90 protein-coding genes, 1 tRNA gene, 1 rRNA gene and 1 pseudogene are annotated in these 115,343 nt (G+C 71.1%); 56 read left to right on the forward strand and 37 right to left on the reverse strand.

What is annotated here, in order from left to right; genetic code table 11:
• Positions 1-144: 144 nt before the first annotated feature.
• The 3 genes from rrf (at position 145) to ACWD10_RS08535 (ending at position 1,212) form a co-directional block, all read left to right on the forward strand.
• Positions 145-261 (forward strand): 5S ribosomal RNA (gene rrf / locus ACWD10_RS08525).
• Between the two features lie 100 nt (positions 262-361).
• Complete coding sequence (locus tag ACWD10_RS08530) at positions 362-1,045, forward strand: DegT/DnrJ/EryC1/StrS family aminotransferase (protein WP_451088370.1); 684 nt, start codon at positions 362-364, stop codon at positions 1,043-1,045.
• A gap of 94 nt (positions 1,046-1,139) precedes the next feature.
• A tRNA-Thr gene (locus ACWD10_RS08535) sits at positions 1,140-1,212 on the forward strand.
• An 80-nt stretch (positions 1,213-1,292) separates the two neighbouring features.
• On the opposite strand, the gene ACWD10_RS08540 is transcribed toward ACWD10_RS08535, so the two are convergent.
• Positions 1,293-3,968, reverse strand: a complete 2,676-nt coding sequence (locus tag ACWD10_RS08540; protein ID WP_451088372.1) for a SpoIIE family protein phosphatase — start codon at positions 3,966-3,968, stop codon at positions 1,293-1,295.
• A 269-nt stretch (positions 3,969-4,237) separates the two neighbouring features.
• On the opposite strand from ACWD10_RS08540, the gene ACWD10_RS08545 reads away from it, so the two are divergent.
• From ACWD10_RS08545 to ACWD10_RS08590, 10 genes are all read left to right on the forward strand, one after another.
• Complete coding sequence (locus ACWD10_RS08545) at positions 4,238-9,829, forward strand: HAMP domain-containing protein (RefSeq protein WP_451088374.1); 5,592 nt, start codon at positions 4,238-4,240, stop codon at positions 9,827-9,829.
• Positions 9,830-10,112: 283 nt separating this feature from the next.
• Positions 10,113-10,790 carry a response regulator gene (locus tag ACWD10_RS08550; RefSeq protein ID WP_451088376.1) on the forward strand — a complete coding sequence of 226 codons (678 nt, stop codon included), beginning with the start codon at positions 10,113-10,115 and terminating at the stop codon, positions 10,788-10,790.
• A 200-nt stretch (positions 10,791-10,990) separates the two neighbouring features.
• On the forward strand, positions 10,991-13,750 hold the full coding sequence (locus tag ACWD10_RS08555; RefSeq protein WP_451088378.1) for a DNA translocase FtsK: 2,760 nt from the start codon (positions 10,991-10,993) through the stop codon (positions 13,748-13,750).
• A 201-nt stretch (positions 13,751-13,951) separates the two neighbouring features.
• Positions 13,952-14,878, forward strand: coding sequence for a helix-turn-helix domain-containing protein (locus ACWD10_RS08560; protein ID WP_451088380.1), 927 nt, complete (start codon positions 13,952-13,954; stop codon positions 14,876-14,878).
• A 107-nt stretch (positions 14,879-14,985) separates the two neighbouring features.
• A complete protein-coding gene (gene rimO, locus ACWD10_RS08565) occupies positions 14,986-16,512 on the forward strand; it encodes a 30S ribosomal protein S12 methylthiotransferase RimO (RefSeq protein ID WP_451088382.1) in 1,527 nt (508 codons plus the stop codon).
• The gene (pgsA, locus tag ACWD10_RS08570; RefSeq protein ID WP_451088384.1) at positions 16,509-17,186 is read left to right on the forward strand and encodes a CDP-diacylglycerol--glycerol-3-phosphate 3-phosphatidyltransferase; all 678 of its coding nucleotides are present in this window, start codon (positions 16,509-16,511) and stop codon (positions 17,184-17,186) included. The genes rimO and pgsA overlap by 4 nt, the downstream gene beginning before the upstream one ends.
• Positions 17,187-17,383: 197 nt before the next feature.
• Complete coding sequence (locus tag ACWD10_RS08575; RefSeq protein WP_451088791.1) at positions 17,384-17,902, forward strand: CinA family protein; 519 nt, start codon at positions 17,384-17,386, stop codon at positions 17,900-17,902.
• 109 nt (positions 17,903-18,011) lie between these two features.
• Positions 18,012-18,398, forward strand: coding sequence for a helix-turn-helix domain-containing protein (locus ACWD10_RS08580; protein WP_451088385.1), 387 nt, complete (start codon positions 18,012-18,014; stop codon positions 18,396-18,398).
• A 213-nt stretch (positions 18,399-18,611) separates the two neighbouring features.
• Positions 18,612-19,082 carry a Dps family protein gene (locus ACWD10_RS08585; protein ID WP_451088387.1) on the forward strand — a complete coding sequence of 157 codons (471 nt, stop codon included), beginning with the start codon at positions 18,612-18,614 and terminating at the stop codon, positions 19,080-19,082.
• A gap of 160 nt (positions 19,083-19,242) precedes the next feature.
• Positions 19,243-19,581, forward strand: coding sequence for a hypothetical protein (locus tag ACWD10_RS08590; RefSeq protein ID WP_451088389.1), 339 nt, complete (start codon positions 19,243-19,245; stop codon positions 19,579-19,581).
• Here ACWD10_RS08590 and ACWD10_RS08595 read toward each other — a convergent pair.
• The 3 genes from ACWD10_RS08595 to ACWD10_RS08605 all read right to left on the reverse strand — a co-directional run bounded on the left by ACWD10_RS08595 (position 19,529) and on the right by ACWD10_RS08605 (position 26,063).
• The gene (locus ACWD10_RS08595) at positions 19,529-20,314 is read right to left on the reverse strand and encodes an SDR family NAD(P)-dependent oxidoreductase (RefSeq protein ID WP_451088391.1); all 786 of its coding nucleotides are present in this window, start codon (positions 20,312-20,314) and stop codon (positions 19,529-19,531) included. The two genes, ACWD10_RS08590 and ACWD10_RS08595, sit on opposite strands and share 53 nt — an antisense overlap.
• A gap of 109 nt (positions 20,315-20,423) precedes the next feature.
• Entirely contained in the window at positions 20,424-21,215 is a 792-nt protein-coding gene (locus tag ACWD10_RS08600; RefSeq protein ID WP_451088393.1) for an Fpg/Nei family DNA glycosylase, read from the reverse strand.
• Between the two features lie 171 nt (positions 21,216-21,386).
• Positions 21,387-26,063, reverse strand: a complete 4,677-nt coding sequence (locus tag ACWD10_RS08605) for an ATP-dependent helicase (protein WP_451088395.1) — start codon at positions 26,061-26,063, stop codon at positions 21,387-21,389.
• A 426-nt stretch (positions 26,064-26,489) separates the two neighbouring features.
• On the opposite strand from ACWD10_RS08605, the gene ACWD10_RS08610 reads away from it, so the two are divergent.
• The 3 genes from ACWD10_RS08610 to ACWD10_RS08620 are packed head-to-tail and all read left to right on the forward strand — an operon-like array spanning position 26,490 to position 28,521.
• Complete coding sequence (locus ACWD10_RS08610) at positions 26,490-27,407, forward strand: AraC family ligand binding domain-containing protein (protein ID WP_451088793.1); 918 nt, start codon at positions 26,490-26,492, stop codon at positions 27,405-27,407.
• Positions 27,308-28,219 carry an AzlC family ABC transporter permease gene (locus tag ACWD10_RS08615; protein ID WP_451088397.1) on the forward strand — a complete coding sequence of 304 codons (912 nt, stop codon included), beginning with the start codon at positions 27,308-27,310 and terminating at the stop codon, positions 28,217-28,219. The genes ACWD10_RS08610 and ACWD10_RS08615 overlap by 100 nt, the downstream gene beginning before the upstream one ends.
• Complete coding sequence (locus ACWD10_RS08620; protein ID WP_451088399.1) at positions 28,216-28,521, forward strand: AzlD domain-containing protein; 306 nt, start codon at positions 28,216-28,218, stop codon at positions 28,519-28,521. Before ACWD10_RS08615 ends, ACWD10_RS08620 begins: the two co-directional genes overlap by 4 nt.
• Before the next feature lie 19 nt (positions 28,522-28,540).
• Here ACWD10_RS08620 and ACWD10_RS08625 read toward each other — a convergent pair whose 3' ends face one another.
• A complete protein-coding gene (locus ACWD10_RS08625; RefSeq protein WP_451088401.1) occupies positions 28,541-29,545 on the reverse strand; it encodes a hypothetical protein in 1,005 nt (334 codons plus the stop codon).
• 81 nt (positions 29,546-29,626) lie between these two features.
• Here ACWD10_RS08625 and ACWD10_RS08630 point away from each other — a divergent pair, with 81 nt between their 5' ends.
• Together ACWD10_RS08630 and ACWD10_RS08635 are read left to right on the forward strand one after the other, a co-directional pair.
• Positions 29,627-29,845 (forward strand): DUF3046 domain-containing protein, encoded by a 219-nt coding sequence (locus ACWD10_RS08630; RefSeq protein ID WP_451088403.1) that lies wholly within the window; start codon positions 29,627-29,629, stop codon positions 29,843-29,845.
• A 222-nt stretch (positions 29,846-30,067) separates the two neighbouring features.
• Positions 30,068-31,264, forward strand: a complete 1,197-nt coding sequence (locus tag ACWD10_RS08635) for an AI-2E family transporter (protein WP_451088795.1) — start codon at positions 30,068-30,070, stop codon at positions 31,262-31,264.
• 63 nt (positions 31,265-31,327) lie between these two features.
• On the opposite strand, the gene ACWD10_RS08640 is transcribed toward ACWD10_RS08635, so the two are convergent.
• The 6 genes from ACWD10_RS08640 to ACWD10_RS08665 all read right to left on the reverse strand — a co-directional run bounded on the left by ACWD10_RS08640 (position 31,328) and on the right by ACWD10_RS08665 (position 36,546).
• Entirely contained in the window at positions 31,328-31,582 is a 255-nt protein-coding gene (locus ACWD10_RS08640; RefSeq protein ID WP_451088405.1) for a DUF5957 family protein, read from the reverse strand.
• A gap of 51 nt (positions 31,583-31,633) precedes the next feature.
• Positions 31,634-32,419, reverse strand: coding sequence for a cytochrome d ubiquinol oxidase subunit II (locus ACWD10_RS08645; RefSeq protein WP_451088407.1), 786 nt, complete (start codon positions 32,417-32,419; stop codon positions 31,634-31,636).
• A gap of 17 nt (positions 32,420-32,436) precedes the next feature.
• Complete coding sequence (locus ACWD10_RS08650) at positions 32,437-33,720, reverse strand: cytochrome ubiquinol oxidase subunit I (protein WP_451088409.1); 1,284 nt, start codon at positions 33,718-33,720, stop codon at positions 32,437-32,439.
• Between the two features lie 160 nt (positions 33,721-33,880).
• Complete coding sequence (locus tag ACWD10_RS08655; protein WP_451088411.1) at positions 33,881-34,546, reverse strand: response regulator; 666 nt, start codon at positions 34,544-34,546, stop codon at positions 33,881-33,883.
• Positions 34,547-34,549: 3 nt separating this feature from the next.
• Entirely contained in the window at positions 34,550-35,869 is a 1,320-nt protein-coding gene (locus ACWD10_RS08660; RefSeq protein WP_451088413.1) for a sensor histidine kinase, read from the reverse strand.
• A 110-nt stretch (positions 35,870-35,979) separates the two neighbouring features.
• On the reverse strand, positions 35,980-36,546 hold the full coding sequence (locus tag ACWD10_RS08665) for a TetR/AcrR family transcriptional regulator (RefSeq protein WP_451088415.1): 567 nt from the start codon (positions 36,544-36,546) through the stop codon (positions 35,980-35,982).
• A 95-nt stretch (positions 36,547-36,641) separates the two neighbouring features.
• On the opposite strand from ACWD10_RS08665, the gene ACWD10_RS08670 reads away from it, so the two are divergent.
• Together ACWD10_RS08670 and ACWD10_RS08675 are read left to right on the forward strand one after the other, a co-directional pair.
• Positions 36,642-37,295, forward strand: coding sequence for an FMN-dependent NADH-azoreductase (locus ACWD10_RS08670; protein WP_451088417.1), 654 nt, complete (start codon positions 36,642-36,644; stop codon positions 37,293-37,295).
• Complete coding sequence (locus ACWD10_RS08675; RefSeq protein ID WP_451088419.1) at positions 37,295-37,615, forward strand: DMT family transporter; 321 nt, start codon at positions 37,295-37,297, stop codon at positions 37,613-37,615. Before ACWD10_RS08670 ends, ACWD10_RS08675 begins: the two co-directional genes overlap by 1 nt.
• Before the next feature lie 40 nt (positions 37,616-37,655).
• Here the strand turns inward: ACWD10_RS08675 and ACWD10_RS08680 are convergent, their stop codons facing one another.
• Both ACWD10_RS08680 and ACWD10_RS08685 read right to left on the reverse strand, forming a co-directional pair.
• A complete protein-coding gene (locus tag ACWD10_RS08680; protein WP_451088421.1) occupies positions 37,656-38,393 on the reverse strand; it encodes a VOC family protein in 738 nt (245 codons plus the stop codon).
• Between the two features lie 141 nt (positions 38,394-38,534).
• The gene (locus ACWD10_RS08685; protein WP_451088423.1) at positions 38,535-39,374 is read right to left on the reverse strand and encodes an arginase family protein; all 840 of its coding nucleotides are present in this window, start codon (positions 39,372-39,374) and stop codon (positions 38,535-38,537) included.
• A gap of 266 nt (positions 39,375-39,640) precedes the next feature.
• Here ACWD10_RS08685 and recA point away from each other — a divergent pair, with 266 nt between their 5' ends.
• Both recA and recX read left to right on the forward strand, forming a co-directional pair.
• The gene (recA, locus tag ACWD10_RS08690) at positions 39,641-40,786 is read left to right on the forward strand and encodes a recombinase RecA (RefSeq protein ID WP_451088425.1); all 1,146 of its coding nucleotides are present in this window, start codon (positions 39,641-39,643) and stop codon (positions 40,784-40,786) included.
• Between the two features lie 3 nt (positions 40,787-40,789).
• Complete coding sequence (gene recX, locus ACWD10_RS08695) at positions 40,790-41,623, forward strand: recombination regulator RecX (protein WP_451088427.1); 834 nt, start codon at positions 40,790-40,792, stop codon at positions 41,621-41,623.
• A 36-nt stretch (positions 41,624-41,659) separates the two neighbouring features.
• Here recX and ACWD10_RS08700 read toward each other — a convergent pair whose 3' ends face one another.
• The 8 genes from ACWD10_RS08700 to ACWD10_RS08735 all read right to left on the reverse strand — a co-directional run bounded on the left by ACWD10_RS08700 (position 41,660) and on the right by ACWD10_RS08735 (position 48,617).
• Positions 41,660-42,112 carry a rhodanese-like domain-containing protein gene (locus ACWD10_RS08700; protein ID WP_451088797.1) on the reverse strand — a complete coding sequence of 151 codons (453 nt, stop codon included), beginning with the start codon at positions 42,110-42,112 and terminating at the stop codon, positions 41,660-41,662.
• Positions 42,103-42,687, reverse strand: coding sequence for a cysteine dioxygenase (locus tag ACWD10_RS08705; RefSeq protein WP_451088429.1), 585 nt, complete (start codon positions 42,685-42,687; stop codon positions 42,103-42,105). Before ACWD10_RS08705 ends, ACWD10_RS08700 begins: the two co-directional genes overlap by 10 nt.
• Positions 42,688-42,847: 160 nt before the next feature.
• Positions 42,848-42,934, reverse strand: a complete 87-nt coding sequence (locus ACWD10_RS08710; RefSeq protein ID WP_451088799.1) for a putative leader peptide — start codon at positions 42,932-42,934, stop codon at positions 42,848-42,850.
• 32 nt (positions 42,935-42,966) lie between these two features.
• Complete coding sequence (locus ACWD10_RS08715) at positions 42,967-44,793, reverse strand: FAD-dependent monooxygenase (protein WP_451088431.1); 1,827 nt, start codon at positions 44,791-44,793, stop codon at positions 42,967-42,969.
• A gap of 291 nt (positions 44,794-45,084) precedes the next feature.
• Positions 45,085-46,026, reverse strand: a complete 942-nt coding sequence (locus tag ACWD10_RS08720) for an amino acid ABC transporter permease (RefSeq protein ID WP_451088433.1) — start codon at positions 46,024-46,026, stop codon at positions 45,085-45,087.
• Positions 46,023-46,670, reverse strand: coding sequence for an amino acid ABC transporter permease (locus tag ACWD10_RS08725; protein WP_451088435.1), 648 nt, complete (start codon positions 46,668-46,670; stop codon positions 46,023-46,025). The genes ACWD10_RS08720 and ACWD10_RS08725 overlap by 4 nt, the downstream gene beginning before the upstream one ends.
• A gap of 97 nt (positions 46,671-46,767) precedes the next feature.
• Positions 46,768-47,688 (reverse strand): glutamate ABC transporter substrate-binding protein, encoded by a 921-nt coding sequence (locus ACWD10_RS08730; RefSeq protein WP_451088437.1) that lies wholly within the window; start codon positions 47,686-47,688, stop codon positions 46,768-46,770.
• A 152-nt stretch (positions 47,689-47,840) separates the two neighbouring features.
• Complete coding sequence (locus ACWD10_RS08735) at positions 47,841-48,617, reverse strand: amino acid ABC transporter ATP-binding protein (protein ID WP_451088439.1); 777 nt, start codon at positions 48,615-48,617, stop codon at positions 47,841-47,843.
• Between the two features lie 335 nt (positions 48,618-48,952).
• Here ACWD10_RS08735 and ACWD10_RS08740 point away from each other — a divergent pair, with 335 nt between their 5' ends.
• Positions 48,953-49,669 carry a response regulator transcription factor gene (locus ACWD10_RS08740; RefSeq protein ID WP_451088441.1) on the forward strand — a complete coding sequence of 239 codons (717 nt, stop codon included), beginning with the start codon at positions 48,953-48,955 and terminating at the stop codon, positions 49,667-49,669.
• A gap of 118 nt (positions 49,670-49,787) precedes the next feature.
• On the forward strand, positions 49,788-51,200 hold the full coding sequence (locus tag ACWD10_RS08745) for an ATP-binding protein (RefSeq protein ID WP_451088443.1): 1,413 nt from the start codon (positions 49,788-49,790) through the stop codon (positions 51,198-51,200).
• A 223-nt stretch (positions 51,201-51,423) separates the two neighbouring features.
• On the opposite strand, the gene ACWD10_RS08750 is transcribed toward ACWD10_RS08745, so the two are convergent.
• The 6 genes from ACWD10_RS08750 to ACWD10_RS08775 form a co-directional block, all read right to left on the reverse strand.
• Positions 51,424-54,441 (reverse strand): alpha-mannosidase, encoded by a 3,018-nt coding sequence (locus ACWD10_RS08750; RefSeq protein ID WP_451088445.1) that lies wholly within the window; start codon positions 54,439-54,441, stop codon positions 51,424-51,426.
• A gap of 34 nt (positions 54,442-54,475) precedes the next feature.
• Positions 54,476-56,599 carry an endo-beta-N-acetylglucosaminidase gene (locus tag ACWD10_RS08755; protein ID WP_451088447.1) on the reverse strand — a complete coding sequence of 708 codons (2,124 nt, stop codon included), beginning with the start codon at positions 56,597-56,599 and terminating at the stop codon, positions 54,476-54,478.
• Between the two features lie 23 nt (positions 56,600-56,622).
• Positions 56,623-57,894, reverse strand: coding sequence for a glycoside hydrolase 5 family protein (locus ACWD10_RS08760; RefSeq protein WP_451088449.1), 1,272 nt, complete (start codon positions 57,892-57,894; stop codon positions 56,623-56,625).
• Between the two features lie 100 nt (positions 57,895-57,994).
• Positions 57,995-58,855 (reverse strand): carbohydrate ABC transporter permease, encoded by an 861-nt coding sequence (locus ACWD10_RS08765; protein ID WP_451088451.1) that lies wholly within the window; start codon positions 58,853-58,855, stop codon positions 57,995-57,997.
• Entirely contained in the window at positions 58,855-59,871 is a 1,017-nt protein-coding gene (locus tag ACWD10_RS08770; RefSeq protein WP_451088453.1) for a carbohydrate ABC transporter permease, read from the reverse strand. The genes ACWD10_RS08765 and ACWD10_RS08770 overlap by 1 nt, the downstream gene beginning before the upstream one ends.
• A 15-nt stretch (positions 59,872-59,886) precedes the next feature.
• The gene (locus ACWD10_RS08775; protein ID WP_451088455.1) at positions 59,887-61,188 is read right to left on the reverse strand and encodes an ABC transporter substrate-binding protein; all 1,302 of its coding nucleotides are present in this window, start codon (positions 61,186-61,188) and stop codon (positions 59,887-59,889) included.
• A 279-nt stretch (positions 61,189-61,467) separates the two neighbouring features.
• Between ACWD10_RS08775 and ACWD10_RS08780 the strand changes: the two genes are divergently transcribed.
• Positions 61,468-62,574 carry a LacI family DNA-binding transcriptional regulator gene (locus tag ACWD10_RS08780; protein WP_451088457.1) on the forward strand — a complete coding sequence of 369 codons (1,107 nt, stop codon included), beginning with the start codon at positions 61,468-61,470 and terminating at the stop codon, positions 62,572-62,574.
• A gap of 25 nt (positions 62,575-62,599) precedes the next feature.
• Here the strand turns inward: ACWD10_RS08780 and ACWD10_RS08785 are convergent, their stop codons facing one another.
• On the reverse strand, positions 62,600-63,595 hold the full coding sequence (locus ACWD10_RS08785) for a TAXI family TRAP transporter solute-binding subunit (RefSeq protein WP_451088459.1): 996 nt from the start codon (positions 63,593-63,595) through the stop codon (positions 62,600-62,602).
• A gap of 127 nt (positions 63,596-63,722) precedes the next feature.
• Between ACWD10_RS08785 and miaB the strand changes: the two genes are divergently transcribed.
• The 3 genes from miaB to ACWD10_RS08800 all read left to right on the forward strand — a co-directional run bounded on the left by miaB (position 63,723) and on the right by ACWD10_RS08800 (position 66,603).
• Positions 63,723-65,255 (forward strand): tRNA (N6-isopentenyl adenosine(37)-C2)-methylthiotransferase MiaB, encoded by a 1,533-nt coding sequence (gene miaB, locus ACWD10_RS08790; protein ID WP_451088461.1) that lies wholly within the window; start codon positions 63,723-63,725, stop codon positions 65,253-65,255.
• A gap of 84 nt (positions 65,256-65,339) precedes the next feature.
• Entirely contained in the window at positions 65,340-65,729 is a 390-nt protein-coding gene (locus ACWD10_RS08795; protein ID WP_451088463.1) for a hypothetical protein, read from the forward strand.
• A 109-nt stretch (positions 65,730-65,838) separates the two neighbouring features.
• A complete protein-coding gene (locus ACWD10_RS08800) occupies positions 65,839-66,603 on the forward strand; it encodes a class III extradiol dioxygenase subunit B-like domain-containing protein (protein ID WP_451088465.1) in 765 nt (254 codons plus the stop codon).
• Between the two features lie 94 nt (positions 66,604-66,697).
• On the opposite strand, the gene ACWD10_RS08805 is transcribed toward ACWD10_RS08800, so the two are convergent.
• A complete protein-coding gene (locus ACWD10_RS08805; protein WP_451088467.1) occupies positions 66,698-66,982 on the reverse strand; it encodes an antitoxin in 285 nt (94 codons plus the stop codon).
• A gap of 34 nt (positions 66,983-67,016) precedes the next feature.
• On the reverse strand, positions 67,017-67,397 hold the full coding sequence (locus ACWD10_RS08810; RefSeq protein WP_451088469.1) for a hypothetical protein: 381 nt from the start codon (positions 67,395-67,397) through the stop codon (positions 67,017-67,019).
• Between the two features lie 181 nt (positions 67,398-67,578).
• Between ACWD10_RS08810 and miaA the strand changes: the two genes are divergently transcribed.
• The 6 genes from miaA (at position 67,579) to hflX (ending at position 75,869) form a co-directional block, all read left to right on the forward strand.
• On the forward strand, positions 67,579-68,517 hold the full coding sequence (gene miaA, locus ACWD10_RS08815) for a tRNA (adenosine(37)-N6)-dimethylallyltransferase MiaA (protein WP_451088471.1): 939 nt from the start codon (positions 67,579-67,581) through the stop codon (positions 68,515-68,517).
• Between the two features lie 108 nt (positions 68,518-68,625).
• Entirely contained in the window at positions 68,626-69,135 is a 510-nt protein-coding gene (locus tag ACWD10_RS08820) for a hypothetical protein (RefSeq protein ID WP_451088800.1), read from the forward strand.
• Between the two features lie 86 nt (positions 69,136-69,221).
• Positions 69,222-70,118, forward strand: a complete 897-nt coding sequence (dapF, locus tag ACWD10_RS08825; protein WP_451088473.1) for a diaminopimelate epimerase — start codon at positions 69,222-69,224, stop codon at positions 70,116-70,118.
• 275 nt (positions 70,119-70,393) lie between these two features.
• Positions 70,394-72,520: a RelA/SpoT family protein gene (locus ACWD10_RS08830; RefSeq protein WP_451088475.1), complete on the forward strand. Its 2,127-nt coding sequence runs from the start codon at positions 70,394-70,396 to the stop codon at positions 72,518-72,520.
• A 211-nt stretch (positions 72,521-72,731) separates the two neighbouring features.
• Positions 72,732-74,213 (forward strand): M1 family metallopeptidase, encoded by a 1,482-nt coding sequence (locus tag ACWD10_RS08835; protein WP_451088477.1) that lies wholly within the window; start codon positions 72,732-72,734, stop codon positions 74,211-74,213.
• 147 nt (positions 74,214-74,360) lie between these two features.
• Positions 74,361-75,869, forward strand: a complete 1,509-nt coding sequence (gene hflX / locus ACWD10_RS08840) for a GTPase HflX (RefSeq protein WP_451088479.1) — start codon at positions 74,361-74,363, stop codon at positions 75,867-75,869.
• Positions 75,870-75,968: 99 nt separating this feature from the next.
• Here hflX and ACWD10_RS08845 read toward each other — a convergent pair whose 3' ends face one another.
• Complete coding sequence (locus ACWD10_RS08845) at positions 75,969-77,162, reverse strand: trypsin-like serine peptidase (RefSeq protein ID WP_451088481.1); 1,194 nt, start codon at positions 77,160-77,162, stop codon at positions 75,969-75,971.
• A gap of 138 nt (positions 77,163-77,300) precedes the next feature.
• Entirely contained in the window at positions 77,301-78,539 is a 1,239-nt protein-coding gene (locus ACWD10_RS08850; protein ID WP_451088483.1) for a trypsin-like serine peptidase, read from the reverse strand.
• A gap of 591 nt (positions 78,540-79,130) precedes the next feature.
• Between ACWD10_RS08850 and ACWD10_RS08855 the strand changes: the two genes are divergently transcribed.
• Entirely contained in the window at positions 79,131-80,681 is a 1,551-nt protein-coding gene (locus ACWD10_RS08855) for a diaminobutyrate--2-oxoglutarate transaminase family protein (RefSeq protein ID WP_451088802.1), read from the forward strand.
• A 214-nt stretch (positions 80,682-80,895) separates the two neighbouring features.
• Entirely contained in the window at positions 80,896-82,866 is a 1,971-nt protein-coding gene (locus ACWD10_RS08860; protein ID WP_451088485.1) for an IucA/IucC family protein, read from the forward strand.
• A gap of 49 nt (positions 82,867-82,915) precedes the next feature.
• Here ACWD10_RS08860 and ACWD10_RS08865 read toward each other — a convergent pair.
• Positions 82,916-84,145, reverse strand: a pseudogene (locus ACWD10_RS08865) (IS110 family transposase).
• Between the two features lie 486 nt (positions 84,146-84,631).
• Here ACWD10_RS08865 and ACWD10_RS08870 point away from each other — a divergent pair.
• The gene (locus ACWD10_RS08870) at positions 84,632-86,632 is read left to right on the forward strand and encodes an ATP-dependent DNA helicase (protein ID WP_451088487.1); all 2,001 of its coding nucleotides are present in this window, start codon (positions 84,632-84,634) and stop codon (positions 86,630-86,632) included.
• Positions 86,633-86,826: 194 nt separating this feature from the next.
• Here ACWD10_RS08870 and lexA read toward each other — a convergent pair whose 3' ends face one another.
• Positions 86,827-87,612 (reverse strand): transcriptional repressor LexA, encoded by a 786-nt coding sequence (lexA, locus tag ACWD10_RS08875; RefSeq protein WP_451088489.1) that lies wholly within the window; start codon positions 87,610-87,612, stop codon positions 86,827-86,829.
• A 585-nt stretch (positions 87,613-88,197) separates the two neighbouring features.
• Here lexA and nrdR point away from each other — a divergent pair.
• Complete coding sequence (gene nrdR / locus ACWD10_RS08880) at positions 88,198-88,737, forward strand: transcriptional regulator NrdR (protein ID WP_451088491.1); 540 nt, start codon at positions 88,198-88,200, stop codon at positions 88,735-88,737.
• A gap of 155 nt (positions 88,738-88,892) precedes the next feature.
• Positions 88,893-91,799: a vitamin B12-dependent ribonucleotide reductase gene (locus ACWD10_RS08885; protein ID WP_451088493.1), complete on the forward strand. Its 2,907-nt coding sequence runs from the start codon at positions 88,893-88,895 to the stop codon at positions 91,797-91,799.
• A 75-nt stretch (positions 91,800-91,874) separates the two neighbouring features.
• Here the strand turns inward: ACWD10_RS08885 and ACWD10_RS08890 are convergent, their stop codons facing one another.
• The gene (locus ACWD10_RS08890; RefSeq protein ID WP_451088495.1) at positions 91,875-92,402 is read right to left on the reverse strand and encodes a TerD family protein; all 528 of its coding nucleotides are present in this window, start codon (positions 92,400-92,402) and stop codon (positions 91,875-91,877) included.
• A gap of 194 nt (positions 92,403-92,596) precedes the next feature.
• On the opposite strand from ACWD10_RS08890, the gene ACWD10_RS08895 reads away from it, so the two are divergent.
• Entirely contained in the window at positions 92,597-93,202 is a 606-nt protein-coding gene (locus ACWD10_RS08895; protein ID WP_451088497.1) for a YdbC family protein, read from the forward strand.
• Positions 93,203-93,247: 45 nt separating this feature from the next.
• On the opposite strand, the gene ACWD10_RS08900 is transcribed toward ACWD10_RS08895, so the two are convergent.
• Entirely contained in the window at positions 93,248-93,943 is a 696-nt protein-coding gene (locus tag ACWD10_RS08900; protein ID WP_451088499.1) for a TetR/AcrR family transcriptional regulator C-terminal ligand-binding domain-containing protein, read from the reverse strand.
• Between the two features lie 125 nt (positions 93,944-94,068).
• Between ACWD10_RS08900 and abc-f the strand changes: the two genes are divergently transcribed.
• The 6 genes from abc-f (at position 94,069) to ACWD10_RS08930 (ending at position 99,718) form a co-directional block, all read left to right on the forward strand.
• Complete coding sequence (gene abc-f / locus ACWD10_RS08905) at positions 94,069-95,679, forward strand: ribosomal protection-like ABC-F family protein (RefSeq protein WP_451088501.1); 1,611 nt, start codon at positions 94,069-94,071, stop codon at positions 95,677-95,679.
• Positions 95,680-95,712: 33 nt separating this feature from the next.
• Positions 95,713-96,399: a histidine phosphatase family protein gene (locus tag ACWD10_RS08910; protein WP_451088503.1), complete on the forward strand. Its 687-nt coding sequence runs from the start codon at positions 95,713-95,715 to the stop codon at positions 96,397-96,399.
• A 169-nt stretch (positions 96,400-96,568) separates the two neighbouring features.
• On the forward strand, positions 96,569-97,477 hold the full coding sequence (locus ACWD10_RS08915; protein WP_451088505.1) for an ADP-ribosylglycohydrolase family protein: 909 nt from the start codon (positions 96,569-96,571) through the stop codon (positions 97,475-97,477).
• A 427-nt stretch (positions 97,478-97,904) separates the two neighbouring features.
• Entirely contained in the window at positions 97,905-98,144 is a 240-nt protein-coding gene (locus ACWD10_RS08920) for a hypothetical protein (protein WP_451088507.1), read from the forward strand.
• A 93-nt stretch (positions 98,145-98,237) separates the two neighbouring features.
• Positions 98,238-98,942 carry a ribonuclease HII gene (locus ACWD10_RS08925; protein ID WP_451088509.1) on the forward strand — a complete coding sequence of 235 codons (705 nt, stop codon included), beginning with the start codon at positions 98,238-98,240 and terminating at the stop codon, positions 98,940-98,942.
• Between the two features lie 71 nt (positions 98,943-99,013).
• A complete protein-coding gene (locus ACWD10_RS08930) occupies positions 99,014-99,718 on the forward strand; it encodes a hypothetical protein (protein ID WP_451088511.1) in 705 nt (234 codons plus the stop codon).
• 432 nt (positions 99,719-100,150) lie between these two features.
• Here the strand turns inward: ACWD10_RS08930 and ACWD10_RS08935 are convergent, their stop codons facing one another.
• Positions 100,151-100,891: a hypothetical protein gene (locus ACWD10_RS08935; protein ID WP_451088513.1), complete on the reverse strand. Its 741-nt coding sequence runs from the start codon at positions 100,889-100,891 to the stop codon at positions 100,151-100,153.
• A gap of 234 nt (positions 100,892-101,125) precedes the next feature.
• Between ACWD10_RS08935 and ACWD10_RS08940 the strand changes: the two genes are divergently transcribed.
• The 10 genes from ACWD10_RS08940 to ACWD10_RS08985 all read left to right on the forward strand — a co-directional run bounded on the left by ACWD10_RS08940 (position 101,126) and on the right by ACWD10_RS08985 (position 114,816).
• The gene (locus ACWD10_RS08940; RefSeq protein WP_451088515.1) at positions 101,126-103,285 is read left to right on the forward strand and encodes a RecQ family ATP-dependent DNA helicase; all 2,160 of its coding nucleotides are present in this window, start codon (positions 101,126-101,128) and stop codon (positions 103,283-103,285) included.
• A gap of 96 nt (positions 103,286-103,381) precedes the next feature.
• The gene (locus tag ACWD10_RS08945) at positions 103,382-104,641 is read left to right on the forward strand and encodes an NAD(P)/FAD-dependent oxidoreductase (protein ID WP_451088517.1); all 1,260 of its coding nucleotides are present in this window, start codon (positions 103,382-103,384) and stop codon (positions 104,639-104,641) included.
• An 81-nt stretch (positions 104,642-104,722) separates the two neighbouring features.
• Positions 104,723-105,043, forward strand: a complete 321-nt coding sequence (locus ACWD10_RS08950) for a (2Fe-2S)-binding protein (protein ID WP_451088519.1) — start codon at positions 104,723-104,725, stop codon at positions 105,041-105,043.
• The gene (locus tag ACWD10_RS08955; RefSeq protein WP_451088521.1) at positions 105,024-106,574 is read left to right on the forward strand and encodes an FAD-dependent oxidoreductase; all 1,551 of its coding nucleotides are present in this window, start codon (positions 105,024-105,026) and stop codon (positions 106,572-106,574) included. The genes ACWD10_RS08950 and ACWD10_RS08955 overlap by 20 nt, the downstream gene beginning before the upstream one ends.
• A 103-nt stretch (positions 106,575-106,677) precedes the next feature.
• Positions 106,678-107,601, forward strand: coding sequence for a dihydrodipicolinate synthase family protein (locus ACWD10_RS08960; protein WP_451088523.1), 924 nt, complete (start codon positions 106,678-106,680; stop codon positions 107,599-107,601).
• A 29-nt stretch (positions 107,602-107,630) separates the two neighbouring features.
• On the forward strand, positions 107,631-108,635 hold the full coding sequence (locus tag ACWD10_RS08965) for a proline racemase family protein (RefSeq protein WP_451088525.1): 1,005 nt from the start codon (positions 107,631-107,633) through the stop codon (positions 108,633-108,635).
• Between the two features lie 186 nt (positions 108,636-108,821).
• The gene (locus ACWD10_RS08970) at positions 108,822-109,538 is read left to right on the forward strand and encodes a GntR family transcriptional regulator (protein WP_451088527.1); all 717 of its coding nucleotides are present in this window, start codon (positions 108,822-108,824) and stop codon (positions 109,536-109,538) included.
• A gap of 214 nt (positions 109,539-109,752) precedes the next feature.
• The gene (locus ACWD10_RS08975) at positions 109,753-111,504 is read left to right on the forward strand and encodes a DUF4192 family protein (protein WP_451088529.1); all 1,752 of its coding nucleotides are present in this window, start codon (positions 109,753-109,755) and stop codon (positions 111,502-111,504) included.
• Between the two features lie 452 nt (positions 111,505-111,956).
• Complete coding sequence (locus ACWD10_RS08980; protein ID WP_451088804.1) at positions 111,957-113,897, forward strand: glycogen debranching N-terminal domain-containing protein; 1,941 nt, start codon at positions 111,957-111,959, stop codon at positions 113,895-113,897.
• 163 nt (positions 113,898-114,060) lie between these two features.
• Complete coding sequence (locus tag ACWD10_RS08985) at positions 114,061-114,816, forward strand: NUDIX hydrolase (RefSeq protein WP_451088531.1); 756 nt, start codon at positions 114,061-114,063, stop codon at positions 114,814-114,816.
• Positions 114,817-115,343 lie beyond the last annotated feature (527 nt).

Raw genomic sequence — 115,343 nt, forward strand, 5'->3', positions numbered from 1 at the left:
AAGCCTCGTAAGGGGTGGAGTTGACTGGTACTAATAGGCCGAGGGCTTGTCCTCAGTTGCTCGCGTCCACTGTGTTGGTTCTGAAACCACGAACAACCCCATGCCATGGTCACGGTGTGGTGCGGTAGTTCAGTTTCATAGTGTTTCGGTGGTCATAGCGTGAGGGAAACGCCCGGTTACATTCCGAACCCGGAAGCTAAGCCTTACAGCGCCGATGGTACTGCAGGGGGGACCCTGTGGGAGAGTAGGACGCCGCCGAACTAATTTTGATGGACGCCGGTTCCCGAACTTCGGTTCGGGGACCGGCGTCTTTTTGTTGTGCGTCACCTCGTGTTCACGTTGCGCCCCCAACATCCCCAGCATGGAGACTGTTGGACTGCTCAAGGCAGCCGGTGTCGGACTCGGCGACGAGGTCATCGTCCCGGCCTACGGCAACGCCGAGGTGGCCGAAGCCGTGGTCAGCGCAGGGGCGTTGCCGGTCTTCGCGGACATCGACCCGTCGACGTACTGCCTGGACGCCGCCGCCGTGGCCGACGCGGTCACCGCACGGACCGCGGCCGTCGTCGCCGTACACCGCTTCGGACGCCCCGCGGACATGGGCGCGTTGGGCGCCGTGGGCCGACGCCACGGCCTGCTGCTGCTCGAGCGCGGCGAAGCCCGTACTACGTCCACGTCCGAAGAGACCGCACGACGGCGCGTGCACGCCGCGTACCTCGACGGCCGGCTCCGCGGCGTGATGACGCCCGAGAAGGCCGCCGGACACACCTACCAGGAGTACGTCGTAAGGGTTCCCGGCAACGGACGTCCGGACCGGGACGCGTTCGCACGCGCCATACGAGCCAAGGGAGTTGACTGCCAGGTTCCGGTGAAGACGCCCGTGCACCGGCTTCCGCAGTACCGGCGGCACGTCGTCCTGCCCGAGACCGAGCGGGCCGCCGAGGAAACGTTGGCGCTGCCCATCGGGGCCGAGCTGACGCGGCGTGACCTTCAGCGGATGGTGCATGCCTGCAACGCTCTCGGTGGGTTGCTTCAGCCTGCCTTCTAGGCGTCGCTGCCCGGCCGGACGCTGGTTCGGACCACGGGGCAACACGGGGTATGATCTATCCCGTTGCCGCGCGGGAAACCGCGCAAGGCGACAGGCCCCTATAGCTCAGTCGGTAGAGCGTCTCCATGGTAAGGAGAAGGTCAGCGGTTCGATTCCGCTTGGGGGCTCAGAGACAAGAAGGCCTCGCCCGGTGATCCGGGCGGGGCCTTTTCGCGTTGCGCGCGTTGGTGGGCGGCCAGTTGGTCCGTCAGTCCCGGGGGGTCTCCGGGACGCGCATCGCCAGGATGGCCATGTCGTCCGACGGGGCGTCCGTGGCGAAGCGCTCCACGGCGCGCATGATGCGGGCGGCGACCGCACCCGCCGTCAGGCCCGTACAGGTCGTCAGAACCTCGATGAGGCCGTCGTCGCCGAGCATGCGGGTGCCCTCGCGGCGCTCCGTGACGCCGTCGGTGACGCAGAGCAGGACGTCGCCCGGTTCGAGCGTCACCGTCTGCTCGTAGAGCTCCAGGTCGTCCATGACGCCCAGGAGCGGCTGGGGTTCGGCGTACGGCTCGACCGTGCCGTCCTGGCGCAGGCGGAGCGGGAGCGGGTGCCCGGCGCAGACGATCTTCAGGATGGCGGAGCCGTCCTCCTGGGGCCACAACTCCCCGTACAGGAGCGTCAGGAAGCGGCTGCGGGCGCCCTCGTCGAGGATCGCGGCGTTCAGGCGCTCCAGGACCGCCGGGCCGCCGAAGCCCTCGCGGGCCAGGAGCCGGAGCGCGTGCCGGGCGAGGCCCGTGACCGCCGCCGCCTCCGGGCCCGTACCGCAGACGTCGCCGATCGCGAAGCCGTACGCGCCGTCGCGGATGGGGAAGACGTCGTAGAAGTCGCCGCCCACCTCATTGCCCTCGCCGGCGGCGCGGTAGATGACCTCGACCTCGACGCCCGGGATCGGCGGGAGGCCCGGCGGCAGGAGGCTGCGCTGGAGGGACTGGCTGATCGCCATGCGCTCCGAGTACAGGCGGGCGTTGTCCAGGGCCAGGGCGGCCCTGCGGGAGAGGTCCTCGGCGAGTTCGAGGATCTCCTGGCGGAAGTGCTCCTCGGCGGGCTTGCCGAGGGTGAGCATGCCGATGACGCGGTTGCGGGCCACCAGCGGAAGCACGACCGTCTCGCCGCCGACCGCGGAGGCCGTCGCGTGCGTGGCGCCGATGCCGCCGCCGAGGCGGGCGGGCTCGGCGAGGCCGAGGCTACGCATGGAGGAGCGCAGGGCGGCCTCGTGGGCGGCCTCCGAGGGTGCGCTCCAGACGCGCGCGCCGGGCGCCGGGACCGGGTCCGGCGGGGCGATGCGGGAGAGGAGGGCCTTGAGGCCGTCGATGCGCTCCTCGTCCTCGTGCAGAACGTACGAGAGATACGGCTCCGAGGACTGGTCCGCGATCGTATAGACAGCGCACCAAGTGGCGAGGGTGGGGACCGTCATCTGGGCCATGAGGGCCAGCGTCTGGTCGCGGTCGAGGGTGCCCGCGAGCAAATCCGATGCCTCTACGAGGAAGGACAGCGAGCCCCGGCGCAGGCGCTCCAGCTCACCGAGACGGGCCGACTCGACGGCCAGGGCGATGCGGTCGGCGGCGAACTGGAGGCGCAGGGCTTCTTCGTTGGAGTAACGGCTGGGTGACTCGGCCGCGACGCCCAGTGAGCCCGTGAGGCGGCCCTCGACCTTCAGCGGGACCGTGACGACCGAGCGCATTCCGGTGCCGTTGAGCAGCGGGGCGGCGCCCGGGACGACCGTCAGGTCCTCGTGTACGGACGGCATGCGGGCCGAGCCGTACCGCCCGGTGCCCGCCTCGACGGGGACGCGGGCGAACCGCTGGCGGGCCGAGGGGAGGCCGGTGGAGGCGCGCACCTCCAGCTCGGTCTCGTCGTCCGTGGCGAGCAGCAGGAACGCGGCGTCGCCGTCGAGCATGTCGCGGGCGCGCTCCACAGTGCGCTGTAGAAGGCCGTCCAGGTCGTCCGGGGCGGGCGAGCCGATGAAGGCGTCGAACGGGTCCGCAGAGCCCACAGAGCCCTGTTCCGGGACCGTGGCGGCGTCCGGGGCGGGGCCGCGCGTCGGGCTCTGCAGGACGGCGCGCTCGTGGTCGCGGACCAGGAGGCAGACCGTGGAGGGTTCGCCGTCGGTGTCGCGCACCCGCAGGTGCGAGGCGTAGACGGGAATGACGCGGCCGTCGGCGCCGCGGATGCCGTAACTGCCCTCCCAGCGCGAGAGGTGCAGGGCCTCGGCGATGCCGGTGCCGGTGCCGGGGGTGTGCGGCCAGGCGGCGAGGTCGGTGAGCGGGCGCCCGGTGACCTTCTCGGCGGCGTACCCGAAGACCGTCTCCGCGTCGTCGTTCCAGCCCGTGATGGCGCCGCCACTGTCGACCTGGACGACGGCGACGCGTACCCGGGGGTCGGCGAGCGGCAGCAGGTCGGTGCTGAGGGCGGGGCCCGCGGAGCGGGTGCCTACCGGGCGTTCGGGCAGATCGAGTTGGAACCAGACCTGTTTGTGCGTGGAGGTGTACTCCACACCCCAGCGGGCCGCGAGCGCGGCGCAGAGCTGGAGGCCGCGGCCGCCCTCGCGGTCCGGGCTGCCCATGGTGCGCGGGGACTGCTGGAGCGGGATCTCGCGTTCCGGGTAGCGGTCGGCGACCTCGATGCGTACGGCGTCGCCGAGGCGGAGGCAGAGCACGTCCGCCGTCGTACCGGCGTGCACGACGGCGTTGGTGACCAACTCACTTGTCAAAACAACCGCATCGTCCACAATGTCCGAATAGCCCCACCCGTGAAGGGTGTCGCGGACAAAGCTGCGGGCGGTCGCTACGGAGCGCCCGACCGGGTCGAAGGAGGCAGCCGCCCGCGCGGTGATCACAGAGCTCCTAGTCTGAGTGTCGACGCCTGGTTCTCCCCTGCTCATGCTGCCGGCCGCCCCTCCGATGCCTGTCGTTCACGTGCCACCGCCCAGCCCGGCCGGACCGGGGTGGTTGGACAGCCAGATGCCAGGTTACTTACCTTCGCCGTCCATGCGGATGCCGGTCGACAGTGTTTCCGCCCGGAGGGTACGGGGACGCTGTGCAAAGCTGCCGAACTGTTATGGCCTGGTTCCGGCATGGTGAAACACTGGGCAGGCTCACAAGGAAAGCCTGAGCGAACCGGCAAGTGGTCGACCCCTGCGGGAGGGACACAGTGGAGTCTGGCGCGGCAGCGCGCGGCACCGGCACGCGCGCGAAGGGCGGACCGTCCCGGAGCAGTCAGCGGAAGGGAACCACCGCGGTGGATACCGCGGCCCTGAACCGGCTGCTCGCCGCCCTCGTGGCCATGCGGGACGGCAATTTCCGCAAGCGGCTGACCGTCTCGTCGGACGGCGTCATGGCGGAGATCGCGGCCGTCTTCAACGAGGTCGCCGACCGAAATTTGCACCTCAGTAGCGAGCTGTCGCGGGTGCGGCGGATGGTCGGACGTGAGGGAAAACTCACGGAGCGGCTCGATCACGGGGCGGCCGAGGGGTCCTGGGCGGCGGCGATCGACGCGTCCAACGCGCTGGTCGACGATCTGGTGCGGCCGGTCTCCGAGGTCGGCCGGGTGCTCTCCGCGGTCGCCGAGGGCGACCTGGAGCAGCGCATGGAGCTCAAGGCGCCGGGTCCGGACGGTACGGCGGCGCATCCGCTGCGCGGGGAGTTCCTGAAGGTCGGCCGTACGGTCAACAACCTGGTCGACCAGCTGTCCCGGTTCACCGATGAGGTGACCCGGGTGGCCAGCGAGGTCGGTACGGAGGGCAAGCTCGGCGGGCAGGCCCGGGTGCGCGGAATGTCCGGTTCGTGGAAGGACCTCACGGATTCCGTCAACACGATGGCGTACCGCCTGACCGCTCAGGTCCGTGACATTGCTCTCGTTACGACGGCGGTGGCGAAGGGAGATCTGTCCCGAAAGGTCACGGTGCACGTGGCCGGCGAGATGCTCGAGCTCAAGAACACCGTGAACACGATGGTCGACCAGCTGTCGTCGTTCTCCTCCGAGGTGACCCGGGTGGCCCGCGAGGTGGGCACCGAGGGCGAGCTCGGCGGCCAGGCGCAGGTGCCGGGTGTGGCCGGGGTGTGGAAGGACCTCACCGATTCGGTGAACCTGATGGCCGGCAATCTGACCGCGCAGGTGCGCGGCATCGCCGAGGTCACGACGGCGGTCGCGAACGGTGATCTGTCCCGGAAGGTCACGGTGAGCGCGCGCGGCGAGGTCGCCCAGCTCGCCGAGACGATCAACCAGATGACCGAGACGCTGCGGACGTTCGCGGACGAGGTCACGCGCGTGGCCAACGAGGTCGGCGCCGAGGGGCAGCTGGGCGGTCAGGCCAATGTGCCGGGCGCCGCGGGCACCTGGAAGGACCTCACCGACTCGGTGAACACGGTCTTCAGGAACCTCACCACCCAGGTGCGGGACATCGCCACGGTGACGACCGCGGTCGCCAACGGTGACCTGTCGCAGAAGGTCACCGTCGATGTCGCCGGTGAAATGCTGGAGTTGAAGAACACCGTCAACACGATGGTGGACCAGCTCTCCGCCTTCGGTTCCGAAGTCACGCGTGTGGCGCGGGAGATCGGTGTCGAGGGTGAGCTGGGCGGCCAGGCGCAGGTGCAGGGCGCGGCCGGTACGTGGAAGGACCTGACGGACTCCGTCAACACGGCCTTCCGGAACCTGACAGGTCAGGTGCGGAACATCGCGCAGGTGACGACGGCGGTCGCCAACGGTGATCTGTCGCAGAAGGTCACGGTCGACGTCTCCGGCGAGATGCTCCAGCTGAAGAACACCGTGAACACGATGGTGGACCAGCTCTCCAGCTTCGCCGACCAGGTGACGCGGATGGCCCGGGACGTCGGTACAGAAGGACGGCTCGGCGGCCAGGCCCGGGTGGACGGCGTCAGTGGTACGTGGAAGGAACTCACGGACTCCGTCAACTTCATGGCCGGGAACCTGACGTCACAGGTACGTCAGATCGCTCAGGTCACGACGGCGGTGGCCCGGGGCGATCTCTCCCAGAAGATCGACGTGGATGCGCGCGGTGAGATCCTGGAGCTGAAGAACACCATCAACACCATGGTCGACCAGCTGTCCGCGTTCGCGGACCAGGTGACCCGGGTGGCCCGCGAAGTGGGTACAGAAGGACGGCTCGGCGGTCAGGCGCAGGTGCCCGGCGTCGCCGGTGTGTGGCGCGATCTGACCGATTCGGTGAACGGCATGGCCGGGAACCTCACCGCGCAGGTGCGGAACATCGCGCAGGTGGCGACCGCGGTGGCCCGCGGTGACCTGTCGCAGAAGATCGACGTGGATGCGCGCGGCGAGATCCTGGAGCTGAAGAACACCCTCAACACGATGGTGGACCAGCTGTCCGCGTTCGCCGAGCAGGTGACCCGGGTGGCCCGTGAGGTGGGCACCGACGGCATTCTGGGCGGCCAGGCCGAGGTGCAGGGCGTCTCCGGCACCTGGAAGGACCTCACGCAGTCCGTGAACGGCATGGCCAACAACCTGACCATGCAGGTGCGGAACATCGCCGAGGTCACCACCGCGGTCGCCATGGGCGACCTCTCCAAGAAGATCACCGTCGACGCCAAGGGCGAGATCCTCGAACTCGTCACCACCGTGAACACGATGGTCGACCAGCTCTCCGCCTTCGCGGAGCAGGTCACCCGCGTCGCCCGCGAGGTGGGCACCGAGGGCCAGTTGGGCGGCCAGGCCCGGGTGCCGGGCGTCACCGGCATCTGGAAGGACCTCAGCGACAACGTCAACCTGATGGCGAACAACCTCACCAGCCAGGTGCGGAACATCTCCCAGGTCGCGACGGCGGTCGCCAACGGCGACCTGACCAAGAAGGTCACGGTCGAGGCGCGCGGCGAGGTCGCGCAGCTCGCCGACACCGTCAACACCATGGTGAAGACGCTGAGTTCGTTCGCCGACCAGGTCACCCGCGTCGCCCGCGAGGTGGGCACCGACGGCATCCTGGGCGGCCAGGCCCGCGTACCCGGCGTATCGGGTACGTGGAAGGACCTGACGGAGTCCGTGAACGGCATGGCCTCCAACCTGACCGGCCAGGTCCGTAACATCGCGATGGTCACCACGGCGATCGCCAAGGGCGACCTCACCAAGAAGATCGACATCGAGGCGCGCGGCGAGATCCTGGAGCTCAAGACCACCATCAACACGATGGTGGACCAGCTGAGTTCGTTCGCCGAGCAGGTCACCAGAGTGGCCCGCGAGGTGGGTACGGAGGGCCAGCTCGGCGGCCAGGCACGGGTGCGGGATGTCGACGGCACCTGGCGCGATCTCACCGAGTCCGTGAACGAGATGGCCGGAAACCTCACCCGGCAGGTGCGCGCCATCGCGGCCGTCGCCACCGCGGTGACCCGCGGCGACCTCAACCTCAAGATCGACGTGGACGCGTCCGGGGAGATCGAGCTCCTTCAGGACAACATCAACACGATGATCGCCAACCTGCGCGACACCACGCTCGCCAACAAGGAGCAGGACTGGCTCAAGGGCAACCTCGCCCGGATCTCCGGTCTGATGCAGGGCCGCCGCGACCTGGAGGACGTGGCCGGCCTGATCATGAGCGAGCTGACCCCGGTGGTCTCCGCGCAGCACGGCGCGTTCTTCCTCGCGCTGCCCACGGACGACAGCCAGGAGATCGGCGCCACCGGCGACAACGACGCGTACGAGCTGCGCATGCTCGGCAACTACGGCTACTCCATGGGCTCGATGCCGACCTCCTTCGCCCCCGGCGAGACGCTGATCGGCACCGCCGCCAAGGAGCGGCGCACGATCCTGGTGGAGAACGCCCCGACCGGCTACCTGAAGATCTCCTCCGGCCTTGGCGAAGCCCCGCCCGCGCAGGTGATCGTGCTGCCGGTGATCTTCGAGGACACGGTGCTCGGCGTGATCGAGCTGGCCTCGTTCCAGCCGTTCACGCAGATCCAGCGGGACTTCCTCAGCCAGATCGCCGAGATGATCGCGACGAGCGTCAACACCATCTCCGTCAACACCAAGACGGAGGTGCTGCTGCGGCAGTCGCAGGAGCTCACCGAGCAACTGCGGGAGCGCTCGGCCGAGTTGGAGAACCGGCAGAAGGCGCTCCAGGCCTCCAACGCCGAACTGGAGGAGAAGGCCGAGCTGCTCGCGCAGCAGAACCGCGACATCGAGGTCAAGAACACCGAGATCGAGGAGGCCCGGCAGGTCCTGGAGGAGCGCGCCGAGCAACTGGCGATCTCGATGCGCTACAAGTCCGAGTTCCTGGCGAACATGTCGCACGAGCTGCGTACGCCACTCAACTCGCTGCTCATCCTGGCCAAGTTGCTCGCCGACAACGCCGAGGGCAACCTCTCGCCGAAGCAGGTGGAGTTCGCCGAGACCATCCACGGCGCGGGCTCGGACCTGCTCCAGCTGATCAACGACATCCTCGACCTCTCCAAGGTCGAGGCGGGCAAGATGGACGTCTCGCCGACGCGGATCGCGCTCGTCCAGCTCGTGGACTATGTGGAGGCGACGTTCCGGCCGCTCACCGCGGAGAAGGGTCTCGACTTCTCCGTACGGGTCTCGCCGGAGCTGCCCGCGACGCTCAACACCGACGAGCAGCGGCTCCTTCAGGTCCTGCGCAACCTCCTCGCCAACGCGGTGAAGTTCACCGACAGCGGCGCCGTCGAGCTGGTGATCCGGCCGGCCAGCTTCGATGTGCCGGACGGCATTCGGGAGCAGCTGCTCGAGGCGGGCTCGCTTCAGGAGGCGGACGCGGATCTGATCGCGTTCTCGGTCACGGACACCGGGATCGGCATCGCGTCCAGCAAGATGCGGGTCATCTTCGAGGCGTTCAAGCAGGCCGACGGGACGACGAGCCGGAAGTACGGCGGTACGGGCCTGGGGCTGTCGATCAGCCGGGAGATCGCCCGGCTGCTCGGCGGTGAGATCCACGCGGCCAGCGAGCCGGGCCGCGGCTCCACCTTCACGCTGTATTTGCCGCTGCACCCCAGCGAACTCCCGCCGCAGGGCTACAGCCAGCTCCCGCCGATCGCCGCCGCGAGCCTCGCGGCCGCGCCGCCGGAGCTGTCCGCACCGGCCGAGCTGGGCGCTGCGCAGGAGCGGCCCGCGCTGCCCGAGGCGCCCGCCGAGGAGGAGTCGCCGGGAGCGGCGGAGAGCGCCACCTCCGCGCCCGCCTCCGCGCCCGAACCCGCCGCGCAGCCGCAGGCGGACCGGTCGCAGCCGCAGTCCGCGCCCGGGACGCTGTTCCGGCGCCGTCGCCGGGGCATCTCCGCCCCGGAGCCGAGGGCCGCGCTGCCCGGGCAGTCGGGGGCGGCGTCGCCCGCACAGGAGCAGTGGACGCCCGCGGCGGAGACGGAGCCCGAGGAGAACCGGACGTTCCAGTTCGGTGGCGAGAAGGTGCTGATCGTCGACGACGACATCCGCAATGTGTTCGCGCTCACCAGCGTCCTGGAGCAGCACGGCCTCTCCGTCCTGTACGCGGAGAACGGCCGGGAAGGCATCGAAGTCCTGGAGCAGCACGACGATGTGACGCTCGTCCTGATGGACATCATGATGCCGGAGATGGACGGTTACGCGACGACTACGGCGATCCGCAGGATGCCGCAGTTCGCCGGGCTGCCGATCATCGCGCTCACCGCCAAGGCGATGAAGGGCGACCGCGAGAAGGCCATCCAGTCCGGTGCTTCCGACTACGTAACGAAGCCGGTCGATCCGGATCACCTGCTCTCGGTCATGGAGCGATGGATGAGCGGAGAGTGACATCGGACACCACATTGCGGACAACTTCTAGGCGGTTGCTGACAGAACGTGGCCGAAGTCGTGTACAGGCCCCGGATTCGGGGAACCTTCTGGTCTCCCACTACGTTTCTGCTACGGGCGCCGTGACATGACGGTGACAGGGTGTGGCGACGAGCGGGGTGCGGCTACCATGACCGGCACAAGGATGGGCGGCGAGACGGAGTCGTCCCCAGGGGCGGCGAACGGCGCCTCCCCAAGTCCTGCGGACAGGGGAGGCCCCATGCCGGGGCGAGGAGGACGGGCCATGGTGCAGAAGGCCAAGATCCTCCTGGTCGATGACCGGCCGGAGAATCTGCTTGCGCTGGAGGCGATCCTCTCCGCGCTCGATCAGACGCTGGTGCGGGCATCGTCCGGGGAGGAAGCGCTCAAAGCGCTGCTCACGGATGATTTCGCGGTCATCCTGCTGGACGTCCAGATGCCAGGAATGGACGGATTCGAAACCGCGGCGCACATCAAGCGACGCGAGCGGACCCGGGACATCCCGATCATCTTCCTCACCGCGATCAACCATGGCCCACATCACACCTTCCGCGGGTACGCGGCGGGCGCCGTCGACTACATCTCGAAGCCCTTCGACCCGTGGGTACTTCGCGCCAAGGTCTCGGTGTTCGTCGAGCTGTACATGAAGAACTGCCAACTCCGGGAGCAGGCCGCCCTGCTGCGGCTCCAGCTGGAGGGCGGCGGCAAGACGCCGGTCGGCGAGACCAAGGAGTCGGCCGGGCTGCTCGCCGAACTCTCCGCGCGGCTCGCCGCCGTTGAGGAGCAGGCCGAGGCGCTCTCCAAGCAGCTCGGTGACGATGCCGCGGACGCCGCCGCGGTCGCCACGGCCGCCCATCTCGAACGCAAACTCACCGGACTGCGCCGGGCCCTTGACGCCCTGGAGCCCGGCACCGGCGCTCCCTCGGTGCCCTCGCAGAACTGACCGGACGGACAGGGCAGCACGGCAGCAGGCCCCTGGGAACACCCCCACGGGCACCCCGCGATCCGTACCGCACTGCCGCCGCCCGCACCGCCACGTACTGCTGAACCCACGTCAGTTGCGCGTCACCGCAAGGGCGACACGAATGGGTGAAGCGGTAGGCACACGTGTCCGCTGTCGCCTCCCCCGGTAACCTCACCCTCATGGCCTCACGTCCGTCCGCAGCCAAGAAGGCGCCCGCGAAGAAGGCGGCCCCCAAGAAGGCTCCGGCTAAGAAGGCCGTGGCCGGCAAGGCACCCGCGAAGAAAGCCCCGGCGAAAAAGGCCCCCGCCAAGAAGGCGGCGGCCAAGAAGCCCGCGCCCGCACCGGCACCCAACCCGACCAGCGGCGTCTACAAAGTGGCGCGCGCCTGCTGGCTCGGCGTCGCGCACACCGTCGGCGCGCTCTTCCGCGGCATAGGACGCGGCGCCAAGGGCCTCGACCCCGCGCACCGCAAGGACGGGCTCGCACTTCTGCTCCTCGCCCTCGCTCTGATCGTCGCCGCCGGTACCTGGTCGCAGCTGCGCGGCCCCGTCGGCGACCTCGTCGAGCTCCTGATCACCGGCGCCTTCGGACGGCTCGACCTGCTCGTGCCGCTGCTGCTCGGCGCGATCGCGGTACGACTCATCCGGCACCCGGAGAAGCCCGAGGCCAACGGGCGGATCGTGATCGGCCTGTCCGCGCTCCTCCTCGGCGTACTCGGCCAGGTCCACCTCGCCTGCGGCGCACCAGGCCGCGGCGAGGGCGGCGAGGCCATAAGGGACGCGGGCGGACTGATCGGCTGGGGCGTCTCCCGGCCGCTGATCTTCACCATGGGCGAGGTGCTCGCCGTACCGATCCTCGTGCTGCTCACCGTCTTCGGGCTGCTCGTCGTCACCGCGACCCCCGTCAACGCCATCCCGCAGCGCCTGCGCCAACTCGGCCGGAGACTCGGCATCGTCCAGGACGCCCCGGAGACCGACGACTTCACCGAGGACGACGTGCGCTACGAGCAGCAGTGGCGCGAGGCGTTGCCCACGCCCACCCCCAGGCGCTCCCGGCGACGCGGCGGCCAGGACGCCGACGGGGACCCGGACGCGTACGACCCCGACAAGGCCGAGGAAGAGGCGCTCACCAAGCGACGCAAGCCGCGTCGGTCAAGCACCCGGCCCGCCGCCGAGCGGCCGCAGGACGCCGTGGACGTGGCGGCCGCCGCCGCGGCCGCGCTCGACGGGGCGGTGATGCACGGCATGCCGCCATCGCCGCTGGTCGCCGACCTCACGCAGGGCGTCTCCGTGGAGCGGCCCGAGCCCACGCCGACACCGGTCCCGGGCGCTCGCGGCACCGGCTCAGGAGACACCGGCTCCGGCCGCGGCGCCGTCTCCGACTCCGTGCCGGACCTGACCAAGGCCGCCCCCGACGCCCCGCGCGACCTGCCGCCACGCGCCGAACAGCTCCAGCTCTCCGGCGACATCACCTACGCGTTGCCCTCCCTCGACCTGCTCGAACGCGGCGGCCCCGGCAAGGCCCGCAGCGCCGCCAACGACGCCGTGGTCGAGTCGCTGACCAACGTCTTCGGCGAGTTCAAGGTCGATGCCGCCGTCACCGGATTCACCCGCGGCCCGACGGTCACGCGGTACGAGGTCGAACTCGGGCCCGCCGTGAAGGTCGAGAAGATCACGGCGCTGACCAAGAACATCGCGTACGCCGTGGCCTCCCCGGACGTCCGCATCATCAGCCCCATCCCGGGCAAGTCCGCGGTCGGCATCGAGATTCCGAACACCGACCGGGAGATGGTCAACCTCGGCGATGTGCTGCGCCTCGCGGACGCCGCCGGGGACGCCCACCCGATGCTCGTCGGGCTCGGCAAGGACGTCGAGGGCGGCTACGTCATGGCGAACATGGCGAAGATGCCGCACATCCTCGTCGCCGGTGCCACCGGCTCCGGCAAGTCGTCCTGCATCAACTGCCTCATCACCTCGGTGATGATGCGGGCCACGCCGGAGGACGTCCGGATGGTGCTCGTCGACCCCAAGCGGGTGGAACTCACCGCGTACGAGGGCATTCCGCACCTGATCACGCCGATCATCACCAACCCGAAGCGGGCCGCCGAGGCGCTCCAGTGGGTCGTACGCGAAATGGATCTGCGCTACGACGACCTCGCGGCGTACGGATTCCGCCATATCGACGACTTCAACGAGGCCGTCCGCAACGGCAAGGTGAAGCCGCCCGAGGGCAGCGAGCGGGAGCTTCAGCCGTACCCGTATCTCCTCGTCATCGTCGACGAGCTGGCCGACCTGATGATGGTGGCCCCGCGGGACGTCGAGGACGCCATCGTGCGCATCACACAGCTGGCCCGCGCCGCCGGTATCCACCTGGTCCTCGCCACCCAGCGCCCCTCGGTCGACGTCGTCACCGGCCTCATCAAGGCCAACGTGCCGTCCCGGCTCGCATTCGCCACCTCCTCGCTCGCCGACAGCCGCGTCATCCTCGACCAGCCCGGCGCCGAGAAGCTGATCGGCAAGGGCGACGGTCTCTTCCTGCCGATGGGCGCGAACAAGCCGACCCGTATGCAGGGCGCGTTCGTCACCGAGGACGAGGTGGCCGCGGTCGTCCAGCACTGCAAGGACCAGATGGCCCCGGTCTTCCGGGACGACGTCACCGTAGGCACCAAGCAGAAGAAGGAGATCGACGAGGACATCGGCGACGACCTCGACCTGCTGTGTCAGGCCGCCGAGCTGGTGGTGTCCACCCAGTTCGGGTCGACCTCGATGCTCCAGCGCAAGCTCCGCGTCGGCTTCGCCAAGGCGGGCCGCCTGATGGACCTCATGGAGTCGCGGAGCATCGTGGGGCCCAGTGAGGGCTCCAAGGCCCGTGACGTCCTCGTCAAGCCGGATGAATTGGATGGAGTGCTCGCCGTGATCCGCGGGGAGACTTCTGGGTAGGGGCGTAAGGATTCGGCAGGCAAGCAACCGTTTCCCTTTGGCGTACGTCAAGTTGGAGAGGGAGACGGGCGGTTGTCCCACTGTCGGGATGTCCGGCCATTCCGATGGCGTACAAACTGCATCCGCCCGCTTGCCCCACCCTTTCGTACCCCCTCTAGACTGAACGTCCAGCAGGTGGCTACACGCTCGAAAGGCGCACTCGTGTCCATCGGCAACTCCCCTGAAGACGACCGCCCTTCGATCCCCGAAGACGACCATCCTCCGGTCGCGGACGACCACGCTCCGGTCGAAGACGACCACACCCCGGTCGAGGACGACCATGCTCCGGTCGAGGACGACCGGCCTTCGGTCGGCCGTGCCCTCCAGGAGGCCCGCATCCAAGCGGGGCTCACCGTTGACGCTGTCAGTTCGGCGACGCGAGTGCGCATCCCGATCGTGCATGCGATCGAGGAGGACGATTTCTCCCGCTGCGGCGGCGACGTGTACGCCCGCGGGCACATCAGGACGATCGCCCGCGCCGTCGGCACCGATCCGGCGCCGCTGCTCGAGCAGTTCGACGACGATCACGGCGGGCGGCCCGAGCCCACCCCCGCGGCGCCGCTGTTCGAGGCCGAGCGGATCCGGCCCGAACCGCGCCGACCCAACTGGACCGCGGCCATGGTCGCGGCCATCGTCGCCGTGATCGGCTTCGTCGGCTTCACGATGTTCGGCGGCGGCGAGACCGGCAAGGGCGCGAACAACCCGGTGGCCGAGGGCGCGCCGTCGGCCGGCAAGCCCGAGACCAACCCGAATCCGCCCAAGCCGACCAACCCCAAGCCCGACCCGGAGGAGAGCGCCATCGCGGGCGCCCCGAAGGACAAGGTCACCGTGATGGTGCAAGCCGAGGACCCGCCCGGCAGCTGGATCTCGGCCAAGGACCACAACGGCAAGATCCTCTTCGACGGGCTGCTCAAGCCGGGCGAGTCCAAGTCGTTCACGGACAAGGAGAAGATCGACCTCGTGCTCGGCAACGCGGGCGCGATCAAGCTGTACGTGAACGGCAAGGAGACCGGGGACAAGTTCCGGACCGGCCAGGTCGAGCGGCTCTCGTACACCAAGGACGACAACGGCGAGCCGCAGGTCGGCTAGCTCCCGCCGTTCGATCGGGGTCCGCGCCCACAGGGGTGCGGGCCCCGAACGCGTTCCGGAACACCTCGCGGCGGGGGCCGGGGCGGGGACAAAGTACGCTTGCCCCTATGCCCGAACGCCGTACCGTCGCTCTCGTCACACTTGGCTGCGCCCGTAACGAGGTGGACTCGGAGGAGCTCGCAGGCCGCTTGGAGGCGGACGGCTGGCAGCTCGTCGAGGACGCCGAGGACGCCGATGTCGCCGTCGTGAACACTTGTGGTTTTGTCGACGCCGCCAAGAAGGACTCCGTCGACGCCCTCCTCGAAGCCAATGACCTCAAGGATCACGGTCGTACGCAGGCCGTGGTCGCCGTCGGCTGCATGGCCGAGCGGTACGGCAAGGAACTTGCCGACGCGCTGCCCGAGGCCGACGGGGTGCTCGGCTTCGATGACTACCAGGACATTTCCGGCCGCCTCCAGACCATCCTGAGCGGCGGCAGCGTCGAGGCGCACGCGCCGCGCGACCGGCGCAAGCTGCTGCCGCTGAGCCCCGTCGAGCGGCAGGGCGGCGCGGACGGTGTGGCGCTGCCCGGGCACGCTCAGGAACCCGACAGCGCGGCGCCGGCGGACCTGCCCGAGGGGCTTGCCCCGGCGTCCGGGCCGCGTGCGCCGCTGCGGCGCCGTATGGGTTCGTCCCCGGTGGCGTCCGTGAAGCTGGCCTCGGGCTGTGACCGGCGGTGCTCGTTCTGCGCCATCCCGTCCTTCCGCGGCTCGTTCATCTCGCGCCGTCCCAGCGACGTACTGAACGAGACCCGCTGGCTCGCCGAGCAGGGCGTGAAGGAGATCATGCTGGTCTCCGAGAACAACACCTCGTACGGCAAGGACCTCGGCGACATCCGGCTCCTGGAGTCGCTGCTTCCGGAGCTGGCGGCGGTCGACGGGATCGAGCGGGTGCGGGTCAGCTATCTGCAGCCCGCCGAGATGCGGCCGGGGCTGGTCGACGTCCTGACCTCGACCGAGAAGGTCGCGCCGTACTTCGATCTGTCGTTCCAGCACTCCGCGCCCGGGGTGCTTCGGGCGATGCGGCGGTTCGGGGACACCGACCGGTTCCTGGAGCTGCTCGACCAGATCCGGGCCAAGGCGCCGCAGGCCGGGGTCCGGTCCAACTTCATCGTGGGCTTCCCGGGCGAGACCGAGGACGACGTCGCCGAGCTCGAGCGGTTCCTGAACGGCGCGCGGCTCGACGCCATCGGGGTCTTCGGCTACTCCGACGAGGACGGCACCGAGGCCGCGACGTACGAGAACAAGCTGGACGAGGACGTCGTCGCCGAGCGTCTCGCGCGGGTCTCCCGGCTCGCCGAGGAGCTGACCGCGCAGCGGGCCGAGGAGCGGGTCGGGGACACCGTGAGCGTGCTTGTGGAGTCCCTGGATGGCGAGGACGGTGCTTTTGGGCGGGCCGAGCACCAGGCGCCGGAGACGGACGGCCAGGTGGTGTTCGCCGATGGGGCGGGCTTGACTGTCGGTCGTATGGTCGAGGCAAAGGTGATCGGCACGCTGGGTGTCGACCTGGTGGTCGAGCGGCTGGACGGCGCGGCCGAGCTGGCCGGTGTGACCGGCGCGGCCGGTGGCGCAGGCTCTGAGGAGGCGGGCAGATGACCGGAGTCCCGGCATCCGCGGCGGGTGGTACCGGGCGGAACCCGGCACCCGGCGGCAAGCTGGGTGCTGCGGCCGTCAATCAGGCCAGCCTGTGGAACATCGCGAACATCCTGACCATGGTGCGGCTGCTGCTGGTACCGGGCTTTGTGCTGCTCATGCTCGGGGGCGGCGGGTACGACCCGGCCTGGCGCGCGTTCGCCTGGGCGGCCTTCGCCGTCGCCATGATCACCGATCTCTTCGACGGCCATCTGGCGCGTGCGTACAACCTGGTCACCGACTTCGGCAAGATCGCGGACCCGATCGCGGACAAGGCGATCATGGGTTCCGCGCTGATCTGCCTCTCCTGGCTCGGCGATCTGCCGTGGTGGGTCACGGGCGTGATTCTCGGGCGGGAGCTGGGCATCACGCTGCTGCGGTTCTGGGTGATTCGTTACGGGGTCATTCCGGCCAGTCGGGGCGGCAAGCTCAAGACGCTCTCGCAGGGCATCGCGGTCGGGATGTACATCCTGGCCCTGACCGGGCCGCTGGCCACGCTGCGGTTCTGGGTGATGGCTGTGGCCGTTGTCCTGACCGTGGCGACCGGGCTCGACTATGTGAAGCAGGCGGTTGTGCTGCGGCGGCGCGGGCGGCAGGAGGAGACGACCGCGCGGGACGAGCGGGAGCAGGACGCGTGAGCCGGGCGGTCGGGGCCGGTGGCGGGGCCGGGAGGCCGACTGCCGGGAAAACGGCCGCGCAGCAGGAAGCCGCGAGGCGGGGAGCCGAGCGGGCATCGGCCGGGCAGGAAGCGGTGCGGGAAGGGGCGGCGCGAGAAGTGGCGTCGCGGAAAGTGGCGGCACGGGAAGTGGCCGTGGCGGAGCCGCCCGCGCAGGATGTGGCCGCCGTGGTGCTTGGGCTCCTGAGGGAGCGCGGGCAGACGCTCGCCGTCGCCGAGTCGCTGACCGGGGGCCTGGTGGCGGCCGCCGTCACCGCGGTGCCGGGGGCCTCGAAGGTGTTCCGCGGCTCCGTGACCGCCTATGCGACCGAGCTGAAACAGCAGGTGCTCGGGGTCGACGGCACCCTCTTGGCCGAGCGCGGGGCGGTGGACCCCGAGGTGGCCGAGGCGATGGCGCGGGGTGTGCGCCGGGCGCTCCGCGCGGACTGGGGGATCGCCACCACGGGCGTCGCCGGGCCCGGTCCGCAGGACGGCCGGCCGGTCGGCACGGTGTACGTCGCGGTGGCCGGTCCTCGCCGTGGCGGCGCTCCGGAACCTGGGAAAGTCGCCGGGCTGCGGTTGAACGGCAGCCGTACGGAAATCCGTAAGGAAAGCGTACGGAGCGTGCTCGAACTGCTCGCAGACGAACTGATCGAAAATGTGCGAGCACAGGATACGGAACAGAACGGGGGGAATTGATGTTTGCAGCCATGAGTGAACACGACATCGCTCCCCGCACGGCCGCGGCACAAGGCGGTACGGTGGGGCGTGAAGGATGCGGTTACGCGGTCCGAGGAGGGAGCCACCGATGATTCTGCTCCGTCGCCTGCTTGGTGACGTGCTGCGTCGGCAGCGCCAGCGCCAGGGCCGTACTCTGCGCGAAGTCTCCTCGTCCGCCCGAGTCTCGCTCGGCTATCTCTCCGAGGTGGAGCGGGGGCAGAAGGAGGCTTCCTCCGAGCTGCTCTCCGCGATTTGCGACGCGCTGGACGTACGGATGTCCGAGCTCATGCGTGAAGTGAGCGACGAACTCGCACTTGCCGAACTGGCCGCGTCGGCGGCGGCCGGTGAGACGGTGCGCGAGCCGGTGCCCGCCCCAGTGCGTCCAATGCTGAACACGGTCTCCGTGACGGGTGTGCCACCCGAGCGCGTGACCATCAAGGCGCCCGCCGAGGCCGTCGACGTGGTGGCCGCCTGAGGCTGCCGCGCGCTCGACGTCCGCTGGGACGTCGGCAGAAGTGTGCTTGAGCGTGACGTGTGAGGCCCGACCGGATTTCGGTCGGGCCTCTTTCGCGTTGTTTTTTGCTTCAAGATGCCTCCTTTTGGTCGTAATGCCATGGTTGATGGGAGTTCGGCCGGAGTGTCGGACCTTGTCGTCGGTGGTGTCCGATCCGGATCCGGGAGGAATCGCATGTACGTCGTGAAGAGTCCGCTGCCCGACGCTGACCTGAAGACCGTCTCCGAGGCCCTGCAGGGCGCCCTCGTCGATCTGGTGGACCTCTCACTCGTGGCCAAGCAGGTGCACTGGAACGTGGTCGGGCCGCGCTTCCGCTCCGTCCATCTCCAGCTCGACGAGGTCGTGGACAGCGCGCGGACGCACTCCGACACGGTGGCCGAGCGGTCCGCGACGCTGGGGGTCTCGCCCGACGGGCGGTCCGGGACGGTGGCCTCGGCCAGCGGGATCGGCAGTGTGCCGGACGGCTGGGTCAAGGACGCGGACGCGGTGCGGACTCTGGTGGACGCGCTCGGCGCGGTGATCACGCGGATGCGGGAGCGGGTGGATGCCACCGGCGAGGCGGACCCGGTCAGCCAGGACATCTTCATCGGCATCACGGCGGATCTGGAGAAGCATCACTGGATGTTCCAGGCGGAGAACGGCTGAGAGGTTGTTCGGACCGCTCGGGTCTGCTCTGTTCTGGACTGTTTGTTCTCGTTCTTGTTCGGTCCCCCCCGGGTGCTGTGCTTCTTGTGCTTCCTGCGCTTCCCGTGCGCCCTCCCCGTGGGTGAACGTGCGGGTTTAGCGTCGGCCGGAGGAGGCTTCCATGGCTTGGCGCGGGGCTCGAAGGGGGTCGGTCCTGAGGCTGCTCGGCGTTGCCGTGGCCCTCGGGGGCGGCGTGGTGTGGTGGTGGGCGGTGCTGCGGCTTGCCGTGGTGCCGCAGGCGGCGGGCACCGTCGAGGGCGTCGTCGTCGCGGGAGGCTGGGGACTCAGTCTGCTGCCGGTGCACTGTGTGCCGTGGGCGCAGGCCGTGGGAGAGCGGGCCGCGAAGCGGCGGTCCGCGCGCGGACCGTCCGTGCACCGGCGGGTGGTGGTCCGGCTGCGGGCCGGGGTCACCACGGCATGGCGACGCCGCCGTTCGGGCGGAGGATCTGACCGGTCGTGAAGGAGGCCGCGTCCGAGGCGAGGTGCAGCACGGCCTGCGCGATCTCCTCGGGGCGGCCGACGCGGCCGAGCGGCGCCATCCTCGACATCAACTCCTCGGTATGCGCCTGGACTTCGCTGTTGTTGTGCCGCTCGGTCATCGGGGTGCGGATCCAGCCGGGGGCCACCGCGTTGACGCGGATGCCGTGCGGGCCCAGTTCGGTGGCCAGGGTCTTCGTGAGCTGGACGACGGCCGCCTTGGCCGCGCCGTAACAGAGCAGCCCGGGGGCGCCGGTGTCGACGGCGCCCGAGGCCATGGTGACGATGCTGCCGCGCGTACCGGCCGCGACCATGGCCCGGGCCGCGTACTGGCAGGCGTACAGGATCCCCTTGAAGTTGATCGCGAGAACGCGGTCCAGGTCCTCGTCGGTGGTCTCCAGGACGGGGCTGCTGTGCATGACACCGGCCACGGCCACCAGGATGTCGAGCCGCCCGGTGGCGCGCGTGGCCTGCTCGACGGCGCTCCGGAGCTGGGCACGGTCGGTGACGTCGAGGCGGTGGGTGTGGGCGGCCTTGGCGTCGGCGGTGGTCTTGATGGCGGTAGCGGTCTCGTGCAGACCGTGCTCGTCGCGGTCCGCGCAGTGCACGGTGGCGCCCGCCTCGGCGAGCAGTACGGCGGTGGCGCGGCCGATGCCGCTCGCGGCGCCGGTGACGAACGCGGTGCGGCCGGTGAGGTCGTACGCCATGAGGGGCATGGACGGACCGTACGAAATGATCTGACGGGGCGTCAATTGATGGGAGAGGGCGGGGGAGAGGGAGGGGAAGGGGGAGGAGGGGAGGGATGGAGGCCCAAGGGAGCGGGGATCAGGGAGTTGGTCCCTGTTGGCAGCGGGGGCACCAGTACGTGGGGCGCTCGCGGCCGGCCTCGCCCTGTGGGGCGGTGCGGAGGGAGGTGCCGCAGCGGAGGCAGGGGCGGGGTGCGCGGCCGTACACGTACACGGCCGCCTCGCCGCGGCGGCCGGTGGTGTTTCGGACTGGGCGGTTCCGGTTGGCTTCTAGGAGCTTCTTGGCGGCGGTGACCAGGCGTTCCGGGCGGGGGAGTTGACCGATCGGAAGCCAGGGGGTGGCGCCGACCAGGAAGCAGACCTCGGACTTGTACACATTGCCGATGCCCGCGAGGTTGCGCTGGTCGAGCAGGGCCTCGCCGAGGGGACGGTCCGGGCCGCTCAGGAGGTTGCGCAGCGCCTGATCCGGGTCCCAGTCGGGGCCGAGGAGGTCCGGGCCCAGGTGGCCGACGGCCCGGTGCTCCTCGGTGGTGCGGAGCAGTTGGAGTACGGGGAGGCGGTAGCCGACGGCCGTGTGCTCGGCGTTGCCGAGGATCGCGCGGATCTGGTGGTTGGGGCCGCCGCGCCAGCGCTCGCCGGGGGCGTAGACCTTCCAGGAGCCGTCCATCTGAAGGTGCGAGTGCAGGGTGAGGCCGCCCTCGACCCGGGCGAGCAGGTGTTTGCCGCGCGGGGTGACGTCGAGGACGGTACGCCCGGTGAGGTCCGCCGTGGCCAGCTTGGGTACGCGCAGGTCGGACCGGGTCAGGGCGCGTCCGGCCAGGGCGGCGTGCAGCCGGTCGGCGGCCTGGTGGACGGTGTCTCCTTCGGGCATGAGGCTTCGATCCGGGTTGTGGGCGGGGTTTTGTCAGGGGTGGGAGATCCAGTGTCAGGGGTGGGAGATCCAGGGTGCCTTGTCCGTCTGGAGCCGAGGGGGCCTCAGGGGGTGTCTCCCTGATCCGCAAAGACCTGATCCGCAAAGATCGGAGAGACACCCTCTGGGCCGTCAGGCGCGCAGGCGTAGGCCGCGGGGTGTCGGCAGGAATCCGGCTCCTTCCAGGAGTGTGCCCAAGGGGGCGGTCAGGGCGGCCGCGCCGTTGATCCGCTCCACCGTGACCGTGCCCAAGGTGCCCGCGCGGGCGGCCGCGGCCAGGGCCTCGGCGGCGGCGTTCAGCCGGGGGTCGTCCAACGGGGCCGCGGCATCGGCGGCTTCGGGGGTGGAGGGCCAGGCGAGGAGCGTACGGCCGCCGCGCTCCATGTAGAGCGTGAGCTCGCCGTCGACCAGGACGACCAGGGAGCCCGCCTTGCGGCCCGGCTTGTGACCGGCGCCCGTCGGGGGCTCGGGCCAGGGGAGCGCGCCGCCGTACGCGTTGGCCGGGTCGGCGGCGGCGAGGACCACCGCGCGCTCGGCCGGGGCGTCCCCGCGGTCGCGGGCGTTCGCCGCCGCGCGCAGCCGGTCCACCGCGCCGTCCATCGCGAACTGGGTGGCGCCCAGGCCCTCGACGACATAGCCGCGCCGTGCCTGGCCGCTGTCCTCGAAGGCGGACAGGACGCGGTACGTCGCCGCGAAACCGCCCTCCACTCCTTCGGCGGCGACGGCGCCCCGGGTGACGACGCCGTGCCGGTCGAGGAGGGTGCGGGCCAGGGCGTGGGCGCGCACGGTGGGGTCCGGCTCGCGTTCGGGCAGCAGCGACCACCGGCCGGTGACGGTGGGCGGGCCGGTGCGGGAGACGGGCCGTCCGCCCGTTCTCGCCGCTGCCGTGAGCGAGCCGTACCGTCCGCGGGGCACGTGGCGCTTGGCGCGGTGGGCCGTGGCACCTGCGGTGCGGCCCGAGCCGAGCAGGGCGCGCATGGGGGCCAGGGTGTCGTTGGTGAGCCGACCGGACCAGGCCAGTTCCCAGAGAGCGTCGGCGAGTTGAGGGTCGGTGGCGTCCGGGTGCGTGGTGGCGCGGACCTGGTCGGTGATCTGCCGGAAGAACAGGCCGTACCCACCGGAGAGTGCCGCCATGATCGACTCCTGGAGGGCGGTGAGCTCCAGGGGGTGCGGCTCGGGCAGCAGCAGGGGGGCGCTGTCGGCGAGGTAGAGGGAGACCCAGCCGTCCTTGCCGGGCAGGGCGCCCGCCCCGGCCCAGATGACCTCGCCGGTGGTGGTGAGCTCGTCCAGGAGCGCCGGGGTGTAGCCCTGCACCCGGGAGGGCAGGACGAGCTTCTCCAGGGCGGAGGCGGGGACCGAGGCGCCCTGCAGCTGCTCGATGGCGCGCACCAGGCCGTCCATGCCGCGTAGGCCCTGCCCGCCGACGTGCTGCCACTGCGGCAGGAACCCGGCGAGCGCGGCGGGCGGGACCGGCTCCAATTCGTGCCGCAGGGCGGCCAGGGAGCGACGGCGGAGCCGCCGGAGGACGGTGGCGTCACACCACTCCTGGCCGATGCCCGCGGGGTGGAACTCGCCCTCCATGACTCGGCCGCTCGCCGCCAGACGCCGCAGGGCGCCCTCCGTGACCGCCGTGCCCAGGCCGAAGCGGGCGGCCGCGGTGGCGGACGTGAACGGGCCGTGCGTACGGGCGTACCGGGCGAGCAGGTCGCCCAGCGGGTCCTTCACGGGCTCCGTGAACGCTTCCGGTACGCCGACGGGGAGCGCGGTGCCGAGGGCGTCGCGCAGACGGCCCGCGTCCTCGACGGCCGCCCAGTGGTCGGCGCCCGCGATCCGGACGCGGATGGCGCGGCGGGCGGCGGCCAGTTCGTCGGCCCACTGCGGTTCGGCGCCGCGCTCGGCCAGTTCGGCGCCGGTGAGCGGGCCGAGCACGCGGAGCAGGTCGGCGACGCCCTCGACGTCCTTGACCCTGCGGTCGTCCGTCAGCCACTGCAGCTCGCGCTCCAGCTCGGTGAGCACGTCCGCGTCGAGCAGTTCGCGCAGCTCCGCCTGGCCCAGGAGCTCGGCCAGGAGCCGGGAGTCCAGGGAGAGCGCCGCGGCCCTCCGCTCGGCCAGGGGTGAGTCGCCCTCGTAGAGGAACTGGGCGACGTACCCGAAGAGCAGCGAGCGGGCGAACGGCGACGGCTCGGGGGTGGTCACCTCGACGAGGCGGACCCGGCGGGCGGTGATGTCGCCCATGAGCTCGGCCAGGCCCGGGACGTCGAAGACGTCCTGGAGGCACTCGCGGACCGCCTCCAGGACGATCGGGAAGGAGCCGAACTCGCTCGCCACCTCAAGGAGTTGGGCCGCGCGCTGGCGCTGCTGCCAGAGCGGGGTGCGCCGACCGGGGTTGCGGCGGGGCAGCAGCAGGGCCCGGGCGGCGCACTCGCGGAACCGGGAGGCGAACAGGGCCGAGCCGCCCACTTGGTCGGTGACGACCCGGTCGACCTCGCCCTGGTCGAAGACGACGTCGGCGGCGCCGACCGGCGCCTGCTCCGCGTCGTACTCCGTGCCCGCATGTCCTGTGTGTGCCGGATCCTGGTCGAGCAGGTCGAGGCCCATCAGGTCGGCGTCCGGGAGGCGCAGGACCAGGCCGTCGTCGGCATGCATCACCTGGGCGTCCATGCCGAACCGCTCGGTGAGCCGGGCGCCGAGGGCGAGTGCCCAGGGAGCGTGCACCTGGGCGCCGAAGGGGGAGTGCACCACGACCCGCCAGTCGCCCAGCTCGTCACGGAACCGCTCCACCACGATCGTGCGGTCGTCCGGGACATGGCCGCAGGCGGCGCGCTGCTCCTCCAGATACGCCAGGACGTTGTCCGCGGCCCACGCGTCGAGCCCCGCGGCGGCGAGCCGGTGACGGGCGTCCTCCTGGGGCAGGCCGCCGATCTCGCGCAGGAACGCGCCGAGCACGCGGCCGAGTTCGAGCGGGCGGCCCAACTGGTCGCCCTTCCAGAAGGGCAGCCGTCCGGGCACACCGGGCGCGGGGGAGACCAGGACGCGGTCGCGGGTGATGTCCTCGATCCGCCAGGAGCTGGTGCCGAGCGTGAACACGTCGCCCACGCGGGACTCGTAGACCATCTCCTCGTCCAGCTCCCCCACACGGCCGCCGCCCTTCTTCGGGTCGGCGCCCGCGAGGAACACCCCGAACAGGCCGCGGTCGGGAATGGTGCCGCCCGATGTGACGGCCAGACGCTGCGCCCCGGGGCGGCCCGTGACCGTACCGGCCACGCGGTCCCACACCACGCGCGGGCGCAGCTCCGCGAAGGCGTCCGAGGGGTAGCGGCCCGCGAGCATGTCGAGGACGGCTGTGAACGCCGACTCGGGCAGCGAGGCGAAGGGCGCGGCACGGCGGACCATCGCGAGCAGGTCGTCCACCTGCCAGGTGTCCAACGCGGTCATGGCGACGAGCTGTTGGGCAAGCACGTCCAAGGGGTTGGCGGGCACCTTCAGGGACTCGATGGCGCCGGAGCGCATCCGCTCGGTGACGACCGCGGACTGCACCAGGTCGCCCCGGTACTTGGGGAACACCACGCCCGTGGAGACCGCGCCGACCTGGTGCCCGGCACGGCCCACGCGCTGCAGCCCGGAGGCCACCGACGGCGGCGACTCGACCTGCACGACCAGGTCCACGGCGCCCATGTCGATGCCCAGCTCCAGGCTGGAGGTGGCGACCACCGCAGGCAGGCGGCCCGCCTTCAAGTCCTCCTCCACGAGGGCGCGCTGCTCCTTGGAGACCGAGCCGTGGTGCGCGCGGGCGAGCACCGGCGGGGCGCCCTTGGCGGCGCCGGACTCGGCCATCAGCTCGGCCGGGGAGTGGTGCTCGGGCAGCGGCTCGCCGGTCGCGCGCTCGTACGCGATCTCATTCAGGCGGTTGCACAAGCGCTCCGCGAGGCGGCGGGAGTTGGCGAAGACGATCGTGGAGCGATGCGCCTGGACCAGGTCCGCGATCTTCTCCTCCACGTGCGGCCAGATGGAGGGGCGGTCCGCACCGGCACCATCTCCGCTCGCGTCCGCGACCGGGGAGCCGCCCAGCTCGCCCAGGTCCTCGACCGGCACCACTACAGAAAGGTCGAACTCCTTGCCGGAGTGCGGTTGGACGATCTCGACGCGGCGCTGCGGGGAGAGGAACCGGGCCACCTCGTCCACCGGGCGGACCGTCGCGGACAGGCCGATCCGGCGGGCGGGCCGGGGCAGCAGCTCGTCCAACCGCTCCAGGGAGAGCGCCAGATGGGCCCCGCGCTTGGTGCCCGCGACCGCGTGCACCTCGTCCAGAATCACCGTCTCGACGCCGGTCAGCGCCTCGCGCGTGCTGGAGGTGAGCATCAGGAACAGCGACTCGGGGGTGGTGATCAGGATGTCCGGGGGCCGGGTGGCCAGGGAGCGGCGCTCGGCGGCCGGGGTGTCACCGGAGCGGATGCCGACCCGCACCTCGGGCTCGGGCAGGCCGCGGCGCACGGCCTCCTGCCGGATGCCGGTGAGCGGGGAGCGCAGGTTCCGCTCCACGTCCACCGCGAGGGCCTTCAGGGGCGAGACGTACAGGACCCGGCAGCGCTTCTTCGGGTCGGCGGGCGGCGGGGTGCGGGTGAGGCCGTCGAGCGCGGAGAGGAAGGCGGCCAGGGTCTTGCCCGAGCCGGTCGGGGCCACGACAAGGACGTCCGACTCCGCCTCGATGGCCCGCCAGGCGCCCTCCTGGGCGGCCGTGGGCGCGGAGAAGGCACCCGTGAACCAGCTGCGGGTCGCGGGTGAGAACGAGTCGAGCGCTGTCCCTGCCATGTCCCCCATCGTGCACCGCCCCACTGACAATCGGCTGGACCTGCGTAAACGCCGCCTTGGACGGGGCCGGTCGGATGCGGGGACTGCTGCGGCGGGGGCGCGGTGACGTCCGCGGCGGCGGCAGCTCGGCCGTGGTGACTGCGAGAAGGTGACTGCGAGAATGCGGGCATGGCCGAGGGAACGGGTATGGCCGACGACATACGGGGCGCTGCCGACGACGTGCGGGGCGGTGATGGGACGGCGGGGGCCGGGGTCGTGCGGGGCGGTGACGAGAAGGCGGGGGCCAGGGCCGGGGACGTGCGCGGCGGCGTGCGGAAGGCGGGGCGCCGGGGGCCGGGGGCCAGGCGTGCCGACGTACGAGAGAGCGCGGAGGAGACACCGGGCGGGCCCGGCCGGGAGTGGGCGCGGTACTGGCAGCACGAGCAGCTGCCCGGCATCGACCTGCTGCGCGCCCGCTACGTCCGGCACTCCTTCGCCCGGCACAGCCATGAGGGCTATGTGCTGGGGGCGGTCTCCGGTGGCGTCGAGGACGTCCAGATGCCTGGCGGCACCGTGCACGCCGTGCCCGGCACCGTCGTCATGATCAACCCCGAGGTGCCGCACTCCGCGCACGCGGGGACCCCGGAGGGCTGGGTGTACGCCACGCTCTACCCCTCCGCGCGGGTCGTCGCCGACATCGCCGCCGAGACCACGGCCATCCGCGGCACCGTCGGCTTCACCGAGGTCGACGTGCCCGACCCGCAGGGCGCCCGGCTCATCCGCGAGGTGCACCGGGCCGCCGAGGAGGGCAACGCGCTCGCCGCCGACAGCGTCCTGCGGATCCTCGTGGCCCGGCTGCTGCGCCGCTACGGAGGGCCGCTGCCCGCCCGCACGCCGGGCTCCGCCGGGGTGCGCAAGGCCGAGCTGGCCCGCGAGCTGCTCGAGGAACGCCTGGCCGAGCCGCCGACCCTGGAGGAACTCGCCGCCGAACTCGGCACCAGCCCGTTCGCGCTGCTGCGCGCCTTCAAGCGGCAGTACGGCCTGCCGCCGCACGCGTGGCTCACCAACGCGCGCGTGCGCAAGGCCCGCGCCCTGCTCGACGCCGGGACGACGCCCGCCGCGGCGGCCGTCGCCGTCGGCTTCACCGATCAGCCGCATCTGAACCGGCACTTCACCCGCATCGTCGGGGTGCCGCCCGGCGCCTACCAGCGGGAGCGCAAGAACGTACAAGACCGGGTTCCGGAGCTCCGCCTACCGTCTCCGACGTGGCAGAACAGACAGCATCCGCAGCTATATGTCCCGGAGACGACCTTGATGGTTCCGTCGCCGAAAACGGAAACGGGAACGGAACCGGGAGCCGAGTAGGACAGGACACCGGGCTACCGGGCCCCGACGGGCAGGAAGCGGCCAAGCCGGACCGGGCCGTCGTACGCGACTCGCTCGGCGTCGGCCTCGCCGTCGGGCTCTCCGGGTTCGCGTTCGGTGTGACCTCGGTCGGCAACGGCCTGACGCTGCTGCAGACCTGTGCGCTCAGCCTCCTGGTGTTCACCGGCGCCTCGCAGTTCGCGCTGGTCGGGGCGCTCGCGGGCGGCGGCAACCCGGTGACCGCAGCCGCGGGCGCCTTCTTCCTCGGCGTGCGCAACGCGTTCTACGGTCTGCAGCTGTCCCAGCTGCTCCAACTGCCGTGCGCGGTGCGGCCGTTCGCCGCCCACTGGGTCATCGACGAGACCACGGCCGTGACGCTCGCCCAGCCCTCCCGGCGGGCCCGGCGCCTCGGCTTCGCGGTCACCGGCCTCACCTTGTACGTGCTGTGGAACCTGACCACCCTGATCGGAGCGGTCGGCGCCGAGGCCATCGGTGACACGGACGCCTGGGGGCTCGACGCCGCCGGGCCCGCGACCTTCCTCGCGCTGCTCGCGCCGATGCTGCGCACGGCGACCGAGCGGGCCGTCGCGGTGCTCGCGATCCTGCTCGGCCTCGGGCTCCTGCCCGTACTGCCCGCGGGCGTGCCGGTCCTGGTGGCGGCCCTCGCCGCGCCCCTGGTGCTCTACGTGGAGGGCCGACGGACCGGCGTACGGGACAAACACCACGCGCCACACGGCGAAGCGCACACCCCACACGAGGACGCCCAAGCGCTCCAGGACGAAAACCACGCACCACAGAAGGACGACCGTTGAACATCTGGATCGCCATCGCCCTGACCGTCGTCGGCTGCTACGCAGTGAAGCTGATCGGCCTTCTGGTCCCCGCCGGTGTCCTGGAGCGTCCTCTCGTGCAGCGGCTCGCCGCCCTGCTCCCCGTGGCGCTGCTCGCCGCGCTCACCGCCCAGCAGACGTTCGCCGAGGGCACCGAGCTCGTTCTGGACGCCAAAGGTGCGGGGCTGGTGGCCGCCGGGATCGCGTTCCTGCTGCGGGCGCCCTTCCTGGTGATCATCGCGGCCGCCGTCCTCGTCACGGCGGGCATACGGGCCCTCGGCTGACCGCGACGCCGGGCACCGGTCAGTCGCGGTCGGAGGGCGGGCGCGGGGCCGGGGGCCGGGTGGGACGGTCCAGGCTGCGACCGTAAGCGCGCAGGGTGCGCAGCGCCTCGACGGTGACGACCGGCCGCCGCTCCAGAGCGGTGCCCGGCGCCCACTGGCGCCCGCGGACCGGCCAGCCACCGTCCTCGGCCTGCTCGCCCTCCAGGCGGTCGAGGGAGCGGGCCATCTCCTCGTCCGTGAACCAGGAACGGGCCAACGACTCCGGCACGCGCGCGTAGTCGTGCGGAAAGTACGGCTCGCCCGGGGCGGTCTCAAAGGCGACGGAAAACTCCCCGAGCCGCCCCGGGGCGAGCACCGCCAGGCGCTGCTCCCTGACCAGGCGGCCGAGCCGGTCGGCCGCCGCCCGCGCGCGTGCCCGGTCCGGGGCGCCGTCCAAGAAGGCGACGGCCGCCCGTACCTCGCGCGGGTGCGGCTTTTCCAGGGATTCGACCGTCGCCCAGCAGTAGTCCGTGGCGCGGAACAGCCACGCGTGCCAGACCTCGTTGCGGTGCAGCAGGCCCACCACCGGCCCGGTGGCGATCAGGTCGCTCGGCGGGTCGTCCACGATCGCGACGCCGGGCGCCATGGGGTAGCCGCGCTGGGCGGGATGGACCGCGGGCAGCGCGCCGTCCGGGGTCGACACCGCGGACAGGTAGCGGCACACCCGCTCCACCCGGCGGCCCGCGCAGCGCCCGATCGCGTCCAGGACGCGCAGCGCGTGCGCCGTGTGCAGCGGCTGGCTCACGGGGCCGCGCAGATCGGGCTCGAGCCCGTGTCCGTAGCCCTCGTCCTCGGTGCGGTACGCGTCCAGGGCGGTCTCGACCGCGTCGGCGGAGCCGCTGAGGAAGTGGTGGGCGAACCTGCGCTGCTCGAGCACGCGCGCGGTGAGCCACATGAAGTGCTCGGCGCGGGCGAGCCTGGAGAGCGGGGGAAGCGGGGCGCCGACGGGTCCTGCGGGCGCTCCTGATGCTCGGGATTCGGCCATGCACCGAACCGTAGGGCGGCGGGTTTCTCCCCGGCAGCCACTCCGGCCCGGGCCCACCCTCAGGGGCTGGATACTGGAGTCATGCGGTTGACGGTCTTCTGGGAGCGGATGGCGGAGCAGTTCGGCGCGGGATACGCCGACTCCTTCGCGCGCGATCACGTGATGTCGGAGCTCGGCGGGCGCACGGTGCACGAGGCACTCGATGCCGGCTGGGAGACCAGGGACGTCTGGCGCGCCGTGTGCAGCGCGATGGGCATCCCGGAGACGGAGCAGGGCACGATCCCGTCCGACCGCAGGTGAGGAACGCCACCTGAGGGTGCGCGGGCGGCGCGTGCCTGCGGCTCTGCCGGGACCCGGGCGGCGTACGGCGGGCACGTGTGCCCGATTGTCGGTTGCGTACGCGAGACTGGCTCCGTGGCACCCAGTGAAGACACGCTCCAGGACGCGGTACCGCCGCCGAAGATGCCTGCCGAGACGCCCGAGAGGGCTGAGCGGCCGACTCCGGACTGGCGGGACGGCCGTATGCCCCGGTGGCTGCCGAAGGCGATGATTCTCGCCCTCGGTCTGATCGCCTGCTTTCAACTCGGCAGCTGGGCCTTCCACCAGCTCACCGGGCTGCTGATCAACATCCTGATCGCGTTCTTCCTGGCGCTCGCCGTGGAGCCCGCGGTGAGCCGCATGGCGCAGCGCGGGATGCGCCGCGGCTTCGCCACCGCGCTGGTCTTCCTGGGCGTGATCATCGCGGGGGCCGGGTTCGTCGCGATGCTGGGCTCGATGCTCGCGGGCCAGATCGTGGACATGGTCGAGGACTTCCCGGAGTACCTCGACTCGGTCATCAGCTGGATGAACACGACCTTCCACACCTCGCTGTCCCGGGTCGAACTACAGGACAGCCTGGTGCACTCGGACTGGCTACAGAAGTACGTCCAGAACAGCGCCAGCGGCGTCCTGGACGTCTCCGCGCAGGTGCTCGGCGGGCTCTTCCAGATCCTGACGGTGCTGCTGTTCTCGTTCTACTTCGCGGCCGACGGGCCGCGCCTGCGCCGCGCACTGTGCTCCGTACTGCCGCCCGCCAAGCAGGCCGAGGTGCTGCGGGCCTGGGAGATCGCGGTCGACAAGACCGGCGGCTACCTCTACTCGCGCGGCCTTATGGCGCTGATCTCCGGCATCGCGCACTACATCCTGCTCCAGTCCCTCGGGGTGGCCTACGCGCCCGCGCTCGCGGTGTGGGTCGGCCTGGTCTCGCAGTTCCTGCCCACCATCGGTACGTATCTGGCGGGCGCGCTGCCGATGCTGATCGCCTTCACGGAGGACCCCTGGTACGCGCTGTGGGTGCTCGCGTTCGTCGTGGTCTACCAGCAGTTCGAGAACTACATGCTGCAGCCCAAGCTCACCGCGAAGACCGTGGACATCCATCCGGCGGTGGCGTTCGGGTCCGTCATAGCCGGTACGGCGCTGCTCGGCGCGGTCGGCGCGCTGATCGCGATTCCCGCGGTGGCCACGCTCCAGGCGTTCCTCGGTGCCTATGTGAAGCGGTACGACGTGACGGACGACCCGCGCGTGCTCGGCCACCGGGGCCGGGGCGGACCGCCGCTCGCCCGGCTGCAGCGGGTGCTGCGCACGACGAGCCGGAACACGGAGCCGAAGGACGACCCGGCCCCCTCCGCGGACCTGCCGCCGGACGAGCCGGTCCCGTCGGAAGCGCCCGCCCGGCCCTGAAAGAGGCGGGCCGCCGTCTCTCCCGTAAGGGCGCCGTCGGGACCGACCGTCTCTCCCGAAGGGTCATCGGGCGTCTCCATAGGGGTTGTTCGGGTCGTACGGGCGGGAGGCCGGGCCACGCGCGCGTGCGGACCGGGCGACGAACAGCGGCACGGCCACCGCGCCCGCGAGCGCGAGGTAGAGCGGCATGAGCTTGAGGACGAACGGCATGTCCGCGCCGAAGGCGGCATGCGCGGTGACCCCGATGGCCACCGCGACCAGCTCACCGGCGACAAAGCCGCCGACGAGACCACCGAGCACGGCGAGTGCGTACTTCATGAGAACTCCTGGGACCGGATACGGGCTGGTGACAGCGGTACGAGTGGTGGCTCAGAGGTACGAGGGGCGTGTGACCCGGTGCCGGAAGGTGCGCCACGTCCACGCCTGCACGGCGACCAGGAGTGGCGTGACGACGAGCAGCGCGGGCACCAGAAAGGCGAGCGTCGCGCCGTCCGCGGCCGAGCCGCGCAGCGGCAGCCCGGCGCCCGCGAGCAGCGGGAGCGCGGCCATCAGGACGGCGGTCAGGGCGAAGGACTGCCAGGGCCCGCCGGAGCGGCCCACAAGGACCCGCGCGCGTGCGTACGGATCCCCGGTCAGGCGCAGCGCCGCGAAGCCCAACCCGTGCGCCGCGAACAGGGCGGCGACGGCCAGTGCGGTGAGCACCGCGCCCGGGCCCGTGGCCACCTCGCCCGGCGTGCCACCGAACAGCGCGGCGAGCAGCCAGCCCCAGGCGAGCGCGAGCGTCCAACTGCCGCACAGCACCGCCCCGTCGCACAGCGCGCGCCAGCGCCGCCCACCGGCCCGGCCGCGCAGCCACAGACCCGCGTCGCGCACCACCCAGCCCGCAAGCAGCGGCACGACCACCACGAACTGGCCGCTCAGAAGCTCCCCTTCAAGATCCGGGAAGCAGCCGATGAGCAGCCCCGCCACAGCGATGAGCCACACCTCGTTGCCGAGGAAGAACGGCGCGAACGACGCGATCACCAGGCGGCGCTCGGCGTCGCCGCGCCCCAGGTACGGGGCGAGCATGCCGGTGCCGATGTCGGCGCCCGCGAGCACGAAGTAGCCGACCGCGAAGAACGCGAGCAGGGCGACGGCAAGGGTTGCGGTGTCCATCGGAAAACGGCGCTCCTTCAGTAGCTCGGGGCGGGCAGCGAGGCGGCCGGATCCGCACCGTCGGCGCGCTCGTTGCTCCCGAGCGCGGTCCCGGCCGGTCCCACGCGCGCGTGCCGCATGAGAAGCCAGCCATTGACGGCCGTGAGCAGGGCGAACAGGACGGTGAAGGTGATCAGGGAGGCGCGCATCGCGCCCGGGGAGAGCCCGGAGACCGCGTCCTCGGTCTTCAACAGGCCGTACACCACCCAGGGTTGACGGCCCGCCTCGCGGAACACCCAGCCGCTGATCATCGCCACGTACGGCAGCGGCACCGCGGCCATGAGCACCAGGTGCCAGAGCCGGAAGCGGTACACCGCCCTCCGGGAGCAGGCGAGCGCGGCACCGGCCAGGCAGAGGTACATCATCAGGGCGAAGGCGAGCAGCATCACCGTCCCGGCGCCGCGCGTCCACGCCTCGGACGGCACGTAGTCGCCCGGCCCGAAGCGGGCCACCATCTCGGCCTGCAGCCGGGCGACGTCGGCCGACTTCCCGCTGAACACCGCCTCCTTCATGGGCTGTAGCGCGGCCAGCTGCACCCCGCCGAAGGCCGCCGTGACGAACAGCGCGGGCAGCGAGACGTACACCCCGGTGCGCAGGCCGCGCCGGAAGAACTCCCACTCGGGCGTGCGCCGGAACAGGTGGTACGCGCTGACCCCCGCCATGAAGAAACCGGCCGTCAGGAGCGCTCCGGCCGCCACGTGCCCGAAGGCGAGCAGCGCGCTCGGGTTGGTGAACACGGCCGTGGTGTCGTCGAGGACGAGCCTGCCGTCCTCGCCGCCCGTCGAGCGGTGCCCCACCGGGTGGTTGAGGAAGCCGTTGGCGACCAGGATCCAGTACGCGGAGGCGTACGCGGTGAGGGTGACGACCCAGATCAGGGCCAGGTGGACCCACCGGTTGAACCGGTGGAAGCCGAAGATCCACAGGCCGAGGAAAGTCGACTCAACAAAGAAGGCGACGACGGTCTCCAGGGCCATGGAGGCGCCGAAGACATCACCGGCGTAGTGCGTGAGCCCGCTCCAGCTCAGTCCGAACTGGAACTCCATCACGATGCCCGTGACGATGCCGACCGCGTAGTTGATGACGTACAGCTGGCCCCAGAACCGCACCATGCGCGCGTGCAGCGGGCTGCCGCTCAGCGTCGCCCGGGTCTGCAGGCACGCCAGGAGCGTCGCCAGGCCCAGGGTGAGGGCGACGAACAGGAAGTGTCCGCCCGCCGTGAGGGCGAACTGCAGCCGCGCGAGGTCGAGGGTCTGGGGAGTCACGCCGTCAGCGTCGGCGTACGGCTGTGCTGGGTGCGTCGGCCGCCGGTGGACAGTGGGCGTACCCCGTCAGTTGTGGGTGCCCACGCGCGCGTACCGCGAAAGTTGCGTCCACGCGCGCGTGGCGCCGGTGTGGACCTGCCCTGACGGACTCCGGAGAGACTTAGGCGAGCCAGCCCGGCGTGATCATCCCGGACTCGTACGCGAGGATCACGAGCTGGGCGCGGTCGCGTACCGCCAGCTTGGTCATGATGCGGCTCACGTGGGTCTTCGCGGTGGCGGGCGAGAGGACCAGGCGCTGGGCGATCTCGTCGTTGGAGAGCCCGGCGCCGACCAGGCCCATGACCTCCCGCTCCCGCTCCGTGAGCGCGTTGAGCCGGGGGCTGGGGTCGGGCTGCTTGGTACGGCCCGCGAACTCGGCGATCAGACGGCGGGTGACGGCCGGGGCGATCAGGGCGTCTCCGCGCGCCACCACCCGTACGCCGTGCAGCAGTTCCATCGGCTCGGTGTCCTTGACCAGGAAACCGGAGGCTCCGGCGCGCAGTGCCCCGTACACGTAGTCGTCCACGTCGAAGGTGGTGAGGATGACCACGCGGACCCCCTCAAGAGAAGGGGCGGCGGTGATCCGGCGGGTCGCCTCCAGGCCGTCGATCCCGGGCATGCGGATGTCCATCAGGACCACGTCCGGGCGGAGTTCGTGCGCGAGGGCAAGGGCCTGCTCGCCTTCCGCGGCCTCGCCCACCACCTCGATGTCGTCCTCGTCGTCGAGCATCGAGCGGAATCCGGCCCGTACGAGGGTCTGGTCGTCGGCGAGCACGACGCGGATCATCGGTCACCTGCCAGGGCGGTCATCTCGGCGCTCTCCTCGGTTTTCGGAGGTGTTCGTTCGGAGGTGTACAGAGGTCTTCGGCGGTCGCGGGCGATCTTGGGCGGTTGGGCGGTCATCGGGCGGCGCTTCCAACGGCAGTCGCGCGCTGACCCGGAAGCCCTTCTCGGTGTTGTCGGCGGTCAGTTCACCGCCCAGGGCGCAGGCGCGCTCGGTCATGCCGCGGATGCCGCTGCCGTGCGCCCCGGCGTCGGGCGAGCCCCGGCCGTCGTCCTCGATCCGGACCCGGACGTCGTCGTCGGTGTAGTCGACGGTGACGACGGCGCCGTACGCGTGCGCGTGCCGGGCCACATTGGTGAGCGACTCCTGCACGATCCGGTACGCGGCCAGGTCGACCGGCGGCGGCAGCGGGCGCGGGGTGCCCGTCGTCCGGGTGCGCACGTCAAGGCCCGCGCTCCGGGCCCGTTCGACCAGCTCGGGCAGGCGTGCCAGGCCCCCGGCGGGCGCGGTCGGCGCGGACTCGTCGGCCCGGCGCAGCACGCCGAGCGTGGCCCGCAGCTCGCCCAGGGCGTCCTTGCTGGTCGACTTGACCGCCTTCAGGGCCTCTTCGGCGGTGGCGAGCCCGGCCGCGGGACTGTCCGGGCTCCGCTTCTTGCCGAGCCGGTGCAGGGCGGCGCTGGACTGCACATTGATCAGCGAGAGGCTGTGGCCGAGGACGTCGTGCACCTCGCGGGCGATCCGCAGCCGTTCTTCTGTAGCGCTCTGTTGGGCCCGTGCCTCCTGCTCGCGCTCCGCGGCGAGCGCCCGTTGCCGCACCTCTTCCAGGTACGCGGCGCGGGTGCGTTGCGCACGGGCGAGCACGAGCAGGCTGAGCAGCCAGCCCGCCAGCATCATGATCGACATGTCGTCGACCTTGCGTCGGCCCGGCTCCTGCAGGACCTCGCCGTAGACGACGAGCAGTACGGCGACGATGCCCAGGGCAACGGCCGCGGTGAACCGGCCCGCGGCCGCCGCGGAGTAGAGGGCGATCACGAAGGTGAGGGTGAGCGGCCCGTCGTACGCGCTGATCGGGTAGTACACGGCACAGGCGAGCAGCGTCACGACGGTGACGGTGACCGGGAACCTGCGGCGGAAGTAGACGGCGGCACAGGCGAGGCCGACCAGCGCCCAGCCGACGGCCGACTGCCCGAGGGTCTCGGACGTGCCCCGCATCCCCCATACGGTGCCGGCCAGGACGGCCACCGTGACGGCGAGCGTCACGGCGAGGTCCTTGGCGCGCTCGGACAGCGCGGGGCCGCGCGGTGCCGGGGGCGGGGGGAGGGCCATGTCCCGAAGGATAAGCGCGGGCGTGGGCGGCCGGAGGCTCGTGCCCCGGCCCTTGGGGCTCATGTCCGGCCCGCCCTTTAGGGGGTCACGTCCTGCTCGGCCCTCGGGGCTCACTTACTGGGTGTCAGCACACTCTGCGCGAGGCGTGTCAACGCCGCCTTGATGTCCGCGGGGTCCATGCCCCGCTGCCGCTGGTGCGCGAACACCTCGGGGGCCAGCGGCGCGAGGAGTACGTCACACAGGGGCTCGGGTCCGGGCACGCGCGCGTCGCGCAGCAGCGCGAGCACGTGCAGCCGCCAGAAGCCGTACGCCCCCGTGGTGTAGCGCGCGGGGCCGGTCTCGGTGGCGAGGGCCAGGTCGATGTGCTGGTCGAGCAGGTCGGTCATCGCCGCGTAGAAGGCGGCGAGCCGTTCGGCCGGTGGCGCACCGGGCCCCAGCGGCGGCGGGCCCTGCATCAACTGCTCCTGTAGCGCGCGCTCGTGCTCGTCGAGCAGGGCGGTGGCGATGGACGCCGTGTCGGGATAGCGGCGGTAGAGCGTGCCCCGCCCGACCCCGGCCGCGCGGGCGATGTCCTCCATCGTCACCGTGCGCGGGTCCTTCTCGGCGAACAGGTGCCGGGCGGCGTCGAGGACCTTGGCCCGGTTCCTCGCGGCGTCCGCCCGCTCCGACTTCGTCATGTGACCACCGTACGGAATAAGTGGACAGCGCGTCCAGTTGTGTGTCACCGTCCAACCGGACACGGTGTCCGGTTAATTCTCGGGAGGGGATCCGCATGCCCGCACTGCTCCACCTCGACGCGAGCGCTCGGCACACCTCGTTCAGCCGCGAGCTCGGCAACACCTTCGCGACGGCCTGGTGCGCGGCGCACCCGGACGGCACCTACGTGCACCGGGACCTCGCGGCCGACCCGGTGCCGCATATCGGTGCGGCGTGGACCGAACTGTGCGACTACGTGCTCGAGCACCGGATCACCGACATCGACCGCTACAAGGAATCCGTGCGTACCCCGGCGCAGGCGGAGGCGTGGGCGGTGGTCGAGCCGCTGCTCGCCGAACTGGTCGCGGCCGACGTCGTGCTCATCTCGGCGCCGATGTACAACTTCTCGATCCCGTCGGCCCTGAAGGCGTGGATCGACCAGGTGACCTTCCCTCGAATGTCGCTGGCCGGGCGGAAGTTCGTCGTCGCCGGAGCCAGGGGCGGCGCGTACGGGCCGGGGATGCCGCGCGAGCCGTACGACCATCACGAGCGCTATCTGCGCCACTTCTTCGCCGGTCACTACGGCGTCGAGGGTGACGACGCGGTCTTCCTCAACACCGAGTTGGTCAACTCGCTCCTCGACCCGGCGCTCGCCGAACGCCGGGCGCAGCACGAAGAGTCCCGCGCCGCGGCCCTGGCGGCGGCCCGTTCTCTGGGAGGTGAACTCTGATGACCTGGGCCGTGCTGATCGCCGCGGGCCTGGTGGAAGTGGCCTGGTCGCAGAGCATCAAGCCCACCGAAGGGTTCACCCGGCCGCTGCCGACGCTCATCTCCCTGGCTCTGATGACGGGCGCGGTCTACCTGCTGTCGAAGTCCATGGAGAGCCTGCCCGTGGGCACGGCGTACGCGGTCTTCACCGGGATCGGCGCCGTCGGCGCGATCGCCCTCGGGATCGTGGTGCACAAGGACCCCGTGTCCGTCGGCCGGATCGCCGCGGTCGCGCTCATCGTCGGCGGCGTCCTGCTGGCTCGCACCACGGAGTCGGAGTGATGAGAGCGGCCCGCATCAGAAGTGATGAGAGCGGCCCGCATCAGAGCGGGGTGAGGACGCAGAACTCGTTGCCCTCCGGGTCGGCGAGGACCGTCCACGACACGTCGCCCTGACCGACGTCGATGTCGGTGGCGCCGAGAGCCCGCAGCCGGGCCACCTCCGCCGCTTGATCGTCACCGGGATACGGCCGGAGGTCGAGATGGATGCGGTTCCACACGGTCTTCGCGTCGGGCGTGCGGAGGAACTCGAGATACGGGCCGACACCCTTGGCGGAGCGCAGCACCGCATGATCGTCGGTCACCTCGTGCAGGGCCCAGTCCATCGCCCCGCCCCAGAACCGGGCCATGGCCCGCGGATCCGCGCAGTCGACGACCACCGCGGCCATCGGCCCGGTGTCCCGGTAGATCGATCGAGGCTCCAACACGCAGAACTCGTTGCCCTCCGGGTCGGCGAGGACCGTCCACGGGACGTCGCCCTGGCCCACGTCGCCGGGCGTCGCGCCGAGATCCTTGAGGCGCGCGACCAGGTCCGCCTGATGAGCCGCAGAGGTGGTGGCGAGGTCGATGTGCACGCGGTTCTTCACCGTCTTGGGTTCCGGGACCGCAAGGACGTCGACGCAGACGGCGCTGGAGTCGGGATAGGTGAAGCCCTCGGGTTCGACGTTGGTCTCGTCGGGTCCGTCGCCGGTGACGTTCCAGCAGAGTGCCGCCGCCCAGAACCGGCCGAGCGCGGAATTGTCCCGAGCCTTCATCGAAATCTGAACAAGCCGCGTCGCCATGCCGCCGATCCTATGCCCGCACGGATCAGGAGCCGCCGAGGTGCTCCGCGCACCCGCCACCGGTACCGCTCGCAACTGCCTGTCGGTCTTGACGGACCTGCCCGTCGGTCTTGACGGAGGGGACCAGCGCACGGGCACCGCTCAGCGTCGCTCGGACCTGAACAATGCGTCGACGATCCGTCGGAGCACCGCCTCCTCCTGGTCGGCGGCTTCTGTCCGCTCGTACTCGGTGAGTGCAAGGCCGCCGAGGGTGAACTCGCAGGTCAGTGCCCGCACTGCCGCGAGCAGCTCCGCTACGCCGAGTCCGCCGGGCTCGGGTGTGCCGACGGCCGGGAATACCTCAGGGTCGAGGACGTCGAGGTCGATGTGGACGTACACCGCGTCGGCGCCGGTGGCGCGCACGGCGGCCAGGAGCGGCGCCGGGTCTGCCAGCTGCTCGACGCCGAGGTGCCGGATGCCGCGGTTGTCGACCAGGTCCTGTTCGCCCGGGTCCAGTGACCGCGCGCCCGCCAGCACCACGCGGTCGGCCGACACGCTCCGCACGGGCCGCAGGCCCTCCGGCCCGTCGCCGAGGAGCGCGCGCAGCACCATGCCGTGGAAGGCTCCGGATGGTGATGACTGCGGGGTGTTGAGGTCGGCGTGCGCGTCGAACCACACCAGCGCCAGCCGGTCCCCGAATGCGGAGAGCGCGGCCTCGACCGGGGCGAGGTCGACCGCGCAGTCGCCGCCGATGGTCACGGTTGGCTCGCCGGGCGGAACCTCGGCCAATGCCGCGCGCACCGCTCGCAGCTGCCGCTCAAGCACATCGGCGTTCCGCACACCATCCCGCGGCTCACCGGAGCTGTTGTCGAGCGCGACGGAACACCGCCGACCTGCGGGAACCAGCTCGGCGAGCCAGGTGGCCCCACTGTGCAACCGACGGGCCGTAGGTGCCCCCGACCCCTGCCACTGCGCCACCTCGAGTACGAACGGACCGGACACAACGTCCCCCCCTCCACGACGATCGACGCAGCCTACGCCGACGTCGCAGCGTGCCGTGTGGTGCGCTTGACACGAAAATCGAACATCCATTCAGATGGACGTACCAGCCGCACACCGGTCCCGAATTTCCAAGGGTTTTCCGGGGCTCTCCGGGGTTTGCCGGCAAGTTATCCACAGGCCGGAGCCGGCGTCGGGGCGCATTGTCAGTGGCAGGCGTTAGCGTCTTGGACGTGAAGCGATCGACTCAAGCAAACCGGGTGGAGCCCATGGCAGGAACCGACCGCGAGAAGGCGCTCGACGCCGCGCTCGCACAGATTGAACGGCAATTCGGCAAGGGCGCCGTGATGCGCATGGGCGACCGGACCCAGGAGCCCATCGAGGTCATCCCCACGGGGTCGACCGCGCTCGACATCGCGCTCGGCGTCGGCGGCATCCCGCGCGGCCGCGTGGTCGAGATCTACGGACCGGAGTCCTCCGGTAAGACGACGTTGACCCTGCACGCGGTGGCCAACGCGCAGAAGGCGGGCGGCCAGGTCGCGTTCGTGGACGCCGAGCACGCCCTCGACCCCGAGTACGCCAAGGCCCTCGGCGTCGACGTCGACAACCTCATCCTGTCCCAGCCGGACAACGGCGAGCAGGCCCTGGAAATCGTCGACATGCTGGTGCGCTCCGGCGCTCTGGACCTGATCGTCATCGACTCCGTCGCCGCCCTGGTCCCGCGGGCGGAGATCGAGGGCGAGATGGGCGACTCGCACGTCGGCCTCCAGGCCCGCCTGATGAGCCAGGCGCTCCGGAAGATCACCAGCGCCCTGAACCAGTCCAAGACCACCGCGATCTTCATCAACCAGCTGCGCGAGAAGATCGGTGTGATGTTCGGCTCCCCGGAGACCACGACCGGCGGCCGCGCGCTCAAGTTCTACGCCTCGGTCCGGATCGACATCCGCCGCATCGAGACCCTGAAGGACGGCACGGACGCGGTCGGCAACCGCACCCGCTGCAAGGTCGTGAAGAACAAGGTCGCACCGCCCTTCAAGCAGGCCGAGTTCGACATCCTCTACGGCCAGGGCATCAGCCGCGAGGGCGGCCTGATCGACATGGGCGTGGAGCACGGCTTCGTCCGCAAGGCGGGCGCCTGGTACACGTACGAGGGCGACCAGCTCGGCCAGGGCAAGGAGAACGCCCGGAACTTCCTGAAGGACAACCCCGATCTCGCCAATGAGATCGAGAAGAAGATCAAGGAGAAGCTGGGCGTGGGCGTGCGACCCGCCCCGGACGGCGAGCCGGGCGCGGACGCGGCGGGAGCTCCGGCCGATGCCGCGGCGAAGGACGCGAAGGAGGCCAAGGACGCGAAGTCGGTCCCGGCACCGGCATCGAAGGCCAAGTCGACCAAGGCCGCGGCGGCCAAGAGCTGACCCGTGACACGGCGAACGGAATGGCCGGAGGAACCGGCCGAACCATGCGCCGGGTACGGGGACGACACGTGGACCGACCCCGGGCGGCGGGGCCGCTCCACGCGGGGCGGCCGAGCCCGGAGCAACCGGGGGCGCGCGGCCGCGGCGAGACACGACTCGGCGACGACGGGCTACGAGGCGTGGGGCGACGCGGAGTTGGACGACCGGGCGTCGGACGGCCACACGCTGGACGGCTTCATGCCGGACGACCAGGACTGCGGTTCCCCCGACCCGTCGAGGGCCGGGGAGGGGGGACCGCGTAGGCGGGGCCGCGAGCGCGAGGCCGACCCGGCCGAGCGGGCACGGGGGATCGCCCTGCGGCTGCTCACCGGTGCCCCGCGGACGCGGAAACAGCTCGCGGACGCACTCCGCAAGCGAGAGATCCCGGACGACGTCGCCGACGAGATGCTCTCCCGCTTCGAGGAGGTCGGCCTCATCGACGATTCGGCCTTCGCGGACGCCTGGGTGGAGTCCCGGCACCGCGGACGCGGCCTCGCCCGGCGTGCGCTCGCGCGGGAACTCCGTACGAAGGGCGTCGACTCCGCAACGATCGACGAGGCCATGGGACAGCTCGACACCGAGCAGGAGGAGGCCACCGCCCGGGACCTCCTCGCCCGCAAGCTCCGCTCGACCCGCGGCCTCGACCGGGACAAGCGCTTCCGCCGCCTCGCGTCCTTCCTCGCGAGAAAGGGCTACCCCGAGGGCATGGCGCTCCGCCTGGTCCGGGAGGCGCTGGAGGCAGAAGGCGACGAAATGGGGGAGGACATGGGGGAGTTGGGGACCATGGGGGACCCGTGAGGTCGGCGGTCCCGGTCGGGCCGCGAGGCTGACTGCTCACGGACCACCACCGGGCGCGGGGGGCTCGGTGGCGGGAACGGAGACGGGGAGGCCGGCGGTGCGCCAGGACTGGAAGCCGCCGATGACGTCCGTGGCGCGATGCAGGCCGAGGTGGTGCAGGGAGGCCGCGGCCAGCGACGAGGCATACCCCTCGTCGCAGATCACCACGGGGCGGAGGTCGTGATGCGTGGCCTCCGGCGTGCGGTGGCTGCCCAACGGGTCGAGTCGCCACTCGAGTTCGTTCCGCTCGATGACCAGGGCGCCGGGGATCAAGCCGTCGCGCTCGCGGAGTGCGGCGTACCGGATATCGATGAGGAGGGCGTCATGTGACGTAAAGGCTTCATACGCGGCTCGCGGGTCGAGTCGGTCGAGGCCTTCGCGGACCCGTTCCAGGTGGTCGTCGATGGAGACGGGAGCGGGGCGGGTGGGGGTGCGGCCGGTCACTGCCAGTCCTCCGGGCGTTCGACCTGCTCCAGCCTGAGTACCGGGCCCGTGCGGCTGAACCGGCGGATCAGGGGGAGCGGCGGGTAGTAGGCGTGGACGGAGATCGCGTGGTCGGACGGGGACTCGTTGAGTACCTCGTGCACATGGTGGCGGCCGAAGGCGCGGCCGGAGCCGGTCGGCAGGTTCCGCGTGCGGTCGACGTCGGCGGCCAGTTCGAGGGACTTCCAGCCGCCGCTCGGGAGGCGCACCGCCAGGGAGTGCTCGGTCAGTTCACCCGCCGCCGTGGTGAAGGCGCCCACCGACTCGGCGTGGTCGTGCCAGCCGGTGCCGGTGCCCGGGGGCCAGCCGATGATCCAGGCCTCACTGCCGCCGGGCCCCTCGATGCGCAGCCAGGTGCGGCCTTCGGGGTCGAGCGGGAGCGAGGCGATGAGGTCGGTGTCCGCGGCGATACGGCGGACGAAGTCGAGGAGTTGTGCGGAGGTGGGAGCCGTTTCGGAGGCGTGGGGTGCCGATGTGGGTGCCGAGGTGCCTACTGAGGTGCGTACTGAGGTGGGTGCCGTTGCGGGAGCTGATGCAGACATGAGTGCCGTCCTGGAGAACGCTAGGTTCGGAAGTCCTGGAGGCCGGTCCTGAAGGCCGAAGATCGGTCGTGAAGCCCTGAGGCGGAAGCCCTGAAGCGAGGGGAGACCGGCCGTGGTCGCGGGCGCGTGTACGAGCAACGGCGCCCGCGGGAAGCGGAGTTCAGCAGGACGTGGGACACACGCAGCCCGCGTAGCGGAGCAGGTCCATATGGACCCTGCGCCACAGGCGTCGGCTGGTGTCACTCATGATCCGGAGTAGAGCACGGGACCCCGTGACGGTCAAGTGCGGTCCGCTGCCCGAACCCCTTCTGCCGGGACCTCTTCTGCCGGGACCAGTTCCTGTCCGGGCGGTCCGGCCTGCTCGACCGGTCCGGATTGCTCGACCGGTCCGGAGCGCTTGCCCTTCTCCGGGTGCTCGGCGCCGTCAGTCCGCCCGGTGTCCTCGGCAGTCGGCTCGTCGTCCGCGGTTTCGCCGCCGCCTCGTGCCGAGTCCGCCGCCGCGTACAAGTCGGCCGGGTGGACGCCCGCGAAGGCGGTGACCAGGTGGCCGTCGGGGCGGATGAGGAGGACGGTGTGGGCCGCGGCGGCGGGGTAGTTCTCGGCGACGAGTAGTTCGGCGCGAACCGGAAGGGCCGTCACGGCGGCGGCGAGGCGGGGCATGACGCCCGCGGTGAGCCAGTGGCGCCGGTCCCAGACGCTGGTGCCGGGGGCGACGAGGACGACGAGAAGCCGGTCGTGGCCGAGCCGTTCGCGGAGCCGTACCGTCGCCCCGTCGGGGGCCGTGACCGGGACGTCCGTGACCGGTGCGCCTGGTTCCATACCGACAGGGACGGTGTGTGAGGAGGCCGTAGCCGGGGAGAGGGGTGAAGCGGGGTAGGAAGGGGGCGCGCCGAGCGGGCCGCGGCCCAGATGGCCGTCGGTGAGCAGCGTGTCGTGGCCGCGGGCGGCGCCCGGGACGTAGGCGCGCAGGCCACCGCCGCCGCGCAGTATCGGAAGGGCCTGGTCGGCGGCGCGCAGCCGGGCGGCGACGGCGGTGCGGCGCTCGGCCTCGTAGCTGTCGAGCAGCGTGTCCGCGGCGCGGTCCGTCGTGCCGCGGTGCCAGCAAAGGGCCAGTTTCCAGGCGAGGTTGTCGGCGTCCCGGAGCCCTTCGTCGACGCCCTGGGTGCCGAGCGCGCCGAGCAGATGCGCCGCGTCCCCGGCGAGGAAGCAGCGCCCGGCGCGCCACTTGCGGGCCAGGCGGTGGTGGACGGTGTGGACGCCGGTATCGATCAGGTCGTACGGGGGTGTGGTGCCGCCGCACCAGCCCGCGAGGGTGTCGCGGATGCGGGCCACCAGGGCCTCGGGCGTGACGAATTCGCTGCGGGCGGGCAGCAGCCAGTCGAGCCGCCACACGCCGTGCGGGAGCGGCCGCGCGGTCACCTCGGCAGCGGCGCCCGGCCAGGGCGGCAGCCGGTGCAGGAGCCCCTCGCCGGGCCAGGGGAGTTCGGTGCGCAGGGCGGCGACGGCGTGCCGTTCGACGGCCGTACGACCCGGGAAGCGGACGCCGAGCAGCTTGCGCACCGTCGAGCGGGGGCCGTCGCAGCCGACCAGGTAACTGCCACGCCACCACGTGCCCTTGGGCCCGCGGGTGTGCACGGTCACGCCGCTCGCGTCCTGCTCCACGGAGTCGAGGCGGCTGTCCACGGCGACCCGGACGAGACACTGCTCGGCGAGGGCGGCCCGCAGGGCGGTGGTGAGGGTGTGCTGCGCGAGGTGTGCGGGGGGAGCCCCGGCGGAGTTGACGCCCGCGTCGTCCCCCGAGCCGTTCTTCGCCCCGGCTCCTGGCGCACCCCTCTCACCATCGCCCAACTCGAAGGCCAGGCAACGAAGTTCCTGCCTGCGGCGGTGGGAGCGGAAGCCGGTCCAGCGGGCGGCGGCGAGCTCCGTTCCGGTGAGGCGTTCGACGAGGTCGGCGGTGTCCGCGCGGAGCACGGCCGTGCGGGCGGCGCGCTGCTCGTCGTTCCCCGGGCCCTCGTCCAGGACGACGGAGGGGACATCGGCGCGGGCGAGCGCGAGGGCGAGCGTGAGCCCGACGGGCCCCGCTCCGGCGATGATCACCGGGTCCACGGCGTGCCGCCTCCTGCCCGGTGGTTCGTGGCGCGGGCCTGCGCGGCCTTCGTATGGGGTGGGTGGGAAAGGGCAGTTGGAGCGGGGTGCACGATCACGGAACGTATGCAACCGATTGCCGGTGCTTGCGTCAAGTGACGACCGGCGTGATCGGGGCGCGACCCCACCGCGGCGATCGCCCCCGGCCGAGCGGATCGCCGTATGCGTACGACCGAGGGCCCGGCAGGGGTGCGGCCGGGCCCTCGGCGGATCGGAGGGAAGCGGGGCCCATGGCCCGTCCCTCAGTCTTGCTCAGTCCTTGCCCACCACCGGCGTCTCGGCCGCCCGAGCACCCGGCACGGCCACCTCGTCCGGAGCCGGAGCACCTGGGGCGCCGGGGGCACCCTCGGTGGCGGCCGGTTCGGCCGCCGCGGCGACCTTGATCCCGGTCTTGGCCCGCCGCCCCCGCTTCTCGATCCAGTTCGCCAGCCACGAAAGGGCCAGGCACAGCGCGATGTAGATGACGCCGAAGACCGTGACCGTCTGGACGAACGGGTACACGCCGTTGACGGGCGTGTTGTTGGCGATCAGACGGGCCGAGTGGAGCAGCTCGGGGTACAGGATGATGTAGCCGAGCGAGGTGTCCTTGAGGGTCACCACCAGCTGGCTGATGATCGTCGGCATCATCGAGCGGATGGCCTGCGGGAACAGCACCGTCGTCATGACCTGGGTCTTGCTCATGCCGAGCGCGTACGCCGCCTCGCGCTGACCCTTCGGCACGGCATTGATACCGGCGCGCAGAACCTCGGCCTGGACACAGCCGTTGTAGATGGTCAGGCCGATGACCAGGGCCCAGAACGGGGTCATGGAGCCGAGGAGGCCGACCCAGAGCGCGAAGATCGTGATGAGCAGCGGGATCGACCGGAACAGGTCGATGAAGGCGACCGCGACCCAGCGCACCGGCTTGTGGTCGGAGAGCCGTGCCACGCAGAGCACCACGGCGAACGCGAGCGAGAAGACACCGGCGAGGGCGAAGGCCTTCAGGGTGGCGAGCAGCGCTTCGAAGATGTTCTGCCGGATGCCCGCGTAATTGAAGATGTCCCACAGGGCGGGGTCGAACTCGCCCTTCTCGTTGAGCCGCAGGATCACCCAGACGATGCCGCCGAGCACGGCGGCGGTGCCGACGACCGAGTAGATGATGTTGCGGACGCGGGCCTTGGGGCCCGGCGCGTCGAAGAGAACGCTCGCGCTCATCGGGCGACCTCCAGGCGGTGCTCCATCAGCTTGAACAGGCCATTGATGGCGTACGTGATGACCAGGTACCCGATGGTGATCCAGAAGAAGATGACGAGGATGTCGTAGCCGTCGTTGCTCAGCGTCTTGGCGACGTTGAACAGGTCGACGTTGTTGAAGGCGCCGGCGATCGCGGTGTTCTTCGTCAGGGCGATGAAGATCGAGCCGAGCGGCGGCACCACGGACCGGGTGGCCTGCGGCAGCACGATCATGCGCATCGTCTGCGTGAACGTCATGCCGAGCGAGCGGGCCGCCTCGGCCTGGCCGAGCGGCACGGTGTTGATGCCGGAGCGGACCGCCTCGGCCACGAACGCGGAGGTGTAGAAGCCGCAGGCGGCGACGGCGAGGACGAAGGAGTTCAGATCGGGGAAGAGGACCTTCGGGACGATGAAGAAGGCCACCAGGAACAGCAGCGTCAGCGGGGTGTTCCGCAGCAGCGTGACCCAGAGGGTCCCGAATATCCGCAGCGGCGGCACCGGGGAGACCCGGAATCCGGCGATGATGACGCCGAGCACCACGGCCAACACCGCGCTGACGACGGTCAGTTCAAGAGTCCCGAGGAACCCCTCGCGGAACAGCGACAGGTTGTCGAGCAGTACGTTCATGAATTCTCCGCGAGGGTTTCGCGTCGGGTCGCAGGGGCGCAAAGGGCGCGCCCCGCGCCGCGCGCTGATCGGAGCGGACGGAGCGGGGCGCGGCGGGTCACTTCGGGTCGGTGAAGGCCGGGGGCTCCTGGAACTCGGAGCCGGACTTGCCGAGGGTGGCTTCGAACGCCTTCTTGTAGTCGCCGTTCTTCTGGTGCGCCTTGATGGCGTCCGCGACGGCCTTCTGCAGTGCCTTGTCGCCCTTCTTCAGGCCGACGCCGTAGGGCTCGTCCGAGAAGGTGTCGCCGACGACCTTGAGCTTGCCCTCGTTCTGCGCGGCGTAGCCCATCAGGATCGCGTCGTCCGTGGTGACCGCGTCGACCTGGTTGTTGAGCAGCTGGGCCACGCACTCCGAGTACTTGGAGAGCTCGGTGACCTCGGCGCCGTACTTCGGCTTCTTGATGTTCTGCAGCGGCGTGGAGCCGACGATGGAGCAGACCTTCTTGCCGCGGACGGTCTCCGGGCCCTTGATCTCCTTCTCGTCCTTACGGACCAGGAGCGAGGCACCGGCGTGGAAGTACGGGCCCGCGAAGTCGACCTGCTTCCTGCGCTCGTCGTTGATCGTGTACGTGCCGATCATCAGGTCCACGTCGCCCTTGGCGACCGTGGTCTCACGGGCGCCGGAGTCGACCGTCTTCCACTCGATCTGCTTCGGCGAGAAGCCCAGGTCGGCGGCGATCATCTTGGCGATCTCGATGTCGAAGCCGGAGTACTCCTTGGAGGACTGGTCCTGGAAGCCCAGGTACGGCTGGTCCGCCTTGGCGCCGATGATCAGCTTGCCGCGCTTCTTGGCCGCCTCGAAGACCGGCGAGTCGACCTTGGCGTCCTTGTTGACCTCGTACGAGAGGGCCTTGGTGCCCGAGGTGTCGGGGCCCTTGTTCCCGTCACCGGCGGTGCCCTCCTTGCCGCCGCAGGCGGTGGCGGTCAGGGCCAGTGCGGCGACAACGGCCGCCGTGGCGGCGGACTTACGGAGCTTCATGGTGAACATCCTTTGTGTCGGCAGGTGCTGAGACGAAGACGTGGGGCGACGGTCGCCCTGGGCGGACTTCCAGCGTCCCTTCGGCGGACCCGCGGTGGGGTGGTCCCTTCGGCGGCTCTTCATTAGCCGTTCGGTGGACCCGCGGCGGACCCTCAGTGGTGAAGGATCTTCGAGAGGAAGTCCTTCGCGCGGTCGCTGCGCGGGTTGTTGAAGAACTCCTCGGGCGTGGCCTCTTCGACGATCCGGCCGTCGGCCATGAAGACGACCCGGTTGGCGGCCGAGCGGGCGAAGCCCATCTCGTGCGTGACCACGACCATCGTCATGCCTTCCTGCGCGAGTTGCTGCATGACCTCGAGAACCTCATTGATCATCTCGGGGTCGAGCGCGGAGGTCGGCTCGTCGAAGAGCATCACCTTCGGGTCCATGGCGAGCGCCCGCGCGATCGCGACGCGCTGCTGCTGTCCGCCGGAGAGCTGCGCGGGGTATTTGTCGGCCTGGGTGCCGACGCCGACGCGGTCGAGCAGCTGCCGCGCCTTTTCCTCGGCCGTCTTCTTGTCCGTCTTGCGGACCTTGAGCTGGCCGAGCATCACGTTCTCGAGCACCGTCTTGTGCGCGAAGAGGTTGAACGACTGGAAGACCATGCCCACGTCGGCACGGAGCTTGGCCAGCTCCTTGCCCTCCTGGGGCAGCGGCTTCCCGTCGATGGTGATGCTGCCGGACTCCACCGTCTCCAGGCGGTTGATGGCGCGGCACAGCGTGGACTTGCCGGAACCCGACGGTCCGATGACCACGACGACTTCGCCGCGGGCAATCGTCAGGTCGATGTCCTGGAGCACATGCAACGCGCCGAAGTGCTTATTGACGTTCTTCAGCGCGACCAGTTCGTCCACCGCCGGCCCGGCGTCCTTGGTCACTGATACTTCGGCCATGGGGGTACTTGCTCCATCCTCCTCGGTTGGGAGGACAGTAGTAACGCCGTACGACCAGCGTCATTACATCTGAGGGGAAATTGAGCATAACGATCCGGCCGCAACCGGACACTCCGCGTGAAGGGGGCGCCACTCGACGGCTCCGGCCGCCCCGGCCGCGTACCGGCTGCATAACGGAACGTTCCCGGGCCCGGGACGGCCTTGACGCGGTGCTTATCCATCGGCGTGGATGCCTTGTGCGCGGTACGCGGATACGCGCGCGGGTGCAGCCTGCACGCTGCACGGGAATCATGCCGAAACCAGGCGTCAACGACCGCTGAACCGAAGGAGGCCGGATGAGACTGCTGCTCGTCGAGGACGACGACCACGTGGCCGCCGCGCTCTCCGCGGTCCTCGCCCGGCACGGCTTCGAGGTGGTGCACGCCCGCAGCGGCGAGGAGGCGCTGCGCGCCCTGCTCCCCGCCGACCCGGCATGTGCTGAAAAATCGGACGATAGCGGACAGTTCGGGGTGGTTCTTCTCGACCTCGGCCTGCCCGACCAGGACGGCTACGAGGTCTGCGGCAAGATCCGCAAGCGCACCTCGACCCCCGTGATCATGGTGACCGCGCGGGCGGACGTACGCAGCCGGATCCACGGCCTCAACCTCGGCGCGGACGACTACGTCGTGAAGCCGTACGACACCGGGGAGCTGCTCGCCCGCATCCACGCCGTCAGCCGCCGCACCGCCACCGAGGCCCCCGGCGCCCCGGCCGACGACACCGTCACGCTCGGCCCGGTCGAGATCGAGCTGCCCACCCGGAAGGTGAGTGTGGCCGGTGAGACGGTGCAGCTGACCCGCAAGGAGTTCGACCTGCTCGCGCTGCTCGCGCAGCGGCCCGGTGTGGTCTTCCGGCGGGAGCAGATCATCAGCGAGGTGTGGCGCACCAGTTGGGAGGGGACCGGGCGCACCCTGGAGGTGCACGTCGCCTCGCTCCGGTCCAAGCTGCGGATGCCCGCGCTGATCGAGACGGTGCGCGGGGTCGGGTACCGGCTCGTCGCCCCGGCCGCGTAGGCCGTTCATGGACCGGTCACGGGCAGAGGCGGCACAGGCGGCTCAGGCGGCCAAGACGGCAGAGGCAGCTGTGGCAGCAGAGGCGGTCGTGGCGGCAGAGGCAAAGGCGTAACGAACGGTGCGTTCCCGACTCCTTCCGCTGCTCATCGTCCTCATGGCGGGCGTGCTGCTCGCGCTCGCCTTTCCGCTCGCGACCAGCCTCGCGGCGGCCGAGCAGCACAAGGTGGTCGTCGACCGCATCGACGACACGGCGCGCTTCGCGTCCCTCGCGCAGTACGTCACCGAACGCCCCACCGGGTCGCGGCGCATCTACAAGGACGAGCGCCAGGCCACCCTCCAGCAGCAACTCGAGCGCTACCACGAGGTGTACGGCATCAGAGCCGGCGTCTACTACCGCGACGGTGACGTCATGGCGAGCGCCCCCAGCTGGGACGTGCCGGTGGACGGCGAGGGCCGTGACGCCTTTGAGGAAGCCCTGGCCGGGCGCGGCAGCCATGACCCGCAGCAGGTCTGGCCCTGGCAGCGGCGGCGCCTCTTCGTCGCGTCGTCGGTGATCCGCGACGGTGACGTGGTCGCGGTCGTGGTCACCGACTCGCCCACGGGGGAGATGCGTTCGCAGATCCTGGGCGGTTGGCTGGTGATCGGCGGGGGCGTGGCCGCGGCGATGTTCCTCGCCATAGGGGCCGCGCTGCGGCTCACCGGGTGGGTGCTCCGACCGGTACGGGTGCTCGACGCGACCACGCACGACATCGCCACGGGGCGGCTGAAGTCGCGGGTCTCGGCCGCCGGGGGGCCGCCGGAACTGCGGCGCCTGGCCCGGTCGTTCAACGAGATGGCGGACCATGTGCAGGACGTTCTGGAGCAGCAGCGGGCGTTCGTCGCGGACGCCTCGCATCAGTTGCGCAATCCGTTGTCGGCGCTGCTGCTCAGGATCGAACTCCTTGCTTTGGAGCTGCCGGAGGGGAACGAGGAGATCGCCTCCGTGCGCACCGAGGGCAAGCGGCTCGCGCAGGTCCTCGACGACCTGCTCGACCTGGCCCTCGCCGAGCACACCGAGCCCCATCTGCGCCTTACGGATGTGGGCGAGCTGGCCGCCGAACGCGTCGACGCGTGGCGGCCGCTCGCCGAGGAGCGCGGGGTGGTTCTGGAGTGCGAGGGGCGGGGTGCGGTGACGGCCTGGGCGGATCCGGTGGCGCTGTCCAGTGCGCTGGACGCGGTGGTGGACAACGCGCTGAAGTTCACGCCGGAGGGGGAGCGGGTGACGGTGACGGTGGCGTCCGACAGCGCTATGGCGACGGTGGTCGTGGCGGACGGGGGGCCGGGGTTGACCGAGGACGAGCTGGAGCGGATCGGGGATCGGTTCTGGCGGAGTGGCCGCCACCAGAATGTGAAGGGTTCGGGGTTGGGGCTCTCCATTACGCGGGCGTTGCTGGCGGCGGGCGGGGGGTCCATTGGGTACGCGCCGAATTCGCCTTATGGGTTGCGGGTGACGGTGTCGGTGCCTCGAGACGCGCCGTCGGGGCAGGGCTGATTTTTCCCCAGCCCCGCCCCTTCCCGAAATCCTGCGGAGCTTCGGGGGCTGCGCCCCCGGACCCCCGCTGTCATCGCGCTGAACGCGCTCGTCCTCAAACGCCGGACGGGCTGATAGGCGAGCCCCTCCGGGTGGGTGGGGGAGGCGGGGGTGGGAGGAGCGGGGGTCCCCGGGGGGGCATCCATCAGCGGCTAACGACGCTCCGGGCGGGGAACAAGAACCGCTAGCGGGTGAACCGCAGCGTCACCAGCTCGAACGGGCGCAGCGACAGGGCCACCTCACCCCCGTCCACCACGTACTCCCGCGCCCCCACGAGGCTCCGCTCCAACAGGTCCGTCGCCACCACACCCCCCGCCTCGAACCCGCACCGCAGCCGCGTACGCGCCCGGCCCCCGCCCGCCTCGTAGAGCCGTACGACCACATCGCCCGACCCGTCGTCCGCCAGCTTCACCGCGCTGATGACCACCGCGTCGCCGTCGACCGACACCAGCGGAGCCACCGAGTCCACTGCGCCCCGCACCCGCCGCTCCGGCAGGTTGATGCCGTAGCCCTCGCGGACCGCGTCCATCACCGTCGCACCCGGGGCCAGGGCGTAGCGGAAGCGGTGTACGCCCTGGTCGGTGCGTGGGTCGGGGAAACGGGGAGCGCGGAGGAGGGAGAGGCGGAGGGTTGTCGTGGTGCCGTGGTCGTCGGGGCGGACCGTTCGGGTCACGTCGTGGCCGTACGTCGAGTCCGTGACCAGGGCCGTGCCCCAGCCCGGCTCCTCCACGTGCAGGAAGCGGTGGTTGCACGCCTCGAACTTGGCGGCGTCCCATGAGGTGTTGGTGTGCGTGGGGCGGTACAGGTGCCCGAACTGGGTCTCCGCCGCGTACCGCTCCGCGTGCACGTCCACCGGGAACGCGGCCTTCAGGAACTTCTCCGTCTCGTGCCAGTCCACCTCCGTGGCGATGTCCAGGCGCTTCGCGTCCAAGGGCATCCCCAACGTCTGGATCACCCGGCTGTTCCCGAAGGAGCGGACCACCGTGACCGTTGCCCCGTCCAGGGTCACCGACTCCGCGTCCGTCAGATCCGTGACCACGTTCCGGTAGAACGCGTCGACGTCCCACGCGTCCCACATGTTCGGGAAGTCCGGGTGGAGTTGCAGCAGGTTCGCCGCCGTCCCGGGTGCGATCGTCTCGCGGTCGTTCTCGAGGTCGTACGCCGAGATCACCAGGCCCCGGGCGTCGATCTCCACCCGCAGCAGGCCGTTGGCGAGGATGAACCCGCCGTTCTCGCTCGCGCGGGCCGTGACCGCGTCCCGCACCGATGGGACCGGCCCCGCGCCGCCCGCCGGGACCCCGCCCCGAGCGTGCGGCGCCCCATTGAAGACCAGCTCCCGCTCGCCCGCACCCGCAAGCGCCCCCAGCGCCGAAGCGATGATCCCGTTCAACTCCTCCGCCACCGCCGCATACGTCCGCTCCGCCTCTCGGTGCACCCACGCGATCGACGAGCCCGGCAGGATGTCGTGGAACTGGTGCAGCAGGACCGTCTTCCACAGCCGGTCAAGCTGCTCGTAGGGATAGCTGAAGCCGGGCACCCGTACCGCCGCCGTCGCCGCCCACAGTTCGGCCTCGCGCAGCAGATGTTCGCTGCGGCGGTTGCCCTGCTTGGTGCGGGCCTGGCTGGTGAGGGTCGCGCGGTGGAGTTCCAGGTACAGCTCGCCGACCCAGACCGGAGGCTCCGGGTACTCCGCCTGGGCCTTCGCGAAGAACGCCTCGGGCGCCTCCCACTCGACCCGCGCCGAGCCCTCCAGGGACCGCATACGGCGGGCCTTCGCGACCATTTCGCGGGTCGTGCCGCCGCCCCCGTCGCCCCAGCCCGTCGGCGCGAGCGAGTGCCTCGCCACGCCCTTGTCCTTGAAGTTCCGCGCCGCGTGGGCGATTTCGGCGCCCTTCATGGAGCAGTTGTACGTGTCCACCGGCGGGAAGTGCGTGAAGATCCGGGTGCCGTCGATGCCCTCCCACCAGAAGGTGTGGTGCGGGAACTTGTTCACCTGGGACCAGGAGATCTTCTGCGTCAGGAGCCACTTGGCGCCCGCCGCCTTGATGATCTGGGGCAGCCCGGCCGCGAAACCGAAGGTGTCCGGCAGCCACGCCTCCTCGTTCTCGACCCCGAACTCCTCGATGAAGAACCGCTTTCCGTGCACGAACTGGCGGGCCATCGCCTCCGAGCCCGGCATGTTCGTGTCCGACTCCACCCACATGCCGCCGGACGGCACCAGACGGCCCTCGGCCACCGCCTTCTTGACCCGCGCGTACACCTCGGGCCGATGCTCCTTGATCCACGCGAACTGCTGCGCCTGCGACATGGCGAAGACGAACTCCGGCTCGTCCTCCAGGAGCGCGGTCATGTTCGACGTCGTCCGCGCCACCTTCCGTACGGTCTCGCGCAGCGGCCACAGCCACGCCGAGTCGATGTGGGCGTGGCCGACCGCGCTGATGCGGTGCGCCGACGCGTCCGCGGGGGACGCCAGGACCGCCGCCAGTTCCGCGCGGGCCCGCGCCGCCGAGCCGTTCACGTCCTGAAGGTCGACCGCGTCCAGGCAGCGGCCGATCGCGCGGAGCAGTTCCCAGCGGCGCGGGGACCGCTCGTCCAGCTCGTGCATCAGCTCCCCGGCGACCTCCAGGTCCTGGATCAGCTCCCACACCTCGGCGTCGAAGACCGCGAGATCCATCCGGGCCAGGCGGTACTGGGGCTCCGTGCCCGAGGTCTCCTTGTCGCCCAACTCGGTCGGCTGGAAGGGGTGGTAGTCCAGGATCACCGGGTTCGACGCCGCTTCTATGTGCAGCTCGATCTGCTCGCCGCCCGCCACAGGTGCGCCGATCCGCACCCACTGGTTGCGCGGGTTGAGCCCCTTCACCGGCGAGCCGTCCGGCCGGTACACCAGGCCCTCGCACTGGAACCCGGGCATGTTCTCGTCGAAGCCCAGGTCGAGCACCGCCTCCACGGTCCGGCCCGCCCACTGGGGCGGCACCGTCCCCGTCACCTTGAACCACGTGGTGCCCCACGGGGCGCCCCACGCCTCCCCGACCCGCACCGGCTCGTGCCGCGCGGCGAGCCCCTCGGCCACCGGCACCGGCTCGCCCGGCGCGGTCCAGGCGGCGACGGTCAGCGGCACCGACTCGGGGTACACGGCGGGGCGGATCCGCTCGTCGAGGACGCGCTTGAGGCGGGCCTCCACGAGGGCGCGGTCGTCATGCATGGGCTGTGCTCCGTATCTGTCAAGGTTCGCCGGGTCACCAGGGGTACGTGGTCGTTGCGGGCGTCGACGCCGTGTACAGCTCGTCCACCGCCCGCAGCTCGAAGCGGGCCGCGCGCTCACCCTGCTCCGGCGCGAGCCCCTGGACGTAGAAGGCGCTGCCCGGCGTGCCGCCGAGGAAACGCCGGGAGCCGTCCGGCAGGACGCGGTGCAGTTCGTAGTGGCGTACGGACAGCTTGTCGGGGGCCGACCGCCAGCCGAAGCGGAACTCGCCGCCTGCCGCTTTCGTGACCCTGAAGTCGCTTGGTGCGGCGGCGTGTTGTTCGCCATGCGTGCCGTCGTGCACCGCGAGCGCGCCGAGCCGCCAGCTCGTCGCCGCCCTGCCGCTGCCGCCGCGCCCGCCCGCCGCCGTGAGCCGTACGCCCAGGGCGTGCACGGTGCCTACGCCCACGTCACCGAGGCGCACCGTCTTCGTGGACCAGCCGCCCGGCTCGACCGTCCCGACGGGCAGATACGTGTACGGGGGCGCCGCACCCGGCCCGTCCGGCTCGGCCGTGGCGACGGCGAGCTCGACCGTCACCGGGCCCGCCGCCGCCCGGTGGGTCAACTCCACCACAGTGTCCGGCCCGAGCGGCAGCCGCGTCGCGTACAGGTCCATCGTCGCCGGGGCCGCCGTCACACCGTCCACGAGCAGGCTGCTCCCGCCCCGCCAGGCGTCCGCGAAGTCCAGGGAAACGGCGGGCCGTTCACTCGTCCTCGACGAGGTCGCCTGCTCGGTGCGCACCATCCAGCGCCGGGCCGGAAGCCGGTCCTGGAGTCCCAGGTGATTCCAGGGCGTGTCGGTGACGGCCACCCCGTCCTCGTACCAACGCAGCCCGTGCCCCGTGTTGAAGCTGGTCGCGAACGGCAGCGCGGTGATCGTCGAGCGGTCCGCGACGACCGCGGCCGGGGCCCGCCAGGTCGCGCCCGGGTCAGGGTGGGCCGGGTCCAGGCCCGCGCCGCTCCAGAAGCGGTCGTCGGCCGCGTGGAACTGGCCCGGAGTGCGGCCCTCCGGGAGGTGGTGCAGGGTCCATTCGGGCCGGTAGAAGCCGTACGACGTGAGGTGCGGGCGCTCGCGCGGGACCACCGCGTCCCAGTCGACCGAGGTGTTCCAGCCGTTCGACTCGACGTCGACGCCCGCCCACAGCTCGTACCGGCTGCGGCCGAGCTCCTCGGCGAGGCGGCCCGAGTCGGTGAGTTTGCGGGCGGTCCAATTGAAGTTGAGGAACATCGAGTCGGAGACCCGGCCCGCCGCGCCCGGCTCGGTGGACTGGAAGAACTGCCGGTTGCTGTCGTTGAGTTCGTCCTGCCAGTTCACCGCGCCCGACGCGACCATGGAGTCGTACCACTGGATCCGCAGCCCCCGCTCGGCCCCGAGGCGCCGCAGCGCGAGCAGGAAGTCCCGCATGTCCGTGGCGAGTTGGGTGTCGCCGCCGTCGGTCTCGGCGTTGATGAACCAGCCGTCGAAGCCGTACGCCGCCGCCACCTCGGCCAGCTTCGCGGCGATCGGGAAGCCGCCGTTCGCGTCCCGCTGCACCAGGTCACGGGTCCAGTCCAGCTTTCCGCCGTACGCGGCCGGAGGCAGGAAGACATTGCCGAGCACGGTGACGCCGTTGCGGTGCGCGGCGTCGACCACGGGCGCGTTGGGCGCGAGGACGATGCCCTCGCCGGACGAGCCGCCCCAGAAGACCAGCTCATCGATGTACGCCCAGTGGCTCAGGGCGTAGTAGTCGGCGTCCGGTGCGCCCTGGGAGGGGTTGCCGGAGGTCGTGTCGAAGGCCACGAGCGCGGTGATTCGGGCCTGGTCGGCGCGGGCCGTGGCGTTCACCGGCACCGGCGCGAAGCGCTCGGCCAGCGGCACCGTCGACGTATTGAAGGCCAGGTCGGGGTCGCTGTCCGGGGTCCACTCCTTCAGCGAACGCCAGACGACGCCCTCGCCCGGGGTGCCGGAGGGCAGCCTGTCCGGGAACCAGTAGGAGGCGTACGGCTGCAGGGAGCCTGCCGCACGCGCACGAGAAGCTTCCGTGGCCACGGCGGCAGCGGCGTTCGGCAGCAGCGCGGCGGTGAGTGCGCCCGCGCCGGAGAGCAGCAGCGTGCGGCGGGTCGGCCGTGCGTGGGGCATGACGGTCTCCTTCGGGTGGGGAGTCAGTCGACCTGTGCGGGGGTGACCACCTCGGTGATGCCGCGGGCGGTCAAGTGCCCCTGATCGGTGGCGCGTTCGGCGAGTACGACGGCCGGGCGCACGTCCTGCGCGGCGAGCCGGTGCCACGCCTCGAAGAAGACGCCGCCGGGCGCGCAGCCGGACCGGGCCGGATCGTGTTCGGCGGTGCCGCCGGTGTCCACGACCAGGGCCGTGGTCCGCGGCGCCGGGCGGTACCCGCGGGTGCGCTGCTCGGCGGCCGCGCGCGCCAGGGCCTTGCCGACCGGCTTGGCCTCGCGGTCCTCGGTCAACAGGCCCAGGCCGTACTCGAGTTCGGGGAAGTCGGCCAGGGAGCGGGACACGTCGTGGGAGCACCACCAGGTGACGCCCCAGAGGTCCGCGCAGTCCAGGGCGGCCGCGACGGTGGCCTCGGTGAAGTGGGCCGCCTGCCCGTCCGGGATGTGCGGTGCCGGGGCGCCGACCTCCTGTAGCCACACCGGACGGTGCGGGTCGTCGTGCCAGGCCCGGGCCAGCTCGATCAGATACGCGGCGTGCTGCTCGGTGGCGGTGCCGGTGGGGCCGTGGCGCTGTGCGGTGCCGTTGAACACCCAGGAGTGCACGGCCGTCGCGGCGCCCAGGCGGGCGGCCTGCGCGGGCGTGAAGGGGTGCCCGTCCTGGTACCAGGCGGCGTCGTACTCGGCGTGCAGATGGAACCCGCCGGGCGCGCCCGCCTCGCAGGCCGCCAGCATCCGCTCCAGCCACCGCGACGCCTGCTCGGGCGAGATGGGGTCCGGGTCGGGGTGCGGCCGATCGGAGAACTGGTTGATCTCGTTGCCGACCGTCATGCCGAGGAAGTTCGGCCGGTCCGCGAGCGCGGCGGCCAGCGTGCGCAGATACTCCTCCTGGCCCGCGAGCACCTCCGGGTCGGTGAACAGGTTCCTGCGGTGCCAGGTCCGGGTCCAGGCGGGCAGGAAGTCGAAGCTCGACAGATGGCCCTGGAGCCCGTCCACGTTCACGTCGAGCCCGCGCTCGGCGGCGGCGTCCGCGAGCGCGACGAGCTGCTCGACGGCGCGTGGCCGGATCAGGGTGCGGTTCGGCTGGAACACCGGCCACAGCGGGAACACCCGGATGTGGTCGAGCCCCAGCTCCGCGACCGAGTCGAGGTCGGCGCGTACGGCATCGAGATCGAAGTCGAGCCAGTGATGGAACCAGCCTTGCGACGGTGTGTAGTTGACGCCGAAGCGGGGGGTTCGGGTAGGGGCAGAACCAAACGACATGGAGCTCCTTCTTTCGAGCCCGTCCTGCGATTGCGGACGAGCCCGCAGGGCGATGTGCGGTCACCGGGCCGACGGCACGATTCCGGCTCCGTAAGGCGGGCTAACCCTTCACGGCTCCTTCGCCGACGCCGCGGAAGAAGTACCGCTGAAGGCAGGCGAAGAGCACGATCAGCGGAAGCACGGCGATGATCGTGCCCGCGGCGACAAGCCGCTGGTTGTCCGCGAAGGTGCCGTGCAGATAGTTCAGGCCCACGGTGAGCGTGAAGTTGGACTGGTCGCTGAGCACGATCAGCGGCCACAGGAAGTCGTCCCAGGCGCCCATGAACGCGAAGATCGCCACGACCGCGAGGGTGCCCTTCACCGACGGCAGCGCGATCCGCCGGAACCGCTGCCAGGCGGTGGCCCCGTCGACGTAGGCCGCCTCCTCGATCTCGTACGGCAGATTGCTGAAGGCGTTCCGCATCAGCAGCACGTTCATGGCGGCGATACAGGCGGGCAGGAGCACGCCGATCAGGGTGTTGTTGAGCTGGAGCGCCCGCATCGTCATGAACTGCGCGATGATGATCGACTCGACCGGCACCAGCATCGCCATCACGAAGACGACCAGGGCCGTCTTGCGGCCGCGGAACCGCATCCGGGCGAGGGCGTACCCGGCGAGGGCGGCGCCGACGCAGTTGGTGAGGACGTTGGCGACCGCGACCTTCACGGAGTTGAGGGCGAAGTCCCACACCGGGATGAGGTCGGCGACCTTGGCGTAGTTGTCGAGCGTCGGGTCCGAGGGGAACAGCCGGGGCGGATAGCTGTAGATGTCCTCCGTCGGGCCCTTCAGGGAGGTCGACAGCTGCCAGAGGAACGGGCCGACGGTCAGGGCGAGAACCCCGAGCAACAGCAGGTAGCGCAGGGCGAGTTGCCAGTACGGAGTGCGGCGCCCGAAGTCGTTCACGGCGGCGTGGCTGCTCATCAGGTCTCGTCCTCCTTACGATTGGCCCGCAGGACGAGCAGCATCAGGCCGAGCGTGATCACGAAGACGACGACGGAGATCGCCGAGGCGTAACCGACCCGCCCGTTGAGACCCGTACCGACCTGCTGGATGAGCAGCACGAGGGTGGTGTCCTCGCCGCCGGGCCCACCGGTCGGGCCCGCCATCAGATACACCTCGGAGAACACCTTGAATGCGCTGACCGAGGACAGCGCCGCCACCAGGACCATCGTGGAGCGCACCGCGGGCACGGTGACGGTGAGGAAGCGGCGCACCGCGCCCGCGCCGTCGACCGCGGCGGCCTCGTGCAGCTCGCGCGGCACGTTGGCGAGCGCGGCAAGATAAATGATCATGTAGTAGCCGAGGCCCTTCCAGACCGTGACCAGCATGCAGCTGATCAGGAGCAGCCACCCATCGCTGAGGAACGGGATCGTGCCGACCCCGATCGCCCCGAGTACGGAGTTGATCAGGCCGCGGTCGTCCAGGAGCCAGACCCAGATCAGGCCGACCACCACGACGGACGCGACGACCGGCGTGTAGAAGGCCGACCGGAAGAATGAGATCCCCGGGATGTGCCGCTGCACGAGCATCGCGAGCAGCAGCGGAAGGATCACGAGCAGCGGTACGACCCCGAGGACGTACAGGACGCTGTTGCGCAGGCCGGTCCAGAACAGCTCGTCCTGGAGCATCTCCTGATAGTTGGCGCCGCCGACGAACGCCCCTTCGGTCAGTGTCCGCCGGTCGGTGAAGGAGCCGACGAGGGTGGACGTGAAGGGGTAGAGGATGAAGCCGCCGACGATCAGCAGCCCGGGGCCGAGGAACAGCCAGGGCGTGGAAGGCAGATGGGCGCGGACGCGGCGGCGCCGGGTGCGGTCGGCCGAGGCAGCCTCGGAGGTGGCCTCGGGCCGCCGCGGCCGGGGCAGCGCCGCGGTGCCGCTGCCGCCGCGTCCGCCGCGGCCGCCCTTGCGTACCTCGCGTATCGCGGTCGTACGTTCCATGGAGGTGCGCCGCCCTCAGCCCGTCGCCTTGAGCAGGCGGTTGCACTCGGCGACGGCGTCGTCCATGGCCTGCTTCGGTGACTTCTTGCCCTGCATGGCCCGGGCGACCTCATTGCGCAGGGTCGTCTTCATCTGCTCGCTGAGCAGCACGGGCGTGTAATTGACCGCCGTCTTCAGGGACTTGGCGGCCGCGGCCCGGACCCGGGTCTCGTCGGTGCCGTCCTCCTTGGTGAAGTACGGGGCGTCGAGGCTGCCCTTGGTGGACGGGAAGACGGCCACCTCGTGGGCGAAGGCCATCTGATTCTTCGCGTTGGTCACGAAGTGCGCGAAGGCCACGGCGGCGGGCTTGACCTTGCTGGTGGCGTTCACCATCACGCCCTGGACGTACATGTTGTCCTTGCCGGTGTTGCTCACGGCGGGCGTGATGCCGATGTTCTTGTAGAGCGAGGGCGCCTCTTTCTTGAACTTCTCCAGGTCGAGGGCGCTGCCCGGGTTCATGGCGATGGACTGTTCCTTGAACTTCCGCCCGGCGTCCTCGGCCTTGTTGGTCAGCGACTGCGCGTCCAGGGCCCCGGCGTCGTACAACTTCTGGTACTTCTCGACGAGTTCGACACCCTTGGGCTCATTGAAGGTGAACTCGGTGCCGTCGTCGTTCATCAGCTGCACGCCGTAGCGGCCGAAGTCCTCGATGGCCGGGACATTGGCGAGCATGGCGATCTTTCCGTCGCTCTTCTTCGCCATGTCCTCCGCCGCGGTGAAGAGTTCGGGATAGTCCTTCGGCGGCTTCTCCGGGTCGAGGCCCGCGTCCTTGAACAGCTTCTTGTTGTAGAACATCGGCCCGGTGTTGAGATACCAGGGGAAGGCGTACGTCCCGTCAAGGCCCGGCATCTCATGGCTCTTCCAGGCACCCGGCAGATACTCGTCCCGGTACTGCCCGGCCGCCTTGTCCAGGTTCACCGCGAGGCCCGCCTTGGCCAGCGGATAGGCCAGGTCGGGGGAGACGTTCACGACGTCCGGCAGCGTCTCGCCCGCGGCGTCGGCGCTCAGCTTGTCCGCGTAGCCCTCGGCCGGCTGGTCGATCCACTTGATCTCGACGTCCGGGTACTTCTTCTCGAACTGCCTGATCAGGCCCTCGAAGTACGGCTTGAAGTTGGTCCGCAGATTCCAGGTCTGGAACCTGACGGTGCCCTCCACCTTGCCCTCGACGCGATCGGTGGCGCCACCCTGCGGGGCGCCGCCGCACGCCGTCAGGGCGAGCGCGCAGACGGTGGCGGTCGCGGCGGCCGCGGTCGTACGGCGGGATATCCGGCGTGGCATACCTGTGGGCTCCTTTGCTCGGACCAGCAGTGCTCGGGCCTGGAATGGGCCGGACGGTACTAATGCGGTTTAGCGGGTGTCAACACCTCGCGCAGGAACGGATTTTGAGATCCCTGACCGATGCCGCACGAGGTATTGACAAGGCAACCAGCCGACAGAAAAGCTGAGTTGGCTAATGCGCTTTAGCCATGTCGATGTGTGACGCTCGCTGGGTACGTTCGCCGTACCTTCGCTGTGTACCTTCGCTGTGTACGTTCATGAGGGCGGGAGGACGACCGGGTGCGCAGGCCCACCATCAAGGACATCGCCCGCAGGGCCGGGGTCTCGGAGAGCGCCGTCTCCTTCGCCCTGAACGGACGGCCGGGGGTCTCCGAGGGAACCAGGGAGCGGATCCGCCGCGTCGCCGAGGAGCTCGGCTGGCAGCCCAACAGCGCCGCCCGCGCCCTCTCCGGGGAGCGCTCGGGCAGCATCGGCCTGGTGCTCGCCCGGCCCGCGCACACGCTCGGCGTCGAGTCGTTCTTCCTGCGGCTCGTCTCCGGTGTGCAGGAGGTACTCGCGGCACGCCAAGTGGCCCTGCTCTTCCAGGTGGTCGAGGACATCGACGCCGAGTGCGCGGTGCACCGCCGCTGGTGGGCCGAGAAGCGCGTCGACGGCGTCCTGGTCGTGGACCCGCGGATGGACGACCCACGGCCGGAACTGCTCGCGTCGCTGGGACTTCCGGCGGTGGTGATCGGCGCGCCGGGGACGGGAGTTGAGGGGTCGGGAGCGGGAGCGGGAGCCGGAACGGGAACGGAGGGGGCGGGCGCGCGGGCGCCGGAAGCGGAAGCGTCGGGCCTCTCCACCGTCTGGGCCGACGACGCCGCCGCGATGGCCTCCGTACTCGCCCATCTGCACGGCCTCGGTCACCGCCGGATCGTCCATGTCGCGGGCCTGCCCGGCCTCGCCCACACGGCTCGCCGGATCGCCTCGCTGCGCACCGAGGCCGCCCGCCTCGGCCTCGGCGGTGAAACCGAGGTCCGCTCGGTCACCACGGACTACTCCGACGCCGAAGGTGCGGAGGCCACCCGGCGGATCCTCGACGGCCCGAGGCCGCCCACCGCGATCGTCTACGACAACGACGTGATGGCCGTCGCGGGCGCTTCCGTCGCCGCCGAGCGAGGCATCCCCGTACCGGCAGGACTGTCGATCGTGGCCTGGGACGACTCGGCCCTGTGCCGGGTCACCCACCCGCGCCTGACGGCCCTGGTCCGGGACACCTCGGGATTCGGCCGCCTCGCCGCACAGGAACTCCTCGACCGGCTCGACGGCGCACCGGCCCGCAGCATCCAGGCGGAACTACCGCACCTGGAGCCGAGGGAGAGCACGGGACCGCCACCGTGCCCGTGAAACAGGGGCCTACGGCTTCACGGCTTCACGGCTTCACCGACCGGTAATACCGCCGCGCCCCCTCATGCAGCTCCAGCGGATCCGTATATATCGCCGTCCGCAGGTCCACCAGCTGCGCCGCATGCACCGTGGCCCCGATGTGGTCCCGGCTGTCGATCACCGTCTGCGTCAGGCGCTCCGTCAGCTCCGGATCCGCCCGGTCCGTCGTGACGAGCAGATTGGCCACCGCGAGCGTCGACACCGCGCTGTTCCGCTGCGCCTCCGGATACGCGTCGGCGGGCATCACGGCGGCCCGGTAGTAACGGGAGGCGCCGCCCTGCTTGTGCAGCTCCGGCACCAGCTTGCCGAGGTCCACCAGGCGTACGTCATGCCGCTGCGAGAGCTCCTGCACACTCCGCGTCGGCAGCCCACCGGACCAGAAGAACGCGTCGATCCGGCCCTCCTCCAGCTCCTTCGGGGCCCGGTCGATGCCGATCTCGACCGCCTCGACGTCCTTCTCCAGATCGAGCCCGGCCGCCTTGAGGACCCGCTCCGTGATCAGCTTCACCCCGGAGCCGCGCTGCCCGACGGCCACCCGCTTGCCCCGCAGGTCCGCGACCCGTACGACGGTCGAGCCGCGCTCGACGACGAGCTGCACATAGTCGTCGTACAGCCGGGCACAGCCGCGCAGGCGCTGCGAGCCGGCCTGGTTCTTCTGCCGGTAGTCCGCCACCGCGTCGGCCGCCGCGATGGTGAAGTCCGCCTTGCCGCGGGCGATCCGCTCGATGTTCATCTGCGAGCCCTCGCTGTGCAGCAGCTTCATGTCGAGGCCGGGCAGATCGCGCCCGACCGCCGCCTTCAACAGATCGCCGTACCGCTCGTACACCCCCGTCCGCACCCCGGAGCTGAACGACACCTCGCCGCTCGGCGACGGCTCGTCCAGCGGCAGCAGCCACCAAGCGAGCAGCCCGAGCACCACGAGGGCGACCGCGGAACCCTGTAGGGCGCGGCGCCGACCGAGGCGGGGGAGTGCCGTGAGCATGGCCGCGATCCTGCCAGCTCACCCAGTGTGAGACCAGGGCCCGAGACCGGCCCGAGACCGCGGCCGGGCCGGTGCCCGGAGATCACTGCCGCGCCTGGCGTCCGGCCGTAACCCTTACCCTGGTCGGGTGAGCGGTAACGAGGTAGCAGGCGGAGCAGTGGACGGTCGCAAAACGTACGAGGTGCGCACCTACGGGTGCCAGATGAACGTCCACGACTCCGAGCGGTTGTCCGGCCTGCTCGAGGGCGCCGGGTATGTCCGCGCCCCCGAGGGCACCGCGGAGGGCGACGCCGATGTCGTCGTCTTCAACACCTGCGCGGTCCGCGAGAACGCCGACAACCGGCTCTACGGCAACCTCGGCCGGCTCGCCCCGATGAAGACCAAGCGGCCCGGCATGCAGATCGCCGTCGGCGGCTGCCTCGCGCAGAAGGACCGCGAGACCATCGTCAAGAAGGCCCCCTGGGTCGACGTCGTCTTCGGCACCCACAACATCGGCAAGCTCCCGGTGCTCCTCGAGCGCGCCCGCGTACAGGAAGAAGCACAGGTCGAGATCGCCGAGTCCCTCGAGGCGTTCCCGTCGACCCTGCCGACGCGTCGCGAGAGCGCGTACGCCGCCTGGGTCTCGATCTCCGTCGGCTGCAACAACACCTGCACCTTCTGCATCGTCCCCGCGCTGCGCGGCAAGGAGAAGGACCGGCGTCCCGGCGACATCCTCGCCGAGGTCGAGACCCTGGTCGCCGAGGGCGTCTCCGAGATCACCCTGCTCGGCCAGAACGTCAACGCGTACGGCTCGGACATCGGCGACCGCGAGGCGTTCAGTAAGCTGCTCCGCGCCTGCGGAAAGATCGACGGCCTGGAGCGCGTCCGCTTCACCTCGCCGCACCCCCGCGACTTCACGGACGACGTGATCGCGGCGATGGCCGAGACGCCGAACGTGATGCCGCAGCTGCACATGCCGCTGCAGTCCGGCTCGGACACCGTCCTGAAGGCGATGCGCCGCTCGTACCGCCAGGACCGCTTCCTCGGCATCATCGAGAAGGTCCGCGCCGCGATGCCGGACGCCGCGATCTCGACCGACATCATCGTGGGCTTCCCCGGCGAGACCGAGGAGGACTTCGAGCAGACCCTGCACGTCGTACGCGAGGCCCGCTTCGCGCAGGCGTTCACCTTCCAGTACTCCAAGCGCCCGGGCACCCCGGCCGCCGAGATGGACGGGCAGGTCCCCAAGGAGGTCGTGCAGCGGCGCTACGAGCGTCTGGTCGCCCTCCAGGAGGAGATCTCCTGGGAGGAGAACAAGAAGCAGGTCGGTCGCACCCTCGAGCTGATGGTCGCCGAGGGCGAGGGCCGCAAGGACGATGCCACGCACCGCCTCTCCGGCCGGGCCCCCGACAACCGCCTGGTCCACTTCACCAAGCCGGCCGCCGAGGACGGCGCGGTGCGCCCCGGCGACATGGTCACCGTCGAGATCACCTACGCCGCCCCGCACCACCTGCTCGCCGAGGGCCAGGTCCACTCCGTCCGCCGCACCGCGGCAGGCGACGCCTGGGAGAAGCGCAACGCCCCGTCGGCCCCCCAGCCGAGCGGCGTCATGCTCGGCATCCCCACCATCGGCGCCCCTGCCCCGCAGCCCGCGGCGAGCACGGGCTGCGGCTGCGACTGACGACCAGCCACTGACGACCAGCCGCTGACGACCAGCCGCTGACGACGGCTGACTTGAGGGATCGCGTTGTACGGGGGGAACGGAATGGTCACGCGCTGGGCGCTGCTCGTCGAGCAGAACGAGGGCATGACGGACAACAAGGCCTGGGTCATCCGCGAGCTCGAACGCCTCGACGGCACCCGGGAACAGGCTCTGGCCCGCCTGGAACAACGGGCCAGGAACTTCGTCCCGGACCACCCGGCACGCGCGATCAGCACCCAGCTGTACCGCACGGCCGAGGGCTTCCTGCTGGTCAACGAGGGCTCGATGCGCCACTACCACTGCCGCTTCTCGGCCGTGGAAATGCTCCACGACAGCCGGGACGCCGAACGCGAGCAGGCACGGCAGGCCGCCGCGGCGCGCGAGGCGAAGGAGGCCGCCCGCCGCGCGGAGAAGGCCGCCCGCAAGGCGGCCCGGCGGAAGTGGGGCCGCTGAGGATCCGGTCGGATGCCACGGCCCGTGAGCCCTGAACGACGTCCGTCCGTATGCCGCACGCGGCGGCCGTAAGAAAACCCTCGGCCCACCGGGGGTTACGCTGCCGATCATGCTCGTAGCCGCCGCTGTCTGCCCCTGCCCGCCGCTGCTCGTGCCCGAGGTCGCGGCGGGTGCCGCCCCCGAGATGGACGCCGCACGGGCGGCCTGCGCCGAAGCACTCGGCGTTCTCGCGGCCGCCCGCCCGGACCGCCTCGTGATCGTCGGCCCGGCAGGCCCGGCAGACCCGACAGGCCCGGCAGGTCCGGCAGGCGTCGGCTCCTACCCGCAGGGCACCCGGGGCACCTTCCGCGGCTTCGGCGTACCCCTCGACGTACGCCTCGGGCAGCCCCCGGCGCCCGAGACCGCAGACCGCCCCGTACCGGCCCCGGACGTCGAGCTGCCCTCCTCGCTCGCCGTCGCCGCCTGGCTCCTGGAGCACGCCCGGTGGCGGGGCGCACCGGTGGAGGGGTACGGCGTGGCCGAGGAGCTGCCCGTCGAGCAGTGTCTGCGTCTCGGTGCGGGGTTCGTCGGCGGCACCGAGCGGGTCGCGCTGCTCGTGATGGGCGATGCCAGCGCGTGCCGCACCCTCAAGGCGCCCGGCTACCTGGACGAGCGGGCCGCGGGGTTCGACGCCGGGGTGGCCCGCGCCCTCGGCGCCGCCGATCTCGCCGCGCTGCGGAACCTCGACGCGTCGCTCGCCCGCGAGTTGCAGGCGGCGGGCCGCGCCCCCTGGCAGGTACTCGCGGGCGCCGCGGACGGCGCGGGCCTCGACGGCACCCTGCTCCACGACGAAGCCCCGTACGGCGTGGGCTACTTGGTCGCGGCCTGGTCGTAACGCCGAACCGGCGAGGCGCACCACGACCGGCCCCACACACGCCGGAGGGGCCGACGTATCGGCCCCTCCGGTTTTCTTTTGGCGTCCGCCGCAGCTAGGAACCGGCAGGTCCCGTCGGCCCCGGCCCCGAGGTGCCGCCGCCCGGGGAACCGGCGTCACCTCCGCCGTGGCCCTTGTCGGAGAAGCGGTGCAGGGCACCCTTGGCCCTGTCCGCACCGTGGTGGATCTTCTCGCTGTACTTGCCCTTGGTCTTCTCGTCGACCGTCTTCGACACCTTCTCGAGCCCGTGCTCGATCTTGTCCTCATGCTGGTGCGCGAAGTCCCCGGCCTTGTCCTTCATCGGCCCGAGCTTGGCCTTCAGCGTGTCCAGGAGACTCATGGCTGCCACCTCTCCGTTCAGTCCGTTCGCGGCCTCACTTGTGGGCGCCCTCACCGGCCTCGTTGTCGGCCGCCGCCTCGGCGGACTGCTGCTTCGGGATCTCCACTGCCTCGGCCGCTTCCGCCGCCTCGGCCGCGTCGTCCGACTCATCCGCCGACTCGGCCGGATCCGCCGCTTCCGTCTCCGCCTCCGCCTCCGACTCCGCAGCCACCTCGGCCCGCTGCGCTTCCGGCGCCGCGCCGTCGGCCCCGACCTCCGCCTCGGTCGCCTTCGCGGCCTCCTTCGCGGCCTCCGTGTCGGGCTGCTCGGGAGCTCCGGCCTCGGGCTCGGCCGTCAGGGTGCCGGTCTGCGCCTCCGCGGTTGACGACTCATCGGCTTCCTTGGCCTTACGGCGAAACCTGGAAAAAACGCCCATAGCTACTCCAAAGCCTACTCGTGTGCATGAAATCCCGCGCCACCCGGAGCGCCTCATTGCGTCGCCCGGGGCTCCGGTCCTCAACACCGGCGGCCGAAACCTCGCAACGGGCAACGACCCCGGCTCCGTAGCGTCACGTAGCTCGTTCGAGGCGGTCCGCCGGGTTTGCAAGACTGGGGCGGTGAGTAGCGCACCCCTCGTCCCCCGGGTCATCGCCGTCGTCGGCGCCACCGCGGCCGGCAAATCGGATCTCGGAGTCTTTCTCGCCCAGCGGCTCGGCGGCGAGGTCGTCAACGCCGACTCGATGCAGCTCTACCGGGGGATGGACATCGGCACCGCCAAGCTGACCCTCGAGGAGCGTCGCGGGGTGCCGCACCACCTCCTCGACATCTGGGACGTCACCGAGACCGCCAGCGTCGCCGAGTACCAGAAGCTCGCCCGCGCCGAGATCGACCGCCTGCTCGCCGCCGGGCGCTGGCCGATCCTGGTCGGCGGCTCCGGGCTCTACATCCGCGGGGCCGTGGACAACCTGGAGTTCCCCGGCACCGACCCGGCCGTGCGCGCCGCCCTGGAGGAGGAGCTCGCGCTGCGCGGCCCCGGCGCCCTGCACGCCCGCCTCGCCGCCGCCGACCCGGAGGCCGCCCGGGCGATCCTGCCGAGCAACGGCCGCCGTATCGTCCGCGCCCTGGAGGTCATCGAGATCACCGGCCGCCCCTTCACGGCCAACCTGCCGGGCCACGACTCCGTCTACGACACCGTGCAGATCGGCGTCGACGTCGCCAGGCCCGAGCTGGACGAGCGGATCGCGACGCGCGTCGACCGGATGTGGGAGGCGGGCCTCGTCGACGAGGTGCGCGCCCTGGAGCAGCAGGGCCTGCGCGAGGGGCGTACGGCATCGCGGGCGCTCGGCTACCAGCAGGTACTCGCCGCGCTCGCCGGGGAGTGCACCGAGGACGCGGCGCGCGCCGAGACCGTGCGCGCCACCAAGCGCTTCGCGCGACGTCAGGACTCCTGGTTCCGCCGTGACCCCCGGGTGCACTGGCTCAGCGGCGCGGCCGAGAACCGCGGGGAACTCCCGGGCACCGCACTCTCGTTGGTCGAACGAGCGGTTACAGCCTGATCACGTGATGGCATCGGGACGCTCCGGTGGTCAACCGGGCTCTTGGGGGCGTGCCATCATCAAGCTGCTATCAAGCCAGTGGAGTCCGAGTTGGGAGGGCGCGTGGCGATGGAGGCCGGCCCTCGCGACACAGCACACGAAGAACCGGGACAGCCCCGTCAGCCCCGTCGGCTGAGCTCCGACGGTCCGGACGGACCTGATGTGATCCCCGCCCACGGCGTTCCGGACGGTCCTGACGCTGTGGGTGACCCGGCCGACGACGAGACCGCGGGTAACGGTACCGAGGTCGAGGTCGAGCTGCGCCCACGGCGGCTCCTGCGCATCTGGCAGCTCGCCCCGATCGTGGCCCTCGCCGCCATGGGCTCTCTGATGTTCGCCTTCCCGCTGGCCTTCCAGTTCGGCGGCGGTGGCGCGGTCGTGGCCATGCTCGGGCTGCTGCTCGGCTGCTGCGCCGCCGGCTGGGGCGTGATGGCCGCCCGCCGCGTCGGCCACACCTGGCCGGGCCTGCCCCGCCGCGGCTCCGGCCGCCGCGCGGACTGGCGGGTGATCGCGTTGTACGTCGTCCTCATCGCGGCCCTCGCGGTGCTCGCGGTCTGGCGTGTGGCCCGCCTCCAGTGACCCGGCGGTGACCGTCCAGTGATCGGGGACCGGTCGACGGCGGGACCGCGTCGGGGTGCGCTCGATGAAACCCGTACCATCGAGAAATGAGCACGCGGATCGCATTCCTCAAGGGCCATGGCACCGAGAACGACTTCGTGATCGTCCCCGACCCGGACAACGCCGTGGACCTCTCCCCGGCCGCCGTCGCCGCCCTGTGCGATCGCCGTGCCGGTATCGGGGGCGACGGCCTGCTCCATGTCGTACGGTCCGCCGCGCACCCGGAGGCGCGCGCTCTGGCCCCCGAGGCCGAATGGTTCATGGACTACCGCAACGCCGACGGCTCCGTCGCCGAGATGTGCGGCAACGGCGTCCGCGTCTTCGCCCGCTATCTGCAGTACGCCGGACACGTCACGGAAGGCGACCTCGCCGTGGCCACCCGGGGCGGCGTGAAGCGCGTGCACATCGCCAAGGGTGATGGCCCCGTCGGCGCCGGTGACGTGACGGTCGACATGGGCCGCGCCGCGCTGCCACCGAGCCCCGAGGACCAGGTCACCGTCACCGTCGGCGAGCGCTCCTGGCCCGCCCGGAACGTCAACATGGGCAACCCGCACGCGGTCGCCTTCGTCGACGACCTCGCCCACGCCGGGAACCTCCTCGACGCGCCGCCCGTCAGCCCCGCCGAGGTCTACCCGGACGGCGTGAACGTGGAGTTCGTGGTCGACCGCGGCGAGCGTCACGTCGCCCTGCGGGTGCACGAGCGCGGCTCCGGCGAGACCCGCTCCTGCGGCACCGGCGCCTGCGCCGTCGCCGTCGCGACCGCCCGCAGGGACGGCGTCGACCCGGCCGTGACCGGCGCCCCGGTGACGTACACCGTGGACGTCCCCGGCGGACGCCTGGTGATCACCGAGCGGCCGGACGGCGGGATCGAGATGACCGGACCCGCGGTGCTCGTCGCGGAAGGCACGATCAGCCCGGAGTGGTTCGAAGGGGCGATCCGTTGAGGGAGCCACAGGGGCCGCGGGGGCCGAATAAGCCGCAGGAGCAGCTGGAGCCGAAGGGGCCGACACCCGTATCCGTCGCGCCTTCTGTGCCCTCTTCTGTGCCATCGGAATCTTCGCTCGAATGGGTGATCCGTTTCACGCTGAGCGAGAGCGGGTGAGCCCCGCGTGATGGGCTCGATAGCATCAAGCACCGGCCACGGGGGGACCCGCCGCCCTCCCTCGGTGTCCGCCGCTGAGGGCACCCCCAGCCGCCGGTCGACAAGCCGGAGGTGCCCATGAGTGCGGAGGTCAATCCCGCGACGCCCGGTGTCCCCCGCAGGCGCGCCCGCGCCCGCCTCGACCTGCGCCGACTCGGCCGGGCCGCGCTGTTCGGCACTACATCAAAGGACCCCGACCGGCTCCCGGACGCGATGGGCCATGTGGCCGAGGCTCACCGCGCCCACCACCCGCAGGCCGACCTGGAGCCGCTGCGCCGCGCCTATGTGCTCGCCGAGTCCTCGCACCGCGGCCAGATGCGCAAGAGCGGTGAGCCGTACATCACGCACCCGCTCGCGGTCACCCTGATCCTGGCCGAACTCGGCGCCGAGACAACGACGTTGACCGCCTCGCTCCTGCACGACACCGTCGAGGACACCGACGTCACCCTGGAGCAGGTGCGCCGCGGCTTCGGCGAGGAGGTCTGCTACCTCGTCGACGGCGTCACCAAGCTGGAGAAGGTCGACTACGGCGCCGCGGCCGAGCCCGAGACCTTCCGCAAGATGCTCGTCGCCACCGGCAACGACGTCCGCGTGATGTCCATCAAGCTCGCCGACCGGCTGCACAACATGCGCACGCTCGGCGTGATGCGCCCCGAGAAACAGGCTCGCATCGCCAAGGTCACCCGTGACGTGCTCATCCCGCTCGCCGAACGGCTCGGCGTGCAGGCCCTGAAGACCGAGCTCGAGGACCTGGTCTTCGCCATCCTGCACCCCGAGGAGTACGAGCAGACCCGCGCCCTCGTCGCGGAGAACTCCTCCCGGCCCGACCCGCTCGCCGCCTTCGCCGACGAATTCCGTACGGTGCTGCGCGAGGCCGGTCTCCACGCCGAAGTCGTCATCCGGCCCCGGCACTTCGTCTCCGTGCACCGCTCCCGGATCAAACGCGGCGAGCTGCGCGGCGCCGACTTCGGGCGGCTGCTCGTCCTGGTCAACGAGGACGCGGACTGCTACGGCGTCCTGGGCGAGCTGCACACCTGCTTCACGCCGGTCATCTCGGAGTTCAAGGACTTCATCGCGGTCCCGAAGTTCAACCTCTACCAGTCGCTGCACACCGCGGTCGCCCGCCAGGACGGCGAGGTCGCCGAAGTCCTCATCCGTACCCACCAGATGCACAAGGTCGCCGAGGCCGGCGTCGTCGCGCTCGGCAACCCGTACGACTCGGGAACCGGCGACGACCCCGCGGGCGGCGACACCTCCACCGATGGTGAGCGTGCCGACCCCACCCGCCCCGGCTGGCTCGACCGGCTCCTGGAGTGGCAGCGGGCCACCCCCGACTCCGAAGCCTTCTGGAGCTCGCTGCGCGCGGACCTCGCCCAGGACCGCGAGATCACCGTCTACCGCGTAGGCGGCGGCACCCTCGGCCTGCCCGCCGGGGCGACCTGTGTGGACGCCGCCTACGCGCAGTACGGCGAGGAGGCCCACGCCTGCATCGGCGCGCGGGTCAACGGCCGCCTGGTGACGCTCAGTACGGTGCTGCGTGACGGCGACACCGTGCACGTCCTGCTCGCCCCGCAGGAGACCGCATCGGGCCCGGACGCGGACTGGCTCGACCACGCCCGCACCCCGGCCGCCCGGATCGCCATCGGCCGCTGGCTCAGCGCCCACCCGGAGGGCCCGGAGGTCGCCGCCGTCGCGCCACGGCCACAGCTGAACGTCGAGACGGTCCGTCCCGTCGCGGCGAACGCGGTCGTCGAACGCCCGGACGCAACGGTCCGTCTCGCGGGCTGCTGTACTCCTGTACCGCCCGACGCCGTCACCGGCTTCGCGGTACGCGGGAACACCGTCACCGTGCACCGCCTGGAGTGCCCGGCCGTGGAGCGGATGACCGCGGCGGGGCGCGGCCGCGTCGCCGTGCACTGGGCGGACCAGGACGACTCCGCCGAGTGCCGGGTCACGCTCGTCGCCGAGTCCTTCGGCCGCCCCCATCTGCTCGCCGACCTCACCGAAGCCATCGCCCTGGAGGGCGCGGCCATCATCTCGGCGACCGTGGAGCCCCCGACCGAGGGCCGGGTCAAGCACACATACACCCTCCAACTCCCGGACTCCGGCCACCTCCCCGCCCTGATGCGCGCGATGCGCAATGTGCCGGGCGTGTACGACGTAGGCCGGATGCGCGCTTGGGATTCAAGCCCGTCCGGCGTCTGAGGACGAGCTAAATCAGCCCGTCCGGCGTTTGAGGACGAGCGCGTTCAGCGCGACAAAGGGGGTCTGGGGGCGAAGCCCCCAGGAGCGGCCACCGAACCCACGGCACGGATCGCGATCCGCAAGACCCGACCCGCCCCCGCGAGGCGCCCGTTCGGGTGGGATGGAAGCGCGTCGGCCGGGGGAACAAGTCACGCCCTGATACCGGTGGTTCATGCTTCTCTCGCCCCGTATCAGGGCCGTCCTGCTCACCGCCGCGTCCACCTCGCTCATCGCCGCCGCCGTGCCGTCCCCCGCCGCCCCGCTCGGCATCGGCGACCGGCTCTTCCCGCACCTCGGCAACCCGGGCTACGACGTGGCGGCGTACGACATCTCCTTCACCTACCGCGGTGACAACAAGAAACCCCTCGACGCCGTCACCGTGATCGACGCCCACACGACGGACCCCCTTGACCGGATCAACCTCGACTTCACCAAGGGCGAGGTCCGCTCCGTGGCCGTCAACGGCGCCCGTGCCGACTTCACCTCGGCCGGAGAAGACCTCGTCGTCACGCCCGCCGACCCGCTGCCCGCGGACAGCCGGATGCGCGTCACCGTGCGGCACACCAGCGACCCCACCGGCAAGGGCGGCGGCTGGGTGCGTACCGGCGACGGCCTCGCCATGGCCAACCAGGCCGACGCCGCGCACCGGGTCTTCCCCTGCAACGACCACCCGGCGGACAAGGCGGACTTCACCTTCCGTATCACCGCCCCCAAGGGCCTCACCGCCGTCGCCAACGGGCTGCCGCACCGTCCGCGGTACTCCGCGCCCGCCGGCACTACGTGGACGTATCGCACCGCCCATCCCATGGCGACCGAGCTGGCCCAGGTCTCCATCGGCCGCTCCACCGTGCTGCACCGCAAGGGCCCGCACGGCCTTCCGGTGCGGGACGTGGTGCCCACCAAGGACCGGAAGCTCCTGGAGCGCTGGCTGAAGAAGACGCCGGGACAGATCGAGTGGATGGAGTCGAAGCTCGGCCGCTACCCCTTCGAGACGTACGGCGTCCTGGTCGCCGACGCCGCCACCGGCTTCGAGCTGGAGACCCAGACGCTCTCGCTCTTCGAGAGGTCCCTGTTCACACGCTCTGAGTTCCCCGAGTGGTACGTCGACTCGATCATGGTGCACGAGCTGGCGCACCAGTGGTTCGGCAACAGCGTCAGCCCGCGCACCTGGTCCGACCTGTGGCTCAACGAGGGACACGCCACCTGGTACGAGGCGCTGTTCGCCGAGGAGCGGTCGAAGCGCACCCTGAAGGAGCGGATGAAGGGGGCCTACCGCGAGTCCGACAAATGGCGGGCCGCCGGTGGACCGCCCGCCAAGCCCAAGCCGCCCTCGCCGAGCAAGAAGATCAGCCTGTTCCGTCCTGTCGTGTACGACGGCAGCGCCCTCGTCCTGTACGCACTGCGCCAGGAGATCGGCGCCGCGGACTTCGAGCGCCTGGAGCGGACCTGGGTGGCGCGGCACGCCGACTCCACCGCCACCACGGCGGACTTCGTCGCACTCGCCGGGAAGATCGCGGGCCGTGACCTGAGCGGCTTCTTCAAGGACTGGCTGTACGCCGAGAAGACCCCGCCGATGCCCGGGCACCCGGAGTGGAAGTCCGCTCCGCCGAAGAAGCAGGACGCGCCGAAGCACGCCGGGAAGAAAGTCGGGTGACGAGACGTTGCGTTCCGTGCGACCATCTTCGGGTCGACGGCGCGCCGGGCCGGGAATCTCCTGGCCGCAGCGCACGTTGACCCTTACGACGACCCGGTGACGGGAGCCGTCGTGGTTCATTCCCTTCCCAGCTACGTAAAGGATCCAATGACCTCCACTTCATCCCCTTCCCAGGACGCGCAGGACCCCCGGGGCTCCGTGCCCCTCTCCGAAGGACTTCGGGCCGATGCCCTGATGGAAGAGGACGTCGCCTGGAGCCACGAGATCGACGAAGAGCGGGACGGCGACCAGTTCGACCGCTCCGAGCGCGCGGCCCTGCGCCGCGTCGCGGGCCTCTCCACCGAGCTCGAGGACGTCACCGAGGTCGAGTACCGGCAGCTGCGCCTGGAGCGCGTGGTGCTCGTCGGCGTATGGACCTCGGGGACCGCGCAGGACGCGGACAACTCGCTGGCCGAGCTGGCCGCGCTCGCCGAGACCGCGGGCGCCCTGGTGCTCGACGGCGTGATCCAGCGCCGCGACAAGCCCGACCCGGCCACGTACATCGGGTCCGGCAAGGCCCAGGAGCTGCGGGACATCGTGCTCGAATCCGGCGCGGACACGGTCGTCTGCGACGGTGAGCTCAGCCCCGGACAGCTCATCCACCTCGAGGACGTCGTCAAGGTCAAGGTGGTCGACCGCACCGCCCTGATCCTCGACATCTTCGCCCAGCACGCCAAGTCCCGAGAGGGCAAGGCGCAGGTCGCCCTGGCGCAGATGCAGTACATGCTGCCGAGGCTCCGCGGCTGGGGTCAGTCGCTCTCGCGACAGATGGGTGGCGGTGGCTCCGGTTCCGCGGGCGGCGGCATGGCCACGCGTGGTCCCGGTGAGACCAAGATCGAGACGGACCGGCGGCGGATCCGCGAGAAGATGGCGAAGATGCGCCGGGAGATCGCGGACATGAAGACCGGCCGCGAGATCAAGCGCCAGGAGCGCCGGCGGAACAAGGTGCCTTCGGTGGCCATCGCCGGCTACACCAACGCCGGAAAGTCCTCCCTGCTCAACCGCCTCACCGGCGCGGGCGTCCTGGTGGAGAACGCACTGTTCGCCACCCTCGACCCCACCGTGCGCCGGGCCGAGACCCCCTCGGGGCGGCTGTACACCCTGGCCGACACCGTCGGCTTTGTACGCCACCTGCCGCACCACCTGGTCGAGGCGTTCCGCTCCACGATGGAAGAGGTCGGCGACTCCGACCTGATCCTGCACGTGGTGGACGGCTCGCACCCGTTCCCGGAGGAGCAGCTGGCCTCCGTGCGCGAGGTGATCCGTGACGTCGGCGCCACCGACGTACCGGAGATCGTCGTGGTCAACAAGGCGGACGCGACCGACCCGCTCGTGATGCAGCGGCTGCTCCGCAAGGAGAAGCACGCGATCGCGGTATCCGCGGCGACCGGCGCGGGCATTACGGACCTGCTCGGTCTCATCGACGCCGAACTGCCGCGCCCCGAGGTCGAGATCGAGGCCCTGGTCCCGTTCACACAGGGCGCGGTCGTCTCCCGGGTACACGCCGAGGGCGAGGTGATCTCCGAGGAGCACACCCCGGAGGGCACCCTGATCAAGGCCAGGGTCCACGAGGAACTGGCCGCGGAACTCTCGACGTTCGTACCGGCGGAACGCTAGTAGGCTCCGCGCGGCGCATACGACAGAGGGCTCCCTTCCGACCCGTACCAGGGTGGGAAGGGAGCCCTCCGTCGTCAGTGCATCAGGTGCGGTGAGACCTCACCGACCGCCGTACTTCTTGCTCATCTGGTCGAAGACCCGCTTGGCACCGCCGCCCAGCTGCGGTCCGGCCAGCCAGCCCGCCGAACCGGCCGGGCCGATCGACGTGTTGGACACCAGGGCGAACTTGCCGCCGGAGGTCTGCCGGAACCAGCCGCCGCCGGACGAGCCCGCGGTCATGGTGCAGCCGATGCGGTACATCGTCGGCGCCGACGGGTCGAGCGTGAGCCGACCCGGGCGGTCGATGCACTTGTGCATGATCTGGCCGTTGAACGGCGGGGCCTGCGGGTAGCCCCAGGCGCCCATCGTGTCCACGCTGCGCGGCGTGGGCGAGGAGAAGTCGACCGGCAGGGCCGTGCCCACGGTCTCCTCCAGGGACTTGCCGCCGTTCTCCGGCTTCACGTGCATCACGGCGTAGTCGTACTCGTACGAACCACCGTTCTGGGCGGCCGTGGTGCCGTCGATCCACTCACCGGAGGTCGAGACCCAGTCCGCCCAGTAGCGGCCGTACGGGGCGATCTCCTGCGGCTGGGCGTTGCGCAGCGCCGCCTCGGACTTGCCCTTGTCGTTGTACGCGGGCACGAACATGATGTTCCGGTACCAGCCGCCCTCCTTGCCCTTGTGCACGCAGTGGCCCGCGGTCCAGACGAGGTTGGACTTGCCCGGGTGGCGCGGGTCCTTCACGACCGTGCCGGAGCAGACCGCGTGGCCCTCCGGGGTGTCGAAGAAGATCTTCCCGACCGGGGCGGCGTTCTGGTGGTACGGCGTCTTCTCGCGCTCGGCGCGGACCGGACGCGGCTCCGGGTCGGTGCCGCTGTCACCGTAGGCGTTGGCGGCGACGGTCTGGTTGGGGTCCTTCGCGGTCTTCATCCGCTCGGGCTTCCACAGGTCCTTGATGACCGGGTTGGCGAAATCCTCCGCCTCCCGCAGCCACTTGTCCTTGTCCCAGTTCTTCCACTCGCCGTTCTTCCACTTGTCGAGATCGATGCCGTGCTCCTTGAGCCGGTCAGCGATGTCATCGATGTCGTCGGGAAGCTTGAGGTCTTCGCTGCCGCCGGAGCCCTCGGACGCGGTTGCCGACGGACTGGCGTCGGCCTTGTCCTGGGTGCCGCCGCCCGACTCGCAGGCCGTGGCCGTCAGCGCCAGGGCAACGGCGAGCGAGGCCGCTGCCAGGGCCGGACGTATGGATCGCATGGTGCTGTAACCCCCGATGGGTTGGAGTGTGTAGTTGTTTGCCCGAGTTGGAGAGGGTGGCCGTGCGGGACCAGATCGGCGCCGGGCCTCGGACCTGCCCGGCGCCGAAAGAACAAGAGGTGCAGCTTACTTGGCGAATTACCTGGCGAACTTCTGGCTGAGTTCGTCGTACAGCTTCTTCGCTCCCTCACCCAGGCGCGGACCGGCCAGCCAGCCGGCCTCCACCGGGCCGATGGACGTGTTGGAGACAAGCGCGGGCTCGCCGTCCTGACCCTCGACGACCCAGCCGCCGCCGGACGAACCGCCGGTCATCGTGCAGCCGATACGGAACATCGTGGGCTGCTGCTTGCTGAGCGAGAGCCGACCGGGCTTGTCGGTGCAGGAGAACTCCTTCTGCCCGTCGAACGGCGGCGCCGCCGGGTAGCCCGTGGCCTTCATGGAGGCGATCTTCGGCACCGCGGGAGCGTTGAACTCGACCGGGAGCGCCGTGCCGACGGTCTCCTCCAGGGACTTGCCGCTGCCGTTCTCCGGCGTCACATGCATGACCGCGTAGTCGTACGGGGCGCCCTGGCCGCCGGTCGCCGCGCCCTGGTCGATCCACTCCTGGGAGGTCTTGACGCCGTCCGCCCACCAGACGCCGTACGGGGCGACCTGCTCCTTGGTCTTGCCCTTCAGCTCCTCGAGCGACCAGCCCTGGTTGTTGTACGAGGGCACGAAGGTGACGTTCCGGTACCAGCCGCCCTCCTTGCCCGCGTGCACGCAGTGGCCCGCGGTCCACACCATGTTGGACTTGCCGGGATTGGCCGGGTCCTCGATCACCGTGGCCGAGCAGACCATGGAGCCCTTGGGGCCGTCGAAGAAGAGCTTGCCCGCCGCCGGAGCGTTGTCGTGGTAGGGGGTCGCCACTTCCTTGGCCTGCACCGGGTCCGGGGTCGGGTCGGTCACGCCCTCATCGCCCGAAATGTCGTTGTCCACCGGCTTGTCGGGGCGCTTGTCGGCGTCCCGCATCCGGTCCGGGTCCCAGAGGTCCTCGATGATCGGGTTGACGAAATCCTCGGCCTCGCGCAGCCAGTCGTCCTTGTCCCAGTTCTTCCAGGCGCCGTTCTTCCACTTGTCCAGGTCGACACCGTGCTCCTTGAGCCGGTCCTTCCAGTCGTCCGGGATCTTGATGGAGTCGCCGTTACCGCCGCTGCCCCCGTTGTCGCCCGCCGGCTCCGAGACGGTCGGCTTGCTGTCGGCGTTGTCGTCGGTCGGGCCGCAAGCGGTGGCCGTCAGTGCGAGCGCCGCGGAGACCGCGAGTACGGCCGGTACGGAGGAAGCGGTGCGGCGGGCCCGCCTCCCTCCGCGAGCGGCAAAGAGCGGGCGTATGGATCGCATGGCGAAATCTCCCCCTGGTCATGACATCCGGTGCGTGTGCGCGGTGCCCGTGGTGCTCGCGGCGGCCATGGCATGCGCGACGTTCGCATGATCTGTGTGCAGTTGTCCGTGCGGTGATCCGCGCGAATGAGCACCCACGATATGACGGGGCGATGCGTGCGTTCCGACGGGGCGGCAACGGTTCTGTCACGGCAGGGATTTGTCCGGGCATGGGGTGTGGGGGATCGGTGGGGATGCGGGGGATGCCGGGGAATTGGGGGTTCTTGGGTCTCTTGGTGTTCTTGGGGATTCGGTGGCTTGCGTTGCTTTCGCGGCTTCGGTGACTCGGCCTCGCGGCTTCGGTGACCTGGCCTCGGGGTCGGTGCGGCGCGCGAAGGTATTGGCTTGGCAAGGAACGTCGTCGGGCCCGTGATCCCCAGGCGGCGGTGTCGTTGGTACGTACGGGGGACACAGGGCCGGTCGGCCCGCCTTCACCTGGGACTTCTCCGCCCAACTCACCGACGTACAGCGGGAGGACAAACACTCGTGGCCGTCACCGAGCCTGCACCGGCACAGCCCGCGCATGGGGCGCCGCCCGCCGCGACCCGGACCGTGGCTCCGGTGGCACCGCCCGTGCAGGACGCCATCCTGCGCCGCCAGTCACTGCGCGAGTCGGCCGCCCGCACCTATGCGCGGGCGCTGCCGATCGTGCCGGTACGAGCCCGCGGCATGACCATTGAGGGCGCCGACGGCCGCCGCTACCTCGACTGTCTCTCCGGCGCGGGCACGCTGGCCCTCGGTCACAATCACCCCGTGGTCCTGGAGGCGATTCGCAAGGTCCTCGACTCGGGCGCCCCGCTGCACGTCCTCGACCTGGCCACACCCGTCAAGGACGCCTTCGTCACCGAGTTGTTCGCCACGCTGCCACCCGAACTCGCGGGCCGCGCCCGGATCCAGTTCTGCGGACCCGCCGGTACGGATGCGGTGGAGGCGGCCCTGAAGCTGGTGCGCCGGGCGACGGGGCGCAGCGGTCTGCTCGCCTTCACGGGCGCGTACCACGGCATGACCGAAGGGGCACTCGCGGTCTCGGGCGGTGCCCAGGACGTACGCGTGACGCGGCTGCCCTTCCCGCAGGAGTACCGCTGCCCGTTCGGGACCGGCGGCGAGCGGGGTGCCGAACTCGCCGCCCGCTGGACGGAGTCGATGCTCGACGACCCCAAGTCGGGGGTGCCCCGGCCCGCCGGGATGATCCTCGAACCGGTGCAGGGCGAGGGCGGGGTGCTGCCCGCGCCGGACGGCTGGCTGCGCCGGATGCGCGCCCTCACCGCGGACCGCGGGATTCCGCTGATCGCCGACGAGGTGCAGACGGGGGTCGGCCGGACCGGCGCCTTCTGGGCCGTCGACCACAGCGGGATCGTGCCCGACGTCCTGGTCCTGTCCAAGGCGATCGGCGGCAGCCTGCCCCTCGCGGTCGTGGTCTACCGGGACGACCTGGACGTCTGGGAGCCGGGCGCACACGCGGGCACCTTCCGCGGCAATCAGCTCGCCATGGCGGCGGGCGCGGCGACCCTCGCGTACGTCAGGGAGCACCGTCTCGCGGAGCGTGCCGCCCAGGTGGGCGACCGGATGCTCGCCGAGCTGCGGTCCGCGTCGGCCTCGTACCCCTGTGTCGGGGAGGTACGCGGACGGGGGCTGATGATCGGCGTGGAGCTGGTGGAACCCGGCGGTGCGGGCTCGGATGTGAGCATGGTGAGCGAGGGGCGGGGCACCGCTCCCGCTCCGCTTGCCGTATCCCCGGCTGATCCGCCTGCCGCTCCATCTGCCGCTTCACCGCCAGCTGCACCGCCTTCTTCACCCCGCCTCGCGGCCGCCGTGCAGAGGGCCTGCCTGCGCCGCGGACTCATCGTCGAACTCGGCGGCCCCCAGGGCTCCGTGGTCCGGCTGCTGCCGCCGCTCACCCTCTCCGATGAACAGGCCACGGCGGTCCTCGACCGGCTGACGGATGCGCTGGCGGATGTGGCGGGTCCGGATGGGTCGGGTTCGGGTGGATCGGCTGTGCGCGGATCGGGTGTGGGTGGCTGGAGTTCGAGTGGAGCAGGTGCGGGTGGAGCAGGTTCGGGTGGAGCAGGTTCGGGTGGGTCGGGGGGAGCGCGGGTCGATTGAGGCCGAGCCCGTGTGGAGCTCGTTCGGGGTCGTTTCGGCTGCGCCGGTCATCGCGGCTAACGTAATGCCCCAAGCCCAACGCCCGTACAAGTAAAGCCACTTGATACTGCATCGCCGTTCTTCCGCCCTCCTCTCTCGTTCCGCTCGCGCCTCACCTGGCTACCGCTTCCCTCCCCCTTCCTCGCCCCCGCCCCCGTCCCCCTCCGGAGCTCTCGTGCCGCATTCCTCCGCCGCCCCCGACCCGGGTACGTCCGCCGCCCTGCTCGCGCCGCCGGAGCTGAACCCCGCGACCTGGGAACAGGCCGCTCGCCGCCTGCTCGCCAAGATGCTCGGCGAGTTCGCTTACGAGGAGATCGTGCAGCCGCAGCCGCAGCCGCAGCCGCAGCCGCAGCCGCAGCCGCAGCCGCAGCCGGGACAGAGGCAGGGGCAGGAGGGTGCGTACACCCTCGCCCTCGACGACGGCGCGGTCCTCGCCTTCCGCGCCCGCCGTGGCGCCTACGGGAGTTGGCGCGTGGACCCTGATTCGCTCACGCTCACTCCCGCCGTCCCCACCGTCCCCGACGTATCCGCTGCCCCCGGCGCATCCGTTGAGCGCGCCGAGCCTGCCGCCCCCTCCGGCCCCGACAACTCCGCCGATCCATCCGCCACTTCGCCAACGTTCGGCGACCCGCTGGAGTTCCTGACTCGCGCCCGCCGCACCCTCGGCCTCGACGGTGCCACGCTGGGCCACCTCGTCCGCGAGCTGAGCACCACCCTCGCCGCCGACGCCCGTCTCGCCCACACCGCGGCCTCTGCCGCCGAGTTGGCCGACCTCGGCTACGCGGAGCTCGAAGGGCACCAGACGGGCCACCCTTGGATCGTGCCGAACAAGGGGCGCCTCGGTTTCTCCGCCACCGATGCCGCCCACTGGGCCCCGGAGTCCCGCCGCCCGGCCCGGCTTCCGTGGATCGCGGTGAGCGGTCGGCTCGCCACGTACCGCGGAGTGACCGGACTCGACACCCCCGAGCGGCTCTACGCCGGGGAGCTCGACGGGACGACCCGGGCCGCCTTCGACGGCGTACTGCGCGCGCGTGGCCTCGATCCGGCGGGTTATCTCTATCTGCCGGTGCACCCCTGGCAGTGGGACGAGGTCGTCCTGGCGCTCTTCGCTCCTTCTGTGGCGGCCGGGGACATCGTGCCGCTCCCCGCCGACCCCGATCTGCGGCTGCCCCAGCAGTCGATCCGTACGTTCCTCAACACCTCGCACCCGCGGCGGCACACCGTCAAGTTGCCGCTGTCCGTCCTCAACACCCTGGTCTGGCGCGGCCTGCCGACCGAGCGCACCCTCGCCGCGCCCGCCGTCACCGCCTGGGTGCACGCCCTGCGCGACGCCGACCCCTTCCTGCGCGACGAGTGCCGCGTGGTGCTCCTGGGCGAGGTCGCGTCCGTCACCGTGGAACACCCCGTCTACGACGGCCTCCCCGAAGTGCCGTACCAGTACAAGGAGTTGCTCGGCGCGATCTGGCGCGAGCCGCTCGACCCGTACCTGGAGCCCGGCGAACGCGCCCGCACGCTTGCCTCGCTTCCGCACACCGACCCGGAGGGCCGGGCCCTCGTCGCGGAGCTGGTGGAGCGCTCGGGCCTCACCCCCGAGGCATGGCTCACCCGGCTCTTCGCCGCGCTGCTGCCCCCGCTGCTGCACTTCCTTTACAAGTACGGCACGGTGTTCTCGCCGCACGGGGAGAACACCATCGTGATCTTCGACGAGCGAGACGTACCGGTCCGTCTCGCGGTCAAGGACTTCGTCGACGACGTGAACATCAGCGCCGAGGCCCTGCCGGAACACGACGTGATGCCGGACGACGTGCGCGAGGTCCTGCTGACCGAGCCGCCATCGTTCCTGCCGCAGTTCATCCACTCCGGCCTGTTCGTCGGCGTGTTCCGCTATCTGGCTCCGCTGTGTGAGGAGCAGCTGGGCGTACCCGAGGCCGACTTCTGGTCCCTCGTACGCGCCGAGATCCTCCGCCACCAGGCCCGCTTCTCCGATCTGAAGGACCGCTTCGAGCTCTTCGAGCTCCTGTCCCCGCGCATCGAACGGCTCTGCCTGAACCGCAACCGGCTCCACCTCGACGGCTACCGCGACCGCCCCGAGCGCCCGCACGCCGCCGTCCACGGCACCGTCCCCAACCCCCTCCACCAGCCGTGACCGCGGGAATGTCAGTGGGGCCCCGTAGACACCTCAGGGCGCTAAGCCGTCAAGCGGCGGCTGCGAGTTCGGTGGGGAAGGCCCTGTCTTCTTCGAACATGCGGCGCTTCTGGAGGCAGTGATAGAGCTGCCCCAACATCCGGTTAAAAAGGTTCCTCTGTGCGGCGGCGTGCCAGTCTCCGTGGTCGTCGCGGCGGCGCCGGTAATGGGCTCTGGCGCCGGGTGAGGCGGTGATCGCGGAGAACGCCCAGAGGTAACCGGCGTGGTTGAGGCGGTCGTTTTTCACCCAGCGCCTGGTGATGGACGACTTCTTGCCGGAGGCCCTGGTGATGGGCGAGGAACCGGCGTATGCCTTCAGCCCGCGGGCATCGGCGAACCGCTGGCGGTCGTCTCCGATTTCGGCGAGCACCCGGGCGCCAAGCTGGACGCCGAGGCCAGGGAAGCTGAGGATGACGTCAGCGTCCGGGTGCTGAGGGAAAGTCTCCTCCACCGCCTTGGCGAGGTCGTCGGCGGCGGTGCAGGCGGCGTCTAGTTGGACGAGAAGGGCGAGCATCTGCTTGCCGAGCGCGTCCTCGACCAGCGGAGGTTGGTGGGCCCAGTCGGCCCGGAAGACCTCCCGGAGGCGTTCGGCCTCGGTCTCGATGCCGCGCTTGCGGCCCGCCCGCTTCAGAGCAGCCTGGATCTGGGTGCGTGTCAGCCGCGCGGCACGGGCCGGTGTCGGGGCGGCCTTGAGGATCTCCCGGGCCTCGGGGCGGCACAGCCCGTTCTTCTACGGCTCGAAGGCCGCCAGGGCGGACGGGTAGTACTCCCGAAGGAGCGAGCGGAGCTGGTTGGAAAGCTGCTGGCGATTCCAAGTGCTGTCCTGCTGGGCGCGGGCCAAGACGGCGACGGCACGGGCCATATCCGAGTCGTTCGGCAGGGCTCGGTGAGCATGCATGTCCGTCCGAAGCACGTTGGCGAGAACGAGGGCATCGCCGGGGTCGGACTTCTTGCGCGAGACGCAGTGGCGGTCGCGGTAGCGGGCGGCTGCCATCGGATTGATCGCGAACACCTGCCGCTTGCCGGTCCGCAGCACCGCCACCAGCAGGCCCCTGGACGTCTCGATCGCCACCGGGATCGGGTTCTCCTCGGTGTCGCCGAACTCGGCGAGCAGGTCCAACAGGATCCGATAGCCGGCCGCATCGTCGGTGATGTGCCGCTTGGCCAGCAGCTGGCCGCTGTCGTCGACCAAGGCGACGTCGTGGGTCCGTTCCGCCCAGTCGATACCGCAGTAGATCAAGTTGCTCCTCCCCTGAGCAAAGGCGTTTGCACTGGTCACGAGCGCATGCGGGCCACGCAGCGACCTAATCCCAGGACTCAGCACCAGGCCGGTCCGCCACCTCAGTAGCCGTTCGTGGCACCAGCGCACCCCACGGGCCTCGGTCTATCCGGGAGCTCAGACGGCTCGGGCGTAACGAGAGGTCACCGCGCGGCGGGCTCGCACCACGAAGATCAACGAGCGAGCACAGCAGTAGGTGGTGGCGGCCGCGAGGACGCCGAACGCCGCCCCTCTCTCTCAAGGCGCCCACGCCGGGCTGACATAAGGCATCCGTCCGGCGCCCACGCGGCCGTCACCACCATGAGCATCAGGACCGCGCACCGATCTACGGGAAGGCATCGGATGCCCGGGTGGTCGTGAGTGTCACGGCCCCGCTGCTCGAACAGCCCGTAACGAACTCTGATCTCGTCCGGCACTGTCTTACCTACGGATTAGGGTGGTCGGGCTATGACGAAGCCCTCCCTCCCCGAACTCCTGCACGCCGCCGTCACCGCCGTCGGCGGCACGGAGCGCCCTGGCCAGGTGACCATGGCCGAGTCCGTCGCCGAGGCCATCGACGACGGCTCCCACCTGCTGGTCCAGGCCGGCACCGGCACCGGTAAGTCCCTCGGCTATCTGGTCCCCGCGCTCGCGCACGGGGAGCGCGTGGTGGTGGCGACGGCCACGCTCGCGCTGCAGCGGCAGCTCGTGGAGCGGGACCTGCCGCGGACGGTGGACGCGCTGCATCCGCTGCTGCGCCGCCGCCCGCAGTTCGCCATGCTCAAGGGCCGTTCCAACTATTTGTGCCTGCACCGGCTGCACGAGGGCGCGCCGCAGGACGAGGGCGGCGGGGACGCGGGCCTTTTCGATCAGTTCGAGGCGGCGGCCCCCACCAGCAAGCTCGGCAAGGACCTGCTGCGGATGCGGGACTGGGCGGACGAGACGGAGACCGGCGACCGGGACGACCTCACGCCCGGTGTCTCCGACCGCGCCTGGTCCCAGGTGTCGGTCTCCTCACGCGAGTGCCTGGGCGCCTCGAAGTGCGCCTATGGCGCGGAGTGCTTCGCCGAGCTGGCCCGGGAGCGCGCCAAGCTCTCCGATGTCGTCGTCACCAACCACGCGCTGCTCGCCATCGACGCCATCGAGGGCGCCCCGGTGCTGCCGCAGCACGAGGTGCTGATCGTCGACGAGGCCCACGAGCTGGTCTCCCGGGTGACCGGCGTCGCCACCGGCGAGCTCACCCCGGGCCAGGTGAACCGCGCGGTGCGCCGCGCCGCCAAGCTGGTCAACGAGAAGACCGCCGACCAGCTCCAGACCGCCGCCGAGGGCTTCGAGCGCCTGATGGAGCTGGCCCTGCCCGGCCGCCTCGAGGAGATCCCCGAGGACCTCGGCTACGCCCTCCTGGCGCTGCGTGACGCTGCCCGCAATGTCGTCTCGGCCCTCGGCTCGACCCGCGACAAGTCCGTTCAGGACGAGGACGCGGTCCGTAAGCAGGCGCTGGCGGCGGTGGAGAACATCCACGACGTGGCGGAGCGGATCAGCAACGGCTCCGAGTGGGACGTCGTCTGGTACGAGCGCCACGACCGCTTCGGCGCCTCGCTGCGTGTGGCCCCCATGTCGGTCTCGGGCCTGCTCCGCGAGAAGCTCTTCACGGACCGCTCCGTGGTCCTCACCTCGGCCACGCTCAAGCTGGGTGGCGACTTCAACGGCGTGGGGGCCTCGCTCGGCCTGGCCGCGGAAGGCCTGGCGGGCACGCGGGGCACGGAGGCCGAGGAGCTGCCCGTCTGGAAGGGCATCGACGTCGGCTCGCCCTTCGACTACGGCAAGCAGGGCATCCTGTACGTCGCCAAGCATCTGGCCCGCCCGGCCCGGGACGGCAACCGCGGCGACATGCTCGACGAGCTCGCCGAGCTGATCCAGGCGAGCGGTGGCCGCACGCTCGGCCTCTTCTCCTCGATGCGCGGCGCCCAGTCCGCGGCCGAGGAACTCCGTTCCCGCATCCCGGAGCTCCCGATTCTGCTCCAGGGCGAGGACACTCTCGGCGAGCTGATCAAGAACTTCTCGGCCGACCCCAAGACCTGTCTGTTCGGCACGCTCTCGCTCTGGCAGGGCGTCGATGTCCCGGGCTCCAGCTGCCAGCTCGTGGTGATGGACAAGATCCCGTTCCCGCGCCCCGACGACCCGCTGATGAGCGCCCGGCAGAAGGCGGTTGAGGACGCCGGGGGCAATGGCTTCATGGCGGTCGCGGCGACGCATGCGGCGCTGCTGATGGCGCAGGGCGCGGGCCGCCTGATCCGAGCCTCGGGCGACCGCGGCGTGGTCGCGGTCCTGGACCCCCGCCTGGCCACGGCCCGCTACGGCAGCTATCTGAAGGCGTCTCTCCCGGAGTTCTGGTCCACGACGGACCGCAATCAGGTACGCCGCTCCCTGGCCGCGATCGACATGGCGGCCAGGGAGTCGGAGGCGTAACCGACCGGACAGCGGGCGAACACCTGGCGTAGCCCGGGCCGCCCACGGATGCGGCACGCCCCTCCCGGCCGTCAGGTGCGGGGAGGGGCAGGGAGACGCGGCGCCGGACCGAGAGCATGGGGTGGCGCGGCTCGTTCAGGGCCCCGGAACCGGCGCAGTTGGTCCCGGGGCCCGGTCAGGGGCGGTGGGGGTCTTCAAACCCGCCGCAGAACTGCCACCACCTTGCCGAGGATCGTCGCCTCGTCACCGGGGATCGGCTGGTACGCGGCGTTGTGCGGCAGCAGCCAGACGTGACCGTCCTCGCGCTTGAACCGCTTCACCGTCGCCTCGCCCTCGAGCATGGCGGCCACGATGTCGCCGTTCTCCGCGACGGGCTGGCGGCGCACGGTGACCCAGTCGCCGTCACAGATCGCCGCGTCGATCATCGAGTCACCCACGACCTTGAGCACGAAGAGCTCGCCGTCGCCCACGAGTTGCCGGGGGAGCGGGAAGACGTCCTCGACCGACTCCTCTGCGAGGATCGGGCCACCTGCGGCGATCCGGCCGACGAGCGGGACGTAGGACGCCGCCGGCTTGCCGGTGGTGTCGGTGGCCTGGGTGCTGGGCTGGTCGGAGCCGCGTACCTCGTACGCCCGCGGCCGGTGCGGGTCCCGGCGCAGGAAGCCCTTGCGCTCCAGGGCCATCAGCTGGTGGGCCACCGAAGACGTGCTGGACAGGCCCACGGCCTGGCCGATCTCCCGCATGGACGGCGGGTAGCCGCGCCGCTGCACCGAGTCACGAATGACCTCGATGACGCGACGCTGCCGGTCCGTGAGCCCCGAGCTGTCCGCCCTGATCCCCGGAGGTCGGCCGGGCAGCGAGCGTGTGGGCTTCTGGCCCTCCGGGTTCGTGGCTGCGTCAGTCATGGCATGCACCGCCTCGAGTCGGCCCTGGGAGCGGTCCTGGGCGGTGATGGTGGCACTGTCTGCGGTGGTGGTCACGGCGGCCCCTCTCGAGATGTTCTCCCTAGCTGGACAACGGTAGTTGCTTTCGAAAGGTTGCGCCAAACACACGTTCGAGTGAAAAACCGCGAATTACCTGACGCGATCATGTGTCCAGGTGTATAGGCGAGGGTCGAACGAATGGCAATTCGGTTTATTGCGGTACTCTTCGCCGTCGGATCGAGCCCTGCGGCGACGCCTCCAGTGTGCCACCCACCCTCCGTGCGATGTTCCACGGGACGTCCGCGTGGCGTTCCCCGGGGTCTCCCGCGGCGTTCTCCGGCTGCATCCTCGCACCCCGCCGGGGGTACTTCCCCGGACCTCCCAGGGTCCAGGCGTGCACCTCTCTCGCGTACGCTCTCCGGCGGCCCGCGACGGCCCGCGTCGGCGACACGCTACAGCGTCGAGAAGGGCATCAAACCCCAGATCTAGTGGTTGAATTGGCGCAGGCACCCAGATGTGGGGTCCCGGGTCGTTGAGGGCCTCGGCCATCGCCTATGCTTGGGGCTGCTTCGAGGGAGTCGGGTGTGGCCCGGGTGTCTTTACGAAGCCATTCAGTCGTGCTGTGAAGGAGGGTTGGGAGCTATGCACTGCCCCTTCTGCAGGCACCCCGACAGCCGCGTCGTCGACAGTCGCACCACCGACGACGGGACGTCGATCCGCCGGCGCCGTCAGTGCCCGGACTGCTCCCGTCGTTTCACGACCGTGGAGACCTGCTCGCTGATGGTGATCAAGCGCAGCGGGGTGACCGAACCTTTCAGCCGTACCAAGGTCATCAATGGCGTGCGCAAGGCATGCCAGGGGCGACCGGTGACCGAGGATGCTCTCGCCCAGCTCGGCCAGCGGGTCGAGGAGGCGGTGCGCGCCACCGGCAGTGCCGAGCTGACCACCCACGACGTGGGTCTGGCCATACTCGGCCCGCTGCGGGAGCTAGACCTCGTCGCATACCTGCGATTCGCGTCCGTGTACCGGGCGTTCGACTCGCTCGAGGACTTCGAGAGCGCCATCGCCGAGCTCAGGGAGCAACGCGACTGCGCGCCTGGCGAGGACGACCAAGGCCGCGTGGCCGACCGCGGATCCACGGGGGCCGGCGCGGTCCCGGTGCCCGCCACCGCCGCCGACTGACGGGCGCACCGGACCGGACCGACGCGGTCGGGCGGTCGGCGGCGATCGAGACCTGTCACGGACGGCACGACCAGCGTCCGCGACACCAGACACACACCGTGCCACGGGAAGAACGGGGCACTTCAGGGCGTTTTAGCCCGATACAGGGAGGCGGCATGACAGAGACGGCGAGCGGCCCGGCACGAGGTTCCCGCAAGGGTGCCAAGGCTGCTGCTGCCCGACAGGGCTTGCGTATCGAGCGCATCCACACCACCCCCGGCGTGCATCCGTACGACGAGGTGAACTGGGAGCGCCGTGACGTCGTCATGACCAATTGGCGCGACGGCTCGGTCAACTTCGAGCAGCGTGGCGTCGAGTTCCCCGACTTCTGGTCGGTGAACGCGGTCAACATCGTCACCAGCAAGTACTTCCGCGGGGCCGTCGGCACCCCGCAGCGCGAGACCGGTCTGAAGCAGCTGATCGACCGGATCGTGAAGACGTACCGCAAGGCCGGTGAGGACTACAACTACTTCGCCTCGCCCGCGGACGCCGAGATCTTCGAGCACGAGCTGGCGTACGCCCTCCTGCACCAGATCTTCAGCTTCAACTCCCCGGTGTGGTTCAACGTCGGCACGCCCCAGCCGCAGCAGGTCTCGGCCTGCTTCATCCTGTCCGTCGACGACTCCATGGAGTCGATCCTCGACTGGTACAAGGAAGAGGGCATGATCTTCAAGGGCGGCTCCGGAGCCGGCCTGAACCTCTCCCGTATCCGCTCCTCCAAGGAGCTGCTCTCCTCCGGCGGCAACGCGTCCGGGCCGGTCTCCTTCATGCGCGGTGCTGACGCCTCTGCAGGAACGATCAAGTCGGGTGGCGCCACGCGCCGCGCGGCCAAGATGGTCATCCTCGACGTCGACCACCCGGACATCGAGTCCTTCATCGAGACCAAGGTGAAGGAGGAGGAGAAGATCCGCGCCCTGCGCGACGCGGGCTTCGACATGGACCTGGGCGGCGACGACATCACGTCCGTCCAGTACCAGAACGCCAACAACTCGGTCCGCGTGAACGACGAGTTCATGAAGGCCGTGGAGGCCGACGGCAAGTTCGGGCTGCGCGCCCGGATGACCGGTGACGTCATCGAGGAGGTCGACGCCAAGTCGCTCTTCCGCAAGATGGCCGAGGCCGCCTGGGCCTGCGCCGACCCCGGTATCCAGTACGACGACACCATCAACCACTGGCACACGTGCCCGGAGTCCGGCCGCATCAACGGCTCGAACCCGTGCAGCGAGTACATGCACCTGGACAACACGTCCTGCAACCTGGCCTCGCTGAACCTGATGAAGTTCCTGAAGGACGACGGCGAGGGCAACCAGTCCTTCGACGCCGAGCGCTTCGCCAAGGTCGTCGAGCTGGTCATCACCGCGATGGACATCTCCATCTGCTTCGCGGACTTCCCGACCGAGAAGATCGGCGAGAACACCCGCGCCTTCCGCCAGCTCGGCATCGGCTACGCCAACCTCGGCGCCCTGCTCATGGCGACCGGCCACGCCTACGACTCCGACGGTGGCCGTGCGCTCGCCGGCGCCATCACCTCACTGATGACGGGTACGTCGTACAAGCGCTCCGCCGAACTCGCCGCCGTGGTCGGCCCGTACGACGGCTATGCCCGCAACGCCGAGCCGCACAAGCGCGTCATGAAGCAGCACGCCGACGCCAACGCCAAGGCCGTCCGCATGGACGACCTGGACACCCCGATCTGGGCCGCCGCCACGGAGGCCTGGCAGGACGTGGTCCGGCTCGGCGACAAGCACGGCTTCCGCAACTCGCAGGCGTCCGTGATTGCCCCGACCGGCACCATCGGTCTGGCGATGTCCTGCGACACCACCGGCCTCGAGCCCGACCTGGCCCTGGTCAAGTTCAAGAAGCTGGTCGGCGGTGGCTCGATGCAGATCGTGAACAACACGGTCCCGCAGGCGCTGCGCCGTCTCGGCTACCAGCCGGAGCAGGTCGAGGCGATCGTCGCCCACATCGCCGACCACGGCAATGTGATCGACGCCCCCGGCCTCAAGCTGGAGCACTACGAGGTCTTCGACTGCGCCATGGGCGAGCGCTCCATCTCCGCGATGGGCCACGTCCGGATGATGGCCGCGATCCAGCCCTGGATCTCCGGCGCGCTCTCCAAGACGGTCAACCTGCCCGAGTCGGCCACCGTCGAGGACGTCGAAGAGGTCTACTTCGAGGCGTGGAAGCTGGGCGTCAAGGCGCTCGCCATCTACCGCGACAACTGCAAGGTCGGTCAGCCGCTCTCCACCAAGAAGTGGTCGTCCACCGACGAGGCGGCGAAGACCGAGATCACGGAGAAGGCCGAGGACACGATCCGCGAGGCGGTCGAGAAGGTCGTCGAGTACCGCCCGGTCCGCAAGCGCCTCCCGAAGGGCCGCCCGGGCATCACCACCTCCTTCACGGTGGGCGGCGCCGAGGGCTACATGACCGCCAACTCCTACCCGGACGACGGACTCGGCGAGGTCTTCCTGAAGATGTCCAAGCAGGGCTCGACCCTCGCGGGCATGATGGACGCCTTCTCCATCGCCGTCTCCGTGGGCCTGCAGTACGGCGTCCCGCTGGAGACGTACGTCTCGAAGTTCACCAACATGCGCTTCGAGCCGGCCGGTATGACGGACGACCCGGACGTGCGGATGGCGCAGTCGATCGTCGACTACATCTTCCGCCGCCTGGCGCTGGACTTCCTGCCCTTCGAGACCCGTTCCGCGCTCGGCATCCACTCCGCCGAGGAGCGTCAGCGCCACCTCGAGACCGGCTCCTACGAGCCGACCGACGATGAGCTGGACGTCGAGGGCCTGGCCCAGTCCGCCCCGCGGGCCCAGGAACTCCTGAAGTCCGTGTCGACGCCGCGCACCGAGAGCACGCCGAGCGCGAAGGAGGCGCACACCTCCGCCGAGCTCGTCGAGATGCAGCTGGGCATCAACGCCGACGCGCCGCTCTGCTTCTCCTGCGGTACGAAGATGCAGCGGGCCGGTTCCTGCTACATCTGCGAGGGCTGCGGTTCGACCAGCGGCTGCAGCTGATGTGAACCAGTAGGTCCCCGAGGGGCGGTGAGCCGGACGGCTTGCCGCCCCTCGGCGTATCCGGCGACGGTCTGCTCAGACGAGCCGGTCGAGTTCGGCGAAGAACGACGCCGGTGCGGCGTCGAAGCCGCGGATCGAGGGGTGCAGTTCCCACGCGCCGGTCTCGTCCCGGGTGAACTCCGCGACCGTGGCTGCCGTGCAGCGCGCGACCTCGGTCAGGTCGCTGGTCGACAGCTCCGTATAGCCCTCGGCTATCCGCACGCCGGTGTTGGCGATGTCGCCGAAGACCCGGTGTCCCTCGGTCTGCTGAATGGCCGCGCCGACGACGACGCGGGTGTACCGCTCGGCGATCCGGTCGAACTCCAGGGTCATGACCTCGTCGTAGCCGAAGCCCTGGCCCGTGCGGCTGTCCCGGTTCAGCGTGATGGTGCCGTCCGGCGACCGGCTGTCGAAGTGCACCACGTAGTCGGGTTCGTTGTACGGCGCGTCGGCCGTGTAGGCCGCCGCGATCAGATCGAGGTCGTGGTCCGGGGCGCCGAGCGGGCTCGGATCCCACCGCAGCCCGACCTCGACCTTGCCGAGTCCCTTGTTGAACGTACTCACGTCCGGATTCCCCCTTTTCGGCGCTGAGTTGAGGACACGTCACGCGACGACGTCCGATGACTACGCTACGACGTCCCACCGACAATCGTGCAGCGCGGGGGAGTTCGGGACGGAGTGGTGATTCTTTCGGGACGGTTCGGAGGCACTGTGCCGGAGCGTGACCGACGCCATGCTCAGCACCGTACGATGGCGCGGTGCTGGTCAAGTGGATTCGCTGCACGGTTGTGGACCGCCAACGGTTCGAGCGGGGGCAGCGGAAGTGGGCGGGGCTTCTGGGGGAGCCGGGGTTCCGAGGACAGGGCGGCGGGTGGAGCAGGATACGACCGGACGTCGTCCATCTTTTCGCCTTCTGGGAGAGCCGCGCCTTCTACGACTCCTTCATGGCGCGCTCCCACGACCGGCTGCACGCCGCCCAGGTCGGCACGTACAAGGACAGCCAGGTCAAGCTCTTCGACCACCGCTTCGACGTGAAGACCGGGTTCGAGCCACGCTTCACCGGCGTCGACGTGGTGCGGGTCGCGCACTGCCGGGTGCGTGCGGAGAGGGTCGAGCACTTCGCACTGATGCAGGAGAAGGTGTGGAACCCGGCGATGGCCGGATCCCCGGGCATGGTCCGCGGCCTGTTCGGGGCGGCACCCGGTGATGAGTTCCTGGTCCTTTCCATGTGGCAGTCGGCGGCCGAGCACGGCAAGTACCGCGCCGAGCGCGTCGAACGGCTCGCGTTGCGCGCGCAGATAGAGGCCGATGTCGCGGCCCTCGCGGGCGATGTCGTGCAATTGGAGCCGTCCTGGACGGTGTGAGCGGCCCGCCATGACCGGCTCCCGCGGCGCTGCCGGGCGTGCGGCTCAGGCCGCCGTCCTGGCGAAGGCGCCGGAGCGGATCGCGGCGAGCGCGGCCGCGGCGGACTGGTCGGCGAGGGCGAGGTCGACCGGCTCGTGGGTGACGAAGAGTCGCAGGAACAGCGGGGCGGAGACGGCGCGTACGACCGTGCCCGCGTCGGTGTCGGGGTCCGCCTCGCCGCGGGCGACCGCCCGCTCGACGACCTCTTCGCAGCGCCTGAACCGCTCGGTGTAGAAGGCGCGCAGGGCGTGCTCCGCCCGCTCGGACTGGAACGACGCCGCGATGAACGCCGTGGGTGCGGCTGCCGCGGCCGGGTCCGCGAAGCTCTCCACCACCTCGCGCGCGAGGGCGCGCAGGTCGCCTTCCAGGCTGCCCGTATCGGGCGCTGCCCAGGTGTCCTCGCCGGCCTGGTCCAGGGCCTCGGCCACGAGCCCTTCGAGCCCGCCCCAGCGGCGGTACAGCGTCGTCTTATGGACGCCCGAGTGCTCCGCCACATACTCGACCGTCAGCCCGGGGTACCCGAACTCGGCCAGGCCGGTGAGCACCGCGTCGCGGACCGCGGCGCGGGTCCGGGCGGTGCGTCCGCCGGGGCGGAGGGTGCCGGGGGACGCGGTGGTCTGCTCCGTCTGTTCCGGCTGGTCGGTCGGCTCGTGTTGCGCGGGCGCCGGGCGCCTCGGGCTCTTCAGATTCTTCGAAGGCAATTGCTACTCCCGTTGCGTTAGTGGCTCCGAGTGTGCCACACTCAACGTTAATGCACCAGGAGTTGCATTTGAATGGATCCTTGGCGGTGCAGGCCCGGTGGCGGGCACGGTGATCGGAGGCGTCCTTGCCCACTCAGATCTCTCTTCGTGGCGTGACCAAGTCGCGCGGCGACCGGCTGCTCCTCGACGGCGTGTCCCTGACGGTCCGCCCGGGCGAACGCATAGGGGTCGTCGGGGAGAACGGCGCGGGCAAGTCGACGCTGCTCCAGCTCCTCGCCGGATCCGAACGGCCCGACGAGGGCGAGGTCGTGCTCCAGGCCGACCAGGGCGCGGGGCTGCACGCCCAGACCCCGCAACTGCCGCAGGACCGGACCGTCGGCGACGCGATCGACGCCGCCCTCACCGAACTCCGCTCCATGGAGCAGAGGTTGCGCCACCTCGAGGAAAGCCTCGGCGCGGGCGACGAGGCCGAGCTGAGCGAGTACGGCGACCTGCTCACCGCCTTCGAACTGCGCGGCGGGTACGAGGCCGACGCGCGCGTGGACAAGGCGCTGCACGGACTCGGGATCGGTGACACAGGGCGGCACCGCGTGCTCGGCAGCCTGTCCGGCGGCGAGCAGGCCCGGCTCGGACTGGCCTGCCTCATCGCGGCGGCGCCCGAGGTGATGCTGCTCGACGAGCCGACCAACCACCTGGACGAGTCCGCGCTCGACTGGCTGGAGGAGGCCCTGCTCGCCCACACGGGCACGGTGATCGCGGTCTCCCACGACCGTACGTTCCTCGAACGCGTCGCCACGGCCATCCTCGACGTGGTCGCCGACCGCCGCACGGTCGTGCGGTACGGCGGCGGGTACGCGGGCTACCGCGCCGAGCAGCTCGCCGCGCGCCAACGCTGGGAGCAGGCGTACGCGGAGTGGTCCGAGGAGACGGCCCGGCTCGAGGAGTTCGCCCGCACCACCGCGCACGGCGTCGCCGCCGGGCGCGGCATCAAGGACAACAACAAGATGGCGTACGACCGGGCGGGCGCCCGCGTCCAGTCGTCGGTCTCGGGCCGGATCCGGAACGCACAGGAACGGCTCCGCCGCCTCCGAGAGAACGCCGTCCCCCGCCCACCGGAGCCGCTGACCTTCCGGGCCCACCCGGTGGCGGGGGCCGCCGAGTCGGAGCTGGTGACCCTGCGGGACGTGCGGGTCGCCGACCGGCTCACCGTCGACGAGCTGAAGGTCGCCGCGGGGGAGCGGTTACTGATCCACGGGGGAAACGGAGCGGGCAAGTCGACCCTGCTGCGCATCATGGCGGGCGTCCTCGCACCGGACGAGGGCACTGTGCTCCGGCGCGGCGCCGTCGGCTACCTCGCCCAGGAAATCCCGGTGAGCCGCCCCGCGGAGCGGGTGCTCCAGACCTTCGGGCGCGGACTCCCACTCACGGAGGAGGAGCAGGCAGAACTGCTGCTCTCCTACGGCCTGTTCCGCCCTCGCGACCTGCACGTCCCTGTCGGCTCGCTCTCCGCCGGGCAGCGCCGCCGCCTCGGTCTGGCCCGCCTCCTGGCCCGGCCCGCCGACCTGCTGCTGCTCGACGAACCGGCCAACCACCTGGCCCTGTCCCTGGTGGAGGAACTGGAGGAGGCCCTGGAGCAGTGGACGGGCGCGCTCGTCGTGGTCTCGCACGACCGCCTGCTGCGCAGCCGCTTCACCGGGCGGATACGCCGGATGGAGGGCGGGCACCTCGTCGGCTGACCACGGTCGGATAAGCCCATCTAGGGTTTCGGCATGGCACGACCTCGGCGCATCGTCCTCGTCCGGCACGGCGAGTCGGAGGGCAATGTCGATGACACGGTGTACGAACGCGAACCCGACCATGCGCTGAGGCTCACCGAGACCGGTCGGCGGCAGGCGGAAGACGCAGGTCAGCGGCTGCGCGCGCTCTTCGGGGACGAGGGCATCAGTGTCTATGTCTCGCCCTACCGACGCACCCTGGAGACCCTGGCCGCCTTCGGCCTTGACCCCGACCGCATCCGGGTGCGGGAGGAGCCGCGGCTGCGGGAGCAGGACTGGGGCAACTGGCAGGACCGGGACGACGTACGACTGCAGAAGGCGTACCGGGACGCGTACGGCCACTTCTTCTACCGCTTCGCCCAGGGCGAGTCGGGTGCCGACGTGTACGACCGGGTGGGTGCGTTCCTGGAGAGCCTCTACCGCAGCTTCGAGGCGCCGGACCACCCGCCGAACGTCCTCCTGGTCACCCACGGACTGACCATGCGGCTGTTCTGCATGCGGTGGTTCCACTGGTCGGTCGCCGAATTCGAGGCGCTGTCCAACCCGGGCAACGCCGAGATACGGATGCTGGTGCTCGGCGAGGACGGGCGGTACACCCTCGACCGCCCCTTCGAGCGGTGGCGCGAGCCCGAGCCGTACGACTTGAGAGGTGAGAGCCGAGAGATGAGGAACGAGAGATGAGAGGTGGGCGATGCGGGGTGAGAGATGCGGGGTGGGAGATGAAGGTGAGAGACGAGCGGCGAGGGCGCGAGAGGAGAGGTGCGAAGCGTGAACGGACGGGACTTAGGAGGCGCGGGGTGGCCCGCGTGTCCGGCGGGTCGGACGGGACACCCGATAGAGTGGCAGGGCGATGATCGCTGACTCCGCTTCCGAACGGCGCCTCGAGCGTGCTCTGGCCGGCCTGCGTGGCCTCGCGGTAGGGGACGCCCTCGGCGCCCAGTTCTTCATCCCCGCGCACTATCCCCTGCTCAAGCGGCGGGAGCTGCCGCCCGGGCCCTGGCCCTGGACCGATGACACCGAAATGGCCTGCTCCGTGCTCGCCGTTCTCGTCGGGCACGGGCGCGTCGAGCAGGACGCGCTCGCCCGGTCCTTCGCGGAGCACCAGAGCGACGACCGGGGCTACGGTCCCGCGGTGAGCCGACTGCTCCGGCTGTTCAGGGAGGGCGGCGACTGGCGCGAGCTGTCCGCCGGGCTGTTCAAGGGCCAGGGCTCCTGGGGTAACGGCGCGGCCATGCGGATCGCACCGCTCGGCGCCTGGTACGCCGACGACCCGGAGCAGGCCACGCACCAGGCGGAGATCTCCGCGTACCCCACGCATCAGCATCGCGAGGCGGTCGTGGGCGCCATGGCGGTGGCCGCCGCGGCGGCACTCGCGGCGGACTCGGCGGGTCCACCCACCCCCGCGGCGCTGCTCGACGGGGTGATCGCCCTCGTGCCGCGCAGCGCAGTCGGCGCCGGGCTGCGCCGGGCCCGCGACATGCTCGACTACGACGACGCGACCACGGTCGCCGCGGTGCTCGGCTGCGGTCGGCGCAGCACGGCGCATGACACGGTGCCGTTCGCGCTGTGGTCGGCCGCCCGGGGGCTCGGCGACTTCGAGCGGGCCATCTGGACCACCGCCCAGGTGGGCGGGGACATGGACACCACCTGCGCCATCGTGGGCGGAGTGGTGGCCGCCGGTGCCGACGGAGCGCCGCCCGCCGCCTGGCAGGAGCGGACCGAGTCCCTGCCCGACTGGGTTCCGGGCACCGCTGACTGACCGCCTGCGATTCCCCGACCCCCTCCGTAACCGTCTCCGACCCTCCGCGCCGTCTGCGACTCTCCGCGACCCCCGACACTCCGTCCACCGACTACGCGGTCATCGACCTCTGCCCAGCACTCTCACGTAACGTCAAAGTTTTCGGAAGCTCATCTTCCTGTGTGACCGGCTCAAGTCGTGCTTGAGTTCGGCGTATGGCTCGGAGTTCGGCAGCGAGACTTGCGTACGAAATCTACCGCTGCGTTAGAGTGGCGCTGCTCGCCGACGGTGTCGGCCTGCTTCCGCATGCTGGTCCCGGGCCGTGGTGGAGTGTTCGCCTCGTCCACTGCTCGGGAGCGGCACCGCGCTTGCTGAACGGCTCCGCGGCAGCGCCCGGGTGACCTCGTAGAGGAAGCCCCGAGAGGTCTGGACGAGAAGGAAGAGTGTGATGGCCGTATTCAGGCTCGAGCTGGCCGACGGGCGGGACATCGAGGTCGAGGCCGAGGCGGCGGGCCGCGCCCCCTCGGGGGAGATCGTCCTCGAGGGCAGTGACGGCCGGGGACGGATCGAGCGCATCGCCACCTACCGGCCCGACGCCGTGAAGTCCGTGTCCCGCCGCGGCCCCGCCGAAGGGGGCGTCTACACCTGGCTCCCGCAGCCGGCCTCCGGCCAGTGGTGGTGCTACTGAGCCGGATCGGACGCCGTGCCCAACTGGGCGGAACGGCAAGTTCCGGGCCGGGGTGTCGCAGCGTGCCCCTGGCGGCGTAATCTGTCAGGCGCCATGCCGTACAAAGCACCCACGCACACTGTCGAACGCTCCCTGCGGGCGACCACCGGAGCGAAGATCGTCGCCGGTGTCGACGAGGTGGGACGCGGCGCCTGGGCGGGCCCGGTCACCGTCTGCGCGGCGGTCACCGGACTGCGCCGGCCGCCGGAAGGGCTCACCGACTCCAAGCTGCTCACCGTGAAGCGGCGGGAAGAGCTGTGTGAAGTCCTCACCAAGTGGGTCACCGCCTACGCGCTCGGTCATGCCTCGCCAGAGGAGATCGACAAGGTCGGTATGACGGCGGCGCTGCGCCTTGCCGCGGTGCGTGCGCTGGAGGAGCTGCCCGTCCGTCCGGACGCGGTGATCCTCGATGGTAAGTACGACTATCTCGGTGCCCCCTGGAAGGTCCGCACGGTCATCAAGGGGGACCAGTCCTGTGTCGTGGTCGCCGCGGCCTCGGTGATCGCCAAGGTCCGGCGGGACGCGATGATGGCCGAACTGGGCGCCGAGCACGCCGACTTCGCCTTCGGCGCCAACGCGGGGTATCCCTCACCGGTGCACAAGGCGGCACTTGAGGAGCGGGGTCCGACCCCGTACCACCGGCTCTCCTGGTCCTATCTCGACGGGCTGCCCAAGTGGCGGCACCTCAAGAAGAACCGGGTCCCGGTGTTCGGAAATGGTGTTGAGAAAATCGAGGGGCAACTCGGCTTCGATTTCTGACACCATTGCCGGTCGTACTCATGTGCCACCCGCTGGTGCGGTCCGCACCGGCGTTTGATAGACAACCACCCATGCCTCTCATTCCCGAGGAGCCTCAGATTCACGAGAGCGCCCAGGGTCCCCGCGCTACGCCCGCCAGCGGCCGCACCGCGCCGACCCCCCGTCCCGTTCCCGGCCCCCGCCCCGCAGCCCCGGCGCGACCGGGGCGGCCGGGGCCCGCCCGGCCCACGCCGCCCGCCCAGCGCACCACGCGTGAGTCGGCCAAGACCGCACCGCCCGGCCCGTCGCCGGCCCAGGCCAAGACCAACGCCAAGGGTCCTGGTACGCCTGCGACTTCGGGTAAGCCCGCTGCTCCGGCCGCGCCCGCCGCGTCCGACGCGCCTGCCACGCCGCAGATCCAGCTGATCCCGGCCTCCGCGGAAGGCGCGCTCGACGCCGCCGACGAGGCCGTCGACCTGCTGCTCGACAGTGGCCGCGCGCCCGGCGAGGTCCTGGTGATCAGCACCGGCGAGCCGCACCCGTGGGCCGCGCACGAAAGGTCCTTCGGCGAGGCCTCCTACTGGGCCCAGCACGACGCGCGCGACGACGTGTTCTACGCCGCCGCGACCGACGCCGGGCGCGCCGAGTCCCGGCCCGTGGTCGTCGTCGCCGTCAACGGCGGCTCCGACGCCGACGCGGCCACCGCGCTGCCGCTGGCCCTCAGCCGGGCCGGTGCCCTGCTGATCGTCTGCGGCGACCCGCAGCGCATCAACTCGGCGCTCGGCGCGGGAGTCTGAGACCCCGGGCCGCGGGTGCGGCTCGGGGTACGACGGCTGGGGTCAGAGCTCGGTGTGCGGCTTTGACCTGGGCGTACGCCGTGAGGCCTGCCGGTGACGGTCGGTGTGCGCGTGCGACTTGAGCGCTGTTCGGTGTGTGCGTACGCCGCACGGGTTGCCGGTGTGCGCGCGGTGCGGGGACTGCGTGTCCGTGGCGGTTCGGCCTGGCCTAGGGCCCGTCACCTTCGATCTTCGCGGGCCCGCGACGCCGCCGTGGCATCAGCCGCTGGCGCGGCGGGTACACTCTCGCCGCACCGGCCGAAGCCCCACGTACGCCCGGGCCATCGAGTGAACAGCACTTCGCCCGGCACGCCGACAGCACGCACCAACGGCATTCATCAGCCGCTCCGCGGCGGGCGCGGGCAGAACCACGAAGATCGGGAAGAACGGGCTCTAACGCGCCGCCGTCCGGTGTGACACGGCCGCGGCGTCCGATGTGCCCGCCGCCGCGTCCGCTGCGCCCGCCACCCCCGTACCCGTACATACCGAAGAGGCATCTGAGCTTGCCGGGCTTGCCGGGCCCGCGGCGCTGCGATGGTCCCGGGACCGCGGCAGCTCCACGCCGTTGAGCGGCTGCCACGGCTTCGCGCCCGTGCGTGGGTGGCGGCCGTTGCGGTCCTCGCCGAGGACCTGCCAGCCGTCGCGGGTCAGCGTGATGTACGCGCCGCAGCGCAGCCCGTGCAGGGTGCACGCGTCCCGCAGTCCCCACATCCACGCGCCGTCGTCCGGGGTCCAAGCGGCCTCGCTTTCACGGCAGTACAGCAGTACCGCCGTACGGACCGGGGAGCGGCGGCGCAGGTCATGCGGGATGACCCGGCGGAGCTGGGCGAGGAGCGCGTTGCGGTAGACCCAGCCGTCCGCGCCGCCCGGGCGCCGCACGAACGAGGCGCTCGCCCGTAGCCGCTCGTCCTGGTCGAGCACGGCGACGACGGCGGTCTCCGGCTCCGGCAGATGCCGGTGGTGCAGCCCCCTGACGACCTCGCGTGGGTCGCGGAGCAGGGGTATGCCCGCAGCGGCCCATTCCGAGGGTTCGAGTTGACGGGCCAGCTGATTGGTGGCGTCGGCGGACATCTGTGCGCGTTTCGATGCCCCCGGCATCGATGTCGCGGCGGACGGAGCGAATCCGAAGGTCACGGTCCTCCCTTCGGCTACGCGCCCACACCTGCGGGCGGGTCGGACTGGAAGCGCGCCGCGGCACGGCGGAGCCGCACCACGGACCGGCTGCACGGGAGCGGTTCCAATTCTCGCTGCCGTACTGGCCCCAGGCAACGAGCAGTTGGCCCTCGGGCCAGCCGTCCACTGAAAGCGTCACGAGCGTCACGCTGAGTGAATTCGCCGACGGTCCTCTTCATCGGGTTGCATGGGGCCATGGACCATCAGGAGCTCCGAGCCGAAGCCGACGCCATCCTTGCCGAGCTCGTCGGTGATCCGGGGGGTTCGGCGCGGTTGCGGGAGGACCAGTGGCAGGCCGTCGCGGCTCTGGTGGAGGAGCGGCGGCGCGCGCTGGTGGTGCAGCGCACCGGGTGGGGCAAGTCGGCGGTGTACTTCGTCGCCACCGCACTGCTGCGCCGACGTGGATCGGGCCCCACCGTGATCGTCTCGCCGCTCCTCGCGCTGATGCGTAACCAGGTCGAGTCGGCGGCGCGGGCCGGGATCAAGGCGCGCACCATCAACTCGGCCAACCCGGAGGAGTGGGACACCATCCACGACGAGGTCGAGCGCGGCGAGACCGACGTTCTCCTCGTGAGTCCGGAACGCCTCAATTCGGTGGATTTCCGTGAGCAGTTGCTGCCCAAGCTCGCGGCCGAGACCGGTCTGCTCGTGGTCGACGAGGCGCACTGCATCTCCGACTGGGGCCATGACTTCCGGCCGGACTACCGCCGGTTGCGCGCGATGCTCGCCGACCTCGCCCCCGGCGTGCCGGTGCTCGCCACCACCGCGACCGCCAACGCGCGGGTCACGGCAGATGTGGCCGAGCAGTTGGGCACCGGCACCGGCGAGGCCCTGGTGCTGCGCGGTCCGCTGGACCGGGAGAGCCTGCGCCTCGGCGTCGTCCAACTGCCGGACGCCGCCCACCGGTTGGCCTGGCTGGCCGAGCATCTGGACGAGCTGCCGGGCTCCGGGATCATCTACACGCTGACGGTGGCCGCGGCCGAGGAGGCCACCGCCTACCTGCGCCAACGCGGCTTCCGAGTGGCCTCCTACACCGGGCGTACGGAGAACGCGGACCGGCTTCAGGCCGAGACCGACCTCCTGGAGAACCGGGTCAAGGCGCTGGTCGCGACCTCGGCCCTCGGCATGGGCTTCGACAAGCCGGACCTGGGCTTCGTGCTTCATCTCGGCTCGCCGTCCTCGCCGATCGCCTACTACCAGCAGGTCGGCCGCGCCGGGCGTGGCGTCGAGCACGCGGAGGTCCTGCTGCTGCCGGGCAGGGAGGACGAGGCCATCTGGCGCTACTTCGCCGACACCGCCTTCCCGCCCGAGGCGCAGGTACGCCAGACCCTCTCGACCCTCGCCGAAGCGGGACGCCCGCTCTCCGTACCCGCTCTGGAGGCGTCGGTGGACCTTCGGCGCAGTCGGCTCGAGACGATGCTGAAGGTCCTTGACGTCGACGGCGCGGTCAAGCGGGTCAAGGGCGGCTGGACGGCCACGGGAGCCGACTGGGTGTACGACGCCGAGCGGTACGCCTGGGTGGCGCGGCAGCGGGCCACCGAGCAGCAGGCGATGCGCGATTACGTGAGCACGTCGCAGTGCCGGATGGAGTTCCTGCGCCAGCAGCTGGACGACGAGGGCGCCACCCCGTGCGGCCGTTGCGACAACTGCGCGGGCGCGTGGGCCGATTCCTCGGTCTCGGAGGAGACGCTGAGAGGTGCGGCGAAGGAGCTGGACCGCCCGGGCATGGAGGTGGAGCCGCGCCGGATGTGGCCGACGGGGATGCCCGCGCTCGGCATCGACCTCAAGGGGCGCATCCCGGCCAAGGAGCAGTGCTCCACCGGGCGCGCTCTGGGACGGCTCTCGGACATCGGCTGGGGTAACCGGCTGCGCCCGCTGCTGGCGGAGAATGCCCCCGACGGCCCGGTCCCCGACGAGGTCCTGCGGGCCGCGGTCGCGGTCCTCGCCGACTGGGCACGCTCCCCGGGCGGCTGGGCGACGGACGCCCCGGACGCGTCCGCCCGACCGGTGGGCATCGTCGCGGTGCCGTCCCTGACCCGTCCGCAACTGGTGGGCTCCCTCGCCCAGGGCATCGCGACCGTCGGCCGCCTCCCCTTTCTGGGGACCCTGACGTACACCGGTCCGAACGGCGCGCACGCGGCACGCCGCAGCAACTCCGCCCAACGCCTCAGGGCGCTGTCCGGCGCCTTCACCGTCTCCGAGGAACTGGCCAGTGCCCTGGCGGGCTCTCCGGGCCCCGTCCTGCTCGTGGACGACTACACGGACTCCGGCTGGACCCTCGCGGTCGCCGCCCGCCTGCTGCGTCAGGCCGGGAGCGAACAGGTTCTTCCGCTGGTCCTCGCTGCGGCGGGCTGAGCTTTCCGGCCCGCCGAACTGGCGCTGATCTCCCTGCACTGATCTCCCCCTGCTGATCCCTTGGCAACATCAGTGCCATGTGAAATATTACTGCGCGTGCCCACGAGGAATTCTTCGGATCTCATCGTCGTCGGGGCGGGCGTGGTCGGCGCCGCCTGTGCGTACTACGCGGCCTGCTCCGGCCTGACCGTCTCCGTGGTCGACCGCGGCCCTGTGGCAGGCGGTACTACGGGCGCGGGCGAGGGGAATCTCCTTGTCTCCGACAAGGAGCCCGGACCCGAGCTCGAACTGGCCCTGCTCTCCACGAAGTTGTGGCGCGAGCTGGCCGACGAGCTGCCGCGGGAGATCGAGTACGAGACGAAGGGCGGCCTCGTCGTCGCCTCCGGCGAAGAGGGCATGACCGCGCTGCGGGACTTCGCGGGGCGGCAGGCGAGGGCCGGGGTCACGGTGGAGCATGTGCCGGACGACGGTCTCGCCGACCTGGAACCGCATCTCGCTCCCGGTCTCGCGGGAGGCGTCCACTACCCGCAGGACGCCCAGGTGCAACCCGCCCTGGCCGCCGCCCACTTGCTGCGCGCCGCCGGTTCCCGGGTGCGGCTGCGGCTCGGTGCGGAAGTGACCGGCTTCCTCACCGGCACGGGTGGCGAAGTGCGGGGCGTGCGGACGTCTTCCGGCGACCTTCATGCCGCGTACGTCGTGAACGCCGCCGGGGCGTGGGGCGGCGAGCTGGCCCGGATCGCGGGTGTGGTGCTGCCGGTGCGACCTCGGCGGGGCTTCGTCCTGGTCACCGAGCCGCTGCCGCGCGTGGTGCGACGCAAGGTGTACGCCGCGGACTACGTCGCCGACGTGGCGAGTGACTCCGCGGCCTTGCAGACCTCCGCCGTCGTCGAGGGCACCCAGGCCGGACCGGTCCTGATCGGCGCGAGCCGGGAGCGTGTCGGCTTCGACCGCACCCTCTCCGTGGCGGTGCTGCGACGCCTGGCCGAGCAGGCGGTACGACTCTTCCCGGTGCTCGCCACGGTGCGGGCCATGCGGACGTACGCAGGATTCCGCCCCTACCTGCCCGACCACCTGCCCGCGATCGGTCCTGACCCACGGAGGCCGGGCCTGTTCCATGCGTGCGGTCACGAGGGGGCGGGGATCGGACTCGCTCCGGCGACCGGACGGATCGTCGCGGACCTGGTGACGGGACGGGAACCAGGCCTGGACATGGGGCCGTTCCGGCCGGAACGGTTCGGTGACGGGGGTGACGGGGGTGACGGGGGTGACGGGGGTGACGGGGGTGGCGAGGGCGGCGACACCGACGGGCGGGACAGGGCCGACGAGGGCCCTGGCGGCGACGGGGTGGTGCGGTGACCTCATCCGATCTCCTTCGATCCTTTGCTCTACTCGATCTCCATCGACCCTTTGACGGCCTTCTCCGAAGGGAGTCGCGTCATGGCGCGTAGCCGCAACCCCGTCGATCTCGTCGGCGCGGAACCTGAAGCCGCGTTCGAGATCACGTACGACGGCCGTCCCCTCACCGCGCTGCCGGGTCAATCCGTGGCCGCCGCGCTCTGGGCGAACGGCATCCTGGCCTGGCGCCGCACCCGCGTCGGGGAGCGGCCGCGGGGCGCCTTCTGCGGCATCGGGCAGTGCTACGACTGCCTCGCCACCATCAACGACCGGCCCAACCGCCGGGCCTGCCTGGTCCCGGCGCAGCCCGGCGACAGCATCACGACCCAGGAGGGGCACGGCCATGGCGGACTCGGCGTCTGATGACGTGAACGGTGAGCTGACGGGTGAGCTGGAGGGTGATCCGAGGGACGACGTGTACGACGTCGCGGTGATCGGCGCGGGCGCCGCGGGGCTCGCGGGTGCCGTCACCGCGTCCGAACTCGGCCTTTCGGTGGCCCTGTTGGACACCTCCGCACAACCGGGCGGGCAGTTCTACCGTCACCCCGCCCCGGCCCTCGGTGCGGTCCGGCCCGAGGCCCTGCACCACGACTGGTCCGCCTTCGCCGACCTGCGCCGCCGCCTGGCGCACAGCGACGTCAGCCGTCTTTCCGGGCACCATGTGTGGACGGTCGTACGCGAAGGCGACGCCGGGCCGTGGGAGGTGCACGCGGTCACCGGGGTGGACGGCGACGGAGAGCGCCCGGTGCGGGTGCGGGCCCGCGCGGTGCTCCTGGCGACCGGAGCGTACGAGCGCCAACTTCCCTTTCCCGGCTGGACCTTGCCCGGGGTCGTCGGTGCCGGGGGAGCGCAGGCGATGCTCAAGTCCGGCCTCGTCCTGCCGGGGCGGCGGGTGGTGGTGGCGGGCAGCGGGCCGCTGCTGCTCGCCGTCGCCGCGTCGCTTGCTGCGGCGGGGGCCCGCGTCCCCGCGGTGGTCGAGGCGTCCGGCTACCTCCGTTACGCCCGCCACCCCCGCGTCCTCGCCGCCAATCCGCACAAGGCGGCGGAGGCCCTGCTGCACGGCGCGACGCTGCTGCGGCACGGGGTGCGGCCGCTCACCCGCGGCGCGGTGACCCGGGTGCACGGAACCGACCGCGTGGAGGCCGTCACGGTCTCCCGGCTCGACCGCAATTGGCGTCCCGTGCGGGGATCCGGCCGCCAGATCGCCTGCGACGCCCTCGCCGTCGGCCACGGCCTGGTGCCGCAGCTCGAACTCGCCACCGGACTCGGCTGCGCGACCCGACGCACACCGGACGGCGCCTACGCCCTCGAACTCAGTGCCTTTCAGGAGACCTCGGTGCCCGGCGTCTGGGCGGCGGGCGAGACCGGAGGTGTCGGCGGCGCCCAACTGGCGTACACCGAAGGCGAGCTGGCGGGCCTCGCGATCGCCGCACGGCTGCGCGGCCGGGCCGCACTCACCGAGGGTGGGCCGGCGCGCGAACTGCGCCACCGCCGCGACCGCATGCGCGCCTTCGCCGACGTGATGGCCGCCGCTCACGCACCCCGCCCCGGCTGGACCGAGTGGCTCGACGACGCGACGGACGTGTGCCGCTGCGAGGAGGTCACCGCGGGCCGCGTCCGAGAGTCGGTCGCGGAGTGCGGCGCCCGCGACGCCCGTACCGTCAAACTCCTCACCCGCGCGGGCATGGGCTGGTGCCAGGGCCGGATGTGCGGGGCGGCCGTGGCCTGCCTGGCCGCGGAGGCGCAGGGCGAGGGAGTGCCACCGTCGCCGGAGCGCCGACCGCTGGCCGTGCCGATCCCGCTGGGGGCACTCGGCGCGCTTCCTGACCCAGCTGATGCCGAGGCGGACGAAGCCGCCGACGGAACCGATCCCGATGCCCGGTCCAGCCCCTGAACCGACCCCTTGATGGATTCCCTCAAGGCGCCCCTGATGGTGCCCTTGATAGAGCCGGACAAGCTTAAATAAAATGTCACACCCCACAGAAGGGCCTCCCCTCATGACCAACGCCACCTCCGCGACGGCTGGTTGGAACGCTGACCGCCCCTGGCGCGGCATCATGGTCGCCACCGCGCTGCCCCTGCGCGATGACCTCTCCGTCGACTACGACGCCTACGCCGAACACGTCCGCTGGCTCATCGAGAACGGCTGCGACGGCGTCGTGCCCAACGGCTCCCTCGGCGAGTACCAGACCCTGACCGCCGACGAGCGCGCCCGCGTGGTCGCCACCGCCGTCGAGGCGGCGGGCGACGGGGCGCGTGTGATGCCCGGCGTTGCCGCGTACGGCAGTGCCGAGTCGCGCCGCTGGGCCGAGCAGGCCGCCGAACAGGGCTGCGGCAGCGTGCTGTTGCTGCCGCCGAACGCCTACCGCGCCGACGAGCGGGCCGTGCGCGCCCACTATGCCGAGGTCGCCGAGGTCGGGCTGCCCGTGGTCGCGTACAACAACCCCATCGACACCAAGGTCGACCTGACCCCGGCCCTGCTCGCGGGGCTCCACGCCGACGGGCACATCGTGGCAGTCAAGGAGTTCACCGGCGATGTGCGCAGGGCCTACGAGATCGCCGAACTCGCCCCAGAACTCGACCTGTTGATCGGCGCGGACGACGTCCTGGTGGAGCTGGCCCTGGCCGGGGCTGTGGGCTGGATCGCCGGTTACCCCAATGCCTTCCCCGCCGCCTGCGCCGGGCTGTACCACGCCGCCGTCGCCGGGGACCTGGGGACTGCTCTGCCGCTCTACAAAACCTTGCATCCGCTGCTCCGTTGGGACTCCAAGACCGAATTCGTGCAGTCCATCAAGCTGTCCATGGACATCGTGGGCCGCCACGGAGGACCCACCCGGCCCCCGCGCACGCCGCTTCCCGACGCGACCGCGGCCGAGGTGCGCGCGGCCACCGAGAAGACCGTCGCCGCCGGTCACCGCTGACCGAACCCGCCCGGGAGGACCCCGCACCCATGCGTACGCGTCACGTCTTCCATGCCGTCGACTCACACACCGAGGGCATGCCCACCCGCGTCATCACCGGCGGTGTCGGGGTGATCCCCGGCTCCACGATGGCAGAGCGCAGGCTCCACTTCATCGACCATTTGGACCACCTGCGCACCCTCCTGATGTATGAACCGCGTGGTCGCGCCTCCATGAGCGGCGCGATCCTCCAGCCCCCGACCCGCCCCGACGCCGACTACGGCGTGCTCTACATCGAGGTCTCCGGACTGCTCCCGATGTGCGGGCACGGCACACTCGGCGTGGCCACCGTCCTGGTCGAGACCGGCATGGTGGCGGTCACAGAGCCGGTCACCACGGTCCGCCTGGACACCCCCGCCGGCCTTGTCCCCGTCGATGTACACGTCGAGGACGGTGTGGCGAAGGCGGCCACACTCACCAACGTCCCCGCGTTCTGCGTCGGCCTGGACCGCAAGGTCGAGGTGCCGGGGTACGGGACGGTGACGTACGACCTGGCGTTCGGCGGCAACTTCTACGCGTTCGTCGAACTCGACGTGCTGGGGCTGCCGTTCGACCGAGCCCGCAAGGACCAGCTGCTCGCGGCAGGCATGGCGATCATGGACGCCGTCAACGCCTCGCCGGACCGTCCCGTCCACCCCGCCAAGCCCGAGATCGCCGGACTCAAGCACGTCTACCTGGCGGCCCCCGGCTCCGACGCGCACCGCTCACGGCACGCCATGGCCATCCACCCGGGCTGGTTCGACCGCTCGCCGTGCGGCACCGGAACCTCCGCGCGCATGGCGCAGCTGCACGCCCGCGGTCAACTGCCCCTGCACCGCGACTTCGTCAACGAGTCCTTTATCGGTACGGAGTTCACCGGCCGTCTCATTGAGGAGACGGAGGTCGCCGGGGTGCCCGCGGTGGTCCCGCGGATCACCGGCAGGGCCTGGATCACGGGCACAGCCCAGTACTTCCTCGATCCGGACGACCCGTTCCCGGGAGGGTTCCTCCTATGACCGCCGCCGCGACCACCGCCGCCCTGGCCCTTGGGCCGGGCGGTGAGGATCGCCAACTCCGTGCCGTACGCCCTGGTCCAGTACACCCGTAGGCACCTGCGAAAACAACGTGACATTGTACGCTGGTGGCCCGCTCGGCCACGGACGCCGGGGCACGAACGGGCCACGAAGGGAAACACCGCGACCATGGGGCACCTGAAGCAGCGCAACCTCAATACCACCCGAGAGCGCTTGCGCGACCAGGTCGCCCACCATCTGCGGGCCGCCCTCATCTCGGGCGAACTGCGCCCCGGCGAGGTGTACTCGGCACCCGGACTCGCGGAGGACTTCGGGATCTCCGCGACTCCGGTCCGCGAGGCGATGCTCGACCTGGCCCGCGAGGGTCTGGTCGAGCCGGTCCGCAACAAGGGCTTCCGGGTCACCGAGGTCAACGAACGCGACCTCGACCAGTACACCGAGATCCGCACGCTGATCGAGGTCCCCATGATCGGCCGGATCACTCGCAGCGCCGCCCGCGAGGACCTGGAGGCGCTGCGCCCGGTGGCCGAGGACATCGTGCGCGCCGCCCGCGACCATGACCTCATCGGCTATCTCGACGCCGACCGTCAGTTCCATCTCTCCCTGCTCGCCCTCGGTGGCAACGACCGGCTCGTGGAAACCGTCGGCGACCTGCGTAAACGCTCCCGCCTGTACGGCCTGACGGCCCTGGACGAGCGCGACCAACTGATCCCCTCGGCCGAGGAGCACATCGAACTGCTCGACCTGATGCTGGCGGGTGACGCGAAGGGCGCGGAGAAGTGCATGGCCCGTCACCTCGGTCATGTGCGCTCGCTGTGGGCCGAGGGAACCCAGAAGCGCAAGCCCGCCCGGCCCGGACTGAAGGCCCGTCTCGGCTCCCGGTGAGGGCCTGTCCTGTCGACCGAGCCACCTCGCCGCCGACTGCGTGCCGGCTGCGGTCCATCCGGGTCCCGCTCGTCCCGCTGGCCGCGATCGCCTGACATCATCGCCCGCCGCGCTTCCTCGCTGGTGAAGCCCTCAACGGTCCGCCTGTCGTGTCCACGATCCGAGTTATCCACAGGCCAAAGCGGAGTTCGGGAATCCGCGGGACAGTCGGCGCATGACGAATCACAGCGAAGCCGTCGGAAGCCCCGGCGAACAGACGATCACCCTGCGCAGCCCCGGCGAACTGGCCGACGCGCTGCCGTACTTGATGGGATTTCACCCCGACGACAGCGTGGTCCTCGTAGGCGCGCACGGAGAACACGGAAACTTCGGCGGGCGGGTGCGCCTCGGCATCCCCGAGCAGCGGGAGGACTGGCCGTCCATCGCCCAGCAACTCGCACGGTGCCTGGTCCGAGGCAGCGTGAAGCGGGGAGGGAAGCCTGACGCCGTCGTCGTCTACCTGTGCCGGGAGCCAGGCGTGGACGAGACCGGACGTCAGGTGGTGGAGCGGCTGAGGCCGCTGGCCGACGCGGTCCGCATGGCCTGTAGCAGCCTCGGCATTCCGGTGCGGGAAGCACTCTGCCTCTCGGGCGGACGCTATTGGTCGTACGTCTGCACCGACTCCCGCTGCTGCCCTCCCGAAGGTCGGCCGCTGGCAATGCCGGGCACCTCCGTCATGGCCGCCACCGCAACGTACGCGGGCATCCAAGTGCACGGCAGCCTCAAGGAGATGGAGGCCCGGTTCAAGCCCGGCCCGGGAGCTGGCGTGGCCGCACAGACACGGGCACTCGACGCAGCCACGGCGGCGGTCGCCCCGCGCATGCTGACGGGCACCTACGACCGGGCGCAGGCGGAGGAGGAGACCCTGGCCGCGGCGAGCCGCACCCTGGTACGCCTGCGTGACCATTCGCCGACGGGCGGCCCGGCCACGGCCGACGCCAGGGACGACGCGCTGCTCGAACCCGACGAGGCCGCCCGTCTGCTGCTCGGCCTACAGGACCGGCTGGCCCGGGACCGGGCCGCGGAGTGGATGGAAGGAGAAGACGGCGCCGCGGCCCTCCGACTCTGGCGTGCGCTGGCCCGCCGCTGCGTCGGCATCTACGAGGAGTTCGCCGTAGCTCCCCTCGCCCTGGCGGGCTGGGCGGCCTGGTCACTGGGGAACGAAGCAGAGGCCAGGGTCGCCCTCGGCCTGGCCCTGCGCATCGACCCCCAGTACACCTTCGCCCAACTCCTCCACCAGGCCTGCAATGAGGGGCTCGACCCGGAGACGGTGCGGCAATGCTTGCGGCGGGCTTCCCGGGATGCGTCGGGGAGTGATGGGTCGAGGAGTGGTGCGTCGGGGAGTCGCGAGCCGGGGGGTGGCGCATTGGGGGCGACGGGTGCGTCGGGCACGGCAAGTACTTCAGAGGCGACGGCGGCTTCGGGGGCGGCAAGTACTTCAGAGGCGACAGGTGCTTCGGGGGTGGCAGATCCATCTGGGACGGAGGGCCCGTCTGGGGTAGCGGACCCGTCGGGGACGGAGGGCCCGTCTAGGGTGGCGGACCCGTCGGGGACGGCAGATCCGTCATCACTCGAGCCGTCTGACGCGCCCGAGCCACCCGACGCTCCCGAACCGACGACGCATCCCGCCGCCTCTCGTCACCCCTCACGGTCGACCCGCCGCCCGGCCTCAACGGGCCCCGCCCGAAACAAGTCCCGACCTGCCGGTCAAGGCCCCGGGAGGCCGCGCGCATCGGCCCGCGGCGTCGCCCGGAGGCCAAAGTACCCAAGGGGATGGGCCGGTTCGTGGGACGTCAGGCAGCCGAGGACCCGGCACCGGCACGTGCCCGGACCCGGCCTCGGGCACGGGCACGGGCAAGAACAAGGACACGGACACCAGGGAGGCACCGATGGTCGAGCTGCCGAAGACGAGAGGCACGAGAGGTGACGCCCGCATGCTGTCGCTCACTCCTCGTCTGACGCCCCAGCGCGCCCAGCGCCCACCACACACTCAGTGCCCGCACCGCCCGCACCGCCCTCAGCACCTTCCGCGCCCCCAGCGCTCGCAGCGCGCCCAGCACTCCCGGGCCCCGAACCCCAGCCGTCCCCAACTCGCGTCGCGCCCCCGTGACCTGGTGTGCCGCCGTTGCGTTCACGTGAGTGGCGCGGTCGCCGTACGGCGGCCGGCTGCCATCACCACGACCCCGCGACGAGTCGCTCCCGGGCGCGCCTTCGTCAGCCCGAGGGCACGCACCGGGGCGCAGAAGAAGAGCTATGCCCCCTCGTGTACCGTCCCCGGCTCCCGGCAGAGAGAGCCCTGCGGTCCTACGGTCATCGCTGGCGCCGCCGCGCACCGCGGGCGGGGAGTTGCCGATCCCCGGGCCACGGCGACCTGCCGAACTGCCGCCCGTGCACAACGCGTTGATCTGTGTCGCCCTGCCGGGGCTCGCCATCGGCGCGGAGGACGGACAGCTGACGGGCCGCGGCCTCGAGGGGTTCTACCGCGCGGGCCGCCGCCTGCTCTCCCGCTGCCGGGTACGGGTGGCGGGGCGCGAACCCCTCGCCGTACAGGCGCGGTTGCTGACCGCGGACCGTGCCCGCTTCGCAGCGGCGCTGCGGCCGTCAGGGAGCGGCGGACCCGACCCTGTGGTGCTCGTCGAGCGGCTGCGGGACGCCGTGGGCGTCGAGCGCATCACGCTGCGGAGTGCGGCGCCGCGGACGCTGCGGCTCCCCGTCGAGGTGTCTCTGGCCACCGATCTCGCGGAACTGGGGGCGGTTGCCTCCGGGCGCCCGGAGGCCGCACTGCCCGCGAGCGTCCACGGTTCGGGCCTGCGGTGGTCGCGCGGAGCGGTCGGGGCCGTGGTCGCCGCGGAGCCGCCGCCGGACGACATACTGGCCTCGGCGGGAGTGCTGCGCTGGGATCTCCACCTGGAGCCCGGCGGGGTGCACAGCATCGAGCTGCGGGTACGTCTCGACGGTGCGCCGCCGCTGCGCCCGGTCGGCACCGGTGCGGGCAACCCGCTCGCCGCGGCGCGGGCCGAAGGGGACGATGGGCGGGTGCGGACGCTGTTCGACAGGTGCCTGGGGGATCTGAGGGCGCTGCTCCTGCGCGACCCCGGGCATCCCGCGGACGTCCACCCGGCGGCCGGGGCGCCCTGGCGGTGCGGGCTCGCACCGTCCGAGGCCCTGGCGGCGGCACGGATGGCGCTGCCTCTGGGCACCCGGCTCGCCGCAGGCACCCTGCGCACTCTGGCGCGCACTCAACTCCGGGGCGCCGGAGGGCAGTCGGGCCTGGTGCCCGGGCCGCTGCGGCACGGGGGTCCGCATCTGCCGCCGCGCTGCACGGGCATCGAGGCGACGCTGCTCTTCCCGGTCGTGCTCGCCGAGGCCACCCGTTGGGGCCTGCCCGAGCAGGACGTGGAGGAGCTGCTGCCCGCCGCCGAGCGGTGCCTCGCCTGGCTGCGCGGCGCCACCGGGGACGGTGTCTACCTGCCAGACCCGCACCCGGGTGGGCCGCTGCGGTGCGAGACCCAGGCGCATGCGCACCGTGCGGCGGTGCTCGGTGCCGGGCTCCTGGAGGCGTACGGGCGGCCGGGCGCCGCTGACCTGCGGCAGTGGGCGGCGGAGCTGCGGGCAGCCTTCCGGGAGGACTTCTGGCTGCCGGACCGCAGCGGGGGCAGGCCCGCGGCCGCCCGCACACCGGAGGGCAGGCCCGTGCCGCACCTGGGCAGCGGTGCCGCGCACCTGCTGGACACCGGGCTCCTCGGCGGCGGCGTCCTGGCCGAGGGGCTGCTCGACAAGGTGTGCACGGAGCAGCTCGCCCGGCTGCTCGGCGCCCCCGCCATGGACTCCGGCTGGGGACTGCGCAGCCTGGGGGCGAAGGAGCCCGGGCACAACCCCTTCGGGCACCGGGGAGGGGCCGTGCGGATCCACGAGACGGCGGTCGCCGTGGCGGGCCTGGCCGCCGCCGGGTACGAGAAGGAGGCGAGTGCCCTGCTGCAGGGCGTGCTGACCGCGGCCGAGCACTTCGGCTTCCGGCTGCCGGAGATGTACGCAGGGGTGCAGCGCACCGGTGACGGCGCGCCGTTACCGCACCCGGCCGCCTGCCGACCCGCGGCGACCGCCGCGGCCGCGGGCGTCCAGCTGCTCACGTCTCTGGCGGGCATCCGTCCCGATGCCCCCGCCGGGACGGTCACGTTGCGGCCGGTACGCAGCGCGCCCCTGGGGGAGCTGGGGCTGACGGGGCTTGTCGTGGCGGGGGCGCCGTTCGCGGTACGGATCAGCCGACTCGGCCTCGCCATGGTCGAGGAAGCCGCGGACGGGCTGCAGTTGGGGGTGTGATGGGGGATGAGGGGGCTAGGAGGGGGTGGGAGTGGGGTGGGAGTGGGGGATGGGGCCGGGGGAAGGGGAGGGGAGGGCGGGGGCGGGGGCCCCACAGAGAAGAGATCGGGCCGAGCGCACTGAAGCGAGTGCTTATCGTCAGGCAGACGACTATGATCGCGGCATGTCACCCTACGACCCGTCGGCCTTTCCGCCCTTTGCTGTCACCGTCGACCTGGTCGTGCTGACCGTGCGCCGTCACGCGCTCTGCGCACTGGCGGTCCGCCGAGGTGAGCCGCCGTTCCAGGGGCGCTGGGCGCTGCCCGGAGGCTTTGTGCGGGCGGACGAGGACCTGGCAGCGGCCGCGGCGCGGGAGCTGACCGAGGAGACGGGCCTGTGCGCGCAGGACCCCGGGACCGTAACCCCGGCGCCGGGCAACGGCGCGCACCTGGAACAGCTGGCCACGTACGGCGATCCGAAGCGGGACCCGCGGATGCGGGTAGTGAGCGTCGCGCACCTCGTGCTGGCCCCGGACCTGCCCGCGCCCCGGGCGGGCGGCGATGCGGACGGCGTGCGGTGGGCGCCGGTCGAGACCCTGCTCGCGGGGCAGGAGGGCGAGCAGAACGGGCCGCTCGCCTTCGATCACGCACAGATCCTGGCGGACGGCGTGGAGCGAGCCCGGTCGAAGATCGAGTACTCCTCGCTCGCGACGGCGTTCTGTCCGCCGGAGTTCACCGTCGGGGAGCTCCGGCGGGTCTACGAGGCCGTGTGGGGCGTGGCCCTCGACCCGCGGAACTTTCACCGCAAGGTGACGGGCACCCCGGGGTTCCTCGTGCCGACCGGCGGCACCACCACGCGGCAGGGCGGCCGTCCCGCGCAGCTCTTCCGGGCCGGCGGCGCAACGCTCCTGAACCCGCCGATGCTCCGCCCGGAAGTCTGACCACCACCACTCCGATCCCAACGCCGACCGCCTGCCACCGCCTCCGGCCGGTACCTGCCCGCACGCCCCGGACAGCGTCCGACAGGCCGCCGCCCCGTACCCCCGTCCCCCCCGGTACCCCCGCACCCCCACAGTTGGCCTGGCACAGGCCCCAACAAGAGCCGCCCAGGCGCCCGGCCCTGCCCTCACCCCGCCGATCCATCCGACTCACCCGATCCACCCGACCCACCACCCAGCATGTCCCTTACGAGTGGCCGCGGAGTCACGGACCCACGGAGCCGCAGGGCAGCAGGGCAGCAAGGCCACAGGGCTACGCGACCGCAGCGCCCCCGGCCCTCCGGCCCCCGGCCCTCCGGCCCCCGCCCCCCGATCCGTACGCCCCACCCCACCCCACCCCTGCCTCGTACGCCGAAATCGCACACGAAGCACGCGCACGCCCGCCCCCCGCCACATGCCTGAAAAGGTAGAAATGTCGCGTTATCTTGCTGCGGTACCAACGGGGTCCGTCCGTCCCCGATCCGGCGGAT

This window comes from Streptomyces sp. NPDC002851 (genome assembly GCF_053591935.1).

What these genes read in the sequence shown, in the direction of transcription:
- ACWD10_RS08755 (WP_451088447.1), bottom strand. Translation starts at nt 56,599, where the DNA reads ATGCCCCACGCACGGCCGACCCGCCGCACGCTGCTGCTCTCCGGCGCG.
- nrdR (WP_451088491.1), top strand. Translation starts at nt 88,198, where the DNA reads ATGCACTGCCCCTTCTGCAGGCACCCCGACAGCCGCGTCGTCGACAGT.
- ACWD10_RS08630 (WP_451088403.1), top strand. Translation starts at nt 29,627, where the DNA reads ATGCGGTTGACGGTCTTCTGGGAGCGGATGGCGGAGCAGTTCGGCGCG.
- ACWD10_RS08965 (WP_451088525.1), top strand. Translation starts at nt 107,631, where the DNA reads ATGCGTACGCGTCACGTCTTCCATGCCGTCGACTCACACACCGAGGGC.
- hflX (WP_451088479.1), top strand. Translation starts at nt 74,361, where the DNA reads ATGACCTCCACTTCATCCCCTTCCCAGGACGCGCAGGACCCCCGGGGC.
- ACWD10_RS08770 (WP_451088453.1), bottom strand. Translation starts at nt 59,871, where the DNA reads ATGGAACGTACGACCGCGATACGCGAGGTACGCAAGGGCGGCCGCGGC.
- ACWD10_RS08550 (WP_451088376.1), top strand. Translation starts at nt 10,113, where the DNA reads ATGGTGCAGAAGGCCAAGATCCTCCTGGTCGATGACCGGCCGGAGAAT.
- ACWD10_RS08600 (WP_451088393.1), bottom strand. Translation starts at nt 21,215, where the DNA reads ATGCCCGAAGGAGACACCGTCCACCAGGCCGCCGACCGGCTGCACGCC.
- ACWD10_RS08655 (WP_451088411.1), bottom strand. Translation starts at nt 34,546, where the DNA reads ATGATCCGCGTCGTGCTCGCCGACGACCAGACCCTCGTACGGGCCGGA.
- ACWD10_RS08765 (WP_451088451.1), bottom strand. Translation starts at nt 58,855, where the DNA reads ATGAGCAGCCACGCCGCCGTGAACGACTTCGGGCGCCGCACTCCGTAC.
- ACWD10_RS08580 (WP_451088385.1), top strand. Translation starts at nt 18,012, where the DNA reads ATGATTCTGCTCCGTCGCCTGCTTGGTGACGTGCTGCGTCGGCAGCGC.
- ACWD10_RS08845 (WP_451088481.1), bottom strand. Translation starts at nt 77,162, where the DNA reads ATGCGATCCATACGTCCGGCCCTGGCAGCGGCCTCGCTCGCCGTTGCC.
- ACWD10_RS08760 (WP_451088449.1), bottom strand. Translation starts at nt 57,894, where the DNA reads ATGTCGTTTGGTTCTGCCCCTACCCGAACCCCCCGCTTCGGCGTCAAC.
- ACWD10_RS08595 (WP_451088391.1), bottom strand. Translation starts at nt 20,314, where the DNA reads ATGCCCCTCATGGCGTACGACCTCACCGGCCGCACCGCGTTCGTCACC.
- ACWD10_RS08735 (WP_451088439.1), bottom strand. Translation starts at nt 48,617, where the DNA reads ATGGCCGAAGTATCAGTGACCAAGGACGCCGGGCCGGCGGTGGACGAA.
- ACWD10_RS08675 (WP_451088419.1), top strand. Translation starts at nt 37,295, where the DNA reads ATGACCTGGGCCGTGCTGATCGCCGCGGGCCTGGTGGAAGTGGCCTGG.
- ACWD10_RS08750 (WP_451088445.1), bottom strand. Translation starts at nt 54,441, where the DNA reads ATGCATGACGACCGCGCCCTCGTGGAGGCCCGCCTCAAGCGCGTCCTC.
- ACWD10_RS08805 (WP_451088467.1), bottom strand. Translation starts at nt 66,982, where the DNA reads ATGAGTCTCCTGGACACGCTGAAGGCCAAGCTCGGGCCGATGAAGGAC.
- ACWD10_RS08540 (WP_451088372.1), bottom strand. Translation starts at nt 3,968, where the DNA reads ATGAGCAGGGGAGAACCAGGCGTCGACACTCAGACTAGGAGCTCTGTG.
- ACWD10_RS08925 (WP_451088509.1), top strand. Translation starts at nt 98,238, where the DNA reads ATGCCGTACAAAGCACCCACGCACACTGTCGAACGCTCCCTGCGGGCG.
- ACWD10_RS08850 (WP_451088483.1), bottom strand. Translation starts at nt 78,539, where the DNA reads ATGCGATCCATACGCCCGCTCTTTGCCGCTCGCGGAGGGAGGCGGGCC.
- ACWD10_RS08625 (WP_451088401.1), bottom strand. Translation starts at nt 29,545, where the DNA reads ATGGCCGAATCCCGAGCATCAGGAGCGCCCGCAGGACCCGTCGGCGCC.
- ACWD10_RS08920 (WP_451088507.1), top strand. Translation starts at nt 97,905, where the DNA reads ATGGCCGTATTCAGGCTCGAGCTGGCCGACGGGCGGGACATCGAGGTC.
- ACWD10_RS08955 (WP_451088521.1), top strand. Translation starts at nt 105,024, where the DNA reads ATGGCGGACTCGGCGTCTGATGACGTGAACGGTGAGCTGACGGGTGAG.
- ACWD10_RS08705 (WP_451088429.1), bottom strand. Translation starts at nt 42,687, where the DNA reads ATGTCTGCATCAGCTCCCGCAACGGCACCCACCTCAGTACGCACCTCA.
- ACWD10_RS08915 (WP_451088505.1), top strand. Translation starts at nt 96,569, where the DNA reads ATGATCGCTGACTCCGCTTCCGAACGGCGCCTCGAGCGTGCTCTGGCC.
- ACWD10_RS08605 (WP_451088395.1), bottom strand. Translation starts at nt 26,063, where the DNA reads ATGGCAGGGACAGCGCTCGACTCGTTCTCACCCGCGACCCGCAGCTGG.
- ACWD10_RS08710 (WP_451088799.1), bottom strand. Translation starts at nt 42,934, where the DNA reads ATGAGTGACACCAGCCGACGCCTGTGGCGCAGGGTCCATATGGACCTG.
- ACWD10_RS08725 (WP_451088435.1), bottom strand. Translation starts at nt 46,670, where the DNA reads ATGAACGTACTGCTCGACAACCTGTCGCTGTTCCGCGAGGGGTTCCTC.
- dapF (WP_451088473.1), top strand. Translation starts at nt 69,222, where the DNA reads ATGAGCACGCGGATCGCATTCCTCAAGGGCCATGGCACCGAGAACGAC.
- ACWD10_RS08835 (WP_451088477.1), top strand. Translation starts at nt 72,732, where the DNA reads ATGCTTCTCTCGCCCCGTATCAGGGCCGTCCTGCTCACCGCCGCGTCC.
- ACWD10_RS08930 (WP_451088511.1), top strand. Translation starts at nt 99,014, where the DNA reads ATGCCTCTCATTCCCGAGGAGCCTCAGATTCACGAGAGCGCCCAGGGT.
- ACWD10_RS08530 (WP_451088370.1), top strand. Translation starts at nt 362, where the DNA reads ATGGAGACTGTTGGACTGCTCAAGGCAGCCGGTGTCGGACTCGGCGAC.
- ACWD10_RS08590 (WP_451088389.1), top strand. Translation starts at nt 19,243, where the DNA reads ATGGCTTGGCGCGGGGCTCGAAGGGGGTCGGTCCTGAGGCTGCTCGGC.
- pgsA (WP_451088384.1), top strand. Translation starts at nt 16,509, where the DNA reads ATGACCGGAGTCCCGGCATCCGCGGCGGGTGGTACCGGGCGGAACCCG.
- ACWD10_RS08730 (WP_451088437.1), bottom strand. Translation starts at nt 47,688, where the DNA reads ATGAAGCTCCGTAAGTCCGCCGCCACGGCGGCCGTTGTCGCCGCACTG.
- ACWD10_RS08670 (WP_451088417.1), top strand. Translation starts at nt 36,642, where the DNA reads ATGCCCGCACTGCTCCACCTCGACGCGAGCGCTCGGCACACCTCGTTC.
- ACWD10_RS08585 (WP_451088387.1), top strand. Translation starts at nt 18,612, where the DNA reads ATGTACGTCGTGAAGAGTCCGCTGCCCGACGCTGACCTGAAGACCGTC.
- rimO (WP_451088382.1), top strand. Translation starts at nt 14,986, where the DNA reads ATGCCCGAACGCCGTACCGTCGCTCTCGTCACACTTGGCTGCGCCCGT.
- ACWD10_RS08640 (WP_451088405.1), bottom strand. Translation starts at nt 31,582, where the DNA reads ATGAAGTACGCACTCGCCGTGCTCGGTGGTCTCGTCGGCGGCTTTGTC.
- ACWD10_RS08645 (WP_451088407.1), bottom strand. Translation starts at nt 32,419, where the DNA reads ATGGACACCGCAACCCTTGCCGTCGCCCTGCTCGCGTTCTTCGCGGTC.
- ACWD10_RS08940 (WP_451088515.1), top strand. Translation starts at nt 101,126, where the DNA reads ATGGACCATCAGGAGCTCCGAGCCGAAGCCGACGCCATCCTTGCCGAG.
- ACWD10_RS08950 (WP_451088519.1), top strand. Translation starts at nt 104,723, where the DNA reads ATGGCGCGTAGCCGCAACCCCGTCGATCTCGTCGGCGCGGAACCTGAA.
- ACWD10_RS08795 (WP_451088463.1), top strand. Translation starts at nt 65,340, where the DNA reads ATGGTCACGCGCTGGGCGCTGCTCGTCGAGCAGAACGAGGGCATGACG.
- ACWD10_RS08740 (WP_451088441.1), top strand. Translation starts at nt 48,953, where the DNA reads ATGAGACTGCTGCTCGTCGAGGACGACGACCACGTGGCCGCCGCGCTC.
- ACWD10_RS08665 (WP_451088415.1), bottom strand. Translation starts at nt 36,546, where the DNA reads ATGACGAAGTCGGAGCGGGCGGACGCCGCGAGGAACCGGGCCAAGGTC.
- ACWD10_RS08555 (WP_451088378.1), top strand. Translation starts at nt 10,991, where the DNA reads ATGGCCTCACGTCCGTCCGCAGCCAAGAAGGCGCCCGCGAAGAAGGCG.
- ACWD10_RS08635 (WP_451088795.1), top strand. Translation starts at nt 30,068, where the DNA reads ATGCCCCGGTGGCTGCCGAAGGCGATGATTCTCGCCCTCGGTCTGATC.
- ACWD10_RS08820 (WP_451088800.1), top strand. Translation starts at nt 68,626, where the DNA reads ATGGAGGCCGGCCCTCGCGACACAGCACACGAAGAACCGGGACAGCCC.
- recA (WP_451088425.1), top strand. Translation starts at nt 39,641, where the DNA reads ATGGCAGGAACCGACCGCGAGAAGGCGCTCGACGCCGCGCTCGCACAG.
- ACWD10_RS08910 (WP_451088503.1), top strand. Translation starts at nt 95,713, where the DNA reads ATGGCACGACCTCGGCGCATCGTCCTCGTCCGGCACGGCGAGTCGGAG.
- ACWD10_RS08985 (WP_451088531.1), top strand. Translation starts at nt 114,061, where the DNA reads ATGTCACCCTACGACCCGTCGGCCTTTCCGCCCTTTGCTGTCACCGTC.
- ACWD10_RS08660 (WP_451088413.1), bottom strand. Translation starts at nt 35,869, where the DNA reads ATGGCCCTCCCCCCGCCCCCGGCACCGCGCGGCCCCGCGCTGTCCGAG.
- ACWD10_RS08870 (WP_451088487.1), top strand. Translation starts at nt 84,632, where the DNA reads ATGACGAAGCCCTCCCTCCCCGAACTCCTGCACGCCGCCGTCACCGCC.
- ACWD10_RS08720 (WP_451088433.1), bottom strand. Translation starts at nt 46,026, where the DNA reads ATGAGCGCGAGCGTTCTCTTCGACGCGCCGGGCCCCAAGGCCCGCGTC.
- ACWD10_RS08775 (WP_451088455.1), bottom strand. Translation starts at nt 61,188, where the DNA reads ATGCCACGCCGGATATCCCGCCGTACGACCGCGGCCGCCGCGACCGCC.
- ACWD10_RS08810 (WP_451088469.1), bottom strand. Translation starts at nt 67,397, where the DNA reads ATGGGCGTTTTTTCCAGGTTTCGCCGTAAGGCCAAGGAAGCCGATGAG.
- ACWD10_RS08885 (WP_451088493.1), top strand. Translation starts at nt 88,893, where the DNA reads ATGACAGAGACGGCGAGCGGCCCGGCACGAGGTTCCCGCAAGGGTGCC.
- ACWD10_RS08970 (WP_451088527.1), top strand. Translation starts at nt 108,822, where the DNA reads ATGGGGCACCTGAAGCAGCGCAACCTCAATACCACCCGAGAGCGCTTG.
- ACWD10_RS08830 (WP_451088475.1), top strand. Translation starts at nt 70,394, where the DNA reads ATGAGTGCGGAGGTCAATCCCGCGACGCCCGGTGTCCCCCGCAGGCGC.
- ACWD10_RS08960 (WP_451088523.1), top strand. Translation starts at nt 106,678, where the DNA reads ATGACCAACGCCACCTCCGCGACGGCTGGTTGGAACGCTGACCGCCCC.
- ACWD10_RS08785 (WP_451088459.1), bottom strand. Translation starts at nt 63,595, where the DNA reads ATGCTCACGGCACTCCCCCGCCTCGGTCGGCGCCGCGCCCTACAGGGT.
- ACWD10_RS08800 (WP_451088465.1), top strand. Translation starts at nt 65,839, where the DNA reads ATGCTCGTAGCCGCCGCTGTCTGCCCCTGCCCGCCGCTGCTCGTGCCC.
- ACWD10_RS08680 (WP_451088421.1), bottom strand. Translation starts at nt 38,393, where the DNA reads ATGGCGACGCGGCTTGTTCAGATTTCGATGAAGGCTCGGGACAATTCC.
- ACWD10_RS08975 (WP_451088529.1), top strand. Translation starts at nt 109,753, where the DNA reads ATGACGAATCACAGCGAAGCCGTCGGAAGCCCCGGCGAACAGACGATC.